This window comes from Aeromonas popoffii, assembly GCF_037818705.1.
In the GTDB taxonomy this organism is placed as follows: Bacteria; Pseudomonadota; Gammaproteobacteria; order Enterobacterales; family Aeromonadaceae; genus Aeromonas; species Aeromonas popoffii.
Window position 1 is genome coordinate 3,513,890 of record NZ_CP149129.1, and the last position, 114,711, is coordinate 3,628,600.

The window sequence follows — 114,711 nt, forward strand, 5'->3', positions numbered from 1 at the left end:
TGTCATGCCGGTACGGAGCAATTTGTCCTTGCCCTGGATCTCATCAATCTTGAAAACAGCGCGGGAACGCAGCCCCAACTTCTGGGCTTTTTTGACGTATTGATCGTCGAAATGTTCTTTTAACCAGCGGGTTGAGCTGGGGGAACGTTTTTTCTGGGTCATGATTGTCGACTTTAAAAAACCACAAGGGTTATTAGTATTAAGGGCTAAGTGGGGGTAGAATACGCCCCTTTCAACCCTGACTTATGAAGAAATTGCCATGATTCTCAACAATAAACAGAAACAGTACCTCAAGGGCCTTGCCCACAGTCTGAAGCCCGTGGTCCTGCTGGGTCAACATGGTCTGACCGAAGGCGTACTGGCCGAGATCGATCTGGCCCTGAACTACCACGAGCTGATCAAGGTTAAGGTTGCGTCTGAAGATCGTGAGATGAAACAACTGGTTATGGATGCAATCGTCCGTGAAACCGGCGCGGTCAAGGTACAGAGTATCGGCCACGTGCTGACCATCTACCGTCAGGCCAACGAGCCGAAAATCCAACTGCCCCGCAAGTAACAGGAAAGAGCCTCGCTCTTTCCTTCATTTCTCTTCTTCCCAAGTCGCTTGCCAAAGTACTATCCAGGCCCTTAACCTGCGATGAATACTCGTGGACACTCCACTATGGATCACCATCCGATTCTCACCGAAGATGAACTGGCCATGTTACGGGACTTGGGGAGCAGTCAGGAGACGGCCGCCGGGCAATCCCTGAGCGGTTATCTCGCCACCCCCTTGCTCGAACTGCTGCAACGTGCCGATCAACTGGTGCTCGAAGCCCGTTTCGCCGGGCATCAACTCCGCTTTCCGCTGCGCTTCACCGAGGGAGACGATGGCTTTGTCGAACCGCGCATCGCTGCCCCCATCATCACGGAGCTGGGTTATCCCCATTTGCGCGCCTGGCGCCTCGACCAGGAGGCGCGCCTGAAGGTGGCCGATACCGAGTGTCTGGTGCACAGCTTGTCGCTGGACGGATTAGTGGTGGAGGGCTTGCCCACCGACCTGACGATCGGCGCCACCCTCAGTGGCACCCTGCTCATTAATGAACTGGCCCCGCTCCCCCTCTGCGCTGAGCTGGTCAGGCACATGCATCTACGCAATGGTGTACAAGGCTGGGCACTGCACTTCCAGATGGCCAAGCCGGATCTTGAGCAACTGAGCAGCTGGATGTTCCAGCGCCATCAGGATGCCTTCACCCAAGCCTACCAACCCCGCTAAATAGCAACAGGGGAGCCGGGCTCCCCTGTTTCAGACATCACCTCATATCAGAGGTAAGCGACGGCCAGAACCTCGTATTCCACGTCGCCGGCCGGCGTCTTGACGATGGCAACATCATCCACTTCCTTGCCGATCAGGGCACGGGCGATGGGCGAGTTCACCGAAATCATGTTCTGTTTGATGTCAGATTCGTCGTCACCCACGATACGGTAGACAACTTCCTCTTCCGTCTCGCTTTTCAGCAGGGTAACGGTCGCCCCGAAGATAATGCGACCATTGTTGGTAATCTTGGTGACATCGATTACCTGGGCATTGGAGAGCTTGCTCTCAATCTCCTGAATGCGGCCTTCACAGAAGCCTTGCTGCTCACGGGCGGCATGGTACTCGGCGTTTTCTTTCAGATCACCATGTTCACGGGCATCTGCAATCGCTTCGATAATCTGCGGACGAAGCTCGCTCTTCAGATAGTCGAGCTCTTGACGCAGCTTTTCAGCGCCGCGAACAGTCATCGGAGTATGATTCATAGTCGAAACCTGGGTTGCTTGAAAAGAGAAGCTGCGGCTATCAAAAAGAGCCGCAGCTATCGGTTCGGATGAGCCATCTTAATATGAAGCCAGCACAAAATCCATGTCAGTCCCTGCGAGCAGGATCGCGCTTTGCCATCGACACTACTTCTGCTCAGAGACCCCAATCGGGGCTGATACTGTCGGCTTGCCCTGCATGATGGCGATCTCCACGCGCCGGTTCATGCGCCGGTTTTCCGGGGTGGTGTTCAGTGCCAGTGGCTGGGAATCGGCCATGCCCTGCACCACCAGTCGCCCGCCATCGAAGCCGGGCACCTTGATCATCTGATGGGCAACCGCCACCGCACGCTGGGATGAGAGATCCCAATTCGATCGAAACAGCTCATTTTCGGTCGCTATGTTGTCGGTATGGCCCGACACGGTTATCTCACCTGGCACATCTTTCAACAAGCTGGCGACTTTGCGAATAACCGGCCAGAACTGGGGCTGCAGGAAGGCTGAACCGGCCGGGAAAGCCGCCCTTTCGCGGATCCGTATGATAATCTGCTGACCCAGCGCCTCCACCTCGATAGCGCCATCCTGGATCTGGGCCTTCATCTGCTCCGCCAACTCCTTGGCCAGGGCATTGGACTGCTCCTGCTGTTTCTGCGCCTCCTGTTGGGTGTCGCCCCCCACCAGTTTTTCTTCGCTCTTGTCATGACCTCCGGCCTGATCGGCGTCACCGGGCTGAAAGTCCAGCTCAGTCTGGGTCATGTCTATAGTCTGCTGCATGATGGTATCGATGGGGGTCGGTTCGGGGCGACCCGGCCTGAACTCGAGGGCGATGACAGAAGTTCCCTTGGGAATGTCTTTGACCTCCAGAATGTTCTGCACGCCGAACGCCTTCTCCATGGAACCGGCGATCTGCTTGAACTTCTGCACATCCATCTCGGCAAAGGAGAGCAGCAGCACGAAGAAGCACATCAACAGCGACATCAGATCGGCGAAGGTCCCCATGTAACCGGGTAGACCAGGTGGCGGACACTTGCACTTAGCCATGGGGATTACTCGCTGCCATTGTTGCGTTTGGACTGGTTCAGGTAATTTTGCAGCATGGACTGGATCACCCGCGGGTTCTGACCATCCTGAATGCCCATGATGGCGTCCAGCACCAGGCAGCGGCTCAACTGCTCTTCACCGCTGCGCAGCTCCAGCTTGTCGGCGATGGGGATAGCAATCATGTTGGCCTGAATGGCGCCATACAATGTGGTGAGCAAGGCCACGGCCATGGCTGGGCCTATGGATTTGGGATCGCTCATGTTGGCCAACATCGCCACCAGTCCCACCAGCGTGCCTATCATCCCCATGGCGGGCCCCAGATCACCTAGCGCACGAAAGACCTTGATGGCCAGGATGTGCCGATCAGCGGTGAGCTCGATGTCCTTTTCCATCACACCACGGATAACATCGGCGTCGTGCCCGTCCACCAGCATGTCGATACCTTTTTTCATGAAATCGTTTGGCACTTCGGCGGCTTCCAGCGCCAAGAACCCCCCTTTACGGGCCGAATCTGCCAGTTCAACCGCCTTGATGATGAGGTCGTCGAGCTTGTCACCCTTGTAGATGAACGCCTTGCCGGCCACCTTGAACGCCATCAGGAACTGACCGATGTTGAACTTCATCATACAGATGAAGAGGGAGCCCAGAATGGTGATGCAGACAGAAGGGATATCGATGTACATGCTCATGGGCCCCCCCAGTAGCATGCCGTACACCACGACCCCAAATCCCAGTACTATGCCAATCAGACTACCTAGATCCACATCCCTACTCCTGTCAGCTGAAATTTTTTTATCTGTAGTTTTTTGAATTTTCTGCTATTGGCTCATCAGCGGCAAGGGCCACCACGTTTTTCCTTGTTCACGAGATGGTTTATTATCGGCCACTTTTCCGAGAGTTTAAGCCGACCGCACTTTTCAGCCTCCCCCCTGCCCGTCGTCGATGTTAAGATAAGCCGTTTTTTTCAATCCCCGAGGATGAACATGGCCAGTAAAAAAATCGACCGCCTGAGTTTTGATGCCACTCTGGAAGAGCTGGAAACCATAGTTCATCAACTGGAACAAGGTTCCTTACCACTGGAAGAGGCGCTCAAACAGTTCGAACAGGGCGTTCATCTGGTGCGGGCTTGCCAGCAGAAGCTGGAACAGGCCGAACAGAAGATCCAGATCCTGCTGACTCAGGCCGATGGCACAGAGCAAGCAGTCCCCTTCCAGCCAGAGCAAGGAGAGGAATGAGTGACGCTGGACGATTTTTCCCGTCTGCATCGTCAACGTATTGACGACTGCCTGTCTGCACAACTTGAATCTTTGCCCGCCATGGCCCCGCGTTTGCGCGATGCCATGCACTACGGCCTGCTGCTGGGCGGAAAGCGAGTACGGCCCTTCCTGGTCTATGCCGTGGGCGAGATGCTGGGTGTCAAGAGCGAGCTGCTGGATGGCCCAGCCGCCGCAGTGGAGTGCATCCACGCCTACTCCCTGCTGCACGACGACCTGCCCGCCATGGACAACGACGACTTGCGCCGTGGCCAGCCGACCGTGCACAAGGCATTTGACGAAGGCACAGCCATCCTGGCCGGCGATGCCCTGCAGACCCTGGCCTTCGCCATTCTGGCCGACCATCCCCTGCCCGACCGGCTTCTGGCCAACCGGGTGCGGATGCTGAGTCGCCTCGCCCGCGCCTCCGGCTACCTCGGCATGTGTGGTGGTCAAGCACTGGATTTGCAGGCCGAAGGCCGCCAGATCAGCCTGTCCGAGCTGGAGCAGGTGCATCGCCACAAGACGGGCGCCCTGATCGAGTGCGCCGTGGCACTGGGAGCCCTGTGCAAGCCCGACGTGGACGACGCCACTCTGGCCGCGCTGCAAACGTACGCAGCCGCCATCGGACTGGCCTTCCAGGTGCAGGACGACATCCTCGACATCACGGGCGATACCGCCACCCTGGGCAAGCCGCAAGGCTCGGATCTGGCGCAGGAAAAGAGTACCTATCCGGCCCTGCTCGGACTCGACAATGCCCGTGAGCTGGCTCGCGAACTGCACGGTAAAGCCTTAACAGCCTTGCAATCTTTGCCCTACAATACCGACATTCTGGAAGCGTTTGCCGATTACATCATCGAGCGAACCCACTAAACGCTGGATAACAGTAACAATATGAGCGTTGATATAAGCAATTTCCCCAACCTGGCCCTCGCGGATACGCCGGTCGAGTTGCGATCCCTGCCGTTCGATCGGCTGCCCGTGCTGTGCAACGAACTGCGTGAATATCTGCTGCGTTCGGTGAGCCGCTCCAGTGGTCATCTCGCCTCCGGGCTCGGCACAGTCGAACTGACGGTAGCGCTGCACTACGTCTACAACACACCGTTCGATCGACTGGTGTGGGATGTGGGTCATCAAGCCTATCCCCACAAAATCCTGACCGGTCGTCGGGACCGGATGCAGAGCATCCGTCAGAAAGACGGCCTGCATCCCTTCCCCTGGCGCGGCGAAAGCGAGTATGACGTGCTCTCGGTCGGTCACTCCAGCACCTCCATAGGTGCGGCGCTCGGCATGGCCGTCGCTGCCGAGAGCGAGGGCCTGGGTCGCAAGGTAGTGGCCGTGATAGGTGATGGTGCCATCACAGCCGGGATGGCATTCGAGGCCCTCAATCACGCCGGCGATGTCCACAAGGACATGCTGGTGGTGCTCAACGATAACGAGATGTCCATTTCCGAGAATGTCGGGGCGCTGAACAACCACCTGGCCCGCATCATGTCAGGCAAGCTCTACACCAACATACGCGAGGGTGGCAAGAAGGTGCTGGCGGGCCTGCCTCCGGTCAAGGAGCTCGCCAAGCGGGCCGAGGAGCATCTCAAGGGCATGGTGGTGCCTGGCACCCTGTTCGAAGAGTTTGGCTTCAACTACATAGGCCCCATCGACGGCCATGACATCAATGCCCTGGTCGAGACCCTGCGCAACATGCGCAACCTCAAGGGACCACAGCTGCTGCACGTCAAGACCAAGAAGGGCAAGGGTTACGAGCCCGCCGAGAAAGATCCCATCGGTTATCACGGCGTGCCCAAGTTCAATCCGGACGAGTGCACCCTGCCCAAGGCGAGCGGCGGCAAGCCGAGCTTCTCCGCCATCTTCGGCCAGTGGCTGTGCGACATGGCAGCAAAAGACGAGAAGCTGGTCGGCATCACCCCCGCCATGCGCGAGGGCTCGGGGCTGGTCAAGTTCAGCCAGCAGTATCCGGATCGCTACTTCGACGTCGCCATCGCCGAGCAGCATGCGGTCACCTTCGCCGCTGGCCTCGCCATCGCCGACAAGAAGCCGGTGGTCGCCATCTATTCGAGCTTCCTGCAGCGCGCCTATGACCAGCTGATCCACGACGTGGCGCTGCAAGAGCTGCCGGTACTGTTTGCCATCGACCGGGCCGGTCTGGTGGGCGCCGATGGCCCAACCCATCAGGGGGCGTTCGACATCAGCTTCCTGCGCACCGTGCCCAACATGGTGGTGATGACGCCGTCCGACGAGAACGAGTGTCGCCAGATGCTCTACACCGGCTATCAGTGCAACCAGCCCGCGGCGGTGCGTTACCCCCGTGGCAGCGGCACAGGTATCGAGGTGCAGACCGAGATGCAGGCGCTGGTGCTCGGCAAGGGCCGTGTCATTCGCGAGGGCAAGGGCACCGCCATACTGGCGTTCGGCACCCTGCTGCAGCAGGCCAGGGCCGCCGCCGAGACGCTCGATGCCACCCTGGTGGACATGCGCTTCGTCAAGCCGATGGATGAGGCGCTGGTACTGTCGCTTGCCACCAGCCATGACCAGTTCGTGACCATAGAGGACAACGCCATCATGGGCGGTGCCGGCTCTGCGGTGAACGAGCTGCTGATGCGCAATAAGCAATGCAAACCGGTGCTCAATCTGGGCCTGCCGGATCGCTTTGTGGAACAGGGCACCCAGCAGGAGATCTATGCCCTGCTCGGTCTGGACGAGACAGGCATCCAGCGCAGCATCGAAACCTGGCTGCAAGCCTGACCTGCTGCGAGTTAAAGAGAAAACAAGAGAAGGGCGCCTGATGGCGCCCTTCTTGTATCTTCACTTCTGACCCGAGTTAACCCTTGTAAATCTTCGGGTTGAACACATCCCTTAGCCAGTCACCCAACAGGTTGATGACCAGTACCAGCACCACCAGACAGATGCCCGGGAAGGCGGTGATCCACCAGGAGCCTGAGAAGATGTAGTTGAAGCCGACACTGATAAGCGAACCGAGCGACGGCTGATCCACCGGCATCCCCAGGCCGAGGAAGGAGAGTGCCGCCTCGCTCATGATGGCGTTGGCCACCTGCACGGTGGAGATCACCAGAATGGGCGACAGGCAGTTGGGCAGAATGTGGCGAAACATGATGCGCGGGGCGCGGAACCCCATCACCTTGGCAGCTTCCACATACTCCTTTTTCTTTTCGGCAAGCACAGAGGCACGTACCGTCCTGGCGTACTGCGGCCACTCGGCGATACCGATGATCACCACCAGCATCATGATGGCGAATTTCGAGTAGAACTCGGAGCCAAAGGTTGCCTGAAAGATAGCGGAGATGATGATAGCCACCATCATGGTGGAGAACGACAGCTGCACGTCGGCAAAGCGCATCAGCAGGCTGTCGATACGGCCACCGAAGTAACCGGCGATCAAACCGACAACGATGCCGAGCACCAGTTGCAGCCCCACAGCAAACAACCCTATGGTCAGCGAGATGCGGGCACCATAGAGGATGGTGCTCCAGATATCGCGGCCCTGGTTGTCGGTGCCGAGCCAGAAGCGCTCCTCACCCCCTTCCAGCCAGGAGGGCGGCAGTTCGGCATCCATCAGATCGAAACTGGTCTGGTCATAGACGTTGTGCGGCGCCAGCCAGGGCGCCAGCAGCGCCGCCAGTACGAACACCACAAACACGGCGAAGCTGAACATGGCTACCTTGTCCCGCAGGAAGTAGTAGACGATGTCAGCGTTCTTGAATCGAGTCCAACGGCTTGGGCTCGCAGTCACAGTGTTAGACATGTATCACCCCTTGGCGGTCAGGTTGACGGTCGGGTTGATAAACCCGTAGAGCAGGTCGACCAGGGTATTGGTCACCACGAAGATCAGTCCCACGAAGATAACGTAGGCGGTGATCAACGGGGTATCGACCCGGTGGATCGCCTCGAGGAACAGGAAACCGGTACCCGGCCACTGAAACACGCTCTCGGTCAGGATGGTGTAAGCCACCATGGTACCGATCTGCACACCACCGACGGTAATGACCGGCAGCATGGTGTTCTTCAGGGCATGCTGGTAGTAGACCTTGTTGTTATCCAGCCCCTTGGCGCGGGCGAACTTGACGTACTCGGAAGATAGCTGCTCCAGCATCTCGGAGCGCACCAGCCGGATAAACAGCGGCAGCATGATGGAGGAGAGCGACACCGCTGGCAGGATAAGGTGCTTGATACCATCCCAAGTGAAGAAGCCCGACTCCCAGCCCAGCAGGTTGTAGGTTTCGCCACGGCCGTAAGCCGGCAGCCAGCCCAGCTGAATAGAGAAGAGATACATCAGCATGATGGCGGTCAGAAAGACCGGGATCGAGATGCCGATACTGCTTCCCGCCATGATGAGCTTGGTGGGGATGCTGCGCGGGCGGATCGCCGAATAAACACCGAGTGGAATGGATACCACCACAATGATCAGCGCAGCGGCAAACACCAGCTCAAGGGTAGCCACCAGCTTGTCGAGTATCACCTCAAGAGCCGGTCGCTTGAAGAAATAGGAAGTGCCCAAATCCCCATGCACCGCATTTTTCAAAAAGCGGCTGTATTTGATGAGGAAGGGATCATTGAGGCCCATCTTCTCACGCAACTCGTGACGCTGGGCTTCGGAGACCGATTGTCCCACCATCTCGCGCAACGGGTCACCCAGGTTGTCCTGGATGGAGAAGGCGACCAGGCTGATGACGAACATCACTATCACCGCCTGATAGAACCGTTTCAGCAGGAATGTAAACATGCTTGTCCTTCTACGTGGCCTGTGTCGTGGCACAGGCTTCTGTTAGTGGGCGGAGTGGCCAGCTGGCCCCCCCGCCCCGTCCTTCCTTGCAACGTTCTCTTACTTGCCGACCACCAGGTCGCCCAAGTAGGGGAATACCATGACGTTGGCTACCGGTGCGATATCCACATTCTTCTTGGCGCCATAAGCTACGTTTTCCCAGTGAAGCGGCACATAAGTGGCATCTTCAACCAGCAATGCTTCAGCCTTTTTCAGCATCTCGGCACGCTTGGCCGGATCGGTCTCGGTGTTGGCATCCATCACCAGTTTGTCAACATCGGTGTTCGCGTTGCCTGCGCAGTTGTACTGGCCCATACCGGTCTTGGCATCTTTGGTAAAGGTCAGGAACTCAAACAGGTTGGCGCTATCTTCGGTATCCGAATGCCAGCCGATCAGCTGCATGTCAGCGGCGCACTTGTCAAACTCGGGCCAGTACTGAGCCACCGGCATGGTCTTCAGATCCACCTTGATGTTGATCTTGGCCAGCATGGCAGAGACCGCCTGGGCAATCTTGACGTCGTTGACGTAGCGAGCAGCCGGGGAGATAAAGCTCACCTTGAAGCCATTCTCGTAACCGGCTTCCTTCATCAGTGCTTTCGCTTTAGCCAAGTCATATTGAGGGGTCAGGGCTTCATTGTGACCAACATAGCCTTTCGGGCTCAGTTGACCAGCAGCTGTACCAAAACCCTTGTTGATCTTCTCAACGATACCTTCCTGGTTGATGGCGTAGTTGATTGCCTGACGCACACGCTTGTCTTTCAGGGCCGGGTTGGTGTTCTGGTTGAGCTCGATGATGATGATGCGGGTACCTGGCAGGCTTACCAGCTGGGTATCCTTACCATTTTTGACTCGCTCCAGATCGTTGGGGGCAACCGGATAGATAATATCCACATCGCCGCCCAGCAGGGCTGCAACACGGGTTGCATCTTCCTTGATCGGCACAACGGTCAGATTTTGGACGTTACCTTTGGAACTCTTGTCCCAGTAGTTAGCATTACGGACGTAATCAAGTTTCACACCTTGCTCGCGAAACTTGACGGCAAAGGGACCGGTGCCAGACACATTGGTCGAGGCGAAGGAACTGCCGTTTTTGACAATCTCAGCCTTGTCCTTACCATCGTTGGTTTTCCCGGTGTAGAACTTGGCGTCCATCGGGAAAAAATAGGTTGCTGTCTGTAGCACCAGTGGGAATGGCTTGGCAGTAATGAAGTCAACGGTGTGATCATCGATCTTCTTCACCTCAGTAATGGGCTCAAAGATCGCTTTGTAGTCGACAGAAGACTTCAAGCGGTCCATGGTCCACACCACATCATCGGCGGTGAACTCATTACCGGAGTGGAACTTGACCCCTTTACGCAAAAAGAAACGTATCGTCTTGTCATCGATGCGCTCATATTTCTCGGCAAGACGCGGCTCGAACTGCATGTCCTGGGTGTAACGCACCAAGGGATCAAACACCAGATGCGACATCTCCAGGGTCTGACCGGAGAGCTGCTCCTGCGGATCCATGGACGTTGCATCTGACGCTACACCGACTTTGATATCAGCAGCTGAGACACCGAAGGCGAAACCGGCGGCAACCAGCGCCAGGGCAATTTTGGACAATCCTTTATTCATCTTGTTCTCCATGCTTTTGGCTTTTTTATTGACAGACAAACCGGCGAGCTGGTGATTTCCTAGCTTGCGATTTCCAGCCCCTCGCGGGACATTCCCTTGAACTCCGGCATGAGGGAGATCAGCTTGCGGCTGTACTCATGCTCGGCATTGGTAAACAGTTTTTCGGTCTCGGCCACTTCCACCAGATGGCCATGCTGCATCACGCCGATGCGATCGCACATCTGGCGGATCACCGGCAGATCGTGGCTGATGAACAGCATGGTGAGCCCAAGCTCCTGCTGCAGATCCTTGAGCAGGTTAAGGATCTGTGCCTGTACCGACACATCCAGCGCCGAGGTCGGCTCGTCGCAGATGAGGAAGCGAGGCCGGGTCGCCAGGGCACGGGCGATGGAGATGCGCTGACGCTGACCACCGGAGAACTCGTGGGGATATTTGACCCCGGCACCACGACCGAGCCCCACATGATCGAGCAGGTCGTTGACTATGCCCTCGATCTGGCTCTCACTGCCCGCCAGCTTATGGAAGCGGATGGGCTCGGCGATGATGTCACGCACCTTCATGCGCGGATTCATCGAGGAGTAAGGGTTCTGGAATACCATCTGCATCTGGCGACGCAGGGGGCGGCGCTCACGCTCACTCTTGAGAGCGGTGAGATCGATCCCCTCGAAGAAAATCTTGCCGGTATCGGGCGGATAGAGGCCTGTAATGGCGCGGGCTATGGTGGATTTGCCGGAGCCCGACTCCCCAACCAGGCCGAAGGTCTCCCCTTCGAAGATCTCGAAACTGATGTTGTTGCAGGCACGCACGTACTGGCGACGACTCGGGAAGATGGAGTCCTTGGTGACGAACTTCAGATCCACGTTCTCCACCCGCAGCAGAGCCCCCTCATAGGTGCGCTCGTCCTGACTCTGGCCAAGCCAGTGGGTCTTGAGATCGATATTGGTATCCGGCGCACTGGCATCCTCGATATAGGAGACCAGCGGGAAACGTACCAGCTTGACGTCGGAGCGGGGCACTGCCGAGATGAGGCTGCGGGTATAAGGGTGATTGGGGTGACCCAGCACCTGTTCGGTGGTACCGAACTCCACCAGATCGCCACGGTACATCACAGCCACCTTGTCAGTGACGTTGGAAACCACCCCCATGTCGTGGGTCACCAGCATGCAGCCCACCTGACGCTCTTTGCAGAGGTTGCGGATGAGCTGGAGGATCTGATCCTGAATGGAGACGTCGAGGGCCGTGGTCGGTTCGTCGGCGATGATAAGCTCCGGATCGCACGACAGCGCAATGGCAATGACCACCCGCTGACGCATGCCGCCGGAGAACTGGTGTGGATACTGCTTGATTCGCAGCTCGGGCTGCGGGATCCCGACCGCCCCCATCAGCTCGAGCGCCTTGGCAAAGGCCGCGTCGCGAGAGAGCTCGGTATTGGCAAGAATGGTCTCCACCAGCTGCTGTTCAACCGTGAACAGCGGATTGAGGGAGGTCATGGGATCCTGGAAGATGAAGCCGATACGGGAACCACGGATGGCCCGCATCTCGTTCTGGCTCTTGCCAGAGATGAGTTCGCCGTTGAGATAGATGTCACCACGGGCGATACGCCCCGGCGGGCTCAGCAGATCGATGACGGCATTGCCTATGGTGGATTTACCGGCGCCAGATTCGCCCACCACGCCGACGATCTCCCCTTTTTCGACACACAAGGAGAGATCTTTGACTGCGGCCAGCACTCCATAGCGGGAGGGGTACTCGATCCGCAAGTTTTTCACTTCGAGCAAGGACATGTTTACCTCTGCGGGGGACATCCGTCCCAAAGAATTCGTCCGTAAATCGGCCGCAGATGCTGGCTGTGCCTGGAGTACTGATATTGAGTGCTTTTATGAGTAATAAACGCTCAATCCATGAGGCAGCGAAACCAGCGATCCGGGCGGGTTTTTTGCATTTTTTTGGAATAACCCGCGAGTAAGTTAGACGGTTTGACCGCGACTGTAAATGATCGGTTTATACAATTTCGCAATACGTTGCTCAGCCAACGGCCATCATAGCAGTCAAAAATAACGATTTTAGTCTCATAACAAGACTATGTGACTATTATCAGTACTTTTTACTGCTTTTAATTTCAACAAAGACGCAACAGACGGAAATAATCACTATTAGAACAATAGCATTAAGCTTCGAATGAGTAGTGAATATTTATGTGAAATGATTTTTTAACGGCAGCATATGCCGATGAATGAAAAATAAACAGAGCTATATAGGGGGAATGCCAGACTGGCGATCCCCCTTACGAGGAGAGTTACCCCAGCCAGTATGCCAGTAATTGCATACAAAACAGGGCGAACAAACCGGCGATGAGATCGTCCAGCATGATGCCGAGTCCACCGTGAATGCGCCGATCAAACCAGGAGATGGGCCAGGGTTTGCACACATCGAACAGGCGGAACAGCACGAAGCCGGCCAACACCCACTCCCAGCCAGCCGGAGCGGCAATCATGGTGACGCCAAAACCTATCACCTCGTCCCAGACGATGGCACCGTGATCCGGCATGCCGATGGCATCGGTAGCGCTCTGGCAGATGCGAATGCCCACCACGAATCCCACTGCCAGCAGGGCGATGAACCAGGGCGTTGCCAGACCACTCACCAGCAGATAGAGCGGGATAGCCGCCAGCGTCCCCATGGTGCCCGGCGCCTTGGGAGAGAGGCCCGAGCCAAACCCCACCGCCAGCAAGTGCAGCGGATTCTTCAGGTTCAGCCTTTTCAGCTCGGGTCTTATCATAAAAAAGGTCATGCGAAGTGATCCCACCCTTTCAGTTGCAGTTCGAGCCCTTGCTCGCCTCTCAGGTAGTCGATACCCGGCTCGCCTGCCACGATGCGACCGATGCGGGTGAACTTGACGCCACAGTTGGCCAGCGCCGTATCCAGCGCCCCACGATACTCCTGCGGCACGGTAAAGCAGAGCTCGTAGTCATCGCCACCGGCCAGCGCCAGTTGCCAGGCATCCTGCTCGGGCACCGCATCCTGCAGCACGGGCGACAGGGGCAGCAGATCGAGATCGATCTGGGCCCGCACGCCGGATGCCTTGAGGATATGGCCGAGATCCGAGGAAAGTCCATCTGAAAGATCCAGCGCACTGCTCGCCAGCCCGCGCAGGGCTTGCCCTGCCAGAATGCGGGGATGGGGGTGGTCAAGCCGTGGCAGCACGGCAGCCAGCTGGTTCTCGTTGAGACTGCGCTTACCCAGCAGATGGGAAAGCGCCAGGGCGGCATCTCCCAGGGTGCCGGTGACATAGATGCCGTCACCGACCTTGGCACCGCGGCGCATCAGGGCGCGACCGGCGGGGACGGATCCCTTCACCGAGACGGTGATGGAGAGCGGGCCACGGGTCATGTCCCCGCCCACCAGCGCCACGTTGTAGTATTCGGCCAGCTCGAGAAAACCCTCGGCAAACCCGGCGACCCAGGGTTCGTTGATGGCGGGCAGCGTCAGTGCCAGCGACACCCAGCGCGGCTCGGCGCCCATGGCGGCGAGGTCGGACAAATTGACCGCCAACGCCTTGTAGCCAAGATCCACCGGATCCATGTCGGGGAAGAAGTGAACGCCGCTCACTAGCGTATCCGTGCTCACCGCCAGCTGAGTATCGGCCGGCAGGGTCAGCAGGGCGCAGTCATCTCCGGGGCCCATCACCACGTCCTTGCGGGCGTGGGGGACCTTGAAGTACTTATCAATCAGCTCAAATTCACCCATACAGTAAAAAGCCAGCGGTTAGGCTGGCTCCTCTCTTAATGCTGACGGACAGCAGGATCAACGCTTGGCCAGCGTCTTGATCACCTTGTCCAGTACACCGTTGACAAACTTGTGGCTGTCATCGGCAGCAAAGGCCTTGGCCAACTCGATCGCTTCGTTGATCACCACGCGCGGCGGCACATCATCACGACGGGTCAGCTCATAGGTCGCCAGACGCAGGATCGCCTTGTCCACCATGTCCACTTCTTCCAGCGGACGAGAGAGGAAAGGAGAAAACACCTTGTCCAGCTCGTTGCAGTGGAGGGCTACCCCGAACAGCAGATCGCGAAAATAGTTCAGGTCCACACCCTTGGTGTCCTGATCTATCTTGAACTGCTCTTCGATGTCGCCCACGTTGGCCCTGGTCATCTGCCACTGGTAGATGGCCTGGGTGGCGCAATGGCGGGCTTTACGGCGCTCGGACGGTTTCAATGTACTTCTCCTCGTTACACGTCCAACTGTTTCAGGACGTTGATCATTTCGAGCGCGCTCAGTGCAGCCTCTGCACCCTTGTTACCCGCCTTGGTACCGGCGCGCTCGATGGCTTGTTCAATGTTTTCTGTGGTCAACACGCCGAAGGCAACCGGAATTTCATATTCCATCATTACCTGGGCCATGCCCTTGCTGCTCTCGCTTGCCACCAGCTCGAAGTGATAGGTGCCGCCACGGATGACAGTGCCCAGCGCGACTATGGCGTCGTATTGACCACTCTTGGCCAGCTTCTTGATAGCCAAGGGAATTTCGACGGCGCCCGGCACTCGTACCAGGGTAAGATTGCTGTCCTGGACTTGACCTTGACGCTTCAGTACGTCCACAGCACCGTCCACCAAGCTTTCGTTGATGAAGCTGTTGAAACGGGCAACGACAATAGCAACGCGCGCCTCAGGAGCGGCGATATTTCCTTCGATAACCTTCATTGGAAATCCTGTATCTGTGCAATCAAAAGGGGCCGGAGTCAAAAGTGCGCACATTCTAGCACAACAGACCCACGACAAAAACCACAGCCGCGATGGGCGGCCATGATCGCAATCTCATTCGGACGACGCGCTTATTCAGCGACGCATTCAACGACCTCCAGGCGGAAACCGCCTGAAGAGACGAGGGTATTTCTTGGACAAGTTCAGCCGCAGGCGCTGAGCCAGCTACCGAACCCGCTTATTCCCCGACATACTCCACCACTTCCAGGCCGAAACCGCCGAGGGCATGGTATTTCTTCGGCGAGCTCAACAGCCGCATCTTGCCAACCCCCAGCGTCTTGAGGATCTGGGAACCCACGCCGACCCGACGCGATGTGCCTTGCCACTTGGCCCCTTCCGGTGCCAGCCCCTTGTCAGCGGCTTCAAAGCCCTTGACCCGGGCCAGCAGCTCCTCGCCATGGGATTCCGCCCCCAGAATCACCAGCACCCCGCCCTCACTGGCGATGCGGGCCATGGATTTGGGCAGCGGCCAGCTACGGGCTGCGTGACGGTCGGTCAGCAGCAGATCGCTCAGCACATCGTGCAGATGCACCCGCACCAGCGTCGGCTGGTCGGCCTGAATCTCACCCTTTTTCAGGGCAAAGTGCACCTGATTGTCGATAGTATCGCGGAAGGTGATGAGATCGAACTCGCCGTATTCGGTAGGCAGCTTGCACTCGGCCACTTTCTCGACCGTGGTCTCGTGCTGGTTGCGGTATTCGATAAGGTCGGCAATGGTGCCAAGCTTGATGCCGTGCTGCTCGGCGAAGATCTCCAAGTCAGGACGGCGCGCCATGGAGCCATCCTCGTTGAGGATCTCGACGATGACGGAAGCCGCCTCGTAACCGGCCAGCCGGGCCAGATCGCAGCCCGCCTCGGTGTGACCGGCACGGGTCAGCACACCGCCATCCTGCGCCATCAGCGGGAAGATGTGGCCCGGCTGCACCAGATCGGCTGCCTTGGCATTGGGGGCAACCGCTGCCTGTACTGTGACGGCGCGATCAGCGGCGGAGATGCCGGTAGTCACCCCTTCGGCCGCTTCTATAGTGACGGTGAAGGCGGTGGAGAACTGGGCATTGTTGCGATCTACCATCAGCGGCAGCGCCAACTGCTTGCAGCGATCCCGGGTCAGGGTCAGGCAAATGAGACCACGGCCGTAACGGGCCATGAAGTTGATATCCTCCGGGCGGACACAGGAGGCGGCCATGATGAGGTCCCCTTCGTTCTCCCTGTCTTCGTCATCCATCAGGATCACCATCTTGCCAGCCTTGATATCGGCAATGATTTCCTGGGTTGTGCTCAGCGCCATAGGCTACTCCATCAACATGCTTCTGGGATTGAGCCTGCCGGCTCGGCTTGATACGGGATTATGTTGCTCTAGATGGGGGCACAAGGCCCCATTTCAATCGGAGCGGGATCACAGAAAGCGGTTTTCCCGCGGCATAGGCCGTTACAGGAAGCCGGACTGGGCCAGCTTTTCCAACGTCAGGGACGATGATGCACTGTCATGGGCCTTGCCTTGCATCAGGCGCTCCAGATAGCGAGCTATCTGATCCACCTCGAGATTCACGCGATGACCCGGTTTCCAGCGGGCGATGGTGGTCTCTTGCGCCGTGTGGGGCACTATCGTCAGGCGGAACACGTCCCCCTGCACGGCATTGACCGTCAGGCTGATGCCATCCACCGCAATCGAGCCTTTCTCGGCGATGTAGCGGGAGAGCTCGCCCGGCGCCTTGATCCAGTATTCGATGGCGCGGCCACTGCTGGACTTGCTCTTCACCTCCCCCACCCCGTCCACATGACCGGAGACCAGATGACCGCCCAAGCGGGAGGTCGGCATCAGCGCCTTCTCCAGATTGACGGGATCGCCCACCTTGGCCTTGGCAAAGCCGGTGCGCGACAGGGTCTCCAGCGACACGTCGGCGGTATAGCGCTGGTCACCCAGCGCAACCACGGTGAGGCAGACGCCGTTGGTGGCGATGGAGTCACCCAGTTTGACATCGCTGAAATCGAGGCTAGGTGCGTGCACAGTGAGGGCCATATCCTCGCCTTGGCGACGCAGCTCGGTCAGGGTGCCCACCGCTTCGATAATTCCGGTAAACATGCAGATCACCTTGCTGATGACGGGGCCACACTGGCCCCCGATAAACATTGAGAAATCAGGCTATTTTCGCCGTGATGCGAATGTCCTGCCCCACCAGCCGCACATCCTTGATGTTGAGCTTGGGCGCCTGGAACAGCCGGGTGAGTTCGGGCAGATGGAACAGGCCACGCCCTTCATCCCCCATCAGTCTTGGCGCCTGGTAGAGCACCAGCTCATCCACCAGCCCCTTGTTCAGCAGGGCGCCACACAGCCGCGGCCCTGCCTCCACCAGCACGGAGTTGATGTGCTGCTTGGCCAGCAGCATAAAGAGGCTGACCAGATCCAACTTGCCGTCCAGCAGCGGCAGCTCCAGTTGCTGCACCCAGGCCGGCCAGTCGCCGGTAGCCTTGTGGCGGGCCAGCAAGACCGGGCCTGTGCTCTGGAACAGGGGCAAGTCCGGGGTGAGCCGGTTTTGCGAGTCGACGATGACGCGCAGCGGCTGGCGCAGGGTCTCTTTGGGATAGCTGGCCTTGACCGAGGGGGGCAGCTCGTCCCAACGCACGGTCAGCGAGGCGCCATCGGCCAGCACCGTCTCGGCGCTGGAGAGCACCGCATCGTGACGGGCCCGCAGCCGCTGTACATCGGCACGGGCCAGGGGACCCGTTATCCACTGACTCTCGCCGCTTGCCATGGCGGTGCGACCATCCAGGCTGGCGCCGAGCTTGACCGTCACCTGTGGGAAGGCGGTGCGCATCCGTTTGAAAAAGCCCGGATTGAGTGCCTCGGCCTCGGCACTGAGCAGGCCGAAGTCGGTCTTGATACCGGCCTCAGACAACATGCGCAGCCCGCGTCCGCCCACCTCGGGATTGGGATCGACCATGGCGGCAACCACCCGGGTCACCCCGGCCTTGATCAGCGCCTCAGCGCAGGGCGGGGTACGGCCATGGTGGGAACAAGGCTCCAGGGTCACATAGGCGGTGGCGCCACGGGCCTGTTCACCGGCGGCATGCAGGGCATAGACCTCGGCATGGGGCTCGCCGGCACGCTTGTGCCACCCCTCACCGACCACCACGCCAGCTTTCACCAACACGGCACCGACACAAGGGTTGGGCGCCGTGGTATAGCGGCCACGGCGGGCCAGTTCGAGGGCCCGACTCATCCATTGGTAATCATCTTGACTAAACATCTGGGCTCCCGTTCAAAGCGATAAAATGGGCGTTGCAGGTTCGATTAGCGCATCGTAATCGGACGTTGGGGAAGCTTGTTTCTCCAACTTGGCGAGCTGTTCTACTTCTCCAGCTTGGCGATCTCTTCACCAAATTCACGAATGTCTTCGAAGCTGCGATAGACGGAAGCGAAGCGGATGTAGGCAACCTTGTCCAGACTCTTGAGCTCGTCCATCACCAGATTACCCACCAGCTGGGAGGCGACTTCGCGCTCACCGGTGGCCCGCAGGCAGGACTTGATGTGATTGACCCCCTTCTCGATGGCCTCCATGCTCACCGGCCGCTTCTCCAGTGCACGCAGTATACCGGCACGCAGCTTGTCTTCATTGAAGGGTTCACGGGAGCCGTTGGACTTGATGACACGGGGCATCACCAGCTCGGCCATCTCGAAGGTGGTGAAACGCTCGTGGCAGAGCAGACACTCACGACGGCGGCGCACCTGATGGCCTTCTGCCACCAGACGGGAATCGATCACCTTGGTATCAACGGCACTACAGAAAGGGCAATGCATCTGACCTCCGGCGTTAACTGAAAAGGCACCTGCCCCGCAGGGTCAGGATCTTGGTCGGCCAGTGTAGCACGGCCATTGAAAGCCGGTAAAAGCCCAGAAAAACAATATGTCACCGCAGATGCACTTTAACCGTATCAGCACGTGCGCAGCGCTTCTATGGCCGCCACTGGCAACCAGAGCACTGTATTTGCATCACCCTCGATCAGCGCAACAATGGCCTCTCTCGGGCCTGCTTGCCATGCCTCAGTCCCATAGAATGCCGCCTGAGAGCGGTTCAGATGCTCAAGGTCATCGTAGGCACGCATCAGAAAATAGGCGTCCGGATCATGCAAGGAGGGGCCATGGCTCACCACATCCATCCCCCAGGCAAGGTGCAAGGGCTGACTCTGCTCGGTGACCAGCCGATGAAAAGCCGCACGGCTCCCGGCCTTGAGCCGATAGCTCCGGATCTCCAGCACTCGCTTCATCACGCTTTCTCCTGCTAAAAATGGTGTAAAAAGGCCCATACAGCACCATTCGATCGGCCAGAGGCTCAATCGTCATAAGGCAAGGTGTCGGGATCACACCCAGTGTGATCGGGCGCCGGATCCTGCACAAACTGCACGGCATCGATATGGGTGTGGCCCTGCATCAAGGCCTTGCTCACCCTGTGCATGCCATCCATGACCCGTCCCGCACTGTCCAGAATGATGGGATAGGCGAGATCGGCGGCCAGCATCAGCTGACAGTGCTCTATGATGCTGCGCACCGTGGGTCTGGCCTCGCCGTATCCATACCAGTGCTCAAAATCCAGTTCGGCAATCTGTGCCAGCGGCACAGCTTGCACCGGCAGCCCGCGGCTCCGCCGTACCAGACGGCGCACATCCCATGCCAGTAACCCCTCGGGACTATCGCGAAAATGGTACTGGGCACGGATGGACAAGATCAGATCCTCATCTGTACTCGCGCGCTCGCCTGACATGCTGCCTCCTCTGTCTGCTGAACGAACTCGGCGCCCGTAGCGGGGCCGAAACAGAAAAAACAATGCCACCCGAAGGTGGCATTGGCCTCAAACCGGATTAACGCCGTTATCAGGCATAAACCGGGAAACGACGGCAGATGTCCAGCACCTGCTCACGTACGGTGGCCAGCACGGCATCGTTGTCGTGGTTGTCCAGCACGTCGCAGATCCAGTTGGTCAGCTGGATGGACTCGGCTTCCTTGAAACCACGGCGGGTGATGGCCGGAGTACCGATACGCACACCCGAGGTGACGAACGGGGAGCGCGGGTCGTTAGGAACGGAGTTCTTGTTGACCGTGATGTTGGCCTTACCAAGGGCGGCATCGGCCTCTTTACCGGTCAGCTCGCGACCAATCAAGTCCACCAGCATCAGGTGGTTGTCGGTACCGCCGGAGACAATCTTGTAACCACGCTCGATAAAGGTCGCGGCCATGGCCTTGGCGTTTTTGACCACCTGAGCCTGATAGGTCTTGAACTCGGGCTCCAGCGCCTCTTTGAAGGCCACGGCTTTACCGGCGATGACGTGCATCAGCGGGCCACCCTGGCCGCCCGGGAAGACAGCGGAGTTCAGCTTCTTGTAGAGATCTTCATCGTCAGCGGCGGAGAGGATCAGACCACCACGGGGACCGGCCAGGGTCTTGTGGGTGGTGGAGGTGACCACGTGAGCGTGGGGCACCGGGTTCGGGTAGACGCCAGCGGCAATCAGACCGGCCACGTGCGCCATGTCGACGAACAGCCAAGCACCGATTTTGTCAGCGATTTCACGCATGCGGGCCCAGTCAACGATACCGGAGTAGGCGGAGAAGCCACCGATCATCATCTTCGGCTTGTGCTCAACGGCCAGACGTTCCATTTCGTCATAGTCAATCTTGCCGGACTCATCGATACCGTAAGGGATGATGTTGTACAGCTTGCCGGAGAAGTTCACCGGGGAGCCGTGGGTCAGGTGACCACCGTGGGCCAGGTTCATGCCCAGCACGGTATCGCCCGGCTGCAGCAGCGCCATATAGACGGCGCTGTTGGCCTGGGAGCCGGAGTGCGGCTGCACGTTGGCGTAAGTGGCACCAAACAGTTCCTTGGCGCGCTCGATGGCCAGGGTTTCGACCACATCGACATACTCGCAACCACCGTAGTAGCGCTTGGCCGGATAGCCTTCGGCATACTTGTTGGTCAGCTGGGAGCCCTGGGCTTCCATGACGCGGGGGCTGGTGTAGTTCTCAGACGCGATCAGCTCGATATGCTCTTCCTGACGACGGGTCTCGTCTGTGATGGCCTGCCACAGCTGGGGATCATAGCCTGCGATGGTCATGTCACGTTTCAACATCCGTTTATCTCCTGAAAATCGTTTGCGCGTTAGGTGAAGTGGGCAGCGGCATTGTAACGTGAGCGAGATCAAAGAGACAGTCCAACCACCCAAAAATTTGTTTAAACAATGTAAAATGTGTCGCAAATATCGAGGCCCGCGTCGCCCCCCAATCCTCCGCCAGCGTGCCTGCCAAGGCGCTCGTTCCCATGCCTTCTTCCTTGCTGTTCACTACCCCACACCCCAGACAACAGCCACAAACGCAGACAAAAAATAGAAAAAACCAGAACCGGATCATAGATATAGCGATTATTAATAGATAACATCTTTGCGTGACGCAGTGGTTGCCCAGCCAAGATGGAGGCAAAAAATGCCGCGCAAGGCGTTCACCCTTCGCCAGCACACCTGCCGACCAAGGGTGGGTAGGGACGACCGTTTGGCTGAACCGCCCAGCCATCGCTGGCCACCCCATTGCAACACCATGTTCCCGACCCGCTTCCGCCTCGCTCTTTCTTCTCTGCACCGGCTCAACACGGGAGTACGCCATGATGGATAACCTGATGCTTTTTCTGATCATATCGGTATTCGCTGTTTTCTATTGGGTCTACTATACCGGCAGTCGCAAGAGCCCCTTTACCTATCAGTGGGAGGCCTTGCCCACCTGGGAGCAGTATCTGGCCGCCCATCCGGAGGCCGTCGATGGCGATATCATCTTCTGCATTCATTGCGGCCATCATGAACAACTGGACGTCGGCCTGCTGCATCAGACCGATTTTCGGCGCCAGCATATCTGCGTCCGTTGCAAGCAGGCGCTCTACCGCGAAGAGCGCTGATCCATCAATCAAGGAACCGCAAGATGACACTATTGACCGCCAGCTGCCTGTGTGGCGCCGTGGCCCTGAGCCTGCCCGACCAGTTCGACTACCTGGGCAACTGCCACTGCTCCGAGTGCCGCAAGTTCTCCGGTGCCGATTACGCCCCGGTCGGCGGGCTGGACGGTGACAAGGTCACGGTCACCCGTGGCGAAGAGGCCATCAGCCGCTTTCAGAAATCCCCCGAGACCACCCTCGCTTTCTGCCGCCACTGCGGCTCCAGTCTGTTCAGCCAGAAGCAAAGCAGCGGCAAGCTGAACCTGCGCCTCGGCATTCTCAACGAGGCGCCGACCCAACGACCCGGTTTCCACATCTTCGTCGGATCCAGGGCGCCCTGGCACGAGATCTGTGATGCGCTGCCGCAGTTCGAGGCCCGCCCCACCGTCTGACGTCGTTACCAACATGCCCTGAAAACGTCGCCTCCGGCGGCGTTTTTGCTGGCCTGTTCGGCGAATTGTCACCTATGGGTTAACTTTTCTGCCAAAGCCGTTAGAATCGGTTTCACTCTGTTTCCCGCTTGCCATCCACGGAGGAAAAATGCAGGAATTTCTGGCCACTAGCGAACGTCGGGCCGAACTGTACTGGTGGTTTGCCACCCTGTTTAGCGCCGAGCTCAGTGATGAACAGATCGCCGAATACGACAGCTACGATGTGCGAAGCTTCCTGAAGAGCCTCTCCACGCTGGATCCCATGCGCCCGGCCGTCACCGAACTCAACGAGGCCATCGCCCGCCTGCTGGTGCGCCCGGATCGGGCCCGAGCCCTGACCGCCGATTTCAAGGCGCTGTTTCTGGCCGACCCGGCCGTTCAGCCTTATGAATCCGCCCATCTGACGGTGGCATCCCTGGTGCGCATGCAAGAACGACTGGCACGGCTCGCCATCGACGTCGGTGCCAAGTACCCGCAGCCGGTCGATCATCTGGGCGTCGAACTTGATCTGATGGGCAATCTCATCATACGCGCCGCCGAAGCCGCCAGTGCCGATCAGCGTGAACGGTGGCTCGGCGAGCAAGAAGCGTTGTTGCACACTCATCTGCTGGCCTGGTTCCCCCTTTTTGAGGCCACCTGCCGCGCCGCCGATCCATTCGGCTTCTATGGCGCCAGCGCCCGCCTGCTGGGGGTATTCCTCACCATGGATGCCAACTACCTCAGCCTGGTCAAACCGGCCCGTTCCGCCGACTGAGCCGATGAAAACAGCCCTGTTACTGATCGCCTGCTGGCTGCTGGCCCTGATCCCGCAGGAGCAGGGTCTGACCCCCTTGATCAGCCTGCTGTTCAATCCGGATAGAGAGATCTACGGCACGGCACAGCTCACCGGCTTTGGCGGCATACTGCTGACCCTCTATCTCGCCAATCTGGGGGTGGAAGTGGTGCTGCGCCGTCGTTTTCAGATAGCGGGCATGCTCACCCTGCTGGTCGCCTGGATAGACTTCATCAACGCCAGCGGCAGCGAGGCCCACTGGCTGCTGTTACTCGCCCTCTCCCTGCCCTTCCAAGTGCTAGGCCTGCTGGTGCTGGTGCGCGGCATTCAGGCATTCGGCCGCCAGAAGGGCTGAAGAACCGCCAAAAGTATTACAAATCATGACAGCCGGATCCGAAGATCCCCCGCTATCGCAAGGCGGGTGTGACGAACGACGGTAACATCCGCTTACATTCAGCTCCCATTCAGTTTTGTTGCAACCGTTATAGTGCCGCTCCTTTTCCACCGATACAGGAGCAACCCCATGCCTCCACAGGACTCACGCATCACGGGTCTCGACCTGTTGCGAGGGCTCGTCATCTTCATGGCCGTCTTCGAACACTACACCGGCTACCTCAACTACTGGTATATCGACTTCTTCAACCGGGAACAGGCCCTGTGGGACAGCTTCTATCTGTCGCACAAGGCCATGGCTGGCCATCTGCTGCCCATGGATCACACCACGGCACAGGTCTCGGCCTGGCTCATTCCCTGGGTGAGCCAGATCTATCTGGCCCTGGCGGCCTTCAACCTGAGCCGTCGCGATCAAGCCAGCTTCAAACCGCAGCTGGCCGGCAAGCTGGTGCTGTTTGCCAGCATCATTCTGGTGCTCTATGTCGAGGGACTGGTCATAGCCCCCAACTTCGGCGAGGCCATCTCTTTCTATCCGGTCATGCTGTGGATGTGCCTGCTGGCGCTCTTCTCGCTGGTCTACGCCTGGTTCGGTATGCGCGGCATGCTGCTGCTGACCCTGCTCAGCCTGCTGCTGGATCAACTCGGCGTGCAGACCCTGCTCGGCCACATCGACAGCTGGATGAAGCTGCATGTGCACCCTGACTATGAGCTCGATGCCCGCCTCGATCTCTTCATGGCCAGCGGTTGCTTCGGCTTCCTGTATGGCTGGTGCTGGCATCAGCGTCCCCAGTGGCGGGATCGCCTCAACGGCCTGGTGCTCACCCTCTCTCTCATCGCCCTCGCTGTTTACCTTGTGTTTGGCGAACGCAGCTCCGTCGAACTCAACGACATCTATGCCAACGAGCATGAGCTGGCGATGGACATGACCGGCCGCGCCGGGATCTGGGGTATGGAGTTTCTGGTGATCGGTGTCGTGCTCTGGTTGCATCAGCGCAACATCCGCCTGTGCTGGCGCCCGCTCAACTGGATAGGCATGTATTCGCTGACCGTTTTCATCTTCCACAAGAGCATCTTCGTGCACCTGTGGGGCCCCTTGCTGCTGTGGTGGACCGCTCGCCAGGGCACCATATTGCCCAACAGCTTCGGCCTCATCATGGCACTCAGTGCCACCAGCGTGTTTCTTATCTACGCCTTCCAGCGCTCCGGTATCATCTGCCACCTGATGGGCATGCATCAAGACAGAGACTGGCTGCGGCTCTATGGCAAGTAGCCGTCGCTGGCTACTACTGGCCCCGGCCCTCGCATTGCCCCTGTCAGCCAAGGAGCCGGACAACCTGTGGCAAGTGGGCAGCCAGTGGCAGCTCGGCAGCAATCAGGCCGGGGGCAGTGCCGACGCCAGCATGCAGCTCTGGCTCACCCATGAACGGGAGACCCTGGTTGGCCTGATCTTTGCCGATGGACAGAGTGCGGGACTGGCCTTGCCGCTCTACCAAAAGAGCTTCCTCGCCGTGGGGGTCAGCACCATGCAGGTGGTCGATCGCACTCGTTTCAGCGCGCTCTGGCGCCTCGGCTGGCAGTTGGATGAGGATCATCAGCTGACCCTGGGCCAGCTCTACGATGTCACCGGTCGCTATGGCCAGATCTGGTATATGGAGCACAGCCTGCCGCTGCCGGCCGCCCTCTCCCTCAACCTCTGGCTAACGCGGGGCAGTCAGGCTCACATGGCAGCTTATGATGCCAACTCGGGTTGGCGGGACTGGGGGCTCACGCTCGAGCGCAGCTGGGCCTGGCAGCAGTGGCGACTGGGCACTGAGCTAGGGGCCAAGCAGTGGCTGATCAAGGAGCATGACTGGCAGCCGGTGGTGAGCCTGACCCTGAGCTATCGCTTCCACTGGTAGCGCCCCCACCACTCCACCTTTGATAAACCAACCCCTGAACACGTCAGGCACCAGAGAGGGGGCAAATACAGCCCCTCTCTCTTCCCTCCAAAGCGCTTCATGCCATACTGATAACACCTTAAATGACAATAAAGTCAATTCAGGAACCATCATGTGCGAAGAGACATCCGAATTCATGCCTGCCTCACCAAAAACAGGTCATATGAATCCAAATGAACTGCAGCAACTGTTCGAGCTGGCACCGTTTGGCATAGGTGTGTTCGACCGCCATTTTCGCTGCCGCAGCGTCAATCAGACACTCGCCGATATCAACGGCCTCTCCCGTGAGGATCACTACGGCAAATACTTGCGTGAGATATTGCCGACTCTGGCGCCAGTACTGGAACCCCTGTTCCAGCAGATCATCAGCAGCAGCGTCCCCCAGGTGACGCTGAGCCTGAGTGGTCAGACAAAGGCGCATCAGGGCCAGCAACGGCACTGGCAGGCCATTTACAGCCCCATGCGGGATGAGCAGGGCACACCTGACGGCATCCTGACCATAGTGCGGGATGTGACCGAGCTGGTCGAGGCGCAGCAACGGCTGCAACTGGCCATGAGCGCCGGCCAAGTCGGGGTCTGGGAGTGGTATGTGGCAGAGGATCGGCTGCAATTTGATGGCCAGGTTGAACGTCTGCTCGGGACGCAGGCCCATCAGTTTGAAGGGGGAATGGATCAGTTCATCAAGCGCTTCGACCCGGTCTCGGGGGAGCAACTCAGATCGGCGCTCAAAGGCACGGCCCCCCTTCATCTGACCTTGAGCTATCTGGGGCCCGATCAGGTGCGGGGCTGGATCGATCTTCACACCCTTCACGTGGCGACCCCCGACAGTTTGGGGCACCGCATCATGGGGGTGATCCACAACGCGACCGATCGTTGCATTCAGGAAGACCAGCTGCGCCAGGCCAATGTGGTATTCGAAACCACGGCCGAGGGCATCATCATCATGGATGGCCAGCGCCAGATCATCTCGGTCAACCCGGCCTTCTGCAACATGACCCAATATGAAGCGAACGAGGTCGTGGGCAAGTCGCCGGAATCCATCATGCATCCGCGCAGCCATACCGGTATCGACTACCCCTGGCATACCCTGCAGCCCGGCAGCCATGCCTGGCACGGGGAGATGATATGCCTGCGCAAGGATGGCGGCTACTTCACCTCCTGGCAGCACGTCAGCGCGCTCTACGACAATCGCCACAACATCACCCACTACGTGATCGCCTTCTCCGACATCAGCGCCATCCGCAAGGCCGAGGCACAGCTCAATCACCTCGCCTATCACGATCCCCTGACCGAGCTCGGCAACCGCAACCTGTTGCAGGAGCGGCTCGAACTGGAGATCAAGACAGCCCAGCTCAACCGGCAGCGACTCGCCCTGCTGTTCATCGACCTGGACGGCTTTAAGCTAATCAATGACAACCTGGGCCACAGGGCGGGGGATCAGCTGCTCAAGCTGCTGGCCGAACGCATCCGCCTCTGCCTGCACCACAACGACGTTGCCACCCGGCTCGGTGGAGATGAATTCCTGGTGCTGATCCCCTATTTCGAGCAGCAGGAAGAGCTGGAACGGCTTGCCGATCAGCTGCTGGCCCGCCTGCGCGAGCCGGTCGAGCTGGCACACGAGCAGGTCGCCGTCTCCGCCAGCATCGGCATAGCCCTCTACCCTGAACACGCCCAGAACCCGGATGCCCTGGTCAGCGCCGCCGACAACGCCATGTATGAGGCCAAGAGCCGGGGCCGCAACGGCTATCTGTTCTACACCCCCGACATGGCCGAGCAGCTCCGTGAGCGAATGAGCATGGAGCAGGGACTGATCAAGGCCATAGAACAGCATCAGCTCTGCATCATGTACCAGCCACTGACGGACCTGAACAGCAACCGCCTGAGCGGGCTGGAGGCTCTACTGCGCTGGCAACATCCCAACGAGGGCATGATAGCCCCCGCTCGCTTCATCCCGGTGGCCGAGGAGTGCGGTCTGATAGAGCAGATTGGGGAGTGGGTGATGCGCACCGCCTGTCAGCAGGGGCAGACGTGGCTGGCGGCTGGCCTGGCGGTACCACGGCTCTCGGTCAATGTCTCGGTGCGGGAGATGCGTACTCCTGGCTATGTGGAACGGGTCGCCGCCATTCTGGCGGAAACAGGTTTCCCGCCGGATCGGCTGGAGATAGAGGTCACAGAGAGCATCATACAGCGGGTTGATCAGAGCATGCAGCTGTTCACCCGCCTGAAGGCGCTGGGGGGTGCAGATCGCCATCGACGACTTCGGGACCGGCTTCTCATCCCTGAGCCTGCTGAAAAGCCTGCCCATCGATCGCATCAAGATAGACCGCACCTTCGTGCAGGCCCTACCGGATGACAAACACAGCCGGGAGTTGTGCCGTACCATCATCAACCTGGCAGACAGCCTGAACATGGCGGTCACCGCCGAGGGGATCGAAACCCAGGCTCAGCGCCAGTTTCTGCAATCCCTGCACTGCCAGGAGGGACAGGGCTATCTGTTCAGCCATCCCTTGACCGAGCCCCATCTGGCCGCTCAACTGGCCCCCAGCAAGGGGGTTTGGTGTTGACCTGGGATAGAACCGGGCACATCACTTATTCGTTGAACGTCAACCCTAACTCTGTATCCCAAACCTCACTACGAGCCTGATGCGAATCAGCCAGCAAGGCATCCTGAGGGTAACGTAAGTCGGGCTGTCGAAGCGTCACTGTCACCGGGGGCTTGCGCGCCAGAAATGCATTGCCCATCTGATCGGCAATACGCTCCCGCACTGCTGGCGAGCCGCCCTGCTCGCGAGTCACGGGGAACTCTTTGGGCTGGGGAGCAGCAAGCGCGGTTTCATCAACCAGCGTAGAGGCATCGGACTGCCAGAGGGCGGTGCAAAGGAGCAGGGACAACATAGCTATCTCCATCGATAAAACCGATGTTTTTACGCTATCACCGATGAGTTGTCACGAATGGCACTGTAAGTAACTGTTTCCATCTATCCAAAAGTCTAATTGCCCTCCCTCGCCAAAGGTATAAGTTGTTACTTAATCATTACAAGAATGTATTAAAAGGAGTGACACATGAGCGAGAGCAAGGTCTACCCGATCAAGGCCCACATCAGCAAGGACGCCCTGTTGGACAAGGCAGGCTACGAGGCCATGTACCAGGCCTCGGTGCAGGATCCGGATGCCTTCTGGGGTGAGCAGGGAAAGATCCTCGACTGGATCAAGCCCTATACCAAGGTCAAGAACACCTCCTACGACCCGGGCCACGTCTCCATCAAGTGGTATGAAGATGGCCTGCTCAACGTCTCGGCCAACTGCCTGGATCGCCATTTGGCACAGCGCGGTGACAAGGTCGCCATCATCTGGGAAGGGGACAACCCCGCCGAAGATCGCAAGCTGACCTACCGCGAACTGCACAGCGAAGTGTGCAAGTTTGCCAACGTCTTGAAAGCACAGGGTGTACATCGTGGTGACGTGGTCTGCCTCTATATGCCCATGGTGCCGGAAGCCGCCATCGCCATGCTGGCCTGTACCCGTATCGGCGCCGTGCACAGCATCGTCTTCGGCGGCTTCTCGCCGGAGGCCCTGGCCGGTCGCATCATCGACTCCGGCTCCTCCATCGTCATCACGGCCGACGAGGGGCTGCGCGGCGGCCGCCCGGTCCCGCTCAAGAAGAATGTGGATGAAGCGCTCACCAACCCGGATACCCAGGTCAGCAAGGTGATAGTGCTCAAGCGCACCGGCGGCAAGGTCGCCTGGCATGGCCACAGGGACATCTGGTGGCACGAAGCCATCGCGACCGTCAGCGCCGACTGCCCGCCCGAAGCCATGGGTGCCGAAGATCCCCTGTTCGTCCTCTACACTTCAGGCTCGACCGGCAAGCCCAAGGGCGTGTTGCACACCACAGGCGGCTATCTGGTCTATGCCACCCTCACCTTCAAGTACATCTTTGACTACCACGAGGAGGACATCTACTGGTGTACCGCCGACGTGGGCTGGGTCACGGGCCACTCCTATCTGGTCTACGGGCCGCTCGCCAACGGCGCCACCACCATCATGTTCGAAGGGGTGCCCAACTACCCGGCCACCAACCGTATGAGCCAGGTGGTGGACAAGCACCAGGTCTCCATCCTCTACACGGCACCGACGGCGATCCGCGCGCTCATGGCCAAGGGCCGGGATGCGGTCGAGGGCACCTCTCGCCAGAGCCTGCGCATCATGGGCTCCGTGGGTGAACCCATTAACCCGGAAGCCTGGGAGTGGTACTACCGCACCATAGGCGAGGAGCGCTGCCCCATCGTCGATACCTGGTGGCAGACCGAAACCGGTGGCATCCTCATCAGCCCGCTGCCCGGCGTCACCGATCTCAAGCCAGGCTCAGCCACTCGTCCCTTCTTCGGTGTGCAGCCAGCGCTGGTAGACAACATGGGCGAGCCGCTGGAGGGGGCCACCGAGGGCAATCTGGTGATCTCCGACTCCTGGCCGGGTCAGATGCGCACCGTGTTCGGCGATCACGAGCGCTTCGAGCAGACCTACTTCTCGACCTTCCCAGGTCGTTACTTTACCGGCGACGGCGCCCGTCGCGATGAGGATGGTTACTACTGGATCACGGGGCGAGTGGATGATGTACTGAACGTCTCGGGACACCGCATGGGCACAGCCGAAATTGAATCGGCGCTGGTCTCCCATCCCAAAATTGCCGAAGCGGCTGTGGTGGGGGTGCCTCACGAGATCAAGGGTCAGGGCATCTACGCCTATGTCACCCTGATCGCCGGGGAAGAGCCGAGCCGCGAGCTGCACAAAGAGGTGAAGGAGTGGGTCCGCAAGGAGATTGGCGCCATCGCCACCCCGGATGTGATCCACTGGGCCGAGGGACTGCCCAAGACCCGTTCCGGCAAGATCATGCGCCGAATTCTGCGCAAGATTGCCACCGGCGAAACCGATAGCCTGGGGGATATCTCCACCCTGGCGGATCCGGGTGTAGTGGACAAGCTCATTCGCGAGAAGTCGGAAGCCGCATGATCATGCGCACCATAATGCAGCGCAAGATTGCCGCCGGCGAAACCGATAGCCTGGGGGATATCTCCACCCTGGCGGTTTCTGATGTGGCGGACAAACTCATCCGCGAGCAATCCTAAGCGGCCTGATCCCGCCCCTTCTCAGCCCCCAAAGCCGGCCCAGTGCCGGCTTTGTCGTCTCTGCTACCGAGCCATTGAATAGCGAGCTGAATAGTTCAAAAAACAGACAGATGTAGAGATTAGACCAGTAAAATGCTGCTAATTTTCACGAAATCAATATAATTGCGAAATCTGTGTACCAGTGCACACCGAATTGCGCAGAAAATGGCTAGATTTCTGGTAGTCCACAAGATAGCGGATAGATAGCAGCATTATCATCGAGGATGTACTCAATATGTCGCAAAATCACCGTATTCTCCTGCTCAACGGGCCGAACCTGAACCTGCTGGGCAAACGGGAACCGGGCATCTACGGCAGCAAGACGCTCGACGAGATCGTTGCCGATCTGACGCACAACGCCAGCGAACTCGGGGTCACACTGGAACACCTGCAATCCAACGCCGAACATGAGTTGGTCAGCCGCATTCACCAGGCCATGGGCCAGGTGGATTTTATCATCATCAATCCGGCAGCCTTCACCCATACCAGTGTCGCCATCCGCGATGCACTGCTGGGTGTGGCCATCCCCTTTATCGAGGTTCACCTGTCAAACGTCCATGCCAGGGAGCCCTTCCGTCATCACTCCTATCTGTCTGATGTCGCCAGGGGGGTGATCTGCGGGCTGGGTGCCGATGGCTACCAATTCGCTTTAACCGCGGCCGTGCATCAGTTGCGCGCGGCTTGATAATCACTGATCAGATAAAGAAGAAAGAGAATGCTAATGGATATCCGCAAAATCAAGAAGCTGATTGAACTGGTTGAAGAGTCCGGCATCGCCGAACTGGAGATCTCCGAGGGTGAAGAGTCCGTTCGCATCAGCCGCAACTTCTCCGGTCAGGTGACCACCGCCATGCCGCAGATGATGATGCAGCCAGCCATGGCCCCTGCCGCCGCACCGGCCGCAGCCGCCACAGCACCGACCGCCGATGCGGCCGCGCCGAGCGGCCATCTGATGCGCTCCCCCATGGTGGGCTCCTTCTATCGCTCCTCCAGCCCGGAAGCCAAACCGTTCGCGGAAGTGGGTCAGCACGTCAATGTTGGCGATACCCTGTGCATCGTCGAAGCCATGAAAATGATGAACCAAATCGAGTCTGACAAGGCCGGCGTGATCAAAGCGATCCTGGTTGAAAATGGTCAGGCCGTCGAATTTGACGAGCCGCTGTTCATCATCGAATAAGGGAAATTGCCACCCATGTTGGACAAAGTAGTCATCGCCAACCGCGGTGAAATTGCCCTGCGGATCCTGCGCGCTTGCAAAGAGCTCGGGATCAAGACAGTGGCCGTTCACTCCACCGCCGATCGGGAGCTCAAGCATGTGCTCCTCGCCGACGAAACCATCTGCATCGGCAAGCCTGCCAGCGGTGAATCCTACCTCAATGTGCCGGCGATCATCGCCGCCGCCGAGGTCACGGGAGCCGTTGCCATCCACCCGGGTTATGGCTTCCTCTCCGAGAACGCCGATTTCGCCGAAGTGGTCGAAAAATCCGGCTTCATCTTCATCGGCCCTAGGCCTGAGACCATTCGCCTGATGGGTGACAAGGTCTCCGCCATCGAGGCGATGAAGAAGGCTGGCGTTCCTTGCGTACCAGGCTCCGACGGCCCCGTCGACAGCGATGCCAAGCACAACGCCGCCATTGCCAAGCGCATCGGTTATCCGGTGATCATCAAGGCCGCCGGTGGCGGTGGTGGTCGCGGCATGCGCGTGGTACGCAGTGAAGCCGAGCTGGCTGCCGCCATCGCCCTGACCAAATCCGAAGCAGGCCAGTTCTTCAAGAACGACATGGTCTACATGGAGAAGTACCTGGAAAACCCGCGCCATATCGAAATTCAGATATTGGCAGACGGCCAGGGCAACGCCCTCTATCTGGGCGAGCGTGACTGCTCCATGCAGCGTCGCCACCAGAAAGTGGTCGAAGAGGCACCGGCACCCGGCATCACCGAAGAGATGCGCAAGTTCATCGGCGAGCGCTGCGTGCGCGCCTGTATCGAGATCGGCTACCGCGGTGCGGGGACCTTCGAGTTCCTGTACGAAAACGGCGAGTTCTATTTCATCGAAATGAACACCCGTATCCAGGTTGAGCATCCGGTCACCGAGATGGTCACCAGCGTGGATCTGATCAAGGAGCAACTGCGCATCGCCGCCGGTCAGCCCCTGTCGATCACCCAGCAGGACATCCGCATCCGTGGCCATGCCATCGAATGCCGGATCAACGCCGAAGACCCGGCTACTTTCATGCCGTCTCCGGGCCTGATCCAGCGCTTCCATGCGCCGGGTGGTCTGGGCGTACGTTGGGATTCCCACATCTACGCCGGTTACAAGGTTCCGCCTTACTACGACTCCATGATCGGCAAGCTGATCTGTTACGGCGAGAACCGTGACGTCGCCATCGCCCGCATGCGCCAGGCGCTGGACGAACTGGTGGTGGAAGGGATCAAGACCAACGTCTCCCTGCAAAAAGAGATCATGAAAGACGAAAACTTCCAGCACGGTGGCACCAATATCCACTACCTGCACAAGAAGTTGGGTCTGTAAGGATCTAAGGCAGAACAATGACTTCCGATAGAAGTCAGCTCCGTAAGGAGCCTGTGTTGAAAAAGGGCCATGGCGACATGGCCCTTTTTTGTTATCCTTGCGCCCCTCAAAATTGTCGGAGGCCAAGGTGAATCGTTTCGCGCTCGCTCGCCGGGAAGCAGCCCTCTGCCTGCTGCTGACCCTGCTCTACTTCCTTGCCTGGTATGGCACTGCGTACTTCATCCCCGAAGAGATCGAATACTGGGACATGCCGCTCTGGTTCCTGCTCAGCTGCATGGTAATGCCACTGTTGTTCATCGTGCTGTGCGGCCTGATGGTGGATCGCCTGTTTGTGGATATTCCCCTCGATACGCCCCCCCCCCATGCCAAGGAGCCCCCCCATGAATCTTGAGCTGATGCTGCCGCTCATCCTCTATCTGGTGCTGGTGCTCGGGATCGGCTTCTGGGCCAGCCGCCACCGCGCCGGCGGCGACTTTGTGCAGGAGTACTTCATCGGCAACCGCAGCATGGGCGGCCTGGTACTGGCCATGACGCTGGTAGCCACCTATACCTCGGCGTCCTCTTTCATCGGCGGCCCGGGGGCGGCCTACAAAATAGGCCTTGGCTGGGTGTTGCTGGCGATGATCCAGCTGCCCACCGTCTGGCTCACGCTGGGGGTGCTCGGCAAGAAGTTCGCTATCATAGCCCGCCGGGTCAATGCGGTGACCATCAACGACATGCTGTGGGCCCGCTATCAGAGCAAGGCCGTCGTCGTGCTGGGCTCGGTCACCATCATCCTCGCCTTTATCGCGACCATGGTGGTGCAGTTTATCGGCGGCGCTCGCCTGCTGGAGACGGCGACCGGCCTGAGCTATCAGCAGGGGCTCTTCCTGTTTGCCAGCTGCGTGCTGCTCTACACGGTGATCGGCGGCTTTCGCGCCGTGGTGATGACCGATGCCCTGCAGGGGATCATCATGCTGATCGGCACCGGCGCCTTGCTGGCGGGGATTTTGATTGCCGGTGACGGCCTGCCCAATCTCATCCACCAGCTCAGGGAGATCGATCCCAAGCTGGTGAGCCCGCAGGGGGCCGGCGACATGCTGACCCAGCCCTTCATGCTGAGCTTCTGGATCCTGGTCTGTGTCGGGGTAGTGGGGCTGCCACACTCGGCCCTGCGCTGCTTTGGCTACCGCGACAGCAAGGCGCTGCACAGAGGCATTCTCATCGGCACCGTGGTCAGCGCCCTGCTGATGTTCGGCATGCACCTGGCCGGGGCGCTCGGTCGCGCCATCCTGCCCGGCATGGACAGCCCGGACAAGATCATGCCCTCGCTGATGATGGAGGTGCTGCCCCCCTGGCTGGCCGGGGTCTTCCTGGCGGCGCCCATGGCAGCCATCATGTCCACCATCGACTCCCAGCTGATCCAGTCCTCTGCGACCCTGGTGAAGGATCTCTACCTCAACTACCTCAATCCGAAGCAGGAGAAGCTGGAGGTGCGCATTCCCCGCCTCTCCCTGCTCTGCACCCTGATCCTGGGCACTTTGGTGCTGCTCGCGGCGCTACAACCCCCCGAGATGATCATCTGGCTCAACCTGCTCGCCTTTGGCGGCTTGCAGGCGGTATTCCTCTGGCCGCTGGTGCTCGGCCTCTACTGGTCACGGGCCAACGGCCCGGGCGCGCTGGCCAGCATGGTGTCCGGCATCGTCTGCTATGGCGTGTTGAGTCAGTGGGGGATCAAGCTGGCCGGACTGCACGCCATAGTGCCGAGCCTGGGGCTGGGACTGGCTGCCTTCGTGGTGGTCAGCCTGCTGACACCACCACCCGATCAGGGCGTGCGGCGATTGTTTGAGCAGCAGTAACAAATAGATTAATGAAGGGCTCCAAAACCATCCTCAAATGGGTGTTTTGCAGGTAAAATGTGCGCCAAGTCACAAAACCACGTTCCCTTATGCCAATACAGAACGCCAGACAGATCCTGACTCATGCCCTGCAACGACTCGGTTATGCCCTGCTGTTGCCGGTCTCCATAATGCCGCTGGCGGCCATGTTCTATCGGCTCGGTCAACCGGATGTGCTGGATCTGGCGGTGCTCTCCCTCACGGGACGTGCCCTGTTCAGCCAGATGCCGCTCATCTACGCGGTGGCCATCGCCTTCGGCCTGAGCCGGCAGGGAGAGGGTACCCAGGCGCTGGCCGGGGCCGTCAACTTTCTGTTGCTGAGTTCGGCACTGGGCACCCTGTCCCCCGGCCTGCATGCGGACATGATCTGCGGCCTGCTGGCGGGCATGACCACGGCCATCGTCTACCCCTGGGTGAAGCGGCATACACTGTCGGGCTGGTTGCATAGAGTGAATCGGGACTTTCTCTGCCTGTTCGCCTCGGCGCTCAGCTGCCTGTTGCTGGCGTTCCCTCTCTCCCTGTTCTGGCCCCTGCTGGAGCAGGGCATCACGCTGCTGGCCTCAGAGCTGCTCACCACCCCGCTGGGGGCTTTCTGCTATGGCGTGCTGAACCGCTTGCTGATCCCCCTTGGCCTGCATCAGGTATTGGGCAGCCTCATGGGGCTGGGCGAGAGCAACCTGCAGGCGCTGGCCGCCGCCCAGCCGCTGCACGAAGGGTATGTGGCCGGGCTCTACCCCATCATCATGTTCGGCCTGCCGGGTGCCTGTTTTGCCATCTGGCTGCACCGCCAGCGCATGCAGCGACTGCCGCAAGGGGGCCTGCTGCTCACCCTGGCGCTCACCTCGGCACTGGTCGGGATCACGGAGCCCATCGAGTTTCTGTTCGCCTTCACCGCCCCCTGGTTGTTTCTGGCCCATGCCCTGCTGACCGGGCTGTCGCTCGCCATCTGCAATGCTCTGGGCATCCAGGTGGGCAGTTACTTCTCCGCCGGCCTGCTGGATCTGATGCTGAGCTATCAGTCCGGCGTGCACAGCTTCTGGCTCATTCCGGTCGGTATCCTGTTCTTCGTCGCCTATACCCTGCTGTTCTATCAGCTGCTGGAGCGCGCCCCCCTCAGACTGCCGAGCAAGCCCATCGCCAACGAGTATCCACGGCTGGCGAGCGTCGCCCCCTCCGACCCCCAGATGCTGGCGATCCAGTACCTCAAGGTGCTGGGCGGGATGGACAACCTGCAGGCCATGAGCGTCTGCCTGACCCGCCTCAGCCTGCGGGTCCGCGACATAGCGCGGGTGGATCAGTCTCGTCTGCTGGGGCTGGGTTGCCTCTCCTGGATCCAGCTCAACGATCACCAGCTGGTACTGGTGCTGGGCCCCAATGCCAGCCTGATCGAAGGGCAGATCCGCATGCTGGCGGAACGCCAGTCGGTACCGCTCGGCCTCAAGCCCAACCAGGAGTCCGCCAACCAGAGCAACTGGTAACCTCAGGCAAACGGCAGCCGCTCGGCGACGACCTCCATCAGCGAGCGCATTCGGGGAGATGAGGTAGAAGGGATTGGGCGGTATGGGGTGATCCGGCAGCACCTTGTGCAACCGCCCCGTCGCCAGATCCTGCTGGCAAACGTGGTGTGGCAACAGGGCAATCCCCCTTCGTGCAACGCCATTGCTGTACCAACGCCACTGCCGAGCACTGGGCCACTATGGCGGGGCTAATCCGACTGTTTGGCCATATCTGTACCATCGCCGAATCGAGCGAGCCCAGGGATCTCTCCCTGCTCAAGAGCAAGAGCGTCACCTTCAGCCAGGAGTTTATGTTCACCCGCGCCCTGTTCCAGACCCCTGACATGATCGAGCAGCACAGGTCGCTTCCCGTCACCCAATGAGAAAGACATTCACCGAGCCGACTCGGCGGCGTTCTCTTCCTGCGTCATGCCGACATGGGCAAACCACGACAGCACAGGCCCATGATGATAGAATCTCGCGGTTTCACATTTATGAAGAGTCGACGCCATGCCCTGGATACAAATTCGAATCAACGCCACTGCCAAGACAGCAGACAAGGTGAGCAACATGCTGCTGGGGCGTGGAGCCCAGGCCGTGACCTTTATGGATGCCCAGGATGTGCCCGTGTACGAGCCGCTGCCGGGTGAAACCCCGCTCTGGGGCGAGACCGAAGTGATGGGCCTGTTCGATGCCGAAACCGATCCGGCCCCCACCATCGCCTTCTTCCAGCAGATCTTCGGCGAAGACATGGGCTACAAAGTCGAGCAACTGGAAGACAAGGACTGGGTACGCGAGTGGATGGATCACTTCCACCCCATGCAGTTTGGCGAGCGACTCTGGATCTGCCCGAGCTGGCGCGATGTGCCGAACCCCGATGCGGTCAACGTCATGCTGGATCCTGGGCTGGCCTTCGGTACCGGTACCCACCCCACCACAGCGCTCTGCCTGCAGTGGCTGGACGGGCTGGATCTGACCGGTAAAACCGTGGTCGACTTTGGTTGTGGCTCCGGCATTCTCGGCATCGCCGCCCTGAAACTGGGTGCCGCCCGCGTCATCGGCATCGACATAGACCCGCAGGCCATCCAGGCCAGCCACGACAACGCCGAGCGTAACGGCGTGGCGGGCCAGATTGAACTCTACCTGCCTGCGGACCAGCCGCAAGACGTCGAAGCGGATGTCGTCGTAGCCAACATCCTGGCCGGCCCGCTGCGCGAACTGGCACCGCTTATCGCCGGCCACGGCAAGGCGGGCAGCCTGATGGCCCTCTCCGGCGTGCTGGAAAGCCAGGCCCCGGAGCTGGAAACCATCTACGGCCAGTGGTTCGACATGGACCCGACCGCAGTGAAAGAGGAGTGGTGCCGCCTCTCCGGCCGCAAGCACGGCTGATAAAATCCGCCACTTCCTATACAAGCAGGGCTCCCGTACGGGGGCCCTGCTCGTTTCAGTCCCCATGAAACCTGACCAGCCAATACGAGGCTCGTTGGCTTGCCCATAGTGCTAACCCGCCGTGAAAAATATCCACTCGAGAACAAATTCCGATTCGATTCCGGTAGGATGACCATCAAACGAGGAATGATGGGAACGGAGACTCTTTATGCGCATTGCCATTCTGGATGATTATCAGGATCAGGTTCGTCATCTACCCTGCTTTGCCATGCTGGCGGGGCATGATGTCATGGTACTCAACCAGAGTGAGCCAGATGCAGCACGTCTTGCCGCCATGCTGGAAGGCATTGAGGCTCTGGTACTGATCCGCGAGCGTACTCGCATCGACGAACACCTGCTGATGGGGCTTCCCTCACTCAAGCTCATCAGCCAGACCGGCAAGATCAGCCAGCATATAGACCCGGTACAGTGCCAACAATACGGTGTTGCCATCGCTGAAGGGGTCGGCAGCCCCATTGCGCCTGCCGAGCTCTGCTGGGCACTCATCATGGCGGCCTCGCGCCATATTCCCGCTTACAGCAAAGCGTTGGGCCAAGGCCAATGGCAGCAATCCGGCAGTCTCGGTCTGGGTCGAACCCTGCACGGTCTGACACTCGGCATCTGGGGCTATGGCAAGATAGGCCAGCACATAGCCCGCTATGGCAAAGCATTTGGCATGTCGGTACTGATATGGGGCAGTGACTCATCCCGTCAGCGGGCAGAGCAGGATGGGCTGGAAGCCGCTGCCGGCAAGGACGCATTTTTCCGGCGGGCCGATGTCTTGTCCCTCCATCTGCGGCTCAACGAGATCACTCGAGCCTGCGTTACCCGTGCCGATCTGGCTCGCATGAAAGCAGACTCTTTGCTGGTCAATACCAGCCGGGCCGAGCTCATCGAGCCGGGAGCCCTTTATGCCGAGCTCACCGCCAATCCGCTCAAGCAAGCTGCGCTGGATGTGTTCGATCTCGAACCAGCCACACTCGACAGCGAGCCCCTGCTGCGTCTGCCCAACGTGCTGGCCACACCGCATCTGGGTTATGTGGAGCAAAACAGCTATGAGCTCTACTTTCGCAAGGCATTTGAAAATGTGCTGGCCTTTGCCGATGGCAGGCCACAAAACCTGGTGATACCGGCGCAGGGCTGAAGCTCACGCTTATTCTGCTGACAAGGCAGTCATATATGCCTCTGTCCGTACGCGTGTGCGGCAGCCAGCAGCCCCACTCACCTCATGCCAATCAGAGAGCAGAATGCCCCATGACCGAATATCAAAAGATGATCAGTAGCCAAGTCTATAACTGCATGGCGCCGGAGCTGGATGTCCTGCGCCGCGAGACGGCGCGCCGCTATCGCCGTTTCAATCGCAGCGAGGAGGAGGAGGAACTGCTGACGCTGCTGCAGGAGATAGTCGGCGAGCTGGCACAGGGGGCCTTTATTTGTCCGCCCCTCTACTGTACCTATGGCCGCCATATCAGCCTGGGAAAAAATTCCTATATCAACATGGGGGCCACTCTGCTGGACAACGCACCGATCCGCATCGGCGCCAACGTCATGATAGGACCGAACGTGCAGATCTACACCGCCGCCCACGCGCTGGCAGCCGATGAGCGCATTCAGGGGATGGAGACGGCATTGCCGGTGACCATAGAAGACAGGGTCTGGATAGGCGGCGGCGCCATCCTGCTGCCCGGCGTCACCATAGGGCGGGAGGCCATCGTCGGCGCGGGCGCTGTGGTGACCAAAGACGTGCCAGCCGGTGCGCGGGTGGTGGGCAACCCGGCCCGGATCCTGCCTGCCAACACGGGGCGCTGATCCTTTCCCGTTGCCAGGCGGTCGCAGCAACCTACGAGCGGGCCGCGCAGTGAAGTACGGGCAGGCATGCGGCAGTTAACAGGAGTCCATAAAAATGAAGCCCAATGTCACGAAGACGTTGGGCTGTAAAAAGGTGCTACGGAATTGCGACTCTCATCGCAGAAAATCAGAAGGGGTCACCTTCTAAACTGGCATAGAGATATTAATAAGGCGCAAACGTTTTACATAGCGTAATCAACCAAGATTGAGAACAGCCTCTCACTATTTAAAAAATTCCCTGCCAAGCCCCATCCCCCTCTTGGCAAGTATTTATTTATCAGTACAGCCTCAGGAACATAATCGGGCAGGCTCAAAAAAGCCCTGACAAGTCAGGGCTTTGGCTAAAAGATGCCGATTAGAAACGACGGACAAACTCATCTGGCGGCAGTTCGCGCAACTTGCGCGCCTCCAGCATGGGGGTACCGAGGTAGAGGAAACCCACCAGTTGATCCTCCGGTGCCAACCCCAACCCCTCGTTGACCCGCTCATCGAAGATGAACCAGCCGGAGCGCCAGATACCGTTGAAGCCCTGCGCCTGCGCTGCCATCTGCATCGCCATCAGGGCGCAACCGGCAGAGAGCTCCTGCTCCAGTTTCGGCACCTTGGGGTGGGCCTGATAGCGGGTGGCGACGGCCACCAGCAAGGGCGCGCGCAGCGGCGCTTCGCTGCACTTCTTGACGCTATCGTCATCCTCGCCACGGGCGCGGGCGGCCTCGGCCAGCAGGTTACCCAACCGCTCACGACCCTCCCCTTCAAACAGAATGAACTGCCAGGGAGTCAGGGTGCCGTGATCCGGCGCGCGCAGGCCCGCCTTGAGGATATTGTCGAGCACCTCACCGCTCGGGGCGGGATCGGCGAGACGGCCACAGGAGTGGCGGTTGAGCAACAGGGTGAGGGCATCCATGGGCAATTCCTTCTCTGGGGCAATGATGGCGCTACCTTAGCACAGCACCGAATGAAGAAAACCCCTGAGGCTCAGGGGTTTATCGCACTATACGAGGGCAAGAGGGGCGAGGACAAGAGAGCACAGCTGGCTAGATAACGGCAGCCAGCTCGGCCCCTTGCCGGATGGCGCGCTTGGCATCCAGCTCGGCCGCCACGTCGGCACCACCTATGATATGCACCGGCTTGCCTGCCGCCTGCAACCCGGCCTGCAGCTCTTTGAGGGGCTCTTGCCCGGCACAGATGATCACCTGATCCACCGGCAGACACTGTTTGGTCTCGCCCACCTGAATGTGCAAGCCCTCGTCATCGATCCCCAGATATTGCACCCCGGAGAGCATCTGCACCTTGCGGTTCTTGAGCACGGTTCTGTGGATCCAACCGGTGGTCTTGCCAAGACCGTCACCCACCTTGCTCTCCTTGCGCTGAAGCAGCCAGACTTGGCGCTCGGGGGCGTCGATCTCGGGGGCGATCAAGCCGCCACGCTGGTCGAGTTGCTTGTCGATGCCCCACTCCTTGAGCCAGTGATCACGATGGCCGTCGGCATCCATCTCCACCTTTTTCTCAACTAGGTATTCAGCCACATCGAAGCCGATGCCGCCTGCGCCGATCACCGCCACCTTCTGGCCGACCGGCTTGTGATCCCGCAATACATCGAGGTAGTTCATCACCTTGGGATGCTCAATACCCGGAATATTTGGTGAGCGCGGACGGATGCCGGTGGCGAGGATCACCTCGTCAAAACCGCCGCCGAGCAGGCTCTCGGCACTCTGGCGCTGGCCGAGGTAAAGCTCGACGCCACACTTCTCCAGTCGCTTGGCGAAATAGCGCAGGGTCTCGTGAAACTCCTCTTTACCGGGGATCTGCTTGGCAAAGTTGAACTGACCGCCAATCTCGCTCGCCTGATCGAACAGGCTCACCTGATGGCCGCGCTCGGCAGCGTAGCAGGCAAACGCCAGCCCGGCCGGGCCCGCCCCCACCACCGCCAGTTTCTTGGGCTGGGGCACGCGGCCAAACATCAGCTCGGTCTCGAAACAGGCGCGGGGATTGACCAGGCAGGAGGCCCGCTGCTGCTTGAACACATGGTCAAGGCAAGCCTGATTGCAGGCGATGCAGGTGTTGATCTCGTCCGCCCGGTTTTCGGCCGCCTTGATGACAAATTCAGGATCAGCCAGGAAGGGGCGCGCCATGGAGACCATATCTGCCTCACTACCCGCCAGAATGCGCTCGGCCACCTCGGGGGTGTTGATCCGGTTGGTGGTGATAAGTGGCACTGTGAGGTGCTTTTTCAGCTCGGCAGTGACCCAGCTGAAGGCGCCGCGCGGCACGCTGGTGGCGATGGTGGGAATACGCGCCTCATGCCAGCCGATGCCGGTGTTGATGAGGGTTACGCCGACCTGCTCCAGCGCCTTGCCAAGGGCGATCACCTCTTCCAGGGTCGAGCCCTGCTCCACCAGATCCAGCATGGAGAGGCGGAAGATAATGATGAAGTCGGTGCCGACCCGCTCGCGGATGGCGCGGACAATCTCCACCGGGAAGCGCATCCGGTTCTCATTGCTGCCACCCCAGCCATCGGTGCGCTTGTTGGTGCGCTCGCAGATGAACTGGTTGATGAGATAACCTTCCGAGCCCATCACCTCGACCCCGTCGTAACCGGCCGCCTTGGCCAGCGCAGCGGTTGAAGCAAAGTCGCGAATGGTGCCACGGATCTGCCGCTCACTCATGGCGCGCGGCTTGAACGGGGAGATCGGAGCCTTGAGGGCGCTCGGCGCCAGACTGAACGGATGGTAGGCATAACGACCGGCATGGAGGATCTGCAGCGCTATCTTGCCCCCCTCCTGATGCACGGCCTGGGTCACCTTCTTGTGCTTGGCGACCTGCCAGGGGAAGCTCAGTTGCGAACCGTGGGGCACCAGCCGCCCACGCAGGTTGGGGGCGATACCGCCGGTGACGATGAGACCGACGCCGCCGCGGGCGCGCTCGGCATAGAAGGCGGCCAGCTTGTCAAAGCCGCCCTTCTCCTCTTCGAGGCCGGTGTGCATGGAGCCCATCAATACCCGGTTGCGCAACTGGGTAAAACCGAGATCGAGGGGGGTCAGCAAAGTCGGATAACGGCTCATCATGAACTCCTTTTCGAGGCCGGTGCGCAGGAATCCATACGCAATACCCGGTTCTTGAGCTGGGTGAAGCCAAGGTCGAGAGGAGTCAGAAGCGTAGGGTAGCGGCTCACAAGGCCTCCGGTTAACTTTTTGTTATCAAATTGAAGCTAGAGTAAAGAATCGAAAATGCTTTTTCAAACAAATGTTTGGACATTTTTTCGGCGAACAGACGTGTTCCGAAGCAAGAAAGGACGATGACGCTGTCGATCGCCCCAAGCGGAAATGGCAATTGGTGGGCCAACTGGTTAATAATGATCCTTCTCTACCCATTAACAGGGCGATAACGCGACTATGTCTATTTTCAAAGGTCTGGGTTGGTTGTTCCGCAGCCTGTGGCGCCTGCTCAATTTCACTCGGCTGATGCTGGTCAATCTGCTGTTTCTCATCGTAGTGCTGGTCATCGTCTACAGCGTGGGCCAGAAAAAAGCCCCTCAGGCTCCCATCGAAGGGGCGCTGACCCTCAATCTCAATGGGATACTGGTGGAGCAACGCTCGCAGACTGATCCCACAATGCAGTTGCTGCGCCAGCTGAACAGCAGCGAAGAGCAGCCGGGCGAAATCGTCCTCTCCGATCTGCTGTGGGCCATCAAAAGTGCCAAGGATGACGATCGCATCAAGGCGCTGGTGATCAAACCGCAAGGGCTACAGGGTGCCAGCATCTCCAAACTGCAGGAGGTGACGAGTGCCATCGATGAGTTCAAGGAGAGCGGCAAGCCGGTCATCGCCATGGCCGACTACTACAACCAGGGCCAGTACCTGCTGGCCGCCTACGCCGATCACGTGCTGCTCAACCAGAGCGGCGCCGTAGTGATCGAGGGGCTCGGCGTCCACCAGACCTACTTCAAGTCGGCGCTGGAAAAGTTCAACATCACGCCGCATGTGTTCAAGGTCGGTACCTACAAATCCTTCGTTGAACCCTATATCCGCGACGACATGTCCCCCGAGAGCAAGGAGGCCAACCAGCGCTGGCTGGATCAGCTGTGGCAATCCTATGTGACGGACGTAGCCGGGCAGCGGGAGATAGAACCCGAGGCAGTCGCGCCGGCCAAGGATCGCTTCCTCGAGCTACTGCGCAAGGCTGGTGGCAATGCTGCCAACTATGCCCTCGACAACGGGCTGGTGGATCAGCTGGCAACCCGCGACGAGATGACCCAGGCGGTCATTAAAGAAGTCGGGGAAACCGACGATCACGGTTGGAAAGGGGTCGGCCTGAAAGAGTACCTGGCCGCTGCGCCCGAGCAGTATCCACAAAGCGGCAAGGATGAGGTGGGTCTGGTGGTCGCCAGCGGTGCCATCATGGATGGCGTGCAGCCTGCCGGTACCATCGGCGGCGACACCCTCTCCGAACTGCTGGCTGATGCCCGTCGCGACGACAAGATCAAAGCTGTGGTGCTGCGGGTAGACAGCCCGGGCGGTAGCGCCTTTGCCGCCGAGCAGATCCGTGCCGAACTGCTGGCCCTGAAACAAGCTGGCAAACCGGTGGTGGTCTCCATGGGCAGCTATGCGGCTTCCGGTGGCTACTGGATCTCTGCCGATGCAGACAAGATTTTCGCCTCCCCCACCACCCTCACCGGCTCCATCGGGGTGTTCGGCATGTTCGCCACCTTCGACAAGGCGCTGGCTCATTTCGGTGTGCATACCGACGGCGTCGGTACCACCGATTTCGTCGGGGTCGGCCCGACCCGCGCCCTGCCGGATCACGTGGGTCAGGCAATCCAGCTGAGCGTGGAGGATACTTACCAGCGTTTCGTCGGTCTGGTGAGCAAGGGCCGCGGCCTGAGCCAGCAAGACGCAGAGAAAGCGGCCGAAGGTCGGGTCTGGACTGGCGAAGATGCCAAGGCCCTTGGTCTGGTGGACGAGTTCGGTAATCTGGATGACGCCATCAAGGCAGCGGCCGAACTGGCCAACCTCAAGGAGTGGCAGGTCACCCCCATCGAGCAGGAAGAGTCAGCCAAAGACAAGTTCCTGCGCCAGCTGTTCGACAGCAGCGCCCAGGCGCTGGCCCCACACCTGCAAAACTGGTTGCCCGCAGGCGTTGGCAAGACACTGCTGGAGGTGAACCGCAGCCTGGATCCGCTGACCCGCTTCAACGACCCGCAGGGCACCTACGCCTTCTGCCCGGTCTGCGTGCAGTAATCGTCGACTCGCAAAAAAACCGCCCCTGGGCGGTAAGAATGTGAGTCTCAGCCCCCGAGGTATAAGGGCCAAAGAGTGAGGGAGGCATCATGCCTCCCTCTTTTTATTGGATGCCAGTCAGGGCAAAGGGGTCAGCCACATTGATGCTTTGACCATGGCACCGTTCCTGCCATTCAAACTTTCGAATATTCAGTCACAAAAAATACTTAACTGACTGGCATGACCCTGGGCGGTTTTTATATCTGCCTCAAGGGGCCTGAGTCATGCCAGCAGGCCGGATTCGTGCCAGTGGTGCAACTCGGCCAGCACCCGGGTCTCCCGCGCCGTCCACTGGGGGCAAGGGCCCGCCAGCTGGGTCTTGTTGGTCTGCAGGGCATCGTCCAGCTCGAACCAGCCGGGAGTGAAGCCGAGCCGCACCTCGTAGGGCTGTGGCTGGGGCTCGTTCCAGTCCTCCCCCACTTGACAGAGGTAGTAAAAGGAGCGGATGCAGTAGGCATCATAGTCGGCCTCGCGGGCGGCGCGATACTCCCGCGTCTGCCCGAGCAGGGCACCGATCGCCACCAGCTCGGCGCCACACTCCTCCCGCAGCTCGCGTGCCAGGGCGGCACTGTGGCACTCCCCCTGCTCGATGCCGCCACCGGGAAACATGAGATCGCCGTTGACCCGGGAGTGAACCAGCAGCAGCCGGTCACCGCGCAGGACGATGGCCCTGACGGTGACGCGCTCCAGCTGGCGACCACCGGTGGTCACCTGGCCGTGCAGGAACTGGATGTCGAAGGGGTGAGGCCAGTCACTGGCCAGTTGTTCAATGTGATTCATCAGGATTCAAGGACGGTAAGTCCCGCTTTTTAGCTGCTCGACTATGGTGGCGGCCTGGCTGTCCCAGGCCTCCTGATCGGCTTTGCTCAGGGAGTGATAGAGGCCGAAGCGCTTGGCCGAGACCTCGGGCGTATTCTGGAACGACTCGCTCACCTTGCCCCACAGATAGGCCAGGCCGTACTCCTTCTGGCCCATATAGAGGGTGCTGAGAGAGGTGAGGATCCTACCGTTGACCGCATCCCCTTCCCGATAGAGGGAGAGTGCATGATGCATGAACGCGATGGCCTTCTGCGGCTCGCTCTTGGCATGGATACCTCCCAGCGCCAGCTGCAACTCGGGCTCTTCCAGCACGGGCTGCCCCTCCAGCGCCAAGAAGTGCTGGCGTGCCAGCTCGTTGGTGTTGTTGGTCCAGTGCCAAAGCAACAGGTAGGGATCCTGCGAATTGCGGGTAGCGGCATCGAGCTGGGCAAGCTGCTCGCCCGCCGCCAGCATTCCCTCCACCCGAGGACTCTTCTGCTCCCGGGCTGTCTTGTATTCGATATTGGTAGAGCGCTCGGCGCACTTGAGGTAACGCTCCAAGCTGCGCATCAAATCATATTTGCGCCTGTCCGTCCCCTCTTCCTGCAGATGGTAGCGAGCCCGAATGATGTCGGTCCGCTCATAGCGACACCAACCGTCGTCCACCAAGTCCTGACAAAGAGTCGGATGATTGGCACAGATGTTGTGGATCCTGTCGTCGTTGCAGGCGGTGAGGGTCAGACCGCAACTGAGGCCGAAGAGCAGGGAACGCGCTGAAAAATGGGTCATGGCTCACATCTTGTTGGTAACAATTGCAGCCTGTCACGGCCACCCTTGGCTAGCAAACAGATTACATATCCATTACAATGTGCGCGCCGTATAAGGCCGCGACTGCAGAATAATATAACGAAATCTACATCCCTACACTGATCTGCATTCGACGAATTTCTATTTGCCCCAACAACGTGAAATAAAGGATCTGGTTAATGACCCACGAGCACTACTTGCAAGCGTGGCAGGAGAGCCAGGAGCTCGCCGAAGCCATGCAACCCTTGATAGGTCGCCTCTACCGACAGCAAGGGATCGAGATCACCGTCTACGGACGTCCCCTGCAAAATGCCTCCACTATCGACATTCTCAAAGCCCACAGAGTCGTTCGCCGTCATCAGGGCGCCCCGCTACCGATCCAACAGAGCTTCCCCCTGCTGCAGGCCATCCTGGCCCTGAACCCGACCGCTGCCGAGATCGATCTGGGCAAGCTGGCGGTCGACTACTGGCAGGATCACCAGGACGAGGCAGGCATAGACGACTACCTGCGCGCCAAGCTGGCACCGGCCCTGGGGCGCGACGTGCCACCGGCCACCGACGTAGTACTGTACGGCTTTGGCCGCATCGGCCGCCTGCTGGCCCGACTGCTGATCGAGCGCACCGGCGCCGCCAACTCGTTGCGTCTGCGGGCCATAGTGGTGCGCGGTGGTCTCGAGGGGGATCTGGAGAAACGCGCCAGCCTGCTGCGCCGCGACTCGGTACACGGCCCCTTCAACGGCTCCATCGAGGTGGATGTGGAGCGCAGCGCCATCATCGCCAACGGCACCTTCATCCAGGTGATCTATGCAAACAGCCCGGCCGACATCGACTACACAGCTTACGGCATTCACGATGCGCTGATCGTCGACAACACCGGCGTCTGGCGTGACGAAGCGGGTCTTTCCGAGCATCTCAAGTCACGCGGTGCCGCCCGTGTGCTGCTGACCGCACCCGGCAAGGGCGAGATGAAGAACGTGGTGTTCGGGGTTAATCACGAGGTGATCGGACCGGATGACAAGATCATCTCGGCCGCTTCCTGCACCACCAATGCCATCACCCCTGTGCTCAAGGTGATGCAGGACAAATATGGTATCCGCCACGGCCACGTGGAGACGGTGCACTCCTACACCAACGATCAGAACCTGATCGACAACTATCACAAGGGGGAACGACGCGGTCGCAGCGCCGCCCTCAATATGGTGATGACCAGCACGGGCGCGGCCAAGGCGGTGGCCAAGGCACTGCCTGAGCTCAAGGGCAAGCTGACCGGTAATGCCATCCGGGTACCGACTCCCAACGTGTCGCTGGCCATCATCAATCTGTCGCTGGAGCAGGCCACAGATCGGGAAAGCCTCAACGCCTATCTGCAGCAGATGGCGCAAAGCTCCGCCCTGCATCGCCAGATCGACTTCAGCGCCAGCACAGAGCTGGTCTCCTCCGACATGGTGGGATCGCGCTTCGCAGGCATCGTCGACTCCCAGGCGACCATAGCCGAAGGGGATCACTGCGTGCTCTACGTATGGTATGACAACGAGTTCGGTTACAGTTGTCAGGTAGTGCGGGTGATGGAGCAGATGGCTGGCGCGGTTCGCCAGGATCTGCCCGTCTGATCCCGCGGTTCATGGCGCAATAGTTCAAGGAGAGGCCGGATGTCGTTTCAACTGGGTGAGTTTCAACAGGCCATCAGACAGATGCCCAAAGAAGTGTATGAGCGGCTCAAGACCGCGGTTGAGCTGGGCAAATGGCCCGATGGCAAGCCCCTCACCGACGACCAGAAGGCCACCTCGCTGCAGGCGGTGATGGCCTGGCAGGCGATGCACATCGACAATCCCGAGCACATGAACATAGGTCGTGACGGCGAGATAGTGATGAAGAGCAAGAGCGAGCTCAAGCGTCAGTATCGGGACGAGGAAGAGATAGTCAGGATCGACCTCAACCACTGAGCCTGACCCGGCAGGCCGCTCGCGGCGGCCACAACAGAGAGGGGAGCCACTATGGCTCCCCTCTCTTTTTCCTCTCTCTGCAGGGTGCGGATACCCCCTCATCCCCAACCTTTCTCCCACCAGAGGAGAAGAGGACGGATCGGCAGTCTGCGGATCGTTCGTGGATCACCTGTCGATGCTCCCCATGGCGAACCTCCAACAGCACCTCGATCTATCCCCTCTCCCTCCGAGCTAGGGCCCAACACTCAGGGCGTCAGCTCGCCGCGCAGGGATTGCTGCATCAGCTCGCGGATTCGCGGCGCTGGCAAGCCCTGGCTCAACAGGAAGTGCAGCTTGGTCAGCGCCGCCTCGGCTGTCATGTCAAAGCCCGAGATGACCCCGGCGCGGGACAGGGCATTGCCGGTAGCATACCCCCCCATATTGACCTTGCCGTGCAGGCACTGGCTCAGGTTGACTATGATGACGCCGCGGGCCGAGGCCTCGGAGAGCAGCGCCAGCATGGCCGGGTTCTGCGGCGCATTGCCCACCCCGAACGACAGCAGGATCAGCGCCTTCACCGGTTGCTGCAAGATGTTGGCGATCACCTCGCTGGAGATGCCCGGATAGAGGGTCACCACGCCGATAGGCTGGGGGGTGATGTCATGCAGCACCAGCGGCCGCTCGGACGGGGCACCCAGCTCGCCCGCTTCCAGCGAGATGGCGATGCCGGCGTTGAGCAGCGGCGGGTAGTTGGGCGAGTCGAAGGCGTGGAAGCCGTCGGCGTGCACCTTCTTGCTGCGGTTGCCACGATAGAGCTGGTTGTTGAAGAACAGCGTCACCTCGTGGATCGGGTAGTTGGCCGCGATGTAGAGGGCATTGAGCAGGTTCTGCTGACCATCGGAGCGCAGCTCGGCAAGCGGGATCTGGGAGCCAGTGATGATCACCGGCTTGTGCAGATCTTCGAGCATGAAGGAGAGTGCCGAGGCGGTGAACGACATGGTGTCGGTGCCGTGCAGGATCACGAAGCCATCGTATTTCTCGTAGTTGTCTCGAATGTCCTCGGCGATACGCTGCCAGTCCGCCGGGGTCATGTCGGAGGAATCGATGAGGGGATCGTATTCGTGAATATGGTAATCCGGCATCTCGGGGCGATGAAACTCGGGCATCCGCGCCAGACAGTCTTCCATAAAGCCCGCCATCGGCACATAGCCGTGGTCGGAGCGCTGCATCCCTATGGTGCCGCCTGTATAGGCAATGTAGATAGACTTCTTCACACCCTCTCCTCTTTGATGGGCACAACACCCGCGTTAATGGGCTCAATACCCGCAAACCATGAATCCCCATGGGAAACGAACCTGGGTCTTCACATCCCGTCCGTTGCCGCCTGATGGGCTGAAAACTGGCGAATTATAGAGACTGGCGCCCCAAATGACAGCCGTTGAATCGCAGTTACCAGGCATAAACAGACAACCAACCCAATAGTGTTAAATATCATAACAAAGTACAAAACAGACCATTAAACTAACAAATATGGATGTATTTGGTGTTTTTTGCTACTATCTGCCAGATTTTTCATAAATCTCATCTGGATGCCTGATTCATTCAGGCCCACATAGATCCCATTTTTGCGTGGGACGGGGGGAATATCACCCCTTCTTTGTTGGCACATGAGCCACACTGTTTTTATCCCGGCTGAATCTGTGAGTCTTCATCAACGAAAGACACAGCCAATCAACATGGGAGTACTGAATGCTACAACTTGATTCCTACGCCACCCTGGTCGCAGCCACCCTGGTGTTGCTGCTCGGTCGTTTGCTGGTGACCCGAGTCGGGCTACTGCGAACCTTCAACATCCCCAAACCGGTTGCCGGCGGCTTGGTGGTCGCCCTGGTGCTGCTGCTGCTGCGCTCGACCCTGCAGCTGGAGTTGCAATTTGACACCAGTTTGCAGACCCCGCTGATGCTGGCCTTTTTCGCCTCTATCGGCCTCTCCGCCGATCTCGCCAACCTCAAACGCGGCGGCAAGGCGGTGATCACCTTCCTGATGGCGGTGACCGGCCTGCTGCTGATGCAAAACAGCCTGGGGGTGGGTCTGGCGACCCTGCTCGGTCTGGATCCCCATATGGGGCTGCTGGCCGGCTCCATCACCCTCTCCGGCGGCCACGGCACAGGTGCGGCCTGGAGCGCCACCTTCGCCGAGAAGTACGGGGTGCAATCCGCCGCCGAACTTGCCATCGCCTGTGCGACCTTCGGCCTGGTGTTGGGCGGCCTGATCGGGGGCCCGGTTGCCCGCTATCTGGTCAAGAAGGTGCAGGTGCCCGGTGCAGAACACAACAGAGATGAGGCGCCCAAGGGCTTCGAAATGCCCGACATGGAGCGCCCGCTCACCACATTCAGCCTGATCGAGACGCTGGCGCTGATCGCCATCAGCCTGAAAGGGGGCGAGCTGTTATCCGCCGCCCTCAAGGGCGGCGCCCTCGAGCTGCCGAGCTTTGTCTGCGTGCTGTTTGTCGGTGTGCTGCTACGCAACCTGTTGACCCTGCTCAACTGGCATGAGGTGAGTGATCGCGAGGTTTCCCTGCTCGGCAACGTCAGCCTGTCGCTGTTCCTGGCCATGGCGCTGATGAGCCTGAAGTTGTGGGAGCTCTCCAGCCTGGCCCTGCCCATCTTCATCCTGCTGGCCACCCAGACGGTAGCGATGGCGCTCTACGCCATCTTCGTCACCTTCCGGGTCATGGGCAGCAACTATGACGCGGCCGTGCTGGCGGCGGGCCATTGCGGCTTCGGCCTGGGGGCCACCCCGACGGCCATTGCCAACATGCAGGCCGTCACCCAGCGCTTCGGCCCGTCCCATCTGGCGTTCCTGGTGGTGCCCATGGTGGGGGCCTTCTTCATCGACATCATCAACGCCATGGTGATCAAGCTGTTTATGGCGCTCCCCTTCCTGTAAACCGCTCACCCAGACATGATATGAACAAGAGCCCACCTCATGGTGGGCTCTTTGCTAACGGCCATCCTGGCGGTTCCGCGCCATCGTCCAATGGCAACCCCCCGGTGACAACGGCAATCATGGGCACCAGCTAGCGTCCCCTGTCATGAAGCAGCCAGACCGCAGATAACAAAAAGCCCCGCACCAAGGTGCGGGGCTTTGTTCAGGATGGGACGCAGGCGTCCCGTCGCATCATCCCTTACAGGATAAAGGTCGAGACCTGCTGGTTCAGATCGGTGGCGCGACCCTTGAGGCTATGGGCCTGATCCAGATCGCGCATGGCAGCGGCGGTGATCTCGTCACTCACATCCTTGATGGCGGTGGTGTTCTGAGTGATCTCGCCAGTCACCTGGGTCTGCTCCTCCGCGGCGGTGGCAATCTGACCCGCCATGTCGGAGATGAGCGACACGGCATGGGTGATCTCTTCCAGCGCGGCGGCGGCGGCATCGGCGTCTTTCACGCTGTTGTCGGCCAACCCCTGGCTGGTCTGCATCAGGCTCACCGCGCGTGCCGTGGTCTGCTGCAGCGTCTCTATGGTGGACTGGATCTCCTGAGTGGAGTCCTGGGTACGACGAGACAGCACCCGCACCTCGTCCGCTACCACAGCGAAACCACGACCCTGTTCACCGGCACGCGCCGCTTCGATGGCCGCGTTCAGTGCCAGCAGGTTGGTCTGCTCGGCGATGCCCTGGATGGTGGAGAGGATGCCGGAGATGGCTTGGGCGTGACGGCTCAGCTCGCCGATCACCTCGGTCGCCTGCCCCACCTCTTCGGCCAGGCCGTTGATGGACTGGCGAGTCTGGTTCACCAGCAGCTTGCCCTGCTCACTGCTCTGGGCGGATTGCTGGGCGGCAGCAGCCGTGTTTTCGGCGTTGCCGGCAATCTCCATGGTGGCGCTCGCCATCTCGGTGACAGCGGTGGCAACCATGGTCACTTCCTGCTGCTGACGCTGCAACTCGTCCACGGAGACCTGGTTGGTCACCAGACTGCGCTCGGCATCGGCATTCAGCTCGTTGGCCAGCTTGCGGATGTTGCCGATCAGCTGGTGCTGGCTGCCGACGAAACGGTTGAAGCTGTTGGCCAGCTGGCCCACTTCGTCGTTGGCGTCGATCTTGATGCGCTGGGTCAAATCGCCGTTACCGTCGGCGATGCGGGCCAGAGCCTGGGAGACCTTGCTGAGCGGGCCGAGCAGCAGGCTGACCAGCCAGGAGATGGCAATGATGCTGCCCACCAGCACCAGCAGGGCCAGGCCAAGCTGGGTCATCAGCAGGGAGGATAGCGGGGCTTCCAGCGTTTCCTTGTCCAGTACCAGAACCAGCGCCCAGTCGGTATCCGGGATATCCACGGACCACAACAGCTTGTCGCGGCCTTCGTTGTCGAAGTAGGCCGGGAGCAGGCTGTTGCTGGCCTTGCTCTGCTCGATCAGGGCGTTGGTCAGATCGTTGTCGATCTCGGTGGCCGGCTTCATCGCCTTGGCCGCGTCCTTGTAGGCGATGACGGTGCCGTCCTTGTGCATCATAATGGCGATGCCGTCGGCGGGCAGCTTCATCTTGGTGATGTCTTCCACCAGGGAAGCGATGGAGAGATCACCACCGACCACGCCGCCTTGCGCCGGCTGGGCCAATGTTACCACCATGATGTTGTAGGCCACATCCAGATAAGGTTTGGTCACGATAAGACCCCCCTTGCTCATGGCTTCCTGATACCAGCCACGAGAGCGCGGGTCATAGCCGTCACGATTAATGGAAGGGTCTGAGTCATGCATCTTGCCGTTGCTCTCACCAAAATAGGTGAGCTGAAAGCGACCCGAGACTTGCGCCTGTTGCAGGGCATTGAGGGGCTCGGCACCGGCCTTGTTGCCAAGCGCCTGGATCACGTCGCGACGTGCAGAGAGCCAATCACTGACGCTGGCGGCCTGCTGGCGGCCCAGTCGTTGTACCTGTTCCTGACTGCCTTGCAGCAACAGGGACTTCTGGCTGGTATAGCTCTGCCAGGAGAGCAGCAGGATCACCAATGACAGGGCGATCACCACTGACAACAGTATCTTCTGCTTGAGTGATAGGTTTTTCATCATGATTTCTTCTTATGAGGTCAGGAACCGGATTTCCCAAAAGTGCACAGCACAGCACTGCGTCGTTATTAGCGACCCGTCAGGCCGAAACTGAACCTGAAAATGAGTCTGCGGGCGATATTTTCCACCGAGTTAGGGAAAACTGCACCAGAAATTGACTACAGGACGCCCACAAGGACAGGCGACCCTGTTTATTCCTTCCACAATTGGCTAGAATATCCCGTTTTTAAATCACATCGACCCCGAGAGTTTTCACGATGTTTGAAGTCAATCCTGTATTAAACAAGCTTAAGGAGCTGTCTGAGAGGACCGAGCTTCTTAGGGGGTACCTTTGACTATGACGCGAAGAAAGAGCGTCTAGAAGAGGTCAACGCCGAGCTGGAACAGCCGGACGTATGGAATGAGCCGGAGCGCGCACAGGCGCTGGGCAAGGAGCGCGTCACGCTGGAAAACGTGGTGGGCACCATCGATGCCCTGACCCAGGGCGCCGAAGACGTCGAGATGTTGGTGAGCCTGGCGGTGGAAGGGGAAGACGAAGAGACCTTCAACGAAGCCGTGGCCGAAGCCGATGTGCTGGAAAGCAAGCTGGTGGATCTGGAATTCCGCCGCATGTTCTCCGGTCAGCACGACGCCTCCGACTGCTACATCGACATCCAGTCCGGCTCCGGTGGTACCGAAGCTCAGGATTGGGCCAACATGGTGCTGCGCATGTACCTGCGCTGGGGCGATGCCCACGGTTACAAGCCGGAGCTGATCGAGCTCTCTGACGGCGACGTGGCCGGCATCAAGTCCGCGACCATCAAGTTCACCGGCGAATACGCCTTCGGCTGGCTGCGCACCGAGACCGGCGTCCACCGTCTGGTTCGCAAATCCCCGTTCGATTCCGGTGGCCGCCGCCACACCTCGTTCTGCTCCATTTTCGTCTATCCCGAGATCGATGACGACATCGACATCGAGATCAACCCGGCAGACCTGCGTATCGACGTCTACCGTGCCTCCGGCGCCGGTGGTCAGCACGTCAACCGGACCGAATCCGCGGTGCGTATTACCCACGTTCCGACCGGCGTCGTGGTACAGTGCCAAAATGATCGTTCCCAGCACAAAAACAAAGATCAATGTATGAAGCAGCTGAAAGCCAAGCTCTACGAGCTGGAAATTCAGAAGCAAAACGCTGAAAAACAAGCCCTCGAAGAGACCAAGTCCGATATCGGCTGGGGCAGCCAGATCCGTTCCTATGTACTGGATGATGCACGCATCAAGGATCTACGTACCGGCGTCGAAACCCGCAATACCCAAGCGGTCCTCGACGGCGACCTGGACAAGTTTATCGAAGCCAGCCTGAAGTCAGGCCTGTAAAAACAGAGCAGCAGGAATCACCATGTCTGAACAAACTACAACTCCGGAAGTAGACCACTCTCTCGAACTGAACAACGAGATGACGGAGCGTCGTTCCAAGCTGGCCGCCTTGCGCGCCCAGGGCAACCCCTTCCCCAACGACTTCCGTCGTGACAGCCTCTCCGGCGATCTGCACGCCGAGTTTGGCGACAAGAGCGCCGAAGAGCTGGTGGCCTTGGGTAAACAGGTGAAGATTGCCGGTCGCATCATGACCCGCCGGATCATGGGCAAGGCGTCCTTCGCTACCCTGCTGGACATGGCCGGCAAAATCCAGGTCTACGTCACCCGTGACGACCTGCCGGAAGGTTTCTACAACGAGCAGTTCAAGAAGTGGGATCTGGGTGACATCGTCGGTGTCGAAGGCACCCTGTTCAAGACCCAGACCGGTGAGCTCTCGGTACACGTCTCCACCATACGTCTGCTGACCAAGGCACTGCGTCCGTTGCCCGAGAAGCACAAGGGCCTGACCGACCAGGAAGCGCGCTGCCGCCAGCGTTACCTGGATCTGATCGCCAATGAAGAGTCCCGCAAGACCTTCATGATCCGCACCAAGGTGGTTGCCGGCATCCGCAAGTTCTTCAACGACAAGCAGTTCATGGAAGTGGAAACCCCCATGATGCAGGTCATCCCGGGTGGCGCCTCCGCGCGTCCGTTCGTCACTCACCACAATGCGCTGAACATCGACATGTACCTGCGTATTGCACCCGAGCTCTACCTGAAGCGTCTGGTGGTCGGTGGCTTCGAGCGTGTTTACGAGATCAACCGCAACTTCCGTAACGAAGGTATCTCGGTGCGTCACAACCCCGAGTTCACCATGATCGAGTTCTACATGGCCTATGCCGACTACATCGATCTGATGGACCTGACCGAAGAGTTGCTGCGCACCCTGGCGCAGGACATTCTGGGCGACACCCAGATCCGTTACGCCAAAGAGGGCGAAGAGGGTCTGACCATCGATTTCGGTCAGCCGTTCCAGCGCCTCACCATGGTGGACTCCATCCTGAAGTACGCCGAGGGCGTGACTCGGGAAGACCTCACTACCCTGGAGAGCGCCAAGGCCGTTGCCAAGCGTCTGCACATCGAGCTGATGAAAGGTTGGGAGCTGGGTCACGTGATCACCGCGATCTTCGAAGAGACAGTGGAGCACATGCTGCTGCAGCCGACCTTCATCACCGAGTACCCGGCAGCTGTCTCTCCGCTGGCCCGCCGCAACGACGTGAACCCGGACGTCACCGACCGCTTCGAGTTCTTCATCGGTGGCCGCGAGCTGGCCAACGGCTTCTCCGAGCTGAACGATGCGGAAGACCAAGCCAAACGCTTCCAGGATCAGGTTGATCAGAAAGAAGCGGGCGACGACGAAGCCATGTTCTATGACGCCGACTTCGTGACTGCACTGGAACACGGCCTGCCGCCGACTGCCGGTCAGGGTATCGGTATCGACCGTCTGGTCATGCTGTTCACCAACAGCCACACCATTCGCGACGTCATCCTGTTCCCGGCCTTGCGCCCGCAGCAAAAATAAGCCCGGTACGCAGGCATGACCTGCGCCTCGATGGCAATGAAACGCCCCGCAACTGCGGGGCGTTTTTTATGGCGAAGGTAGCGAGCCCACGAGAGTGGCACACGCTGGCACCTCATGGAGTAGGTGGCAGCAACCACTCCCCCTGCCACAGGGTCAACCCCTGACCCGCCATCAATACCCGCTCGCCCCGGAGCTCCAGCCTGAGATCACCGCCTCTGGACGAGACCTGACGGGCCCGCAACTGCTGCCTGCCGAGCCGTTCAGCCCAGAAGGGCATGAGAGCGCAGTGGTTGGAACCAGTAACCGGATCCTCATCGACGCCCACCCAAGGGGCAAAATAGCGGGAGACAAAATCATCATCCGCCCGGCTCGACGGGGCGGTGACGATCAGCCCCCGTCCCGGCAGGGCACGCAGGGCATGGAAATCAGGCGAAAGAGTGCGGATCTCCTCTTCACTTGCCAGCTCTAGCAAGAACTTGGCCCCGGCCGCCAGGGTCTGTCGTGGTTGGCAACCGATCGCGGCAGCATAGGCGGGATCCAGCGTCAGTGGCGTCAACGCGATACGCGGAAAATCGAGCCAAATCCACTCCCCTTCGCGCCGGGCCAGCAGCTCACCACTGCGGGTCTCGAAGCGGATCGTCTCGTGTGCGGCTACTGCCCCTGTCTGCCACAACACATGGGCAGCTGCCAAGGTGCCATGACCGCAGAGATCAACCTCGACTGTCGGCGTGAACCAGCGCAACTGGTAATGGGCCCGGCCAAGTTGCACCAGAAAGGCAGTCTCGGAGAGGTTGAACTCGGCCGCCATCGCCAGCTGGCTGGCATCCGGCAGGGCGGGTCCCAGTACGACCACCGCAGGATTGCCACCAAAGGGCTGCTGGCTGAAGGCATTGACATGAAACAATCTAATATTCGACATTGCACTTCCTGTGTTATCAAGTAGCACTCATTTAACGCCCTTTATACCACGATCCTCTTTTGCTGCGGGCGCAAGCGTGCCCCAACCCCTTTTAATGCATTAATAGAATAAAGAAGACATTTTTATTCTTTGTTGTTATTGAACACGCCCTTTAATCTGACCAAAAATCAGACCATGGAAGACGTGTGTGATGCAATTGAAGGATTCTCTGACCAACCTAGCCCCCCTCTCTGATGAACAACAACGTCAGTTGAACCAGGCGCTCTCGACCCTCAATACCCAGCAACTGGTCTGGGTGAGCGGCTATCTCTACGGTCTCTCCCAATCCGGCAGCCAGCCTGTGGCGGCCAGCGGTACGCTGGCGGCGCCCGGCGGCAGTCTGACCATTCTCTATGGATCCCAGACAGGCAACGCCAAGGGTGTCGCCACTGCCATCAAGGCGCAGGCCGAAGCCCGTGGCCTACCCGTCACCCTCGCGTCGATGGCCGACTACAAACCCAAGCAGCTCAAGAAAGAGAGCCACCTGCTGGTAGTAGTGAGCACTTACGGGGAGGGTGAACCGCCGGAGAGCGCCGTCGATCTGTTCGAGCAGCTTAAAAAAGGCAAGATTGGCAAACTGGACGGGCTCAAGTTCGCCGTGCTGGGGCTGGGTGACAGCTCCTACGAATTTTTCTGCCAGACCGGCAACGATTTCGACAACTTCCTCGCCACCGCTGGGGCCGAGCGGATTCATGAGCTCGCGAGCCTCGATGTGGATTATCAGGATGCGGCCAAGAGTTGGGGCGAGCAGGCACTCAACGCCATTGCCGCGACGCTCACCACCGGCGCAGCCAGCAGCAAGGTGGCAAGCGCGGTGCAGCAGGCGGTAGGCCTGAGCCAGCACAGCAAGGAGAACCCCTTCCCTGCCCGCCTGTCGGTCAATCAGAAGATCACAGGCCGGGATTCCACCAAGGATATCCGCCATATCGAGATCAGCCTCGAGTCCTCCGGACTCGTCTATCAGCCGGGGGATGCCCTCGGCATCTGGTTCGACAACGACGCCGATCTGGTGGGCGAAGTGCTGGCCCTGGCTGGCCTTTCTGGCGATGAAGACACTGCCCATGGCACCTTGCGCGCCGCACTGTTAGGTCACTTCGAACTAACCCGGCTGCACGGCGGCTTTATCACAGGGCTCGCTGACATATCGGACAACGCGGCGCTGAAAGATCTGGCGGGCGACAAGGCCCAGGTCAATGCACTGGTTGCCTCTGCCCAAGTGGTGGATGTGCTGAAACGCTTCCCGACCGCCCTCACTGCCGAGCAGCTGGTTGGCCTGCTGCGCCCCCTCACCCCGCGCCTCTACTCCATCGCCTCCGCCCAGAGCGAGGTGGAAGAGGAGGTGCACCTGACCGTCGGGGTGGTGCGTTACCCGCAAGAAGATGGCACCGTGCGCTCTGGCGCCGCTTCTTCCTATCTGGCGGATCGGCTGATTGAGGATGGCGAGGTGCGGGTGTTTGTGGAGCACAACGACAACTTCCGCCTGCCCGCCAATCCCGACACCCCTGTCATCATGGTGGGCCCGGGCACCGGAATAGCCCCGTTCCGCGCCTTTATGCAGGAGCGGGAAGCCCAGGGAGCGGAAGGCAAGAACTGGCTCTTCTTCGGCAACCCCCACTTTACCCAGGATTTCCTCTATCAGGTGGAGTGGCAGCGTTATGTGAAATCGGGCCTGCTGTCGAAGATCTCGCTGGCCTTCAGCCGGGATCAGGCCAACAAAATTTATGTGCAGGACCGCCTGCGCGAAGCGGGCCAGGAGCTCTATCAGTGGCTGGAAGCAGGCGCTCACTTCTATGTGTGTGGTGACGCCAACAAGATGGCCAAGGATGTGCAGGAGGCCCTGCTGGATGTGATTGCCGAACACGGTCACAAGAGCCGTGAGGAAGCAGAAGAGTATTTGAGCGAATTGCGTCGTGCCAAACGTTATCAAAGGGATGTCTATTGATGAGCAAGCAAACAATCTCGGAACAGAAAGCGGGGCCAGTGGAGGGACCGCTGGCTGACAACGAACGTCTCAAGCGCGAGAGCAACTTTCTGCGCGGTACCATAGAGCAGGATCTGCAAGACCCGCTCACCGGTGGCTTCAACGGCGACAACTTCCAGCTGATCCGCTTCCACGGCATGTACCAGCAAGATGACAGAGACATTCGCCCCGAGCGTGCCGCCCAGAAGCTGGAGCCGCTGCACAACGTCATGCTGCGTGCCCGCCTGCCGGGGGGGATCATCACCCCGGCCCAGTGGCAGATCATCGACAAGTTCGCCGAAGAGCACAGCCTGTACGGCAGCATTCGCCTGACCACCCGTCAGACCTTCCAGTTTCACGGGGTGCTCAAGCGCGACATCAAGCTGATGCACCAGACCCTCAACAGCACCGGCATCGACAGCATAGCCACAGCCGGCGACGTGAACCGCAACGTACTCTGCACCAGCAATCCGGTGGAGTCCGAGCTGCATCAGGAGGCCTACGAGTGGGCCAAGAAGATCTCCGAGCACCTGCTGCCCAAGACCCGCGCCTACGTGGAGATCTGGCTGGACGGTGAAAAACTGGGGCAGGACGAGGAGCCTATCCTGGGCTCCAACTACCTGCCGCGCAAATTCAAGACCACAGTGGTGATCCCGCCTCACAACGACGTGGATATCCACGCCAACGATCTTAACTTCGTGGCGATTGCCGAAGGTGGCAAGCTGGTGGGCTTTAACGTGCTGGTGGGAGGTGGGCTGGCCATGACCCACGGCGACACCAGCACCTACCCGCGCAAGGCGAGTGACTTTGGCTTTATTCCCCTCTCCCACGTATTGGAGGTAGCGGCCGCCGTGGTCAGCACCCAGCGCGACTGGGGTAACCGGGTCAACCGCAAGAACGCCAAAACCAAGTACACCCTCGAGCGCGTCGGCGTCGAAGCCTTCAAGGCCGAGGTGGAGAGCCGCGCAGGTATCCCCTTCGCCGAGAGTCGCCCCTATGAGTTCACCAGCCGTGGCGATCGCTTCGGCTGGGTTGAAGGGATAGATGGCAAGCACCACCTGACCCTGTTTATCGAGAATGGACGCCTGCTGGACTTCCCCGGCAAGCCGCTCAAGACCGGCATGCTGGAAATCGCCAAAGTGCATCAGGGCGATTTTCGCCTGACCGCCAACCAGAACCTGATCATTGCCGGGGTGCCCGCCAGCGAGAAGGCCCGCATCGAAGGGCTGGCGCGCCAGTATGGCCTGCTGGATGACGGCGTCAGCGAGCAGCGCAAGCAGTCCATGGCCTGTGTGGCCCTGCCCACCTGCCCGCTGGCGATGGCAGAAGCGGAGCGCATGCTGCCCGCCTTTGTCACCGACATCGAAGGGCTGCTGGCCAAGCACGAACTGTCGAATGACGCCATCATCTTCCGTGTCACTGGCTGCCCCAACGGCTGCGGCCGCGCCATGCTGGCGGAAGTGGGTCTGGTGGGCAAGGCGCCCGGCCGCTACAACCTCCATCTGGGCGGCAACCTGGAGGGCACCCGCATTCCGCGCCTCTATCAGGAGAACATCACAGAGCCGCAGATCCTGGCCGAGCTCGACGTGCTGATCGGCCGCTGGGCCAACGAGCGCAATCAGGGCGAGTGCTTCGGCGACTTCGTGATCCGGGTCGGGGTGGTGGCGCCCGTTATCGATTCCGCGAGGGACTTCTATGCAGCCTGAACTGACTGATGGCGGGCGGCTGACACTGACCGCTGATGGCAGGCTCGACCTCTCCGCCCTGCTCACCCTGAACCGGGACGAGCAGACCGAGGCGCTGGCGCCCCTCAACCGGGCGCTGGATGCCATGAGTGCCCCCGAGCGGGTGCGCTGGGCACTGGCCAATCTGCCGGGTGAGCATCTGCTCTCTTCCAGTTTCGGCATTCAGGCAGCGCTCATGCTGCATCTGGTGAGCCGCGAGCGGGCCGACGTGCCGGTGGTGCTGACCGATACCGGTTATCTCTTCCCGGAGACCTACCGCTTTATCGATGAGCTGACCGAGCGCCTCGCGCTCAACCTGAAGATATACAAGGCCGCGTTGTCACCGGCCTGGCAGGAGGCGCGATTTGGTCTCTTGTGGGAGCAGGGCGTGGAGGGGATCACCCGCTACAACCAGCTCAACAAGGTGGAGCCGATGGACCGCGCCCTGAACGAGCTGGGGGCCCAGACCTGGTTCTCCGGCTTGCGCCGGGAGCAGTCCGGCAGCCGGGGCACGTTGCCAGTGCTGGCCATCCAGCGTGGCCGCTTCAAGTTCCTGCCGGTGATCGACTGGAGCAACAAGGATGTCTTCTACTACTTCAAGGAGTTCGACCTCCCCTATCACCCGCTGTGGGAGCAGGGTTATCTGTCGGTCGGCGATGTCCACACCACCACCAAGTGGGAGCCCGGCATGAGCGAGGAGCAGACCCGCTTCTTCGGCCTCAAGCGCGAGTGCGGCCTGCACGAGGAGGGTGGCAAAGAGCATGGCGAGCAGGGTGGCTCCGGCATCTGAGCCCGCTGGCAAGGCCAGATCCTGACAATAAAAAAACGCCCGGCAAGTTCTGGGCGTTTTTATTGCTGAGGTGCAGCGGCTAACGTGCGCAGGGCATAGCGCCCTGCGTGCAGCCACGCCATCCGCTTATTGCACGGCGGCGCGCGCCTGGGTCAACCAGTCGTTGACCAGCGCCTCATGCCCCTTGAGCCAGGCCTCGGCGTGACGCTCTACATCCGCCGGTTTGTTCTGACCTTTGTTCATCAGCCCGTTCTGGATGTTGATGTCGTTCAGCGGCAGCTTGATGATACTGAACAACTTGGCCGCCGCCGGGTTGGCCTCGGTGAACGCCTTGTTGGCCACTATGTGCATGGAATTCACGGTAAAGCCGTAGTTTTTGCCGTTGGGCAGGCGAGTCTGCGCTGCATCCTTGGCATCGGCAGGCACTTCCAGCCACACCACGTCCCGCCCCGGCACCAGCTCACTGCTCAGCCAGTAGGGGATCCAGGTGTAGTAGAGCACCGGCTTGCCACTCTGGTAACGGGCCCGTGTATCGGCGATCAGGGCCGCGTAGTTGCCCTGCTTGTGGGTGACGGTCGGCGTCAGGCCGAACTCGTCCAGATGATGGTTGATGGCCTCTTCACAGCCCCAGCCCGGGTTGCAGCCCACCAGATCAGCCTTGCCGTCACCATCGCCGTCAAACAGCGCCGCCAGCTTGGGCTCCTTGAGCTGACCCAGGTTGGTGATGCCATGCCGGGTGGCCGTCTGCTTGTCGATGAGATAGCCCTGAGCGGCGCCCGATGCATAGGTCCCCTGGCGGAAGAACACCTTGTCGCCGCCAGCCTGTTCGTACTTGTGGTTGTGCAACGGGATCCAGTTAAAGGCCAGGAAGGTACCATCGCCCTGTGCCACCGAGGCGTAGGCCACGTTGTAATCTACCTCCTGCACCGTCTGTACGTCATAGCCGAGGCGACCCATCAGCTTGCTGACCAGCAGGGTCTGAAAAGTCTCTTCCGGCAGGGAGCTCTGCAAGGGTTGAACGCGGATCCCCTCCCCCGGCAGTTCGGTGCTGGCCATGGCGACAGAACTCAGCAACAGGGCGTTCAGCACCAGAGTGCTCAGGGTTTTCGTGATGAACCTCATGCATTTACTCCTTTGTAATCAATTGCTTTACTGCTGCCACGCAGGCGCATCAGCAGGGCCACGGGGCCATGTTGATACCAGCGGCCTGTGTGGCTGCGATCCCGCTGTCCCATTGCCTGGGTCAGACGGTCGAGCACGATGGCCAGCAGCACTATGCCGAGGCCACCGATGGAAGCGAGCCCCATGTCGAGTCGGCCTATGCCGCGCAGTACCATCTGGCCCAGACCACCGACCGCGATCATGGAGGCGATCACCACCATGGAGAGCGCCAGCATCAGGGTCTGGTTGACCCCGGCCATGATGGTGGGCATGGCAAGCGGCAACTGCACCTTGAACAACAGCTGGGAGGGGCTGGCGCCAAAGGAGTGGGCCGCCTCTACCAGATCTGCCGGCACCTGTCGGATCCCCAGCATGGTCAGCCGGATCATCGGCGGCAGGGCGAAGATGACGGTCACCACGACGCCGGGTACGTTGCCGATGCCGAACAGCATGACGATGGGGATGAGATAGACGAAGGCCGGGGTTGTCTGCATGGCATCCAGCAGCGGCCGGGTCCAGGCAGACAAGCGCTCGCTACGGGCCAGCAAAATGCCGACCGGCAAGCCAATCAGGATGCAGAAGAAGAGCGAGGTCAACACCAGCGACAGGGTCACCATGGCATCGGACCAGGCACCGATGAGGCCTATCCCGACGAGAGAAAGCAGGGTACCCAGCGCCATGCGACCATTAACCAGCTGCCAGGCGATCAGGGTCAGCATCCCTATCATCAGGGTGGATGGCACCGTCTGCAGCAGATGGGTCATGGCGTTGAGGGTGACCTCTACCGGTGCCCGGATCAGCTGGAACAGGGGGCGCAAGTTATGGACCAGCCAACCAATGCCGCTCTCCACCCAAATATCCAGCGGTACCAGCGCCTGCTGGAAGGGATCAAGCCAGTCGACAGCCGTGGCTGTATCCGCCGCTTCAATCTGGCTCTGCCAGTCGGCGGCCTGGGTTTCGGTATTGCCCCAGGGATCGGCCTGCGCCTCATTGGCCCGGATGGGGGCACTCGCCAAGAACAACAGCGCCAGCAAGCCGGTCAGCAGATGATGAAAGGGTTTGATATTCATACCGGGGTACTCCTGTCCAGGGTGTTCAGCAAGTTGGCCTTGGAGATGAGCCCCAGATAGGTGCCATCTTCCTCAACCACAGGCACCTGACAGGGCGCTGAGGCCACCTGACTGATGAGTTCATTGAGAGAGGTATCGGCCTGGATGGGCTGAATATCGGCCAGCAAGGCTTGCTCCAGGCTTCCTTTGTTTTTCACCGCCTGACCGAGCGACTCGACCGAGACGACCCCGAGGAAGCGGCGGCTGCGATCCACCACATAACCGAACTCCCGCTCCTGATCCTTAAGTTGACGCAGGGCATTGCCCGGCCCGTCCGTGGTGTGCTTCTTGATAAGCGGCATCTGCTTGCGACTGACGATATCGCGGGCACTGAACACATTGGCCAGATCCACACCGCGAAAGAAGGCGCGAACATAGTCGTTGGCGGGCTGACTCAGGATCTCGTCGGGGGTGCCGACCTGGATCACCTGACCATCCTGCATGATGGCGATGCGATCGCCGATACGCATCGCCTCGTCCAGATCGTGCGAGATGAAGACGATGGTGCGTTGATGGCTGGCCTGCAGCTTGAGCAGCTCATCCTGCATCTCGGTGCGGATCAGCGGATCCAGCGCAGAGAAGGCCTCATCCATCAGCAGGATATCGGGGTTATTGGCCAGCGCACGGGCCAGACCGACCCTTTGCTTCATGCCACCTGAGAGGGCATCGGGAAAGGCGTCCACCCACTGACCCAGACCCACCTGATTGAGTGCCTGGCGGGCACTTTCCTGGCGTTCGAGAAGCGGCACGCCAGCAAGCTCCAAACCGAAGGCGGCATTTTCCAGCACGGTCAGATGGGGCATGAGGGCGAAGGATTGGAACACCATGCTGATCTTCTTGCGCCGCACCTGGCGCAGCTCACTATCTGAAATGGCGGCGATGTCCTCACCGTCGATCAGCACCTGACCACGGGTCGGTTCAATCAACCGGTTGAAGAGGCGTACCAGGGTGGATTTTCCCGAACCGGACAAGCCCATCACCACGAAGATCTCCCCCTCGTGGATGGCCAGATCGACCCCATGCACACCCAGTGTCTGCCCGGTCTTCTGCAGAATGCTGGCGCGGTCGTGCCCTTTCGCCAGCAATTTGAACGCCTTTTCCGGCTGTTCTCCGAAGATTTTATAGAGTGATTTCACTTCGAGTTTGACTGTCATACTGTCCTTTTTTCATGGTCGACATCTTGGTAATTAACCTGCCGAACGCGAACCAATTACTTTCTACACTAAGCAATTTACATGAAAAACAAAAGAACCATAGGAGTCCACACAAAACAATGAAAACATAAACAATTGATTTTAATGATTTATTTTTGACAATAAAAAGCCATAAATCGACAAGCATGGGCCATACCAGCATGGTTAATTTGATTAGATAACTAATTATTGTGGTGTTTTGACAGGCTAATAGGAGGAGGAAACCAGGCAGATCAGGGGGATGCCGCCAGGCAGGATCCTGAACAGGCAGCAGGGCTGGAAAAAATCATTACAACCCTAATGATATGCAGGCGAAAAACGAGGGGATACAGGGGAGCGGTTGAGCGCAGCCATGGCGAAGGCCTTGCCTGCCGGACCCGCCCTTTGTGGCAAGAAAAAAGCCCCCAGTGCAGCACAAGGGGCTTTTCGGCTTCAACAGTTATTCAATACGGTTCAGCGCCGTTGCCAGGTTTCGAAACTGTAGTGATGGGGGTTCTTCTCGTCGGGCTCATGGGGTTCTCGCTCAACGCAATGCCACTCGTCCTCCTCGAAGGCGGGGAAACGGGTATCCCCTGTCACCGCCAGATCGATGCGGGTCAGATAGAGGCTGTCGGCCCGTGGCAGCAGCTGACCATAGAGATGACCGCCACCTATCACCATCAGCTCGTCTACCGTCTGACCATCGGCCAGCAGCGCCAGCGCGGCCTCCACCGAATCGACCACTTCGACCCCGTCGGCCTGGTAATCGGGGTTGTGGCTGATCACCAGATTGCGCCGTCCGGGCAGCGGCCGACCTATGGATTCGAAGGTCTTGCGCCCCATCAACACCGGTTTGCCCAGAGTCACCCGCTTGAAGTGGGCCAGATCTGCCGGCAGGTGCCAGGGCATCTGGTTATCCAGGCCAATCACCCTGTCGTGGGCCATGGCGGCAATCATGGAAATCTTCATGGGGTCAGCCTCTCACACCGTCTGTCAAATAATGGGCCGGTTACGGTACACGACCAGGGAGGGGATCGCCAAACCGAAACTGAGGGCACCCACGATAAACAACGCCTTGAGGCCGTTCTCCACCGCGCTCTGGATAAGGTCCATGGTCACCCCGGAGATGTTGAGCTCGACCACGGCGATCATCGCCTTGAACGCATAGCTGCCCGGGATCATTGGGATGATGGAGGCAACGCTAAACACGGGGCGCGGCGCCAGCAGCCGACGGGACCAATAGACACAGACAAAACCGACCGTGGTCGCCGCCGTCAGTGTCGCCCACTCGATGGGCATACCGTAATGAATGAGCAGGGTCCGCAGGCTGTGGGCCAGGGCACCGCCCATGGCGCAGTACTTCAACATGCGTGGCGGCACGTTGAACAGCATGGCAAACCCTACCGCCGGAATGGAGGACCAGAAGGCATCCTTGGCCAGCAACCAGACAAGATCCATCATACCTTCCACCCCCAGATCCCGGTGACCGACATAGCCAGGATGATACCAATGGCGGCGCTGATGGTGAGCAGGGTCGCCGTGCCCCAGCGTGCCAGCCCCATGTTGAAGTAACCCTTCACCATGTCGGAAACCGCATTGATGAGCGGGAAGCCCGGCACCAGCAAGAGCACGCTGGCGGCCATGGCGAGATAGGGCTGGGCCCCCCAGTTGAAGAAGTTGGCACTGGAGGAGAGCAGGGTGGCGATGAAGCCGGTCGCGGCAAAGTTGATAAGCGGGCTGTGGTGATGACGGGCGATCAGCTGGCGCACTCGCATCGCCACGGCGGAGGAGAGGCAGGTCACCAGGAAGATGGGCCAGTCGCCGCCAAACAGCAGGCTGAAGGCGCCGCAGGAGAGCCCCACCATGGGCACCACCAGCCAGGGGTGGTAATGAAACGGCACTATGCCGTCGAGCCGCTGACGCACCTCGCGCGCACCGATCAGCTCCTTCTCCGCCATGATGCAGATGCGCTGGATCTCGCACACCACCTGCATGTTGATGCCGTGCTCCCGTACCCGGCGGGTGGTGGTGACGCAACTGCCCTGATAGAGGCTGGTGAGCACGATGGCACTGGAGGAGATAGCCATCTCGACGCTCTCCAGCCCCAGCGCCATGCCAAGCCGGACCGTGGTCTGCTCTATGATGCGACTCTCGGCCCCGAACTGGGCCAGCATCTGGCCCACCTTGACGATGATACGGGTGATCTCTGTCTGCTGCTCCTGCGACAGCACCCGTCTTGGAGTGATACTGCTCATAATCCCTGCGAGTCGTGGCAAAATTAAAAGATCGCCATATTAGCCTAACTGTCGGCGCCATACATCCACACCGATCACGGCAATAATCAATTTTTAATAAAACAGCGAATGCCACGAAAACACATCAAATAGATTACAAATCACCTCAGATAAATTAACGTCAGTAAACTAACCTCACCCGATGACAGATATATAACGCAGAATAATAATAAGAATGCTATCAAGGGGATGTTTATTTCTTCTTGCGATAATAATCGAAGAAAGAAACCACATTATTTTCTCTGTAGACGGGGGGCTGGTCAGCATAGAGATTGGCATTGAGCTGGATCATCTGACTGCGCATGGAATAAAAGGAGGAGTGCATCATGCTCGCAATACGAATGCAGCTATCCAGATTGTTCTTGGCCAATTGACGCTGACAGTCGATACGAAACTGCAGGCCGCGCAATCGCTGCTGCTGCTCCGGACTGACCCGGTCGATCAACCCCTCTATTTGCTGGTGCAGCAACTCATCGAGTCGTTCCGGCTCCGTCACAGCCAGTCTCCTCAAGGTATCAAAATCAGGCAATTCCATATGCCCTCCTGCGGTCAGCCGCTGTATGGTGATACTCAAACAACAACGATCAGTACAATATTCAACCAACCGTATAATGAGTTATATAAGACGATTGCCCTCCTGGTTCAATCCATACCACAACCTTTCGAGGCTGACTGCGCCAAAGCAGGATCAACAATCGGGGAGTTATTTTCTTATTCGTTATGGATCAACCAATTATTCATCAATACGGCTATTTTTTTCGTTTATACATTTTAGGCTGGCGATACCCAAGTCTTATGTCTTATTGAAAGGGCATCGGCAAGAAAGCTTTTCATTCGGCACTCGATGCTATGCCCCACCCTCGCCAACACCTGACCTCGTTTAACATATCTCACTGATTATGTTATTTTATTTGCTACTTATTCTAGGTAACCAAGGGCAGACCATGAGCAAGGCAAGAATCGGCATCGTCACCGTCAGCGATCGCGCCAGTGCAGGCATCTACGAAGACCTCTCCGGCAAGGCCATCATAGACACGCTGAACGCATATTTGACCTCGGCGTGGGAACCCCTCTATCAGGTGATCCCGGATGAACAGGATCAGATCGAAACGACCCTGATCCGGCTGGCAGACCAGGAACAGTGCTGCCTCATCGTCACCACGGGCGGCACAGGTCCGGCCAAACGGGATGTAACCCCTGAGGCCACAGAAGCGGTGTGCGATCGCATGATGCCAGGCTTTGGCGAGCTGATGCGGGCCGAATCCCTCAAGTTCGTGCCGACTGCCATTTTGTCGCGCCAGACTGCAGGCCTGCGCGGCGGCTCCCTCATCGTCAACCTGCCGGGCAAGCCCAAATCCATCCGCGAGTGCCTGGATGCGGTCTTCCCCGCCATCCCCTACTGTATCGATCTGATGGAGGGGCCCTATCTCGAATGCGATGAAGCCGTCATCAAGCCGTTTAGACCCAAGAAATAAGCCCTGAGTGGGCGGGGGATGTGAACCCCCGTCCATATTTACTTGCGACCATATACCTTGACCCCGGCCTTACTCCCCTCCGAATTGCCATAGACCTCGATCCGCTTGATGCAGAGCCGGCTACCGAGAGATTTCCACCCCGATTCCTGATCCTCTTTCAGATCCTTGTCGAAATTAAGAGTCTTGCTGCGATCATTGCCGTAAAACACCTTGACCCTGTCCAGGGTCAATTCCCGTCCTGCCTTGACCATGATGGACTTGGCCGGTCGGCAAACGATGATGGGAATAATGGCCGGGTGGTCACCGACACCGAGCAGCATGGTGTTGCCCAGCCGAAATTCATCATCGGCCATGGCCGGTGCAGGCAGCGCCAATAAAAGGGTGGACAGCAAGAGCGCATTGAAACCTGGGCGCAGGCGGAGTTGAGCAGAGAAAACAGCAGATGGAACAGACATTATGCCTCCCGAAAAATGGGAGGCATATTAATTCATCAAGGCTAAACCCAGGCTGTACCGGCGCCCTGCCAGCAGGCAAGGTGCGCGGCTTCAGGACCAGCGCTTGAAGATGAGGGAGGTGTTGATGCCGCCAAAGGCGAAGTTGTTGGACATCAGATAGTCCACCACCAGCGCGGTCATGCCGGTTACTCTTACCGCTTCATACCATACCGCCATTCCTTGTTGGGCTGCATTAGCCACCGCATCTGGATCCGACCACATCAGCGTCATGCCATGCCCCTGTTGATGGAGATGACCTGGCACGTGACATAGCCGGCGATGTCCGTCATCAAAGACGCGGGCAAAACCGTAGGGGATATCACCCGCAACGTGACCCGCGAAATCGGTCACGGTACCCGGGATACCGTCAAGAAAATCGGTGACGATCTGAACGACTGACAGCAGGGGTCCAGGCCCCTGTTGTCATAGGGGTGGATCAATTGCTCCACATGGCCATCAGCCGGGATTCCATGGCCTCTTCCTGCTCATCCGGCAGCTCGGCGAAGAAATCGAGCCCTGTCAGCTCCTCTACCGCATCCACAGTCACTATGTAATCCGCAAGCCGGCTGGCCGACACGTTCTGCTGCGGCAGGACAAAGGCGATCGCCTTCTGGTTGGCCACGTCCATCACCACCCGATAGTAGGCGTGGGGCACAGTCACACCGTTGCCGATAGCGCCATCGGAGTTGGTGAAGATGGGGCCTGTGATCACCTGAACATCCTGATAGGCAATGGCCCACTGGCGGGTCTTCTCCTCCAGAATGCGCCAGGCCCCCTGATTGAGCGCCGGCAACTGCGGAGTCATGTTGGTCAGCAGGAAGCTCTGCTTCATGGTGGTGGCGGTGGAGCGCATGTCCGCCGCGGGGGCCTGATGGCCGCGGTCATAACCCGAGCCCTTGTAGTCCGCCAGGGTGGCGCGGTACTGCACCGGCACCTCCCTGTCTTCGGCGAAGGCGTCCTTGCGCGGTACCGGCCCCTGGGCGCTGGTCGCCGTCATCCGATAGGAGACCCAGTCAGAGACCTTGGTGTCATAGTTGTAACCTGCGGCGTAACCGTCCCGACACAACAGCTGACTGGATTGGCTGGGGACCCCGAGCTTGACGTGGTCCTTGCACTGGAAGCCCGCCGCCAGGGTCGGGAAGGTGGTGAGAGTGAATCCGATAGCCAGAACTAATTTATTGATATTATTCATTATTATGCCACTCCTTGTATTAGGCGGAGTGATTTGACACCAGGTCGGATGAGTTAGGCAATCGAACAGATTATGAGCGTGTTGAAATTGTGAAGAGGGCTGCAAATCGGTGAAATCCCCGTCGCCAGCTGGGGGATTGTCATCCCCTTGCCATTATGCTGATTACCACACTTTGGCTTTGTTATCAGATAGATAGAGCCATGAAAAAGCGGGACCTCAGCCCCGCTTGAATTCAGACCCACGACCCGTTCAGCTCTTGACCTGAGGCCTGGGAGTATCAGGTTGAGAGGGCGGCAGGAGCGGCAGCACTATCTGCGGCTGCTCACCGGTCAGGCTCTTGAGGTAGGCTGTCATGTCGTCGGCCTCCTGCTCGCTCAGCGCCTGGCCCAGCTGGATATCGGCCATTATCCGCACCGCCTCCTTCAAATCCCACACAGACCCGTCGTGGAAGTAAGGGTAGGTCAGCTCTATGTTGCGCAGGGTCGGCACCTTGAACCAGCCGATGAACTGCTTCTCGCCCGTCACGCCACCGCGCCCCTGGGCCGGATTGTCGGTCTTGAACGGCTTGACCAGCCCCATCTTCTGATAGGAGTTGCCACCGATGGCCACGCCGTTGTGGCAGGCGGTACAGCCCTTCTCCTTGAACAGCTGATAGCCCTTCAACTGCTGTGCCGTCAGCGCCTTGCCGTCTCCCTTCAACCAGCGATCGAACGGCGCGTTGGGGGTAACCAGGGTCTCTTCGAAGGCGGCGATGGCGTCTGTGACCTCATCAATGCCGAAGTCCGCCTTGCCGTAAACGGCGCCGAAACGGGTGCGATATTCGGGCAGGGTGTGCAATGTCTCGACCGCCAGCTTGTGGCTGAAGGCCATCTCCAGCGGATTCTCGATGGGGCCCGCCGCCTGCGTCTGCAGATCCTTGGCGCGACCGTCCCAAAACTGCACGAAGTTGAGGCTGGCGTTGAGCACGGTGGGCGAGTTGATCGGCCCCTCCTTCCACTTGTGGCCAAGGGAGCTGACCTGGTTGTCCACCCCGCCGGTCGCCAGGTTATGGCAGGAGTTGCAGGAGATGGCATTGGATTTGGAGAGCCGCGGCTCGAAGAACAGCATCTTGCCCAGCTCGACTTTTTCCGGCGATGCCACCTTGGGTACCTCTACCGGTTGTACCGGTTCGGTCGCCCACCCCATCCCGGGCAGACCCAGCGCCAGCAAAAGACAATATTTATTCATTTTCTCTCTCCCTTGTGACTGTGCATAACTGCAGCATCAGCCTGACCGGGAAAGCCTGATTATTATTTGTTCAAGATCAAATGAGACCCAAAAAACCACATTAAAAACAATCGATTAATATATTTTAGGCGAACCAGTAACGGGGACTTGCGAGGCAAAAAAGAGCTGATTTTTGATGAGTAAATTATGAGCTAATTCATCTGCGATGACAGCCAATTAATTAGATTGCTGTTATTGAATAAAGCGATTGTTCAATATGCAGGCGTGGCTGACTGCTGAATAGATTCATATTAAATACATCATAAATATGATCAGAAATACGGCTGTTAATAACAAACAATCTGGTCTGACACTCCGTCTCTCGCATTTCAGATAATGCCATCTGTTGTTTCTTCACTTACCAAAGAAACGGATGGCTGTGCTTTTCAAGCAAAATAAGGATGTATGATGAGAAAGTCCCTATTGGCCGGTGCCCTGTTGCTGTGTCCCACCGCCTTTGCCGCCACCGTGCACTGGGAATACAGTGGCGAGGCCGGCCCGGCACAATGGGCCAAGCTGACTCCCGAATTTGGCCAGTGTGCGGGCAGCAACCAGTCGCCAATCAACCTCGATGATCTGGTAGAGGCCAAGCTGGCCCCGCTGCAGTTTCACTACCGGGCGGGCGGCCAGAGCGTCACCAACACCGGCCACACAATACAGGTCAGCTATGCCCCGGGCAGCACACTGCAGCTCGACGGCATGGCCTTCGAGCTCAAGCAGTTCCACTTCCACGCCCCCAGTGAAAACCTCATCAAAGGCAAATCCTACCCGCTGGAGGGGCACCTGGTGCACGCCAATGCCAAGGGGGAGCTGGCGGTGGTGGCCGTGATGTTCGTGCCGGGCCACGCCAACCCGGCGCTGAACCAGGCCTGGCAGCCGTTGCCGGCGAAGGCGGGCGACAGCCGATCGCTGGCAACGCCGCTATCGGCGGATCAGCTGCTGCCCACCAAGCGTGATTACTACCGCTTCAGCGGTTCGCTGACCACCCCGCCCTGCTCGGAAGGGGTGCGCTGGCTGGTGATGAAGCAACCGGTGCAGGTGAGCCAGGCCCAGATCGATGCCTTCAAGGCGGTGATGCACCACCCCAACAACAGACCCGTACAGCCGCTGCATGGTCGGCTGGTGTTGCAGTGATCGGCGGATGCCATGGCTGAGTTGCAACGAAAAGAGGGTCGATTGAACCCATTTTCGTTCATGGACTTTATTTACAGACTGGCGGCGATGCGCGCCCCCAGCGCGGCGTTGTTCAGCACCAGCTGGATGTTGGCTGCCAGCGAATTACCGCCGGTCAGCTCGCACACCCGGGCCAGCAGGAAGGGGGTGGACGCCTTGCCCTTGACCCCCTGCTCGTCCGCTTCGCGCAGCGCCTGTTTGATCGCGGCGTCTATGTCGGCCTTGGGCATGGCAAACTGGGTCGGGATCGGGTTGGTGACCACGGCGCCACCGGCCAGTCCCAGCTCCCACTTGAGGCGCAGCGCCTCGGCGATCGCTGCCGGACTCTCCAACCGGTAATCCACCTTGAAGCCGCTCTCGCGGGTGTAGAAGGCGGGCAGCTCATCAGTCTGATAGCCGATAACGGGCACACCCTGGGTCTCCAGATACTCCAGCGTCAGACCGATGTCGAGGATCGACTTGGCGCCGGCGCAGACCACGGCCACCGGCGTCTGGGCAAACTCCTGCAGATCAGCCGAGATGTCGAAGGTCTCCTGGGCACCGCGATGCACGCCGCCGATGCCGCCGGTGGCAAACACCCGAATGCCGGCCATGGCGGCGATGATCATGGTGGAAGCGACCGTGGTCGCGCCCAGCCCCTTGTTCGCCAGCACGAAGGGGATGTCACGACGGCTGCACTTGGTGGCGGCATGACCGGCCCGACCCAGCGCCTCCAGCGCCCCCGCATCCAGCCCCACTTTGAGGCGGCCATCCAGGATGGCAATGGTGGCCGGCACGGCGCCGTTGTCGCGCACCACCTGCTCTACCTGGCGCGCCGTCTCCATGTTCTGGGGATAAGGCATGCCGTGGGAGATGATGGTGGACTCTAGGGCAACGACAGGTTTGCCGGCGGCCAGGGCCGCAGCGACGTCAGGTTGGATATCGAGGTAAGCGTTCAACATGGGTACTCCTCCAGCATGCGTTCAACAGCGGCCTTGGAGAGGCCGGAAAAGACGGTATCGGAACAATTGACGGTGAGGGCGGCGCAACCGAGGGCGAAACGGGTGGTATCGGTCATGTCGCTCTCCTGTAACCAGGCATAGGCCAGCCCCGCCATAAAGGCATCGCCACCGCCGGTCACGTTGACGACCGGGCTGCCGAGCACAGGTAGATGGCCCTGGCACTCCCCGTCGCTATAGAAAATCCCCTGATCGCCGAGGCTCAGGAATAACCTCTGCACCCCGGCGCGGTGGAACCAGGCCGCTGCCATGGGCCAGGTATCTGGCCCGGCGATGGTGAAACCGCACAGCTGCTCGGCCTCGCTGCGGTTGGGTTTGAGGGTGTGGATCCGGTGCAGCCAGGGGCGGATCTTCTCCACCTTGGCCACCGAGACGGTGTCGACGAAGATGATGTGCTCCCCCTGACGCTCGAACAGCCAATCGAGGGTATGGGTGGCGAGATTGGTGTCGAGCACCCATAGCCGGGCCGCCCCGAGGAAACCGGTGAGCGGGGTGAGCCGGGCTGGTGTCAGTTGATCGATGATCGCCATGTCGTTGACGGCGCAGCTCATCTCGCCGCTGCCATCGTGCAGGCTGAGGTAACAGGACGTTGCCTGCCCCTCCAGCACCAGCACCTGACGCACGTCGACGCCGGCACGCTGGCTCACCTCCAGCAGGTGATGACCATACTGATCGTTGCCCACTGCGCTCAGCAGCCGGGTGTCGGTACCAAGCCGCGCCAGGTTCTCGGCGATGTTGCGCCCCACCCCGCCGGCGGAGGTACGCACCTTGCCGGGGTTAGAGTCGCCGATACGCAAGTTGTCATGACTACAGCCGCAGATATCCATGTTGACGCCGCCGATCACCACGGCGTAGGGGCCTTCCCGCAGCACATAGCCACGCCCCTGCACATAGCCCTGGCGCATCAGGCTGGAGATGTGACTCGCCAGCGCCGAGCGGCTGATGCCGAGGCGATCCGCCAGCTCCTGCTGGGCAATCATGGGATCCTGGCGCAGCAGGGCGAGGATCTCTTGTTCACGCTCAGTCATAGACAAACATCCAGTTGCAAACGTTTGTTCATTATTTATGAAAAACGTTTTCCCACCATCACTGCGTGCAAAAACTGTCGGTTTGCGCACAAAAAATCAGCAGCAGGCTGCAACGGATTTCTCATATCTGCACGCCACTTTTCATGTGCGGGCGGGCGACTGCCGCTTATAATGCGGCCGCCACAGAGGAGAACAAGATGAAAGAGTCAGGTTATAGCTGCGCAGAGCAGGCCGATACACGGTCACCAACGCAGGAGGCACCGGGCTATTGCTGCATCGGACTGGTCAATCCCAAGTCACCGGAAAACGTGGGGGCTGTGATGCGCGCAGCCGGTTGCTATGGGGCTGACGAGGTCTACTACACGGGCAATCGCTTCGAGCTGGCGCGCCGTTTTGCCACGGATACCAAGCAGATGGTGGACAAGATACCCCTGCTCGGGGTCGATGATCTCATGGAGATAGTCCCGGCCGGGTGCGTCCCCGTGGTGGTGGATCTGATCGAGGGGGCCACACCGCTGCCGGATTATGTGCACCCCGAGCAGGCCTTCTATATCTTCGGCCCCGAGGATGGCACCCTGGATCCGGCCCGATATGGCTCGGTGAAGGACGTGGTCTATGTGCCGACGCAAGGCTGCATGAACCTGGCAGCTTCGGTCAACGTGATCCTGTATGACCGCTTGGCCAAACGCATGCGGGCCGGGGCCGGGCGAGCAGAGTAAACTGGTGGTCTATGTGGCCACACAGCAAGGCAGCATCAACCTGGCCGCTTCGGTCAACGTGATCCTGTATGACCGCTTGGCCAAACGCATGCGGACCGGGCGAGCAGAGTAAACGTGTTTATATGTTCCCTCATTTTTGCCGATTTTGCTGTGGGGGTCACCAGATGTACTACTGCCAGTAGAAGCTATATCGCTGCGGCCGTTAGCGGCTGATGGTAGGGGCACTTGCATCTTATCTCTCTGGGTGTTCGATGGTTCTATCTTTCAATCGACCAAAGAACGCGTTGCTTCTCTTCCTTCTACAGAGCATCAGTTATCGTCTGGCTCAACCCTTTGTTCCAGCTCCTTGATAAAACCTCGATAGTAATCATGGAGCTGGTAACGGCGGTATATCTCGGCCAGGGTACCATTCCGGATCAGCCGCACCATGCCATGATCCCAGACCTGTTGCAGGTGCCCCCCCCGTTCGGTATCAGCAAAGATGGGGTAGGTCGGGATCCAGCGCAGGAAGGTACGATGCATGTTGGCAGGGATGGCGTCGGCCGAGTAGAGCACACCGGCGGTCAGGTAGTAGCGGTAGCGCTCCTTGGCCAGCAGTTGCAGCGCCATGTCGTGGCTGTCGATCTCGTGCCAGCGCATGTTGACCGGGATGTACTTGTCAAAGGCCCAGCCTCGCAGCCACAGCACCCCCTCACCTTCCAGACTGGTCTCGCCGAGCCATTGGGGCTGCCACTTCTTGAGCATCAGCACGGTCAGATCGTCAGCCGAGGCGGGATAATCCGGCTGGCGTACGCCGCTGACTTCATCCCGATAAACCCCCATCGCCATATCCCCCCCCTTCTGCGCTACCACCGCCAGCGCCCGTTTGTAGGGCACTATGTGCGGGATCACCTCATAGCCATGGGGCTGATAGATAGCCCTGACGATATCCAGATAGACGCCCCGTCCATCCGGTAGGCAGAAACCGGGCCAGTCATCGCAATAGACATGCAGGGGATCGGCCCGACCGGGCAGGGAAAACAGAAGAAACAGCAATGCAAACAGCAGACGAACCATGTTTAACCATTTCCTCGGTGCCGATGTTTTCATCCAACGGATCAACCCGCGCGATGAATGTACCCAAGCCATACCACATCATAAGAAGATCTGGCGCTGAATCACCTCTTTTTCCCAGTTTTGAGAGCCAGTCGAGGGTTATAACCCTCTTAATGGGTATCATTGAAAATAAGATTCATTAGTAACCCAACCATAGGGGAGTCTTCATATGTCATCCATCAAAACCCTGCTCTGCCCCGTCGATTTTTCCCAGATGTCGCAGTCAGTGCTCGACTATGCGGTGTTCATGGCCCAAAGCCATCAAGCCGAACTCAAGTTGGTCCATGTGGTGGATCAACTGCATGGTTTCGACAGCTACAAGATCCTGCACATGACCGCCATCGAGATCACCCACGAGATGGAACGCCAGGCCAAGACCCAGCTGAAAGAGCTGGTCGCCAGCCTGCCCATTCCCGCCACCTTCGAAGTGCGCTTCGGCCGCGCCGCAGACGAGATCGTCATTCAGGCGAAAGAGGAAAAGGTCGATCTTGTGGTCATGGGCAGCCACGGCCGTTCGGGCCTCAGCCACCTGCTGGTGGGCAGCGTCGCCGAGTCCGTGGTGCGTCACGCCCCCTGCCCCGTGCTGGTCGTGCGTTAACGCTCGGCCCGTCACCGCGCAACAAATCACAGTAAGGCCAGCACTCGTGCTGGCCTTACTCATGTGGGAGGCGCACCTCAGCCGTGGGCATAGATGACGCTTCCCCCCTTAATGATGTCTATGATGGCCCTGGACAGCTCCTTGGGCAGCGCGGGACAACCCCAGCTGCGACCCAGCTTGTCATATTTGCGCAGATGCCGCGGACTGGCATAGTCGGCTCCGTGCACCACGATGGCACGTTTGCGGGCATTGCTGTTCTTGCCCGGGCTCAAGCCATCGAGGCGCAGCGAATAGCCATGCTTGCCCTGATAGGTCTCGGCGGTACGATAGACGCCGAGGGAACTCTGCATGGAATTGAGCTGGTTGGAAAACTGGCGGGCCGCCAGCTCGCCCGAGTTGCGACCGTGGCTGACCCAGGTGTGGTAGAGCAGTTTGTGACGCTTCAGGTCGATCACGAACAGCCGACGCTGGGTCGAGGGTTTGCTGTAGTCGATGATGGTGAGTATGGGTTTGCGCTTGTGGCGCACGCTCTGATAACTGTTGATGGCCTTGCGAAACACCTGATGGTCGAGCTTGCCTGCCAACCCCAGCTGGCGATAGAGATCCTGATCCCAGCTGGCGTGGCTGCTGGTGCTGAAACAGAGCGTCCCCAGCAGCAGCGGCAAGCTCAACCAGAGCCATCCTAGCCGCACAATTCTATCTGTTTGCTTCATCCTTGAATCTGCTCCCGTTTTTGTTGGTAGTGCAGCGTGTAACGTATCGCCACACCCTGCTGGATAGTTATATGCAAGCCTCTGATGAGTCGCAAGAAAAGAGCATAAAAATGCCGACCTGAGTCGGCATGATTCCAGCGGGTGTTGGCAACGTACTCAGGCACGGATCAGATAGTCAGCCAATCCCACCCACTTGTAGCTGGTCAGTTCGGTCAACCCCATGGGGCCACGGGCGTGCAACATCTGGGTCGAGACCGCCACCTCGGCACCCAGGCCGAACTGGCCACCATCGGTGAAGCGGGTGGAGGCATTGACGTAAACAGCGGCCGAACCGGCGCCATTGACGAACCGCTCGGCATTGCTCAGGTCGTTAGTGAGGATGGCATCCGAGTGACCGGCGTTATGCTCGCGCATGTGGGCCAGCGCCTCGTTCACGTCCGCCACCAGCCGGATCCCCAGGGTCAGCCCCAGCCATTCGGTGTCAAAATCGTCCAGACCTGCCTCGCGCAGGTTGTCGGCGCCAGCCACCAGTGCCATAGCGTTGGGGGCGGCTACCAGGGCCACCTTGCGCTCGTTCATCAGGCTGACCAGCTGCGGCAGCAAGGCTGCGGCCACGTTTTCATGTACCAACAGGGTATCGAGCGCATTGCAGGCGGAGGGGCGCTGCACCTTGGCATTGTCGATGACCGCCAGAGATCGCACCAGATCGGCGCTCTCGTCCACGAAGACATGGCTGATGCCAAAGCCGCCAATGATGACGGGAATGGAGCTGTTCTCCTTGCACATCTTGTGCAGCCCGGCACCGCCGCGGGGGATGATCATGTCCACGTAGCGATCGAGACGCAGCAACTCGCCAACCAGTGCCCGATCCGGGTTGTCGATGTACTGTACCGCCTCGGCAGGCAGGCCGGAGGCGGCTAGCGCACGCTGGATCACCCGCACCAGCTCCAGATTGGAGTGGAAGGTCTCGCGCCCGCCGCGCAGTATGCTGGCGTTGCCTGTCTTGAGGCAGAGGCTGGCGATGTCGATGGTGACGTTGGGGCGGGCCTCGTAGATGACGCCAATGACACCAATCGGCACCCGACGACGCGAGAGGCGCAGGCCGTTCTCCAGCACCCGGCTGTCGATGTCGGCACCGACCGGATCATCCAGGGTGATCACCTTGCGCACATCCGCCACTATCCCCGCCAGCCGGTCCGGGTTGAGCAGCAAACGATCCAGCATGGCATCCGACAATCCGGCCTCTCGGCCGGCCGCTATGTCCTTGTCGTTGGCAGCCAGGATCTGGCGACTTCGCCCCTCCAGCTCGTCGGCAATGGCGGCCAGCGCCCGGTTTTTCTGCGCCGTGCTGATGGTCGCCAGCTGATAGGCGGCTTCGCGGGCCGCCTGCCCCATTTTCTCCAGACTCATCTCAGTTCCCTTTTATTCATGCCGATGCCGCCCAATCAGAGCAACACCATGTCATCCCGGTGAATGGCCACGGCACCATAGCCGTAGCCCAATATCTGTTCTATCTGATCCGAGTGAACACCCCGCAGCTTCTCCAGCTCCAGATGGTCGTACCGGCAGATGCCACGGGCCAGCTCGACGCCCTTGGGATCGAGAATACGCACCACGTCGCCGCGCACGAAATCTCCCTTCACTGAGACTATGCCCTTGGGCAGCAGGCTGGAGCCCTTCTCCTGCATGGCAGCCACGGCGCCCTGATCCACCCGAACCTCACCATGGGGGGGCGGGCCGGCCAAAATCCAGCTCTTGCGCCCTTCCAGCGGTGAGGCCAGCGCCGGGAACAAGGTGCCAATACGCTCACCCCTGGCGAGACGACCTATCACCTCCGGCATCTGGCCGGTGGCGATCACCACCTTGACCCCGGCCCGGCGCGCCACGTCGGCCGCCTGCAGCTTGGTCGCCATGCCACCCGTGCCAAGACCACCGACACTACCCCCCGCCAACTTGCGCAGGGTGTCATCTATGGTCTGCACCTCCTCGATCAGCTGGGCATCCGGGTTGCTGCGCGGATCAGCGGTGAACAAGCCGGTTTGATCGGTCAGCAGGATCAAGAGATCGGCATCGGCCAGAATGGCGGCGCGGGCGGAGAGGTTGTCGTTGTCACCCACCTTGATCTCGGCCGTCGCCACGGCATCGTTCTCGTTGATGACGGGAATGATGCGGTGATCGAGCAGGGTGCGCAGGGTATCCCGGGCATTGAGGTAACGCTCGCGGTCTTCCAGATCGGCGCGGGTCAGCAACATCTGACCAATATGCAGCCCATAGAGGTTGAACAGATCCTGCCACACCCGAATGAGCTGGGTCTGGCCAACCGCCGCCAGCATCTGCTTGTTGGGCAGGGTCGGCGCCAGCGGAGGGTGGCCCAGATGTTCACGCCCGGCGGCGATGGCACCCGAGGTGACCACCACGACTCTGTGGCCGTGACGGTGCAGGGCCGCACACTGCCTGACCAGCTCCACCATGTGGGCACGGTTAAGCTGGGAAGATCCCCCGGTGAGCACGCTGGTGCCCAGTTTGACGACTATGGTTCTGTTTTCCATGGGAGCAAGAAGGCTGAAAAGTAAGGAATCCCTTTATACCCACGGCCCTGTTGCCCTGCAAGGCAATTAAGCCCGCAAGCACTGCGTGGACGAAGGAAGCTTGCCCTGTGGCGAGAAGCGGCAGGCTTGAAGAGATAAATGGGTAACCGCGGACGGTGGGACCAGATGACCCTGCGAGTGAATACAACCCTCGCAGGGCATCAGCACATCAGGCGGCGGTGACAGCCAGCTCATTGGTCACCTGCTCGGCAGGGACCAGCCGACACTCCAGCAAGGTGAGCTTGTCACTGATGAGCTTGTAGAAGCGGTTGAGGGTGCGCTCGACCTCAACCTGATGCTTCTTCGGGATTGGCTTGTTGATCCAGGCCCCTTCCGCATTGTAGAAACCGACCTGATAGTGATAACTGAAGCTGTGATCCTGCTGCTCCAGCACCAACCACCACCCCCAGAACTCCCGCTTGTCCGGCGCCGGTTTGGCGCTGACGCAGACGGAGAGACAGTCGAAACGGTAGCGCCCCTCTTCACACAGATCTTCACGTAAATAGGGGCCAATCGCAGCAAACTGCCTCAGCAATCGCTTGTAAGTCACTTTTTCTGACATGTTAACCTCCCTGTGAACAAGCCATATCATCCTGGGATGACGTTATTTTTAACGCTACATCATGTACATAGATATTTTTTAAGCCACTTGGCCATCTCTTTCAACGCCTCGTCGTATACCTCCTGCAAAGGTTGCTTATCAAACACCACCGCCTTGCCATTGCGGCTAGCGGACGCCAATGCCCGTACATCCTGCTCGGGACAAATGAAATCTTTCTTGTGTCCGATGCTTAATATCGGCACGGAAGTGTGAGTCCCCAACAATCCTTGCGTCTTGAGGGAAAAGACCTGGCACTTGGTACGCAACGACTCCCACTGGGCCGCGTCGGCCCCAAGGCGATTCGCCAGCTCGTCGCGCATCATGCGTGGGCAGCGGGCGAACATCTCCTCATTGGTGAACACCTGATTGACACCCGCCCCTATGCAGACCACTGTCCTGAGCTTGAACGGCTCGATGAAGGCCAGCCGCGCCGCCACATTGCCTGCCAGACGAAAGCCCACCATGGCGATACGCTCATGATCGACCCAGGCCACCTCTGACAAGTGATTCAATACAGCCTGATGCAGCCGACTGGTGTCTTGCACTAGCGGCCAGTGCTCGGCATAGCCGATGCCCGGCATATCCAGCGATAGCATGCCGATGCCGTTGGGCTCCAGGCATTTGAGATAGAGGTTGAGGAAATCGACCTGCAGCGAGTCGATGCCGCCGCTGACGATGACCAGGGGTACGGGTTTGTCCGTGGTCGGCAGATGAAGGTAGCCTTGAATGCTCTTGCCGCGAAATGGCACCTGTATCTCTTTGAGGGGTACCTTGAACAGGCGGCCCGCCTCGCGGTAGGCCATGTTGCCGAGCAGCTGGGCCTGATCCGCCAGCTCGTCATTCTTCAGATGGGGATAACTGGCGATGGAGTAGTAACGCACTGCCCTGAGCAGATCTTTCAGGGCGGCCGCCGAGTCACCCTGCTCCACCAGCGCACGGCCCTGTTTGAAGTAACGACCGGCCAGCTGGCTCCACTCATAGACCCAGTTACCGGACACATAACCCTTGATGGTATCCAGGTAACGTTCGTGGGTGCGTTCCCCTTTTCCCATGGCGATGCAAGCCAGCGTCTGTTCCATCTCGACCGGATCCGCCCCCTGCCAGACCCAGGTTGGCCGGCGCAGCAGACGATACCAGCGCGATGACATAGCGCCATCGATAAAGGTCTCGTCCAGATTGGCATCTTGCTCTTCCACCGGGCTGCTGTTGGAGATCTCGGAGGTCTCCAGCACCTTCTTGACCCGGGTAAAAAGCTTCTCGGTCAGGTTAAGGTCGTCGTTCAAGTCCAAGGTGATTACTCATACTGTCATGCAATGGCTCCATCTTAACCACGTTTCCCCTCTGGCAGCCAGTTGCAGCGCAAAAAAACAGGGCTCCAAATAGGAGCCCTGTGAAGCTGTTATTCTTCGTCGCAGATCGGCTGGGCAAATTCCAGCGCCATGTCCCATGGCTGCTCAATCCAGGTATCTTGCGGAATGGCGACCTCGAAGTCATCCACCAGCGGCTCGCCCATGGGCTTGGCGAAGATGGTGATGAACTTGGCCTTGGGATAGAGTTCGCGGATCGCCTTGGCGGTGCCACCAGTGTCCACCAGATCGTCCACCACCAACCAGCCTTCACCATCACCCGCCGTGGTGGCAGCCTTGACCACCATCAGATCACGCTGGTTGTTGTGGTCGTAGCTGGAGATACACAGGGTTTCGACATTACGGATGCCAAGTTCGCGAGCCATCAGCGCGGCCGGGACCAGACCACCACGGCTGACAGCTATGATCCCTTTCCACTGGCTGACAGGCAGTTGACGACGGGCCAGACGGCGCGCTTCACGTTGCAGGTTATCCCACGACACATAAAACTTTTTTGGCATACTATCGATCTCAACGAGTTATAAAAACAATCACTTAAGACATAAAATCCGTGCTGACACACGCGATTCGGTCAATTCCGGCGCCCCTGCTTCCCGAATTCGGCTTGCACTTTGGCTGCCTCAGGGCTGGTACCTCGGCAGCAAAAACAGATTCTATGAAAGCAGGATGGGCATAGCTGGCGGCCATGTCGTTTGGAGCAAAGACCGCGGACAGGCTGTTGGGCCGGCATGATAGCATCGTTTACAGATAAATTGACTGGCAAACGTATGCGAAATGCAGGAAAAAACGGAGCAGCCCCCCTGCAATCCAGCCCGGCGCCAGGCATACGTACGCCTTTCACTGCATCCGTTTTCGCAGGTTGCAGATAAAAAAATAGCAGGGGGAGGATGTCATCCTCACTCACCTGCTGCTGCATCTTGCTGCTTGCCCCCCGGCGGGGCGCCCCTGGCTTAACGGTAAGCGAAGGGATTCGGGTAGCTATAACCCTGGGTGTAGAGCGATTGGGCAAACCAATAGGTTGAATTGCTGCCTGACATAGTAAAACTCCTGATTGCTTAACAAGTTACGTACCTTTATGCGGGCTCAGATCCTTGAACAGACACTCGGTTCCATGGAGGCGCACTTGCTTTGCTTCGGTTCCCTAGAGGCATACATCGTCATCCTGACGGGTGGCGAACCACGGCCACCAATTTACCAGCCGGCGCCATAAATACAATATTTTTGTGACGTGAGTCACATATTTTATTGTGTGCCAGGCTTGGTCACCTCAACCTCGGCTGTACCCTGTGAACACACCGATGACCAGCACAAGCCGCACGCAATTTGCGCAGATCGATCACATTTTTGTGTGATTGACTGTATTATCGTTATCCTCTTCCTCGGCCCTCTGGGCCCGGTCATTTTCCGTGCTGGTAAGGAGTTCCGACGTGGCACAGCTTAGTTCTCTCTCTCCCAAACTGATTTGGCATTTCTTCGAACAGATCTGCTCCATTCCCCACCCTTCCAAGCACGAAGCCCGCTTAAGCGCCTGGATAGTCGAGTGGGCCCAGGGGGAAGGCCTGGCCGTCAAGCAAGACACAGTAGGCAACATCATCATCAAGAAACCGGCCACCCCCGGGATGGAAAACCGCAAGGGTGTGGTGCTGCAGGCCCATATCGATATGGTGCCCCAGGCCAATGCCGATACCCGCCACGACTTCACCAAAGATCCTATCGATGCCTATATAGACGGTGACTGGGTGACGGCCCGCGGTACCACCCTCGGTGCCGACAACGGCATGGGCATGGCCGGTTGCCTGGCCGTGCTGGCAGACAAGCACCTCAAGCATGGCCCGCTGGAAGTGCTGCTGACCACGGACGAAGAGACCGGTATGACGGGCGCGTTCGGGCTGGAAGCGGGCTGGCTGGAAGGCGAGATCCTGCTCAACACCGACTCGGAAGAGGATGGTGAGGTCTACATGGGTTGCGCCGGTGGCGTGGATGCCAATATTCGCTTCCCGCTGGAGCTGGTAGCCCCTACCGAAGGTGAAGGGTTTGAACTGCAGGTGAAGGGGCTGCGTGGCGGTCACTCCGGCGTCGACATCCATCGCGGTCGTGGCAACGCCAACAAGCTGCTGGTGCGTCTGCTCAAGGCGGCCGAACCGCTGGGCCTGCGTCTGGCCGAGATCCACGGTGGCACCCTGCGCAACGCCATCCCGCGCGAAGCCCGTGCCAAGCTGCTGGTGCCCGCCGCCCACGTCAATGAATTCAAGGCCCTGGTCGACCGCTATGCCGGCATCTACCAGAGCGAGCTGGCGGCCACCGAAGCCAACCTGACCGTGCTGCTCACCGCTCATGAGAAACCGACCAAGCTGATGAGCGACAACCTGCAGGCACGCCTGCTGGACGCCCTCATGGCCTGCCCGAACGGTGTCATTCGCATGAGCGATGCCATCCCGGGCGTCACCGAGACCTCCACCAACCTCGGCGTCATCAAGACGCTCGATGGCGAGGTGTATGTACAGTGCCTGATCCGCTCCCTCATCGACTCCGGTCGCGAGAGCATCGAGCAGATGACCCGCTCCCTGTTCAATCTGGCCGGTGCCAGCTGCGAATTTACCGGTGCTTATCCTGGCTGGGCGCCGGACGTGGACTCCCCGGTGATGGCATTGGTGCGCAACAGCTACCAGACCCTGTTCGGCGAGATGCCCAACGTCATGGTGATCCATGCAGGCCTCGAGTGCGGCCTGTTCAAGAGCGCCTATCCGGACTGGGACATGGTCTCCTTCGGCCCGACCATACGCGGTGCACACTCGCCGGATGAGAAGGTGCACATCCCGGCCGTCGAGCGCTTCTGGCAGTTGCTGGTCCATGTACTGGAACAGATCCCGGCCAAGTAAGCCTGCCGGCTCATCAGCAGGAGCCGACCTCTGACCTTCAGCGAAAGAGGCTAAGCCCGCTGCCGACATGATTCATACCCCGCCCGGTGCGGGGTATTTTTTTGCACACTGGTGTCCGCCATCGCCAGGATCCATGCACACCAGTGCCCCTGCCGGCCGCCTTCCTTTGTAATGCCCAGCCCCTTCACTTGCCCAGCAGGGGCTCACTTTCGGCCCGCCATGTTGCCCAGAATGACTCTGAAACCGTCTCCATGAACAAAACTGGGTTTGAAAACCCTTTCCATGATTTATGTAAATTTACCACACAAAAAGTTGATCCAGCTCACATAAGGCCATAGGATCAAATTGTGACTCAAGTCACACACTACAACTAGATAACAGAGCGATGAGGTGAAGATATGTTTGAGAACCTGGCAGTACTGTTCCACCTTAAGGGTGCAACCAGCAAGAAAGGCGCCGTAGAGAAAGACGCCTACGCCCCGTCAACCCGTGAGTATTACTTCCGTTACGGTGCCTGATACATCGGGAAAAACAGATATTAAGTAGTAAAATTACACACATCATAATGATTGCCACAGCCATCCCCTCTCGGGGCCGCTGTCCTGCCCTGGCCAGACTTTCCACGGCCAAACCTGAACTCCAATCATGAAGATGGGGCCCACAGGCCCCATTTTTTATTGCTTGTCTCCTGTGCCACTCTGTTGCGATGCGGGCACCGGCATCATATCGCCTTTCCCAGGGGCACAACCTCCGCTGCAACCAAGGGGAAGTGGCAGGCTACCTGATGAGCAGTCCCGTCACAGATCTGCAGACTTGGCGCCGTATGACAGCACAGCTCGGTGGCATAGGGGCAACGCTGGTGAAAATGGCAGCCGCTCGGCGGCGAGATAGGGGACGGCACATCGCCGGTCAGCAGGATGCGCTGGCTGCGCCGCCGTGGATCCGGCACCGGAATGGCCGAAATCAGCGCCTGGGTGTAGGGGTGACATGGTGCCAGATAGAGCGCTTGAGCCTCCGCCAGTTCGACGATCCTTCCTAAATACATCACCGCAATCCGATCCGAGATGTGTTTGACCACCGACAGATCGTGAGCGATGAAGATGATGGAGAGGTTCATCTCCCGCTGCAGGCTGAGCAGCAGGTTGACGATCTGGGACTGCACCGAGACATCGAGCGCCGACACCGCCTCGTCGCACACCAGCAGCTTGGGCTTGAGGGCGATGGCACGGGCGATGCCGATGCGCTGGCGCTGACCACCGGAAAACTCGTGAGGATAGCGATCCACCGCGCTGCCTGGCAGGCCCACTTTTTCCAGCAACTCCTGCACCCAGACGCGGCGCTGCTCACCATTGCCCTTGCCGTGGATGATAAAGGGCTCCTCCAAAATCTGGCCCACGGTGTGGCGGCTGTTGAGGGATTCTGCAGGATCCTGAAACACCATCTGCATCTCCTGACGCAGGGAGCGCATCTCCTTCGGGCTGAGCGCTGTGATATCACGCCCCTCGAAGGTGATGGTGCCCGCGGTCGGCTCGAACAGCTTGAGCAGGCTGCGCCCGAGGGTGGATTTGCCGCAACCCGATTCGCCCACCAGCCCCAGCGTCTCCCCCTGTTTCAGGTCGAAGCTGACGCCATCCACTGCGTGAACCGTATATTTCTTGCGCAGAAACCCGCCGCCCAGCCGGAAGTGCTGTTTCAGGTCCCTGACCGATAACAGGGTACTCATACGGTCAACTCCTTCCAGTAGTGACAGGCGACATGGTGACGCGAGTTTAGTTGTTCCACTGCCGGAATGGCACTGACACAGAGGTCGGTTGCGTGAGGGCAACGGTTGGAGAAACGGCAGCCAGCGGGCATTTCGTGCAGGGCCGGTACCTGTCCCTTGATGGTCTTGAGCAGGCTCTTGGGCTCATCCTCCAGGCGCGGGATCGAGCTCATCAAACCGTGGGTATAGGGATGACGGGGATGGTCAAACAGTTCAAACACATCGGCCTGCTCCACCGCGCGGCCGGCGTACATCACCACCACTTCGTCGCACAGCTCCGCCACCACCCCCAGATCGTGGGTGATAAAGATGATGGCCATCCCGGTCTGGGCTTGCAGCTCTTTCATCAATTCGAGGATCTGGGCCTGAATGGTGACATCCAGCGCCGTGGTCGGTTCGTCGCAGATAAGCAGGTCCGGCTCGCAGGAGAGCGCCATGGCGATCATCACCCGCTGGCGCATGCCGCCGGAGAGGTTGTGAGGGTAAACGGCAAAGCGCTGGGCAGGCTCAGGGATCCCCACCTTCTGCAGCATGGCGATGGCCGCGGCTTTGCGCTGGGCCTTGTCATACTCGGGGCGATGGAGGCGAAATACCTCCATCAGTTGCTCACCGACCGTCTGCACCGGGTTGAGGGCCGTCATCGGCTCCTGAAAGATCATCGAGATGCGGTTGCCGCGCACCTTGTACATCTGATCCGGCGCCAGCGTGAGCAGATCCTCCCCCTGAAAGCGGATAGAACCGGCCACCACCTGACCGTGGGGTTTGGGCAAGAGCCCCATGATGGCCAGTGAGGTGACGCTCTTGCCACAGCCGGACTCGCCGACGATCCCCAGCGTCTGGCCCGGTGCCACCTTGAAGCTGACCCCGTCGAGCACCTTGATCTTGCCGTCATCGACGGCAAACTCCACCTCGAGATCGCTTACCTCAAGAATCGAGGCCTGGTTCTGGCCGTGATCAACGGCAAACTCCCCCCCGTTATCCGGTACCTCAAGAATGGGGGCCTGGGTGTTGGGCATAACGGCTGCTCCCTTCTCAATGGCATCAATGACGTGCATGGGTCTGGTCGAGCAGGTTGATAGGCGCCAGCGCCTCCCCTGCCTCCTTGGCTTTCAAGGTCTCTTCCTTCACCTTGGGATCCAGCCAGAGCAGGCCACCACTGCTGTGGGGATAGCCATCCATGGGCCAGTAGAGCAGATCCGGCGTGTTCTGGGTGGCGGGCACCTCGGGCAGCATCACATGACGCCAGCTGCTGGCCCGCACATAGTTGAGCTGCACCCCAGGGACGAAGATGGCGAGGTCATAGATACGCTGCTGGATCCGTTGTGAGAGCTTGGCCCGTTTGGCCATGTCGAATTCGACGTTGTAGACATCGATCAGCCCATCGAGCTCTTTGTCAGCCACGTTGAACAGGTTGTTGGTCTGCGGCTTGTTGGCGTTGTCCGAGTGGAAAAACTCCCAATATTGCGGATAGAGACCGCCGCCGCCCCAACCAAGCCAGGCCGCCTCGTGTTTCTTCTCCAGCATCACTTTGAAGCCGGTGGCACCATCCACTAGGTTAAGCTCCAGATCCAGACCCGCCTTCTTGGCCTCTTCCCTGAGCACGGTCAGTCGCTTGGAGTGCTCCTGACTGGTGTAGGTGAGCGCCAGCGTCAACCGCTCGCCCTTGTCATTTTGCAGGATGCCATCCGGCCCCGGCTTGTTGTAGCCGCCCTTGGCAAAGTATTCACGCGCCTTGCCGATGTCGTAAGCCCGCTCCGGCAGTGTGATGTCGGTGAACTCGCCAAAGCCCGAGTCAAAGGTGGTGGCTCTGTCGTAGTCGCCACGCAGCACGGTTTCGATCATCTTGTCGATGTTGAAGGCGTGTTGGATGCCGAGGCGCACATTCACGTCCGCCAGCTTGGGGTTAGCCACATTGAGATGAACCCCCTGACCGCCCTGTTTGGTGTCGGTCATGGCCATCACCTTCTGCACGTACCCCTTCTTGTATTCCGGGGTCACGGCTTTTTCATGCCACCAGTTGGGCAGGATCATCTCGAAGGTATCGAGTTCTCCTTTGAGGAAGTGACGAAATGCGATGTTGTGGTCCCGGATCACCTGCACCTTGATGGCGTCGATATTGAATCTGTGCTGGTTGTAGCGATCGTCTTTGGCCCACCAGTCCTGCTGCTTGCCGAAGGTGACAGACTTGCCCTTCTTCACGTCAGTCATCACATAGGGACCTGTCGTAGGTACCACGGCCCAGTTGTACTGCTTCACCCAGTTGGGGGTCAGCTTGTAGTAATGCTTGGGCTGGGGCCACAGCTCAGTGGTGTTGAGCAGGTCCAGCTTGGCTTTGCGGCTGCCCGCCTTGACCAGAATGGTATGGTCATCAATCTTCTCTACCGCCACCACTTCGGTGGTGTAGTAGTTGTTGAACCAGGGCCCCTTGATGTCCTTGGATCGCATCATCTCGTAGCCGAAGGTGTAGTCGTCGGCGGTGACCGGCTTGCCGTCGGACCATTTGGCCCGCGGATCCAGCTTGAAGTAGACGGTCTGGCTGTCTGGCGCGATGGCCCAGTGGGTCGCCAGCGATGGGATGGGGTTGCCGGTGTTGGGGTGAAAGCTGATCAGCCGCAGCTGGTTATCCTGGATGAAGGAGCGGAACGAACCGTTGGAATCCGGCCCTACAGTGCGAAACGTCAGCGGAAAGCTGTCGATGAAGAGGTTGAGGCTGCCGCCCGGCAGCGCCTTGGAAGAGGCGAACACGGGGTCCGTGTCGTTGGTCTCCCACTTGAGATCAGCAGGCAGGCTGGCGGCCAATACCCATGATCCGTTCACCAGCAGAAAAAGTGCACCTATCCATTTGATTTTATTATTCATGTTTGACTTCCTGGTCTAGCCCCTGCACTGGGGTCTTGTCGATTTAAGGGTGAGTCACCCGGGGCCATGAGGGCGCCGTGGGTCACTGATAACGGGTAAATTTACGCGGGTCGAACGCCTCGCGGATCGCCTCGCCGATAAAGGAGACCATGATCAGCACCAGACTCACCGCCGCCACCACCGAACTGACGATCCAGATGGCATCCAGATTGTTGATCCCCTGCGAGAGCAGCTCGCCCCAGCTCGGGGTCGGTGGTGCCAACCCGAAGCCCAGATAGTCCAGCGCCGTCAGGATGGATATGTTGCCCACCACGGCGAACGGCGCCAGGGTAACGATCATCATCAGGGTATTGGGCAGAATGTGGTTGAAGATGATCCGCCCGGTGGTGGCCCCTTGCGCCCGCGCCGCCATCACATAGTCCCGTGCCCGCTCCTTGTAGGTGAGGGTGCGCATATACCAGGTGATCCCCATCCAGCCGAACAGCACGTTGATGCCGACAAACAGACCGAAGTTGGGCTTGGCCAGCGACACCAGGATCATGATGACGTAGAGAAACGGCACCTGGGACCAGATCTCGATGAAGCGTTGCAAGATGAGGTCAAAGCGGCCGCCGAGAAAGCCCATCAGACAGCCGATGGTGACCCCGATGGCGTAACTTGCCGCTAGCGCGATAAAGGCAAAGCCGATGGCGATGCGAAAGCCATAGACCAGCCGCGCCAGCACATCGCGGCCGCTGGTGTCGGTGCCGAGGAAGTGGCGTTCAGCCAGGCTGGGGGCGAAGGGCGGATAGGTATCTTGCTTGAAATCCTGCTCATAAGGGTTCCAGGGTACAGGCGGCAGCAGCACCCAGTTGCCCTTGCCCTCCTCTGCAAATTTGGTCTTGAGCTGGCGATAGTTGGTCTCGTACTCGTAATCGAGTCCGAAGTGAGTACCGGGGATTACGTCACCATAAGTGGGGAAGTGGAGCTGACCCTGATAGCTCACAATCAGTGCCCGGCTGTTGACCAGCAGCTCCGCCAGCAGGGAGAGCACCACCAGGGTGGTAAAGATGACAAACGAGTAATAACCACGCTTTATCGACTTGAAACGCTTGAGTTTTTTTAAGGTAACCGGGTTGAGCTTCATGGTTATTCTCCAAACCGCACGCGGGGGTCAACAAAGGCAACACAGATATCGGAGACAATATGGCGTGATATCAGCATCGACATGACAAGAAGGAGCAGGTTCATGTTCACTCTCCAAACCGCACGCGGGGGTCAACAAAGGCGACACAGATATCGGAGACGATATTGCCAACCAGCATCAACATGGAGGTGATGGCCAAAATGCCCATGACGGTGGGGTAATCCCGCTCGACGATCGCCTCATAACCGAGCAGCCCTATGCCGTCGATGTTGAAAATGGTCTCGATGAGAAAGGAGCCACCGAAGAAGACGGTGAGCACAGACCCTAAGTGACTGGCAATGGGGATCAGGCTGTTGCGCATGGCGTGGTCGGTGACCGCCTTGCGAAACGGTAGCCCCTTGGCCACGGCGGTACGCACGTAATCCGCCGACAGGTTCTCCATCAGGCTGTTCTTCATGGTCATGGTGAGGATGGCAAAATCCCCGATGGCGTAGGCGATGAGCGGCAACAGGGCGTGGGCAAAGACGGTACGGATCTGGGCCCAGCGGCTCTCCATGGCGTCGAAATCGTCCCCCGGAAAACCGCCCATGGGCAGCCATTCCAGATGGAAGGCGAAGACGGTGATGAGAAAGATACCCACCACGTAGGCGGGCAGGGCATAGGCCATGTAGATGAACATGGAGCTGAGCGAATCGAAGCGACTATTATGCCTGAGGGCCTTGGCCACTCCGAGAGGTATGGATACCGCGTAGCTCAGCAGAAAGGTGGCCAACCCGAAGAAGGCGGTGACCGGTAGCCTGTCTTTGATGAGGCCCCACACCGGCTCGTAATAGCGGGTCGACTCCCCGAGATCCAGTACGGCCAGCTTCTGCAGCCACTCCCAATAGGCGATCAGCATCGGCTTGTCGAGGCCATAGAAGGCCTTGAGCTCCTCGATCTGTTCATCGGAGAGGGCCTGCGCACCCTTGCTGCCGCTGGATCGGCCAGATTCGTTCTGGGACACCTGCGCCTGCAACAACATGCGTTCAACCGGGCCGCCGGGCACAAAACGGGTGATGGTGAAGACGAGCAGGGTGATACCGAGAAACGTCGGGATGATCAAAAGCATCCGACGTAAGAAATACGACAGCATGGTGAAACCTCGTCCTTGTTGTTCTTGTATGGCTAGTCAATTCCGATGACCGGCCTGTCCTTCCTGGCATTACTCACTGGATAGGCTGTTATTAACAGACAATCCGCTGGGTCACTGTAAAAGCTCTGCAACAAAAATCAAGTAGAACGAAGGGGGTGACATCTGCTTTTGGCATATAGCAGAATTTATTGTGAATTTTTTATGAAAAACTCAACTTCAAGATAAAACACTACTCACCGCACAACTAAACCATCGTTTAAATTTTAAATTAAAATAATAAAAAAAGAGAGCTAAAAACAAAAACCGATATAAAACATGCCATTAACAAAAAATCCGCTCATTTACTCTCTCTATAGACAAACGCTTGAACTCCGCCAAACACCCGGCCTGAACAGAAACACAACACACCATAAAAACAGCTAAAAATGCTATTTAAGTTGCTTTTTACAAGACAAACATCAAGGAAGAAGATCACTTATCGATAAGTTTAAATTTAATCAATAAAATGGAAACACTTCGATTTAACACCGATTTCACATCGCAAGTGGATGCCAAGTCAGAATAAAAACTGGTAATAGCGAACTAATAAAACATAGTCATCTTATTCCCCGCCCCCACCCCATCCGCACCACCTCAATTGACGTCCACATCGAAAGCTTGATAAGCCTTACGCATCGCTCCAACGAGGGCGGTATGGAAGCAAACAAAAAAACAACCAGGAAGGATATAAGCGATGCTTAGGAAAAGCAGACTCTCTGCTGCCGTTGCGTTTGCCTTGGCGAGCGCGGCAGTGGTAGCCCCCCCCGCTATGGCCGAAGAAGGCCAAAACGTTGAAAAACTGCAGAAAATCAAGGTGACCGGCTCCCGCATCTCCCGTGTCGATGTGGAAGGCGCCACCCCGGTTATCGCCATCAGCAGAGCCAGGATCGAGCAATCCGGTCAGCAGACAGTGGCTGACTACCTGAAACAAGCCTCCTTCAACTCCTTTGGTGGTTTATCCCCCGCATCTGGTAACTCCGCTCAATCCCAGTCGACCGTTGGTCTGCGTGGTCTGGGCTCAGAGCGCACTCTGGTGCTGCTCAATGGCAAGCGGGTCGCGGGCTCCCCTTCCATAGGTGGCAGCGCCATCAACCTGAACACCATTCCCATGGCGGCCGTTGAACGGGTGGAAGTGAACCTGGATGGCGGTTCAGCACTGTATGGCTCTGATGCCATCGGCGGTGTCATCAACGTCATCTTGAAGCAAGACTACGAAGGGCTGGCCTTCCAGGGGCGTATTGGCTCGCCCACCAAAGAGGGTGGCGACGAGAAGAATGGCTCTATTGTCAGCGGTATCACAGGGGAGAAGGGCGCCCTGATGATGGTCTATGAACACGATGTCAAAGACGAGATCTACTACAAGGATCGCGATTATCTGGCATTACAGGGCGCCTCCGCTCCCAGCCTGTATGGCCGCAACATCAAGGGGGTCGATGCCGCCACCGGCAAGACAGTCACCCGCACACTGAAAGGCGTCGACTGTGCCAATACTGGCACCGGGTTCGTGCCTGTCGGCTCGACTTGCCGCTTCGACTTCGCCCAGGTTGCCGCCAAGACAGCCTCTCGCAACCGCGACACCGTCTACGTCAACGGGCGCTATCACATCAATGACAGCGTCGACTTCGTGCCCCAGCTGATCGGCTCGCGTATCACCAGCTTTGGCCGCTCCGCCCCGGCTCCTGGCCCCTTCAGCATCGACGGCACCACCTCGGGCGGTGCCCAGCTGTTGGCCGACAACGGCTTCATCGGCGAGAAGGCCACCGTCTACTACCGCTTCAACAACGTCGGCCCCCGTGACAACGACGTCACCGACATGACCGGCAGCATCAACCTGGGCTTTGAAGGCGCGCTGCCGACCGAAGCGGTGGGCGATGTGGAGTGGAGTGCAGGCTACATGTATTCCAAGACTGACAACAAGAACCGTGGAACAGGTTATGTGCTGAACCCGGCGGTCCAGCAACAGGTCGATGCGGGCAACTTCAAGAACGGCGAGTTCTCCAACGCGGCGACCAACAGCCTCTCCTACGACATCAGCCGTACTTCCAAGATGGATTTCTTCCAGTGGTACGGCGGCCTGGGCTGGAGCATGGGCGAGCTGCCGGCCGGCCCCATCGGCTGGTTTCTGGGCGCAGAATACAACGATTGGACCTACTCTGACACCTACGACAGCCAGTCCGAAGCTGGCAACGTCATCGGCTCTGCCGGCAACTCGGGTGGCGGTGTACGCGACGTCTTCGCCACCTACATCGAGAGCTTGATCCCCATCACCGAGCAGATCGAGTTGAACCTGGCCGGTCGTTACGACAAGTACAGCGACTTTGGCAGCGCCTTCTCGCCCAAGGCGAGCCTGCGTTATCAGCCGCTGGACAATCTGTTGTTCCGTACCTCCTGGTCACAATCCTTCCGTGCTCCGGGTCTGGATGATCTCTATGCCGCCGATGCCGACTCCGCCGACTTTGCCAAGGACTATGTCTCCTGCCGGGCAAACGGGGTGGCCAACTGCCCGGAAGAGCAGTTCACCACGGTTCGCCAATCCAACAAGAAGCTGAAGGAAGAGACGGCTGACACCTTCGGCATAGGCACTGCGTATAGCCCGATCGACGATCTCAACCTCTCGCTGGATTACTACTACATCAAGATAGATGACGTGATCCAGCTGGCGACCACCCAGACCCAGTTCTACCAGGAGCTGAATACCGGCAGCAACCCGAACGTCATCCGCGATGCCAATGGCGATGTGCAGCAGGTCTATGCTGGCATGGTCAACCTGGGTCAGCTCAAGACCAGCGGTCTGGATTTCAAGGCGGATTACAAGTACGACTTCGACGTCGTGACAGTACGCTACGACTTCGGCAGCACCTACATTCTGAAATACGAAGAGGGTCTGTTCGCCGGTGGTCCCATGGTCGACAAGAAGGGCTGGAACGCCAAGCCGGAACTGCGCTTCAACTCCGGCGTCGGGGTCAATGTGCCGCAGTGGTGGAACATGGATACCTACCTGAGTGCCAACTACATCGACTCCCAGAGCCAGGATTACGTAGATGGTCAGAAAGAGGGGCATATCGCGTCCCAGACCACCTGGAACCTGAACGTCGCGGTTGACACCCCCTGGAATGGCAAGCTGCAAGCCGGTGTGAGGAACATGTTCAACGTAGACCCCTCGCTCTCCAGCGACGGCTTCACCTATGACGAAGACCTCTACAGCATCGACGGGCGCGTCGTCTACCTCGACTACACCCAGAAGTTCTAATCAACCTCGTTGATATACAACCCAAGCCGGCCCGGTCGGGCCGGCTTTGCCCAACGTCCAAGGAAGTTACGGAGATAGGGTAAACCTATGAAGACAAGGACAATTACAATGAAGAAAGCGCTCCTCGGCAGCCTGGTTTCTGCTGCCTTGCTGACCAGCTTCACTCTGAGTGCCGCCTCTGCCGGTCAGGCAGTGGACGCTCAAGCCGCCACCAACAATGCATCCAAAGTGTCCCAGCAGAAGATCGACAACTACGCCGAGTCTGCCGAGTCTGCCCTGGCGCAGTACAAGGCCGCCCTGCGCCAGGTCGACAGTCTGCGCACCTACAACGAGCAGGTGGGCAAGATGGTCGACTCCCAGACCACAGAGCTGGCCTCGATGCAGCGCCAGATCGCCCAGATCGATCAGACCAGCACCGAAGTCGTCCCCCTGATGCTCAAGATGATCGACTCCCTCGAGCAGTTCGTCTCTCTGGATCTGCCGTTCCAGAAAGTCGAGCGGGAGGACCGCGTGGCGGCCCTGACGGACCTGATGAACCGGGCCGATGTCACCATCTCCGAGAAGTACCGCAAGATCCTGGAAGCCTACCAGATCGAGGAGGGCTTCAGCCGCACCATCGAGTCCTACAAGGCCAGTCTGGACAAGGCTGGCACCGAGAAGACCTACGAGTTCCTGCGCGTCGGCCGCATCGCCCTGCTCTACCAATCCCCGGATGGCAATGAGACCGGCATGTGGAACAAGAAGACCCGTCAATGGGAAGAGCTGCCCCAGGAGTATCGCAGTGCAGTCGAACAGGGCTTGCGTATCGCCAAGAAGCAGGCGCCCCCCGCGCTCATCAAGCTGCCGGTTCAAACTGCGGAGAAAGCATCATGAAAGGAATCAAACTTGCTATTGCCTCCCTGATGGCGGGAGCCACCCTGATCATCCTGCCGGTGACCGCCGCCGAGAAACCGGTAGATCTGAACGCGCTGCTCAATCAGGTCAAGGCCTCCAGCCTGAGCGAATCCCAGCTCAACAAGGAGCGGGAAGCCCGTTTCCTGGCTGACAAAAACGAGCAAGGGGCATTGCTGGCCAAGGCCAAGGCCGAGCTGGCTGCCGAAACCGCCAAGGGCGAACAGCTCAAGGTGACCTTCGATGCCAACGACAAGCAGCTGACCGAGCTGACTGACACCCTGCGCCAGCGTTCCGGCAACATGGGCGAGATGTTCGGGGTGCTGCGTCAGTTTGCCGGTGAGTTCAAGGGGATCTTCAATGCCTCCGCCCGCCGGGTCGAGCACCCTGAGCAGGCGGCGCTGCTGACCCGTCTGGCAGAGAGCAAGGAGCTCCCCTCCAGCGATGATCTGACTGCCTTCTGGACCACCACCCTCAGCCGCATGGTTGACGGTGGCAAGGTGAGTCAGATGCCGGCGACCGTGGTGTACGGCGAGGGCAACCAGGCCGAGAAGACAGTGACCCAGATCGGTGAATTCAACACCGTCTCCGAGGGCAAGTACCTCACCTTCGTGCCGGAGACCGGCAAGTTCGAACAACTCTCCCGTCAGCCGGAGAAGAGCGTACTGGCACCTATCGCCGAGTTTGAACAGGGTGGTGGTGGCGTCAAGCCCATCTTCGTCGACCCGTCCCGCGGCGTGATCCTCTCCCTGCTGGTGCAGTCACCGACCCTCAAGGAGCGTATCGATCAGGGTGGTTCCGTGGGTTATGTGATCCTGGCATTGGGGGTCATCGGCACCCTGCTGGCCCTGTTCTGCGGCGCCCGCCTCTCCCTCATCGGCGGCGCCATGCGCAAGCAGCTGAAATCCGATCAGATCATCAAGGGCAACCCCATCGGCGAGATGTTGGGGGCTTACCAGAGCCATAGCGGTGACAACATAGAGGATCTGGAATCCAAACTGGACGAGATCATTCTGCGCAATGTGCCCAAATTCGAGAAGGGCATCAGCATCATCAAGCTGATCGCCTCAGTCGCACCGCTGCTGGGTCTGCTCGGTACCGTGGTGGGGATGATCGCCACCTTCCAGGCCATTACCCTGTTCGGTACCGGTGATCCCAAGCTGATGGCGGGCGGTATCTCGGAGGCCCTGGTCACCACCATGCAGGGTCTGGTCGTGGCCGTGCCCATGCTGTTCCTCTACACCATAGTGCAGACCCAAAGCCGTCGTCTCATCCAGGTGCTGGAAGAGCAGAGCGCCGGTTTCGTCGCCCGTTATCAGGAACGTCTGCACGCCTCCAAAGCCGCAGCGTAAGGAGTCACCCATGTGGTTCTGGTTGATTGAAGAAGTCGAGTCGGTCCGCCGGTTTCTGGGATTGGGGGGCGACGTACTGGTCGCCCTGTTCTTCCTGACCCTGATGATGTGGGCCCTGCTACTGGAGCGCTGGTTCTACTTCATAGCGGTCTACCCCAAGCAGGTGAAACAGACCAAGGCAACCTGGCAGGCCCGCAGTGACCATCTTTCGTGGTCTGCCAAGCAGATCCGGCGCGAGCTGGTCTCTCGGGTTGCCATGGCGGTAGACAAGGGAATGCCGGTCATCAAGGTGCTGATCGCCCTCTGTCCACTGATGGGGCTGCTGGGAACCGTGGTGGGTATGGTGCAGGTGTTTGACACCCTGGCCATCACCGGCACCGGCTCCCCCAGGGCGATGGCCTCGGGCATTTCCAAGGCGACGGTACCGACCATGGCGGGCATGATTGCCGCCCTTTCCGGCCTGTTTTTTGTCAACCAGCTCGATCACAAGGCCAAGCTGGCGGTCGAGAAGCTGGAAGACAACCTGAAACACGGTTGATGCAGGATGCACTCCCCCGCCGGACGCGAGCCTGGCGGGGGCACAGAACAAGCAAGGAGTTTTTGCCATGAGAAAACGTCACAGCGACAGCAGTGCTGATGAGGCGGCCATCGATTTGACCCCCATGCTGGACATAGTGTTCATCATGCTGATCTTCTTCATCGTCACCACTTCGTTCGTCAAGGAGTCCGGCGTGGAGATCAACCGCCCGAGCGCCAGCACGGCCGAGACAGTGAAGAAGGGGAACATCATGGTCGCGGTGCGCGAGAACGGTCAGGTTTGGGTCGACAAGCGTATCGTCGAAGTGGGGGCCGTACGGGCCAACATAGAGCGGCTGCGGGCCGAGAATCCGGAGAGCGCCGTGGTGATCCAGGCCGATAACGAATCCCGTTCAGGTCTGGTGGTCCAGGTCATGGATCAGATCCGCATGGCCGGTGTCCAGAACATCTCCATCGCGGCAGACAAGAGCAGCTGATGCCGGAGATAGACCTATGAGATACCTGATATCGTTGGCTGTCTCCTGTGTGGTGGTGTTCTTCCTGTTTCTGGGAATGAACAAGCTCATCACACCGGATCACCGGGAGTTGGTGGAATCCGAAGACGTCAGCATGACCGACTTCATTCGGGTTCGCCCTCAGGAAACCCTGCAAGAGAGACAACGCGAGCTGCCCAAACCGCCGCCGCCGAACCGGCCACCTCCCCCTCCCGAGATGGAAGTGGCCAGCACGGATCGGCCGCAGATGGAAAGCTCGCCGATGGACATGCCCAAGCTCGACCTCCCGGTCAACATAGGTGGTGGCAACGCCCTCGGCGCCTACAGCACAGGCGGGGGGGGTGGCGGCATGGGTGGCAACAACGGCGCCATTCCGATGGCGACCTTCGAACCCATGATGCCCCGCAAGGCGGCGCTGGCGGGACTCGCCTCCGGCAAGGTGCTGGTAGAGTTCACCGTGACCGAACGTGGCACCGTCAGCAACGTGCGGATCGTGAAAGAAGAGCCCCGCAGCTATGACCTCGGCAAGGAGGCGCGCAAAACCATCGCCAAATGGACGTTTAAACCGGCCATGGTCGATGGCAAGGCGCAGGCCACCCGCATGCAGCAAGAAATCGAGTTTGCGGTCAACTAAGGAAGGTGGCGATGAAAAAGTTACACACCCTGATCCTCGCCCCGGTTGCCATGGCGGTGCTACTCAGCACAGCCAGCTGGGCCGCCGAGCAGCCTGCCCTCTCTGACCGCGCCTATCGCGCGGTCAACAAGGCACAGGCGTTGATCACCGAGAAGAAATACGGCGAGGCCAATGCCAAGCTGCAGGAGGCGCTGTCCGGCGCCGGTGAGCGGGTCTACGACAAAGGGGTGATACTGCAGACCCTCGGCTTCGTGGCAGCGCAGCAGGAGAAGTACGGTCAGGCGACCAAATACTTTGCCGATGCCATCGCCACTGGCGGCCTGCCGCAACCCGTGGCCCAGCAGGTGCGCTACAACCTGGCCCAGCTCTACATGGCGGAGGGCAACTTCAAGGCCTCCATCAGTACCATGAACCAGTGGTTTGCGAGTCTCGGCAAGGATGAGAAACCGACCCCGCACGCCTACATCACGCTGGCCAACGCCCACGTACAGCTCAAGCAGTACCGGGAAGCTATCCCTGCGGTGGATCAGGCGATCAAGCTCTCGGCAGGTAAAGCGCCGGAGTCCTGGTATCTGCTGAAGATGGGGGCGCATTACGAGCTGAAACAGTACAAACCGGCCACCGAAGTGCTGACGACCCTGGTCGGCATGTACCCGGCCAAGAAAAAATACTGGACCCAGCTCTCGGCCATGCACATGCAGGCGGGCAACGATGGCAAGGCGCTGGCGGCGCTCGAATCGGCCTACCACCTCGGCATGCTGACCGAGCCGGCCGAATTGCAGCGGCTGGCCAACTACCTGGCCTTCGCCGGTATTCCTCACCGGGCGGCACGCGTGATGGAGAAGGCGATGAAGGAGGGGACCATAGAGAGCAGCGCAACCAACTTCAAGGCACTGGCCAACTACTGGCATCAGGCCAAGGAGCTGGATCCCGCCATCGATACCCTGGCGAGATCCTACAAGCTGGCTCCGGATGCCGAACTGCAATTGAAGATGGCGCGCATGATGATCCAGAGCAAACGCTATCAGGATCTGGTGGCCCTGGCCGCCAAGCCTGCGGCCAATGCCAATGGTGAACAACGCGCCGATCTGAAATTCCTGACCGGGGTCGCCTATTTTGAGCAGCAAAAACCGAAGGAGGCCCTCTCCGCCTTCACCCAGGCAGCCCAGAATGGCAACGTCAGTGGCCGTGCCTCTCCCTGGATAAACTTCCTCAAGGAGCAACAGGGCGGCGCCGTCACCCAATAAACAAGGTCACGGTTTGGCCCCGCCCGCGGCACATAACAAGGGACCGCCCCGCAGGTTGCCTTGGTGGCAATTGGCCGCTCTTCGGAGCGGTCTTTTTTATCCCCCTCTTTTTATATATTCCGCCATAAAAAATCCGGAGCCTGGGCTCCGGATTGATCCTGCTGGTACTGCCTTGCCACGCATGGCGTCAACACAGGAGTTATCAGATCAGTAACTACATACCAGCTTCCAGCTGCCATCGGTGGCCTTGGGTTCGCTGCTGGTCCACCAGTTCGCCTGCCACACCACCTTGTTGTGGGTCATGCGATCGCCGCCATTGGCGTGATCCCCCTGCGGCCAGCTCGGATAGGCCTTGTAGGCCGCCGGATTGACGTTCTGGCTGCTGCAGCTGGTGCCCGGATTCTCGCCGCCACCCGAGCCCAGCACGGCCTCCGGCAGGGTCGGGAACTCGGCCTTGAGCCCTATGGTCTGGCTGCCGCTGATGATACGCATGCCGCTCGGCACGCCGGCTGCGGGCAGGTAGTAGGTCATGGCGACTTCAACTTCAGCGCCCGGCGCCAGGGTCTGCCAGCTCGGCAGGTTCATGGCGACCTTGTGGAAGTCCTTCTCGTTGGCAATGCCCTCCGAGTTGTCGTTGCCACCGCTCTCCGCCACTTTCAGCCCCATGCCACTCTGATCCGTGATGGTGTCAGAGGTGGACGTCGGCATCAGAAACTCGATGCGAGCGCCGCCCGGAATGGTCTGGGTCGACTTGTTGACCAGCTTGAGTTTCGGGTTGATCGGGTAGTTGGAGTCCCCTTCCTTGAAGCCGGAGAGGCTGACCTGGATGTCGAGCTGGGCACTCGGCGCGGCCAGATCATTCTGCTTGTTGTTGTACGGAGTTGCCTTGGCAAACTTCTCGTAGGCAAGCGTAGTCAGAGTGCTGCCCATGCCGTACTCGTTCTTGGCCGGATCGAAGGCGTAGTCGCCCGCCATCTCCCAGAACATGACGCCACCCAACCCGCGCTTGATGATGTAGTCCAGCTTGTGACCCATGGACTCTTCATCTTCAGTGGAGAGGAACACCTTCTTCTCATCGTTCCAGAGCCAGGGCGCCTGCGCCTTGTCATCGTAGTAACGGACGTACTTGCCCTGCATCACGTGGGCCGGGTTGTTGGGATCCAGACCCCAGGCAGTGCCGTAACTTGGCAACGTTGTGATGCCCAGGCTGGCCGCGTGCTCCAGGTTCTTGGCATGCCACATGGGCACGGCGCCACCGCCGATCTCCTTGCCGTTCTTGTCCAGATCATGCCAGATATTGTCAATGCCGACCGCACCATTGCCGCACGGAATCGTACTGCCACCCGTGCCCGGCTGGCACTCGTTCTGGCTCGGCAGGGCCGCCTTGCCACCCAGACCGTGAGTGCCACCGCTCACCCCCTGCCAGCCGCGGGTGTAATAGGGCACACCCACGTTGATCTTGCCGGCCGCCAGCGCACCGCGGAAGTAGTGGGCAGACCAGGCGGCGTTGAGGTAACCGATACCGCCAAACTGGGCCTGATTGTATACGCCCCAGTGGGAGAGCTCGGGGTCGGCATTGTTGTCGAACAGCGCCGCATTGTGACCGACAAAATGGTTCCAGGCACCGTGGAAGTCATAGGTCATCAGGTTGACGTAATCCAGATACTGGGTGACCTGGAAGTTCTCCATGCCGCGCAGCAGGTAGGCTGACGCCGGTGAAGCTATGGTCAGCATGTACTTGCGACCATCCTCGATACCGGCATTGTCGAGCCGCGCCCGCAGTGTCTTCATCAGCACCTCGTAGTTGGCAAACAGCTTGGCACGGCACTGGTTGGAGAGCGGGAAGTCGTTGGGGTTGCCTGCATCCTTCATGGAGGTGGGGTACTCGTAGTCCACATCCACCCCATCGAAACCGTACTGGCGGATGAAACTCACCGCCGAATCGGCAAAGGCGTTGATGCCGGCTGTATTGACCGAGCAGTCGCCCTTGGTGGTGGCGGTGTAGAAGCCGCGGGTATCGGCCCAGCCCCCTACCGAGATAAGGGTCTTCACGTCCGGATACTGCTTCTTGTACTTGGAGATCAGGTTGAAGTGGCCCTGATAGGCGAATTCGGGATCCATCTCGGCGCCCGGCACACCATCCCAAGTCAGCTTGGTGGCTGCATCATCCACCTTGATCTGGTGACTCTGCTCGTCCACCGCCGCGAAGGCGTAGTTGATGTGGGTGAGCTTGTCCCAGGGGATGTCGTTCACCAGGTAGGCGGGCAGGCCATTCTTGCCAGTGCGCCAAGAGGTGAAGTAACCGATCACCCGGCGGGCGTGGTCATCCCCCATGCACTCGTAACCGTCCGGGCGATAGATCTGGCGAATGTCACAAGAGAGGTTGCCACCGGTGGGCGGCAGCGCCGCCTCTTCCACCTGCACATCGACCTGGGCAGACTCGCCCACCAGATTTTCCTTGTCGGTCGCCACCAGCTTGAGGGCGGCAGCCCCCTTGCTCTGGGGCGTCCAGCTCACCTGCCAGGGGGCGCTGACGTCTTCACCGACTTTCTTGCCATCCACGTAGAGCTCGACCCTGGCCACGTCATTGTTGGCATCGGTGACATTGCCACTGACCGCCACGCTGCGCCCCAGGGTCACCTTGGCACCGCTGGCCGGGCTGCTGATACTCACCCCGGGCGCCTCTGGCGCGACCACGGCATTGACGCTGAAGCTGGCATCCGCCTCGCTCAGCACGGCGCCATCCTTGTCCAGCCCACGAGATTTGAGTTGATGGGGGCCGACACCGGTAGCGACCCAGCTGGCCGACCAGGGGGCCCCGCTGCTGACCGCCACCTGCTGACCATCGATCAGATACTCGACCTTGACCAGGGCGCTGCTGTTGCCGCTCAGGGTGACCGCAAGGGCCACGGGTACACCTTCGTTGAAAACGCTACCAAGGGCGGGCGAACTGATTGCCAGCCCAAGGCCCGGATTCGTGCCGCCGTCGTTGAACAGCTTCCAGGCATCGGCCCAGACTGCACCCACACCGGGGGCATAGTGATAGGGGGATGCCCCGCACCAGCCGGAATAGGGAAATTCTTTGCATTCGTAGAGAGCGCCTGCGTTGCTGACCACATCGCCAGCCTTGTAAGCGGTGCCGGCCTGATAGGCGGGATAAGCGGCTTGTGCCCAAGCGGGCATGGCAGCCAGGGCCACCAGCATGGCAAGCCTGCTGGGCCTTAAGGTCTGTTGCATATTGTTATCTTCCTTGTTTTGTCTTGGCATTGGTCACCAGGGCAAAGAACAAGCGCAACCGGCGTGATGGGAGCAGACAACTGGCAATGGACGTGCCACAAACACCACCTTCACCCTGGGAAGCCCCGCTATCTGGATCGACTGATCTGGAGACCGGAGGCATTGCGTCCCGGCATTTCGACCGGTTTGCCCTTTACCTGGGTTCCGTGAGGAACAAGCCGAGTATAGGAATCAACCAGCAGAGTCTCAATCTTCATTCTCGAAGAAAAATATGTGGATGCAAGCCAGATCACACTTTCCCGAGAACAGTGAATTAATGATTTTGTCATTAATTTCATAACGTTAGTCAGGTCAAAAAAACCAGCACTGCCCTCATTTGCATCCCGGTAATGTGCGTTGGCTCACTGGTATGACGTGCCAGAAATGTGACAATGCGCGCCCTTGGTCAAGGTGCCAAGGCTATGGAAACACTGGCAAAAAATAAAAAAGGAACCGTTATGAAAGGAACACGTACCCTGCTGTCGCTGGCCGTGGGGCTTGCGATCGCCTCCCCATCCCTCCATGCCGCCAGCTTCAGCTGCCCGGCTGACAGTGCCCTCACTCCCATCCCCGTCATCCAGGGCATTGGTGGCAAGAGTCCCCTTATCCCCGATGGCAAGTTCGAAAGCGCCCAGAGCGTCACGGTCAAGGCGGTGGTCACGGCACTTGGTGAGAGTATCAACAAGGGTTTCTACCTGCAGGATCTGCAAGGGGATGACAACCCCCAGACGTCGGATGGCATCTTCGTCTACCTCAACGACAAAAACTTCGCCAGCAAGTACCCGGACATCAAGCCGGGTGCCGAAGTCTGTCTGGAGGCCAAGGTCGAGGAGTACTACAACCACACCCAGCTCAAGCCGGTCGTTGACAGCGGCGCCCCGCGTCTGCAGGTTCTCGCTCAGGGCTCTGTGCCTGCCGCCGCGCCGCTGCGGGTACTGGAAAACGAGACCCTGGCCCGGGCGCTGGAGCGTCACGAAGGGATGCGGGTACGCCTTGATGCTGACAGCGCGCTCAAGGTAAGCCGCAACTTCAGCTATGACTACGCCGCCAAACGCAACAATCTGGTGCTGTCACACCAGGCACCGCTGATGAAGCCGACCCAGCTGCATGCCGCCGACAGCAAGGAAGCCAAGGCGCTGGCCAGGGCCAATGCCCGCAACCGGGTATTCCTCGAGTCTGACTTCAAGGCCGCCGATGGCAAACTGCCCTGGCTGCCGGGCTGGGATCCGGAGCAGGGTTATCTGCGCATCGGCGATGCCCCGGTCAATCTGGATGCGCTGGTGGGCTACAGCTACAACGAATACCGGTTGATAGTGCCGCAGGATCAGGTGATCACCGCCGGCGATCTGCTGCGCACCAGCGATAACGATCGCCAGAGCGCACCGGCCCGTGCCGATGGCACCGACTTGCGTATCGGCAGCTTCAACGTGCTCAACTACTTTACCAGCCACTCCAGCGTGGGGGGAGCCCTCAATGTGCTGTGCAAGGATCAGGCGGATGCGGACAGCGCCAAGGGCTGCAACCGCGGCGCCAAAAACCTGGAGGACTTCCAGAAACAGCGTGCCAAGATAGTCAACGCCATCACGGAGATGGATGCCGATCTGCTCGGCCTGATGGAGATGGAGAACAACGGCTTTGACAGTCACTCCGCCATCAGTGATCTGGTGCAAAGCCTCAACGCCCAACAGAAGGAAGCTGACAAACAGTACGCCTTCGTGGCCCTGCCCAAGGCGCTGCTTGGCGACGAGCGCTTCTTCGGCGGCGACGCCATCATGGTGGCCATGATCTACCGGCCCGCCAAGCTGACGCCGCAGGGGGGTGCCAGCGTCATCACGCTGCCGGTACAGAAATACCAGGACGCGAAAGGAGTCGAGAAACAGGCCTCCCAGCGTGACTCCCTGGTGCAGAGCTTCACCGTCGAGGGCAGCAAGGAGCCGCTGACCCTGGTGGTCAACCACCTCAAATCCAAGGGATCCGGCTGCCTGGAGAACCTGGATGGCAAGGAGCCGGCCGATCTGCAGGGCAAGTGTACCGAGTTCCGGGTCAGTGCCGCCAAGGTGCTGGGCGACGCGGTGAACACGCTGCCGGGCATGGTCATGTTGGTGGGTGACCTCAACTCCTACGCCAGGGAAGATGCGATCCGGGTGCTGACCGACTATGTTCCGACCGAAGGTCAGCGCAAGATAGTCTCGGCCTCCCGGACCTTCCTCGGCGAGCAAGTCTATGAGCAGACCGGCAGCGAAGTGAGCAAGAGCTATGGCCTGATCGACATGAATGTCAGGTTCAACAAGGAGAAGGCTATCTCCTACAGCTACGAGGCCGAACTCGGCACCCTGGACTATGCCCTCGCCAACCCGGCACTGGCCAGCAAGGTAGTCGCGGTTGCCGACTGGCACATCAACTCGTTCGAAAGCAACCTGTTCGAGTACGGCCGTGATTTCAGCGGCGACATGATCAAGTCCGGCAACCCGTTCAGCGCCTCCGACCATGATCCCATCATCGTCGATCTCAAGCTGAAAGAAGAGAGCAATGGCGGCGGCGGTGCCATGGGCGCCCTGCTGCTGGCCCTGCTGCCGCTGGCCTGGCGTCGTCGCCGCGGCTGATGCGGCATTGCCATCACGCCAAAAGCCCGCTGCGATGCGGGCTTTTTTACGGGCAAGAGACGGGCTGGACGAAAAATGAGCCAAAACAAAAAGGCCACCGCGATAACGGTGGCCTTTTGGCTTCTTGTTACAAGAAATTGGTGGAGCTACGCGGGATCGAACCGCGGACCTCTTGCATGCCATGCAAGCGCTCTCCCAGCTGAGCTATAACCCCAAATTTCGTACTCAACAAATGGTTCTGGCGGCCATTTACCGTAAATAGTGGTGGAGCTACGCGGGATCGAACCGCGGACCTCTTGCATGCCATGCAAGCGCTCTCCCAGCTGAGCTATAACCCCACAAAGGTCGGCCTGGGTGATACACACCGCACTGCCCTGGGTACTGCAATTGCCAATTTGGAATCTGGTGGAGCTACGCGGGATCGAACCGCGGACCTCTTGCATGCCATGCAAGCGCTCTCCCAGCTGAGCTATAACCCCACAAAGGTCGGCCTGGGTGATACACACCGCACTGCCCTGGGTACTGCAATTGCCAATTTGGAATCTGGTGGAGCTACGCGGGATCGAACCGCGGACCTCTTGCATGCCATGCAAGCGCTCTCCCAGCTGAGCTATAACCCCTTTGATTCCAGATTGTTCGAGGAGAATTTGGTGGAGCTACGCGGGATCGAACCGCGGACCTCTTGCATGCCATGCAAGCGCTCTCCCAGCTGAGCTATAACCCCAACTCACCTCGGCGCTGACGAAGTTATCTCCGGCAACGGAGGCGCATGATAGGCATCACCCGCTTTGCTGTCAACCCAAAAATAACGCCGACTGGCGCGTTTAGTCAAAATTCAATCAGTTAGCTGTTTTTACCGACAGCACTGCCGCTATCTCGCTGTTTTATGTCACAAATCTGGTTAGCTGACAAAAACAAAGGGCTCCTCGCGGGAGCCCTTTCGCATGCCATCACAGGCACTTATTCCGCGGCCATGCGCGCTTCTATATAGGCCAAAGCGCGGTCGATGCGGGCCAGCACCCGCTCCTTGCCCACCAGTGCCATCACGGCGTCGATACCCGGGGACTGACCCAGACCGGTGACGGCAACACGCAGCGGCATACCAACCTTGCCCATGCCCTGACCCAGCTCGGCGGCAGTGGCTTCAATCAGCTCGTGCAGCGCTTCGGTGGTCCAGCTATCCAGTGCGGCCAGCTTGGCCTTGGCCAGGGTCAACGGCTCGGCAGCCACACCGCGCAGGTGCTTCTTGGCGGCCGCTTCGTCGATGGCTTCGTACTCTTCGAACAGATAGCGGCTCTGGGCGGCCATCTCCACCAGGGTGTTGCAGCGCTCGGCCAGCAGGGTGACCACCGCAGGCAACGCCGGGCCCTTGCTGGTGTCGATCTGCTGGTTTGCCATGTGCCAGGCCAGATGCTTGGCAACATAAGCCGGATCCAGGCTGCGCATGTAGTGGTTGTTCAGCCACAAGAGCTTGTCGGTGTTGAAGGCGGAGGCGGACTTGGAGATGGCATCCAGGCTGAACAGCTTGATCATCTCGTCAAGGGTGAAGATCTCCTGATCGCCGTGGGACCAACCCAGACGCACCAGGTAGTTCAGCAGCGCTTCCGGCAGGTAGCCGTCATCGCGGTACTGCATCACAGAGACAGCACCGTGACGCTTGGAGAGCTTGGCGCCGTCGTCACCCAGGATCATGGAGACGTGAGCAAACTCCGGCACTGGGGCGTTCAGCGCCTTGTAGATGTTGATCTGGCGCGGGGTATTGTTGATGTGGTCTTCACCACGCACCACATGGGTGATCTCCATATCCCAGTCATCGACCACGACGCAGAAGTTGTAGGTCGGCGCGCCATCGGTACGGCGGATGATGAGATCGTCAAGCTCGGTGTTGGCGAACTCGATGCGGCCACGCACGTGGTCGTCGAACACCACAGAGCCTTCGGTCGGGTTGCGGAAGCGAATAACGTGCGGCGCATCGGCCGGGTGATCGTGGGCGCCATCCCGGCACGTGCCGTCATAACGGGGCTTCTCGCCGCTGGCCATCTGGCCTTCGCGCAGCGCATCCAGCCGCTCACGGGAGCAATAGCACTTGTAGGCGCGACCATCGGCCAGCATCTCGTCGATGATGCCGTTGTAGCGATCGAAACGCTTGGTCTGGTAGTAGGGACCCTCATCCCAGTTCAGCTCCAGCCATTCCATGCCCTCAATGATGGCGTCGATCGCCTCCTGAGTGGAACGTTCCAGGTCGGTATCCTCAATACGCAGCACGAACTCACCGCCCTGGCTCTTTGCAAACAACCAGGAATAGAGTGCGGTACGGGCACCGCCGACATGCAAAAAGCCGGTCGGGCTGGGAGCAAAACGGGTTTTGACTTTCATCTTTAAGCCTTGTGTAGAGGGCCTTGGGCCAATTCGTTAGAAAAAACCGTCGCATTTTAGCACTCAGAATCCCGGATGGGAAAACCATGAGGTTGTGGCACGCCAAAGTAGGGGGTTAAATGTGTCTGGTGACCGCTTAGCACCTGATATTTGAGGGGGATCGCAAAACAGAAGCGGCATTTCCGATTTGCTATGGGGCATGTTGGAGAGCAGCCTCCTCCGGCCGACAGTCAAATAACTCTCACACTACTTCTCACGACACAAGGAAGAGACGATGCAGTTCCGTTCTATCCAGAATCGCATTCTGGTGATGACCGGGATCGCCATGACCACAGCCCTGGTCATATTGATCCTGCTCAACCAGTATTCCGGTCAACAGACCCAGCAACTGACCATCAGTTCCAGCCGCGCCGCCCTGCAGCAGGAGGCCTGGCAGAAGGTCAGTGCCAACGCCCGCGCCGAGGCCGCCACCATCAACCAGTTGCTGCAAAAGGGGCTCTCCTATACCCAGCAGATGGCCAGTGCCCTCGCCCTGCAGCAGCAGGGCAAGCTGCCACTGGATCGCCAGCAGGCGACCGACCTGCTCAAGGCACAGCTCAACCTGGAACCACAACTGTATGGCGCCTTCGCCGGCTTCGAGCCCAACGGCTTCGACGACCAGGACGCCGCCTTCGCCGGTCAAACGGCACTGGGCAGTGACAGCCAGGGCCGTTTCGTCCCCTACTTCTACCGTGACAAGGAGCAGATAGGCACAGACCTGCTGCTCTCCATCGAGAAGAGCGATGCCGACGAGTTTGGCAATCCGGCCAACGACTACTACGCCTGCCCGAAACGGGAGGGCCGCTCCTGCCTCATCGATCCCTTCAAGGTGGACATCAACGGCCAGCAGGTGCTGGTCAGCACCATCACCACCCCCATCATGGTGGCGGGTCAATTCAAGGGCGTCGTCGCACTGGATCTGGCGGTGGACTCCATCAGCCGTCAGGCCCAGTCCCTCAACAGCAACATCTATGACGGCCAGGGCGAGACCCTGATCGTCAGCGCCGCTGGCGTCATCACGGGCACCAGCGGCGACACCAGCCTGCTGGGCAGCCGGGCCGACAAGCTGCTCGGCAACCAGTGGCAGCAATACCTGAAACCGGAAGTGCAGCGCCAGGAGCTGGATGAATCATTCCGAATCTCTGTGCCTATCATGGTACCGGGGATGAGCCGCAACTGGGCCATCATCGTCACCCTGCCCTACAAGGTGGTACTGGCGGAAGCCGACCAGCTGGAGAGCCAGCTGGGCGACATGAACCGGGCCGCCATGACCCAACAACTGGTGGGTGCACTCATAGTGCTGGTGCTGGCGCTGGCCACCATGCTGGTGATAGCCCGCAGCATCACGGGGCCCATCCGTCAGATGGTCAGCCTGGTGAATGACATCGCCGATGGCGAGGGGGATCTCACCAAACGCCTCGCGACCCGCTCGGTGGACGAGCTGGGGGATCTGGCCAAAGGCATCAACCGCTTTATCGACAAGCTGCAAGGGCTGCTGGGGGATGTGCTCAAGACCGCCAGCGAGGTGAACCGCCATGCCGGCGATACCGACCGTATCGCCCGTCAGACCGACACCAACCTGCAGCATCACCAGGCGGAGATGGAGCAGATGCTGACCGCGGTGCAAGAGATGTCCTATGTCAGCCAGGAAGTGGCCACCCACGCCAACAACACCGCTGACTCCGCCAAGCAGGCGCAAAGCGCGGCGGATCAGGGCAAGGAGCGCTTCCAGCAGGTGATCCAGTCGATGCACAAGGTCGCGGCAGAGGCCGGTAAAGGGGCTGACGTGGTCGAAGGGCTGGCCAACGACAGCGCCCAGATCACCAGCATCCTCACCGTGATTCAGGGGATTGCCGATCAGACCAACCTGCTCGCCCTCAACGCCGCCATCGAGGCAGCCCGGGCAGGCGAACAGGGGCGCGGCTTTGCGGTGGTGGCCGATGAGGTACGCAAACTGGCGGGCAACACCCAGCAAGCGGTACAGAACACCCAGGAGCTGATCGAGAAGATCCGCCAGAGCTCCACCAATGCGGTCAACGCCATCACCCAGAGCCAGCAGCTGACCCATCAGGCGGTGAGCGAAGCGGATCTGGCAGAAGAGGCGCTCGGCAGCATCTACAAGGCGATCTCCACCATCAACGACATGACCTACCAGATAGCCTCCGCCGCCGAAGAGCAGAGCTCAGTCTCCGAAACCGTCTCCGGCAACCTGTCAAAAACCAACGCACTGGCCAACGACATTGCTCAGGATGCGACCGAAACGGCCAAAGCCAGTCAGGCATTGCGTCAGGCGGCCGACAAATTGCAGCAATTATTGGGTCAATTTCGTCTCAGCTGATAATTTTCCGCATCAGGACTCTCCCCCTCGGGGGCGAGTCCGTTTACCATAGGCGACGAATTTGCCTGATGGCAGGCAATGTAGTGAGAGGTAAATGCCGTGCCCACCCCGGACCGTCGCCCACGAGGCCATAACAGACGAGCCCAGCAGCGTCGCCAAGACGAATCACAAGGATCCCTGCTTCATCGCATCAATGCCGCGACCCTGTCCCTGCGCCAACGATTTGGCCAAGGGATGAGCAACCTCGGCCAACGCCGCCAGGATGCCAAAGCAGGCAAATTCAAGCTGACCAGCCCGCTGCCCCGCAAACACACCATTGGCCTGCTGGTACTGGTGCCCATCTGGCTGCTGTTGCTGGCCTGGGAACCTGCGCCTGCCGCCCCGAAAGCGGCCCCGTCCGGTTCGCTGGAAGTGCCGCTGGCCGTGCCTGCTCAGGCTCTTACCGTCGGCAATGGCGTGGCTGGCAGTGCACCCGCTGCAGCCAAACCGGTCGAAGAGAAGGTCAACGGCACCTGGCTGCAACACGAGGTGCAAGCCGGCGAGACCCTCTACTCCATCTGGCGCAAGTTCGAGCTGCCGGGGGCCGAGCTCAGTCGCCTGATCGCCATCGAAGGACAGGACCGCCCGCTGACCCGCCTGCAATCGGGCCGCGCCATCTTCATCCTGGTGGACGACACCCGTCGCATCCAGCGAGTGGAGATCCGCTCCTACGGTCAGGCGGTCTACCGTTATGACCGGCAGGGCGAAGGGTTCGCCCTCAAGGAATAACAAAACGGGAGGCGCTGGCCTCCCGTTTTTTTTGACCTGACGCCATGAAATAAGCCGCTGACGTCACAATATGTTTAGCTTGCTCAAAAAATGAAAAGTGCCAAATTGACAAGGGATCGCGCTCACGTACAATCGTTTGTGCTTTAGACAGGGATTGTTCTACATGCTACTGGGACAAATTGACGTGGTCAGTGATGTTTCAACCCCTGATTTCTAGGCAAATGCTGCCCAACAAGGCTTAGTTTCATTTTGTTATAGATAGGACTTAACACATGTCTGACATTCGCACCGGCCAAGTAAAATGGTTCAATGAGACCAAGGGTTTTGGCTTTATCGAGCAATCCCAGGGACCGGACGTTTTCGTTCACTTCTCCTCCATCCAGAGCACAGGTTTCAAAACCTTGGCTGAAGGTCAAAAAGTCCAGTTCACTGTGACCCAGGGCAACAAAGGCCCTCAGGCTGAGAACGTCACTCTGCTCTAAGCCACGCCAGTGAGCCTGTAGGAGGAGACTTGCTCCTCCTTTTTTTTTGCCCGCCATTTGCCATCTCTTGTCACAACCGCTTTCCCTATTTCACTCGCCGTGTGAGCCAGCACTCCGTTCCTGCTTGCAGGAGGAGGGGGAGAAGCGCTGAATAAACGCCATATACGACAACGCATCGCAGCGCGATGTAATGAGCAATTAAACGTTCAACAGCTGAGTGTCTAGAAAAACCGGGGTGATTCAGTTGAAATATTGGATTGGTGTACTTCAAGGAGAGAAATTGGAGCGGGAAACGAGACTCGAACTCGCGACCCCGACCTTGGCAAGCGCGGATCACGCTCTACCAACTGGATGTGGCAATGGATGTGTTGAAATATTGGATTGGTGTACTTCAAGGAGAGAAATTGGAGCGGGAAACGAGACTCGAACTCGCGACCCCGACCTTGGCAAGGTCGTGCTCTACCAACTGAGCTATTCCCGCAACAGAATGTCACTTGCAAATGTGTTGGAGCGGGAAACGAGACTCGAACTCGCGACCCCGACCTTGGCAAGGTCGTGCTCTACCAACTGAGCTATTCCCGCAACAGGATGTCACATTGCAAATATTTGGAGCGGGAAACGAGACTCGAACTCGCGACCCCGACCTTGGCAAGGTCGTGCTCTACCAACTGAGCTATTCCCGCAACATAAATGGTCGTTTTACGCTGGTGAAGATGATTGGAGCGGGAAACGAGACTCGAACTCGCGACCCCGACCTTGGCAAGGTCGTGCTCTACCAACTGAGCTATTCCCGCATCGGGCTGGATTGAACCAGTTTCATCATCACACTTTGGAGCGGGAAACGAGACTCGAACTCGCGACCCCGACCTTGGCAAGGTCGTGCTCTACCAACTGAGCTATTCCCGCAACAGCGTTGTCATTTTGTGGTCAGTGAGGATGATTGGAGCGGGAAACGAGACTCGAACTCGCGACCCCGACCTTGGCAAGGTCGTGCTCTACCAACTGAGCTATTCCCGCATCGGGCTGGATTGAACCAGTTTCATCATCACAATTTGGAGCGGGAAACGAGACTCGAACTCGCGACCCCGACCTTGGCAAGGTCGTGCTCTACCAACTGAGCTATTCCCGCACACACCATAAAATGGCATCAAAACAAATCGTGCAGCATTTGGTTGCTTGCGCTACTGCACGGGAGCCGAATTATAAGAGCACTCTTTCCAATTGCAAGGGCTTTTTCGTCTGGTTGCGCGCGTTCGCTCAAAAGCTGGCCGAACTGT

101 protein-coding genes, 12 tRNA genes, 3 pseudogenes and 1 riboswitch (1 of these 117 running past the window's edge) are annotated in these 114,711 nt (G+C 59.2%); of the genes and pseudogenes, 48 read left to right on the forward strand and 68 right to left on the reverse strand.

Annotation, left to right across the window (positions count from 1 at the left end):
- On the reverse strand, positions 1–162 hold the start of the coding sequence (rlmE, locus tag WJM78_RS16010; protein WP_108536871.1) for a 23S rRNA (uridine(2552)-2'-O)-methyltransferase RlmE. Its footprint begins 468 nt before the window's first position; the window shows 162 of its 630 coding nt (coding positions 1–162); the start codon lies at positions 160–162; its stop codon lies off the left edge, out of view.
- Between the two features lie 97 nt (positions 163–259).
- Here rlmE and yhbY point away from each other — a divergent pair, with 97 nt between their 5' ends.
- On the forward strand, positions 260–556 hold the full coding sequence (gene yhbY, locus WJM78_RS16015) for a ribosome assembly RNA-binding protein YhbY (protein ID WP_042035811.1): 297 nt from the start codon (positions 260–262) through the stop codon (positions 554–556).
- A gap of 105 nt (positions 557–661) precedes the next feature.
- On the forward strand, positions 662–1,255 hold the full coding sequence (locus WJM78_RS16020) for a PilZ domain-containing protein (RefSeq protein WP_212513033.1): 594 nt from the start codon (positions 662–664) through the stop codon (positions 1,253–1,255).
- A 47-nt stretch (positions 1,256–1,302) separates the two neighbouring features.
- Here WJM78_RS16020 and greA read toward each other — a convergent pair whose 3' ends face one another.
- The 3 genes from greA to pomA form a co-directional block, all read right to left on the reverse strand.
- On the reverse strand, positions 1,303–1,779 hold the full coding sequence (greA, locus tag WJM78_RS16025) for a transcription elongation factor GreA (protein WP_042035813.1): 477 nt from the start codon (positions 1,777–1,779) through the stop codon (positions 1,303–1,305).
- Between the two features lie 144 nt (positions 1,780–1,923).
- On the reverse strand, positions 1,924–2,817 hold the full coding sequence (locus WJM78_RS16030) for a flagellar motor protein MotB (protein ID WP_042035814.1): 894 nt from the start codon (positions 2,815–2,817) through the stop codon (positions 1,924–1,926).
- Between the two features lie 5 nt (positions 2,818–2,822).
- Positions 2,823–3,581, reverse strand: a complete 759-nt coding sequence (gene pomA, locus WJM78_RS16035) for a flagellar motor protein PomA (RefSeq protein ID WP_275929561.1) — start codon at positions 3,579–3,581, stop codon at positions 2,823–2,825.
- A 219-nt stretch (positions 3,582–3,800) separates the two neighbouring features.
- On the opposite strand from pomA, the gene xseB reads away from it, so the two are divergent.
- The 3 genes from xseB to dxs are packed head-to-tail and all read left to right on the forward strand — an operon-like array spanning position 3,801 to position 6,830.
- Complete coding sequence (gene xseB, locus WJM78_RS16040; protein ID WP_339010476.1) at positions 3,801–4,052, forward strand: exodeoxyribonuclease VII small subunit; 252 nt, start codon at positions 3,801–3,803, stop codon at positions 4,050–4,052.
- On the forward strand, positions 4,053–4,943 hold the full coding sequence (gene ispA, locus WJM78_RS16045) for a (2E,6E)-farnesyl diphosphate synthase (protein ID WP_042035816.1): 891 nt from the start codon (positions 4,053–4,055) through the stop codon (positions 4,941–4,943).
- A gap of 21 nt (positions 4,944–4,964) precedes the next feature.
- On the forward strand, positions 4,965–6,830 hold the full coding sequence (gene dxs / locus WJM78_RS16050) for a 1-deoxy-D-xylulose-5-phosphate synthase (RefSeq protein WP_339010493.1): 1,866 nt from the start codon (positions 4,965–4,967) through the stop codon (positions 6,828–6,830).
- A gap of 76 nt (positions 6,831–6,906) precedes the next feature.
- On the opposite strand, the gene WJM78_RS16055 is transcribed toward dxs, so the two are convergent.
- The 16 genes from WJM78_RS16055 to WJM78_RS16130 all read right to left on the reverse strand — a co-directional run bounded on the left by WJM78_RS16055 (position 6,907) and on the right by WJM78_RS16130 (position 21,894).
- Positions 6,907–7,848: an ABC transporter permease gene (locus WJM78_RS16055; RefSeq protein WP_339010496.1), complete on the reverse strand. Its 942-nt coding sequence runs from the start codon at positions 7,846–7,848 to the stop codon at positions 6,907–6,909.
- Positions 7,849–7,851: 3 nt separating this feature from the next.
- The gene (locus WJM78_RS16060; protein ID WP_042035819.1) at positions 7,852–8,826 is read right to left on the reverse strand and encodes an ABC transporter permease; all 975 of its coding nucleotides are present in this window, start codon (positions 8,824–8,826) and stop codon (positions 7,852–7,854) included.
- 99 nt (positions 8,827–8,925) lie between these two features.
- Positions 8,926–10,482, reverse strand: coding sequence for an ABC transporter substrate-binding protein (locus tag WJM78_RS16065; protein WP_339010503.1), 1,557 nt, complete (start codon positions 10,480–10,482; stop codon positions 8,926–8,928).
- Positions 10,483–10,541: 59 nt separating this feature from the next.
- Entirely contained in the window at positions 10,542–12,266 is a 1,725-nt protein-coding gene (locus WJM78_RS16070) for an ABC transporter ATP-binding protein (protein ID WP_339010506.1), read from the reverse strand.
- Between the two features lie 512 nt (positions 12,267–12,778).
- Positions 12,779–13,273 carry a phosphatidylglycerophosphatase A family protein gene (locus WJM78_RS16075; protein ID WP_108536876.1) on the reverse strand — a complete coding sequence of 165 codons (495 nt, stop codon included), beginning with the start codon at positions 13,271–13,273 and terminating at the stop codon, positions 12,779–12,781.
- Positions 13,270–14,229 carry a thiamine-phosphate kinase gene (thiL, locus tag WJM78_RS16080; protein ID WP_108536877.1) on the reverse strand — a complete coding sequence of 320 codons (960 nt, stop codon included), beginning with the start codon at positions 14,227–14,229 and terminating at the stop codon, positions 13,270–13,272. Before thiL ends, WJM78_RS16075 begins: the two co-directional genes overlap by 4 nt.
- A gap of 57 nt (positions 14,230–14,286) precedes the next feature.
- Positions 14,287–14,700 carry a transcription antitermination factor NusB gene (gene nusB / locus WJM78_RS16085; RefSeq protein ID WP_042035824.1) on the reverse strand — a complete coding sequence of 138 codons (414 nt, stop codon included), beginning with the start codon at positions 14,698–14,700 and terminating at the stop codon, positions 14,287–14,289.
- Between the two features lie 14 nt (positions 14,701–14,714).
- A complete protein-coding gene (gene ribE / locus WJM78_RS16090) occupies positions 14,715–15,185 on the reverse strand; it encodes a 6,7-dimethyl-8-ribityllumazine synthase (protein ID WP_005317595.1) in 471 nt (156 codons plus the stop codon).
- A 238-nt stretch (positions 15,186–15,423) separates the two neighbouring features.
- The gene (gene ribBA / locus WJM78_RS16095; protein ID WP_287146089.1) at positions 15,424–16,533 is read right to left on the reverse strand and encodes a bifunctional 3,4-dihydroxy-2-butanone-4-phosphate synthase/GTP cyclohydrolase II; all 1,110 of its coding nucleotides are present in this window, start codon (positions 16,531–16,533) and stop codon (positions 15,424–15,426) included.
- A gap of 141 nt (positions 16,534–16,674) precedes the next feature.
- Positions 16,675–17,328, reverse strand: a complete 654-nt coding sequence (locus WJM78_RS16100; RefSeq protein WP_339010518.1) for a riboflavin synthase — start codon at positions 17,326–17,328, stop codon at positions 16,675–16,677.
- Positions 17,329–17,383: 55 nt separating this feature from the next.
- Positions 17,384–18,493, reverse strand: a complete 1,110-nt coding sequence (ribD, locus tag WJM78_RS16105; protein WP_042035826.1) for a bifunctional diaminohydroxyphosphoribosylaminopyrimidine deaminase/5-amino-6-(5-phosphoribosylamino)uracil reductase RibD — start codon at positions 18,491–18,493, stop codon at positions 17,384–17,386.
- Positions 18,494–18,594: 101 nt separating this feature from the next.
- A complete protein-coding gene (gene nrdR / locus WJM78_RS16110) occupies positions 18,595–19,044 on the reverse strand; it encodes a transcriptional regulator NrdR (protein WP_275929568.1) in 450 nt (149 codons plus the stop codon).
- 134 nt (positions 19,045–19,178) lie between these two features.
- Positions 19,179–19,511 carry an NIPSNAP family protein gene (locus WJM78_RS16115; protein ID WP_339010526.1) on the reverse strand — a complete coding sequence of 111 codons (333 nt, stop codon included), beginning with the start codon at positions 19,509–19,511 and terminating at the stop codon, positions 19,179–19,181.
- Positions 19,512–19,576: 65 nt separating this feature from the next.
- Positions 19,577–20,005 carry a hypothetical protein gene (locus tag WJM78_RS16120; protein WP_339010529.1) on the reverse strand — a complete coding sequence of 143 codons (429 nt, stop codon included), beginning with the start codon at positions 20,003–20,005 and terminating at the stop codon, positions 19,577–19,579.
- Between the two features lie 109 nt (positions 20,006–20,114).
- Positions 20,115–21,368, reverse strand: coding sequence for a serine hydroxymethyltransferase (gene glyA, locus WJM78_RS16125; RefSeq protein ID WP_042035830.1), 1,254 nt, complete (start codon positions 21,366–21,368; stop codon positions 20,115–20,117).
- A 4-nt stretch (positions 21,369–21,372) separates the two neighbouring features.
- The gene (locus WJM78_RS16130) at positions 21,373–21,894 is read right to left on the reverse strand and encodes a hypothetical protein (protein WP_275929569.1); all 522 of its coding nucleotides are present in this window, start codon (positions 21,892–21,894) and stop codon (positions 21,373–21,375) included.
- Between WJM78_RS16130 and WJM78_RS16135 the strand changes: the two genes are divergently transcribed.
- The 7 genes and pseudogenes from WJM78_RS16135 (at position 21,893) to WJM78_RS16165 (ending at position 28,313) form a co-directional block, all read left to right on the forward strand.
- Complete coding sequence (locus WJM78_RS16135; RefSeq protein ID WP_042035832.1) at positions 21,893–22,180, forward strand: hypothetical protein; 288 nt, start codon at positions 21,893–21,895, stop codon at positions 22,178–22,180. The genes WJM78_RS16130 and WJM78_RS16135 overlap by 2 nt on opposite strands.
- A 23-nt stretch (positions 22,181–22,203) precedes the next feature.
- Positions 22,204–22,608, forward strand: coding sequence for a GFA family protein (locus WJM78_RS16140; protein WP_042035833.1), 405 nt, complete (start codon positions 22,204–22,206; stop codon positions 22,606–22,608).
- Between the two features lie 148 nt (positions 22,609–22,756).
- Positions 22,757–23,401, forward strand: coding sequence for a molecular chaperone TorD (gene torD / locus WJM78_RS16145; protein WP_339010536.1), 645 nt, complete (start codon positions 22,757–22,759; stop codon positions 23,399–23,401).
- Positions 23,402–23,405: 4 nt separating this feature from the next.
- Complete coding sequence (locus tag WJM78_RS16150) at positions 23,406–23,774, forward strand: hypothetical protein (RefSeq protein WP_275929572.1); 369 nt, start codon at positions 23,406–23,408, stop codon at positions 23,772–23,774.
- Positions 23,775–23,942: 168 nt separating this feature from the next.
- Positions 23,943–25,082 (forward strand): hypothetical protein, encoded by a 1,140-nt coding sequence (locus tag WJM78_RS16155; protein WP_287146086.1) that lies wholly within the window; start codon positions 23,943–23,945, stop codon positions 25,080–25,082.
- Entirely contained in the window at positions 25,072–25,710 is a 639-nt protein-coding gene (locus WJM78_RS16160; RefSeq protein ID WP_339010539.1) for a hypothetical protein, read from the forward strand. The genes WJM78_RS16155 and WJM78_RS16160 overlap by 11 nt, the downstream gene beginning before the upstream one ends.
- Positions 25,711–25,861: 151 nt before the next feature.
- Positions 25,862–28,313, forward strand: a pseudogene (locus WJM78_RS16165) (sensor domain-containing protein).
- A gap of 25 nt (positions 28,314–28,338) precedes the next feature.
- Here the strand turns inward: WJM78_RS16165 and WJM78_RS16170 are convergent.
- The gene (locus tag WJM78_RS16170) at positions 28,339–28,644 is read right to left on the reverse strand and encodes a hypothetical protein (protein ID WP_339010541.1); all 306 of its coding nucleotides are present in this window, start codon (positions 28,642–28,644) and stop codon (positions 28,339–28,341) included.
- Positions 28,645–28,812: 168 nt separating this feature from the next.
- Between WJM78_RS16170 and acs the strand changes: the two genes are divergently transcribed.
- From acs to WJM78_RS16205, 7 genes are all read left to right on the forward strand, one after another.
- Entirely contained in the window at positions 28,813–30,759 is a 1,947-nt protein-coding gene (acs, locus tag WJM78_RS16175) for an acetate--CoA ligase (RefSeq protein ID WP_042035840.1), read from the forward strand.
- A gap of 390 nt (positions 30,760–31,149) precedes the next feature.
- Positions 31,150–31,599, forward strand: a complete 450-nt coding sequence (gene aroQ, locus WJM78_RS16180; protein WP_065402637.1) for a type II 3-dehydroquinate dehydratase — start codon at positions 31,150–31,152, stop codon at positions 31,597–31,599.
- A 36-nt stretch (positions 31,600–31,635) separates the two neighbouring features.
- Complete coding sequence (gene accB, locus WJM78_RS16185) at positions 31,636–32,091, forward strand: acetyl-CoA carboxylase biotin carboxyl carrier protein (protein ID WP_042035842.1); 456 nt, start codon at positions 31,636–31,638, stop codon at positions 32,089–32,091.
- Positions 32,092–32,106: 15 nt separating this feature from the next.
- On the forward strand, positions 32,107–33,447 hold the full coding sequence (gene accC / locus WJM78_RS16190) for an acetyl-CoA carboxylase biotin carboxylase subunit (protein WP_212513047.1): 1,341 nt from the start codon (positions 32,107–32,109) through the stop codon (positions 33,445–33,447).
- A gap of 112 nt (positions 33,448–33,559) precedes the next feature.
- On the forward strand, positions 33,560–33,838 hold the full coding sequence (locus WJM78_RS16195) for a YhdT family protein (RefSeq protein ID WP_275929603.1): 279 nt from the start codon (positions 33,560–33,562) through the stop codon (positions 33,836–33,838).
- Complete coding sequence (gene panF, locus WJM78_RS16200) at positions 33,828–35,285, forward strand: sodium/pantothenate symporter (protein ID WP_339010545.1); 1,458 nt, start codon at positions 33,828–33,830, stop codon at positions 35,283–35,285. The genes WJM78_RS16195 and panF overlap by 11 nt, the downstream gene beginning before the upstream one ends.
- An 89-nt stretch (positions 35,286–35,374) precedes the next feature.
- A complete protein-coding gene (locus WJM78_RS16205) occupies positions 35,375–36,802 on the forward strand; it encodes a PTS transporter subunit EIIC (protein WP_339010547.1) in 1,428 nt (475 codons plus the stop codon).
- Between the two features lie 2 nt (positions 36,803–36,804).
- On the opposite strand, the pseudogene WJM78_RS16210 reads toward WJM78_RS16205, so the two are convergent.
- Positions 36,805–36,967, reverse strand: a pseudogene (locus WJM78_RS16210) (LysR substrate-binding domain-containing protein); the annotation flags it as partial.
- Positions 36,968–36,987: 20 nt separating this feature from the next.
- On the opposite strand from WJM78_RS16210, the pseudogene WJM78_RS16215 reads away from it, so the two are divergent.
- The 4 genes and pseudogenes from WJM78_RS16215 to WJM78_RS16230 form a co-directional block, all read left to right on the forward strand.
- A pseudogene (locus WJM78_RS16215) lies at positions 36,988–37,188 on the forward strand (zinc-binding alcohol dehydrogenase family protein); the annotation flags it as partial.
- Positions 37,189–37,330: 142 nt separating this feature from the next.
- A complete protein-coding gene (gene prmA, locus WJM78_RS16220; protein WP_212513051.1) occupies positions 37,331–38,209 on the forward strand; it encodes a 50S ribosomal protein L11 methyltransferase in 879 nt (292 codons plus the stop codon).
- Between the two features lie 208 nt (positions 38,210–38,417).
- Positions 38,418–39,392 carry a D-2-hydroxyacid dehydrogenase family protein gene (locus WJM78_RS16225; RefSeq protein ID WP_212513052.1) on the forward strand — a complete coding sequence of 325 codons (975 nt, stop codon included), beginning with the start codon at positions 38,418–38,420 and terminating at the stop codon, positions 39,390–39,392.
- 110 nt (positions 39,393–39,502) lie between these two features.
- Positions 39,503–40,057, forward strand: coding sequence for a sugar O-acetyltransferase (locus WJM78_RS16230; protein ID WP_339010551.1), 555 nt, complete (start codon positions 39,503–39,505; stop codon positions 40,055–40,057).
- Between the two features lie 394 nt (positions 40,058–40,451).
- On the opposite strand, the gene WJM78_RS16235 is transcribed toward WJM78_RS16230, so the two are convergent.
- Positions 40,452–41,000 (reverse strand): NAD(P)H nitroreductase, encoded by a 549-nt coding sequence (locus WJM78_RS16235; RefSeq protein ID WP_339010552.1) that lies wholly within the window; start codon positions 40,998–41,000, stop codon positions 40,452–40,454.
- Positions 41,001–41,130: 130 nt separating this feature from the next.
- Positions 41,131–43,158, reverse strand: a complete 2,028-nt coding sequence (locus WJM78_RS16240) for an NADPH-dependent 2,4-dienoyl-CoA reductase (protein ID WP_339015892.1) — start codon at positions 43,156–43,158, stop codon at positions 41,131–41,133.
- Between the two features lie 330 nt (positions 43,159–43,488).
- On the opposite strand from WJM78_RS16240, the gene sppA reads away from it, so the two are divergent.
- Positions 43,489–45,333, forward strand: a complete 1,845-nt coding sequence (gene sppA, locus WJM78_RS16245; RefSeq protein ID WP_339010554.1) for a signal peptide peptidase SppA — start codon at positions 43,489–43,491, stop codon at positions 45,331–45,333.
- 261 nt (positions 45,334–45,594) lie between these two features.
- Here sppA and WJM78_RS16250 read toward each other — a convergent pair whose 3' ends face one another.
- Together WJM78_RS16250 and WJM78_RS16255 are read right to left on the reverse strand one after the other, a co-directional pair.
- On the reverse strand, positions 45,595–46,152 hold the full coding sequence (locus tag WJM78_RS16250) for an NUDIX domain-containing protein (protein ID WP_042035698.1): 558 nt from the start codon (positions 46,150–46,152) through the stop codon (positions 45,595–45,597).
- 6 nt (positions 46,153–46,158) lie between these two features.
- Positions 46,159–46,959 carry a DUF2989 domain-containing protein gene (locus tag WJM78_RS16255; RefSeq protein WP_339010556.1) on the reverse strand — a complete coding sequence of 267 codons (801 nt, stop codon included), beginning with the start codon at positions 46,957–46,959 and terminating at the stop codon, positions 46,159–46,161.
- 197 nt (positions 46,960–47,156) lie between these two features.
- Between WJM78_RS16255 and WJM78_RS16260 the strand changes: the two genes are divergently transcribed.
- Together WJM78_RS16260 and WJM78_RS16265 are read left to right on the forward strand one after the other, a co-directional pair.
- Positions 47,157–48,587 (forward strand): glyceraldehyde-3-phosphate dehydrogenase, encoded by a 1,431-nt coding sequence (locus tag WJM78_RS16260; protein WP_339010557.1) that lies wholly within the window; start codon positions 47,157–47,159, stop codon positions 48,585–48,587.
- 39 nt (positions 48,588–48,626) lie between these two features.
- Positions 48,627–48,920 (forward strand): YeaC family protein, encoded by a 294-nt coding sequence (locus tag WJM78_RS16265; RefSeq protein WP_042035703.1) that lies wholly within the window; start codon positions 48,627–48,629, stop codon positions 48,918–48,920.
- Positions 48,921–49,165: 245 nt separating this feature from the next.
- Here WJM78_RS16265 and ansA read toward each other — a convergent pair whose 3' ends face one another.
- Complete coding sequence (gene ansA, locus WJM78_RS16270; protein ID WP_042035704.1) at positions 49,166–50,173, reverse strand: asparaginase; 1,008 nt, start codon at positions 50,171–50,173, stop codon at positions 49,166–49,168.
- A gap of 475 nt (positions 50,174–50,648) precedes the next feature.
- On the opposite strand from ansA, the gene gltS reads away from it, so the two are divergent.
- On the forward strand, positions 50,649–51,848 hold the full coding sequence (gene gltS / locus WJM78_RS16275; protein ID WP_042035705.1) for a sodium/glutamate symporter: 1,200 nt from the start codon (positions 50,649–50,651) through the stop codon (positions 51,846–51,848).
- Between the two features lie 238 nt (positions 51,849–52,086).
- On the opposite strand, the gene WJM78_RS16280 is transcribed toward gltS, so the two are convergent.
- Positions 52,087–53,958, reverse strand: a complete 1,872-nt coding sequence (locus tag WJM78_RS16280) for a methyl-accepting chemotaxis protein (protein WP_339015894.1) — start codon at positions 53,956–53,958, stop codon at positions 52,087–52,089.
- 257 nt (positions 53,959–54,215) lie between these two features.
- Between WJM78_RS16280 and prfB the strand changes: the two genes are divergently transcribed.
- A protein-coding gene (gene prfB, locus WJM78_RS16285) for a peptide chain release factor 2 (protein ID WP_108536280.1) occupies positions 54,216–55,314 on the forward strand; the annotation gives its coding sequence in 2 pieces (ribosomal slippage) (positions 54,216–54,290 and positions 54,292–55,314; 1,098 coding nt in all).
- A gap of 22 nt (positions 55,315–55,336) precedes the next feature.
- Complete coding sequence (gene lysS, locus WJM78_RS16290; protein ID WP_339010559.1) at positions 55,337–56,875, forward strand: lysine--tRNA ligase; 1,539 nt, start codon at positions 55,337–55,339, stop codon at positions 56,873–56,875.
- Positions 56,876–56,987: 112 nt separating this feature from the next.
- On the opposite strand, the gene WJM78_RS16295 is transcribed toward lysS, so the two are convergent.
- On the reverse strand, positions 56,988–57,794 hold the full coding sequence (locus WJM78_RS16295; RefSeq protein ID WP_212513058.1) for a PhzF family phenazine biosynthesis protein: 807 nt from the start codon (positions 57,792–57,794) through the stop codon (positions 56,988–56,990).
- Between the two features lie 190 nt (positions 57,795–57,984).
- On the opposite strand from WJM78_RS16295, the gene WJM78_RS16300 reads away from it, so the two are divergent.
- Genes WJM78_RS16300 through WJM78_RS16310 form a run of 3 tightly spaced genes read left to right on the forward strand, consistent with a single transcriptional unit; the run spans position 57,985 to position 62,307 of the window.
- Positions 57,985–59,775 carry an assimilatory sulfite reductase (NADPH) flavoprotein subunit gene (locus WJM78_RS16300; protein WP_339015896.1) on the forward strand — a complete coding sequence of 597 codons (1,791 nt, stop codon included), beginning with the start codon at positions 57,985–57,987 and terminating at the stop codon, positions 59,773–59,775.
- Complete coding sequence (cysI, locus tag WJM78_RS16305) at positions 59,775–61,499, forward strand: assimilatory sulfite reductase (NADPH) hemoprotein subunit (RefSeq protein ID WP_339010561.1); 1,725 nt, start codon at positions 59,775–59,777, stop codon at positions 61,497–61,499. The genes WJM78_RS16300 and cysI overlap by 1 nt, the downstream gene beginning before the upstream one ends.
- The gene (locus WJM78_RS16310) at positions 61,489–62,307 is read left to right on the forward strand and encodes a phosphoadenylyl-sulfate reductase (protein ID WP_339010562.1); all 819 of its coding nucleotides are present in this window, start codon (positions 61,489–61,491) and stop codon (positions 62,305–62,307) included. Before cysI ends, WJM78_RS16310 begins: the two co-directional genes overlap by 11 nt.
- A gap of 126 nt (positions 62,308–62,433) precedes the next feature.
- Here the strand turns inward: WJM78_RS16310 and proX are convergent, their stop codons facing one another.
- The 7 genes from proX to WJM78_RS16345 form a co-directional block, all read right to left on the reverse strand.
- Positions 62,434–63,429 carry a glycine betaine/L-proline ABC transporter substrate-binding protein ProX gene (gene proX, locus WJM78_RS16315; protein WP_339010563.1) on the reverse strand — a complete coding sequence of 332 codons (996 nt, stop codon included), beginning with the start codon at positions 63,427–63,429 and terminating at the stop codon, positions 62,434–62,436.
- Complete coding sequence (gene proW, locus WJM78_RS16320; RefSeq protein WP_287146862.1) at positions 63,426–64,538, reverse strand: glycine betaine/L-proline ABC transporter permease ProW; 1,113 nt, start codon at positions 64,536–64,538, stop codon at positions 63,426–63,428. Before proW ends, proX begins: the two co-directional genes overlap by 4 nt.
- Positions 64,535–65,731, reverse strand: a complete 1,197-nt coding sequence (gene proV, locus WJM78_RS16325) for a glycine betaine/L-proline ABC transporter ATP-binding protein ProV (RefSeq protein ID WP_339010567.1) — start codon at positions 65,729–65,731, stop codon at positions 64,535–64,537. The genes proW and proV overlap by 4 nt, the downstream gene beginning before the upstream one ends.
- Positions 65,732–66,223: 492 nt before the next feature.
- The gene (folA, locus tag WJM78_RS16330) at positions 66,224–66,718 is read right to left on the reverse strand and encodes a type 3 dihydrofolate reductase (RefSeq protein WP_339010570.1); all 495 of its coding nucleotides are present in this window, start codon (positions 66,716–66,718) and stop codon (positions 66,224–66,226) included.
- Positions 66,719–66,742: 24 nt separating this feature from the next.
- A complete protein-coding gene (locus WJM78_RS16335) occupies positions 66,743–67,210 on the reverse strand; it encodes a threonine/serine exporter family protein (RefSeq protein WP_042035715.1) in 468 nt (155 codons plus the stop codon).
- Positions 67,207–68,004 (reverse strand): threonine/serine exporter family protein, encoded by a 798-nt coding sequence (locus WJM78_RS16340; RefSeq protein ID WP_108536287.1) that lies wholly within the window; start codon positions 68,002–68,004, stop codon positions 67,207–67,209. Before WJM78_RS16340 ends, WJM78_RS16335 begins: the two co-directional genes overlap by 4 nt.
- Positions 68,005–68,236: 232 nt before the next feature.
- Entirely contained in the window at positions 68,237–68,578 is a 342-nt protein-coding gene (locus WJM78_RS16345) for a DUF3135 domain-containing protein (protein WP_108536288.1), read from the reverse strand.
- 409 nt (positions 68,579–68,987) lie between these two features.
- On the opposite strand from WJM78_RS16345, the gene mog reads away from it, so the two are divergent.
- The gene (mog, locus tag WJM78_RS16350; protein WP_108536289.1) at positions 68,988–69,518 is read left to right on the forward strand and encodes a molybdopterin adenylyltransferase; all 531 of its coding nucleotides are present in this window, start codon (positions 68,988–68,990) and stop codon (positions 69,516–69,518) included.
- Between the two features lie 38 nt (positions 69,519–69,556).
- On the opposite strand, the gene WJM78_RS16355 is transcribed toward mog, so the two are convergent.
- The 4 genes from WJM78_RS16355 to WJM78_RS16370 form a co-directional block, all read right to left on the reverse strand.
- Positions 69,557–69,973, reverse strand: coding sequence for a DUF2541 family protein (locus WJM78_RS16355; protein WP_042035719.1), 417 nt, complete (start codon positions 69,971–69,973; stop codon positions 69,557–69,559).
- 90 nt (positions 69,974–70,063) lie between these two features.
- Positions 70,064–70,243: a hypothetical protein gene (locus WJM78_RS16360; protein WP_339015997.1), complete on the reverse strand. Its 180-nt coding sequence runs from the start codon at positions 70,241–70,243 to the stop codon at positions 70,064–70,066.
- A 205-nt stretch (positions 70,244–70,448) separates the two neighbouring features.
- Positions 70,449–71,204, reverse strand: a complete 756-nt coding sequence (locus WJM78_RS16365; protein ID WP_042035741.1) for a DNA/RNA non-specific endonuclease — start codon at positions 71,202–71,204, stop codon at positions 70,449–70,451.
- A gap of 249 nt (positions 71,205–71,453) precedes the next feature.
- A complete protein-coding gene (locus tag WJM78_RS16370; protein WP_339010576.1) occupies positions 71,454–72,431 on the reverse strand; it encodes a cytochrome-c peroxidase in 978 nt (325 codons plus the stop codon).
- A gap of 447 nt (positions 72,432–72,878) precedes the next feature.
- Here WJM78_RS16370 and WJM78_RS16375 point away from each other — a divergent pair, with 447 nt between their 5' ends.
- Positions 72,879–73,604, forward strand: a complete 726-nt coding sequence (locus WJM78_RS16375; RefSeq protein WP_042035744.1) for a carbonic anhydrase — start codon at positions 72,879–72,881, stop codon at positions 73,602–73,604.
- 71 nt (positions 73,605–73,675) lie between these two features.
- Here the strand turns inward: WJM78_RS16375 and WJM78_RS16380 are convergent, their stop codons facing one another.
- Together WJM78_RS16380 and WJM78_RS16385 are read right to left on the reverse strand one after the other, a co-directional pair.
- Positions 73,676–74,584 (reverse strand): pseudouridine-5'-phosphate glycosidase, encoded by a 909-nt coding sequence (locus tag WJM78_RS16380; protein ID WP_339010579.1) that lies wholly within the window; start codon positions 74,582–74,584, stop codon positions 73,676–73,678.
- On the reverse strand, positions 74,578–75,669 hold the full coding sequence (locus WJM78_RS16385) for a PfkB family carbohydrate kinase (RefSeq protein ID WP_339010581.1): 1,092 nt from the start codon (positions 75,667–75,669) through the stop codon (positions 74,578–74,580). Before WJM78_RS16385 ends, WJM78_RS16380 begins: the two co-directional genes overlap by 7 nt.
- 197 nt (positions 75,670–75,866) lie before the next feature.
- Here WJM78_RS16385 and WJM78_RS16390 point away from each other — a divergent pair, with 197 nt between their 5' ends.
- Positions 75,867–76,388 carry an RNA methyltransferase gene (locus WJM78_RS16390; protein WP_339010583.1) on the forward strand — a complete coding sequence of 174 codons (522 nt, stop codon included), beginning with the start codon at positions 75,867–75,869 and terminating at the stop codon, positions 76,386–76,388.
- 309 nt (positions 76,389–76,697) lie between these two features.
- Here WJM78_RS16390 and WJM78_RS16395 read toward each other — a convergent pair whose 3' ends face one another.
- Entirely contained in the window at positions 76,698–77,444 is a 747-nt protein-coding gene (locus WJM78_RS16395; RefSeq protein ID WP_339010585.1) for a hypothetical protein, read from the reverse strand.
- Between the two features lie 208 nt (positions 77,445–77,652).
- On the opposite strand from WJM78_RS16395, the gene WJM78_RS16400 reads away from it, so the two are divergent.
- Positions 77,653–78,081 carry a universal stress protein gene (locus WJM78_RS16400; RefSeq protein WP_042035749.1) on the forward strand — a complete coding sequence of 143 codons (429 nt, stop codon included), beginning with the start codon at positions 77,653–77,655 and terminating at the stop codon, positions 78,079–78,081.
- 77 nt (positions 78,082–78,158) lie between these two features.
- On the opposite strand, the gene WJM78_RS16405 is transcribed toward WJM78_RS16400, so the two are convergent.
- From WJM78_RS16405 to gpt, 6 genes are all read right to left on the reverse strand, one after another.
- Positions 78,159–78,794, reverse strand: coding sequence for a murein L,D-transpeptidase catalytic domain family protein (locus tag WJM78_RS16405; RefSeq protein WP_339010587.1), 636 nt, complete (start codon positions 78,792–78,794; stop codon positions 78,159–78,161).
- 156 nt (positions 78,795–78,950) lie between these two features.
- Positions 78,951–80,204: a glutamate-5-semialdehyde dehydrogenase gene (locus tag WJM78_RS16410; RefSeq protein WP_339010590.1), complete on the reverse strand. Its 1,254-nt coding sequence runs from the start codon at positions 80,202–80,204 to the stop codon at positions 78,951–78,953.
- Between the two features lie 35 nt (positions 80,205–80,239).
- On the reverse strand, positions 80,240–81,343 hold the full coding sequence (gene proB / locus WJM78_RS16415) for a glutamate 5-kinase (RefSeq protein WP_212513080.1): 1,104 nt from the start codon (positions 81,341–81,343) through the stop codon (positions 80,240–80,242).
- Positions 81,344–81,551: 208 nt separating this feature from the next.
- Positions 81,552–81,944 (reverse strand): sigma factor-binding protein Crl, encoded by a 393-nt coding sequence (gene crl, locus WJM78_RS16420; RefSeq protein WP_212513081.1) that lies wholly within the window; start codon positions 81,942–81,944, stop codon positions 81,552–81,554.
- A gap of 59 nt (positions 81,945–82,003) precedes the next feature.
- Complete coding sequence (gene frsA / locus WJM78_RS16425; RefSeq protein WP_287146227.1) at positions 82,004–83,272, reverse strand: esterase FrsA; 1,269 nt, start codon at positions 83,270–83,272, stop codon at positions 82,004–82,006.
- A gap of 110 nt (positions 83,273–83,382) precedes the next feature.
- Positions 83,383–83,850: a xanthine phosphoribosyltransferase gene (gpt, locus tag WJM78_RS16430; protein WP_042035757.1), complete on the reverse strand. Its 468-nt coding sequence runs from the start codon at positions 83,848–83,850 to the stop codon at positions 83,383–83,385.
- 927 nt (positions 83,851–84,777) lie between these two features.
- Between gpt and WJM78_RS16435 the strand changes: the two genes are divergently transcribed.
- Complete coding sequence (locus WJM78_RS16435; RefSeq protein ID WP_339010597.1) at positions 84,778–86,229, forward strand: aminoacyl-histidine dipeptidase; 1,452 nt, start codon at positions 84,778–84,780, stop codon at positions 86,227–86,229.
- Between the two features lie 721 nt (positions 86,230–86,950).
- Here WJM78_RS16435 and WJM78_RS16440 read toward each other — a convergent pair.
- The 5 genes from WJM78_RS16440 to WJM78_RS16460 form a co-directional block, all read right to left on the reverse strand.
- Positions 86,951–87,952, reverse strand: coding sequence for a dipeptide ABC transporter ATP-binding protein (locus WJM78_RS16440; RefSeq protein ID WP_339010599.1), 1,002 nt, complete (start codon positions 87,950–87,952; stop codon positions 86,951–86,953).
- Positions 87,949–89,007: an ABC transporter ATP-binding protein gene (locus WJM78_RS16445; protein ID WP_339010601.1), complete on the reverse strand. Its 1,059-nt coding sequence runs from the start codon at positions 89,005–89,007 to the stop codon at positions 87,949–87,951. Before WJM78_RS16445 ends, WJM78_RS16440 begins: the two co-directional genes overlap by 4 nt.
- Positions 89,008–89,032: 25 nt before the next feature.
- On the reverse strand, positions 89,033–90,850 hold the full coding sequence (locus WJM78_RS16450; protein ID WP_339010603.1) for an extracellular solute-binding protein: 1,818 nt from the start codon (positions 90,848–90,850) through the stop codon (positions 89,033–89,035).
- 82 nt (positions 90,851–90,932) lie between these two features.
- Positions 90,933–91,976 carry an ABC transporter permease gene (locus WJM78_RS16455; RefSeq protein WP_339010606.1) on the reverse strand — a complete coding sequence of 348 codons (1,044 nt, stop codon included), beginning with the start codon at positions 91,974–91,976 and terminating at the stop codon, positions 90,933–90,935.
- 106 nt (positions 91,977–92,082) lie between these two features.
- The gene (locus WJM78_RS16460) at positions 92,083–93,108 is read right to left on the reverse strand and encodes an ABC transporter permease subunit (RefSeq protein ID WP_042035765.1); all 1,026 of its coding nucleotides are present in this window, start codon (positions 93,106–93,108) and stop codon (positions 92,083–92,085) included.
- Positions 93,109–93,841: 733 nt separating this feature from the next.
- Between WJM78_RS16460 and WJM78_RS16465 the strand changes: the two genes are divergently transcribed.
- The 7 genes from WJM78_RS16465 to WJM78_RS16495 all read left to right on the forward strand — a co-directional run bounded on the left by WJM78_RS16465 (position 93,842) and on the right by WJM78_RS16495 (position 101,552).
- A complete protein-coding gene (locus WJM78_RS16465) occupies positions 93,842–96,397 on the forward strand; it encodes a TonB-dependent receptor (protein ID WP_339010609.1) in 2,556 nt (851 codons plus the stop codon).
- Between the two features lie 108 nt (positions 96,398–96,505).
- Positions 96,506–97,270, forward strand: a complete 765-nt coding sequence (locus tag WJM78_RS16470) for a DUF3450 domain-containing protein (protein WP_108537263.1) — start codon at positions 96,506–96,508, stop codon at positions 97,268–97,270.
- Positions 97,267–98,640, forward strand: a complete 1,374-nt coding sequence (locus WJM78_RS16475) for a MotA/TolQ/ExbB proton channel family protein (RefSeq protein WP_339010612.1) — start codon at positions 97,267–97,269, stop codon at positions 98,638–98,640. Before WJM78_RS16470 ends, WJM78_RS16475 begins: the two co-directional genes overlap by 4 nt.
- Positions 98,641–98,650: 10 nt before the next feature.
- On the forward strand, positions 98,651–99,178 hold the full coding sequence (locus WJM78_RS16480) for a MotA/TolQ/ExbB proton channel family protein (protein WP_042035769.1): 528 nt from the start codon (positions 98,651–98,653) through the stop codon (positions 99,176–99,178).
- A gap of 67 nt (positions 99,179–99,245) precedes the next feature.
- Positions 99,246–99,653 carry an ExbD/TolR family protein gene (locus WJM78_RS16485; RefSeq protein WP_212514744.1) on the forward strand — a complete coding sequence of 136 codons (408 nt, stop codon included), beginning with the start codon at positions 99,246–99,248 and terminating at the stop codon, positions 99,651–99,653.
- A 16-nt stretch (positions 99,654–99,669) separates the two neighbouring features.
- Positions 99,670–100,305, forward strand: coding sequence for an energy transducer TonB (locus WJM78_RS16490; protein ID WP_042035771.1), 636 nt, complete (start codon positions 99,670–99,672; stop codon positions 100,303–100,305).
- Positions 100,306–100,316: 11 nt separating this feature from the next.
- Complete coding sequence (locus WJM78_RS16495; protein WP_339010619.1) at positions 100,317–101,552, forward strand: tetratricopeptide repeat protein; 1,236 nt, start codon at positions 100,317–100,319, stop codon at positions 101,550–101,552.
- A gap of 207 nt (positions 101,553–101,759) precedes the next feature.
- On the opposite strand, the gene WJM78_RS16500 is transcribed toward WJM78_RS16495, so the two are convergent.
- A complete protein-coding gene (locus WJM78_RS16500; RefSeq protein ID WP_339015898.1) occupies positions 101,760–104,756 on the reverse strand; it encodes a glycosyl hydrolase family 18 protein in 2,997 nt (998 codons plus the stop codon).
- A gap of 148 nt (positions 104,757–104,904) precedes the next feature.
- Positions 104,905–104,990, reverse strand: a riboswitch (cyclic di-GMP riboswitch).
- Between the two features lie 296 nt (positions 104,991–105,286).
- Between WJM78_RS16500 and WJM78_RS16505 the strand changes: the two genes are divergently transcribed.
- Positions 105,287–107,431: an ExeM/NucH family extracellular endonuclease gene (locus WJM78_RS16505; protein ID WP_339010621.1), complete on the forward strand. Its 2,145-nt coding sequence runs from the start codon at positions 105,287–105,289 to the stop codon at positions 107,429–107,431.
- 138 nt (positions 107,432–107,569) lie between these two features.
- Here the strand turns inward: WJM78_RS16505 and WJM78_RS16510 are convergent.
- The 6 genes from WJM78_RS16510 to gltX all read right to left on the reverse strand — a co-directional run bounded on the left by WJM78_RS16510 (position 107,570) and on the right by gltX (position 109,807).
- Positions 107,570–107,645: transfer RNA gene (locus WJM78_RS16510), tRNA-Ala, on the reverse strand.
- Positions 107,646–107,693: 48 nt separating this feature from the next.
- A tRNA-Ala gene (locus WJM78_RS16515) sits at positions 107,694–107,769 on the reverse strand.
- 65 nt (positions 107,770–107,834) lie between these two features.
- Positions 107,835–107,910: transfer RNA gene (locus WJM78_RS16520), tRNA-Ala, on the reverse strand.
- A gap of 65 nt (positions 107,911–107,975) precedes the next feature.
- Positions 107,976–108,051 (reverse strand) — tRNA-Ala (locus WJM78_RS16525).
- A 28-nt stretch (positions 108,052–108,079) separates the two neighbouring features.
- A tRNA-Ala gene (locus WJM78_RS16530) sits at positions 108,080–108,155 on the reverse strand.
- 236 nt (positions 108,156–108,391) lie between these two features.
- Positions 108,392–109,807, reverse strand: a complete 1,416-nt coding sequence (gene gltX, locus WJM78_RS16535; protein WP_108537752.1) for a glutamate--tRNA ligase — start codon at positions 109,805–109,807, stop codon at positions 108,392–108,394.
- Between the two features lie 274 nt (positions 109,808–110,081).
- Here gltX and WJM78_RS16540 point away from each other — a divergent pair, with 274 nt between their 5' ends.
- The 3 genes from WJM78_RS16540 (at position 110,082) to WJM78_RS16550 (ending at position 113,434) form a co-directional block, all read left to right on the forward strand.
- The gene (locus WJM78_RS16540; RefSeq protein WP_339010626.1) at positions 110,082–112,184 is read left to right on the forward strand and encodes a methyl-accepting chemotaxis protein; all 2,103 of its coding nucleotides are present in this window, start codon (positions 110,082–110,084) and stop codon (positions 112,182–112,184) included.
- A 99-nt stretch (positions 112,185–112,283) separates the two neighbouring features.
- Positions 112,284–112,952 carry a LysM-like peptidoglycan-binding domain-containing protein gene (locus tag WJM78_RS16545; protein WP_339010628.1) on the forward strand — a complete coding sequence of 223 codons (669 nt, stop codon included), beginning with the start codon at positions 112,284–112,286 and terminating at the stop codon, positions 112,950–112,952.
- A gap of 272 nt (positions 112,953–113,224) precedes the next feature.
- Positions 113,225–113,434, forward strand: coding sequence for a cold-shock protein (locus tag WJM78_RS16550; RefSeq protein ID WP_042035779.1), 210 nt, complete (start codon positions 113,225–113,227; stop codon positions 113,432–113,434).
- A 405-nt stretch (positions 113,435–113,839) separates the two neighbouring features.
- Here WJM78_RS16550 and WJM78_RS16555 read toward each other — a convergent pair.
- The 7 genes from WJM78_RS16555 to WJM78_RS16585 form a co-directional block, all read right to left on the reverse strand.
- A tRNA-Gly gene (locus WJM78_RS16555) sits at positions 113,840–113,915 on the reverse strand.
- A gap of 25 nt (positions 113,916–113,940) precedes the next feature.
- A tRNA-Gly gene (locus WJM78_RS16560) sits at positions 113,941–114,016 on the reverse strand.
- A gap of 25 nt (positions 114,017–114,041) precedes the next feature.
- Positions 114,042–114,117 (reverse strand) — tRNA-Gly (locus WJM78_RS16565).
- A gap of 35 nt (positions 114,118–114,152) precedes the next feature.
- Positions 114,153–114,228: transfer RNA gene (locus WJM78_RS16570), tRNA-Gly, on the reverse strand.
- A 36-nt stretch (positions 114,229–114,264) separates the two neighbouring features.
- Positions 114,265–114,340: transfer RNA gene (locus tag WJM78_RS16575), tRNA-Gly, on the reverse strand.
- A gap of 35 nt (positions 114,341–114,375) precedes the next feature.
- Positions 114,376–114,451, reverse strand: a tRNA-Gly gene (locus WJM78_RS16580).
- Positions 114,452–114,487: 36 nt separating this feature from the next.
- Positions 114,488–114,563, reverse strand: a tRNA-Gly gene (locus WJM78_RS16585).
- Positions 114,564–114,711 lie beyond the last annotated feature (148 nt).

Bases quoted from the DNA above. Each gene is read 5' to 3' on its own strand.
- yhbY (WP_042035811.1), top strand. From the start codon at position 260: ATGATTCTCAACAATAAACAGAAACAGTACCTCAAGGGCCTTGCCCAC.
- WJM78_RS16020 (WP_212513033.1), top strand. From the start codon at position 662: ATGGATCACCATCCGATTCTCACCGAAGATGAACTGGCCATGTTACGG.
- greA (WP_042035813.1), bottom strand. From the start codon at position 1,779: ATGAATCATACTCCGATGACTGTTCGCGGCGCTGAAAAGCTGCGTCAA.
- WJM78_RS16030 (WP_042035814.1), bottom strand. From the start codon at position 2,817: ATGGCTAAGTGCAAGTGTCCGCCACCTGGTCTACCCGGTTACATGGGG.
- xseB (WP_339010476.1), top strand. From the start codon at position 3,801: ATGGCCAGTAAAAAAATCGACCGCCTGAGTTTTGATGCCACTCTGGAA.
- dxs (WP_339010493.1), top strand. From the start codon at position 4,965: ATGAGCGTTGATATAAGCAATTTCCCCAACCTGGCCCTCGCGGATACG.
- WJM78_RS16055 (WP_339010496.1), bottom strand. From the start codon at position 7,848: ATGTCTAACACTGTGACTGCGAGCCCAAGCCGTTGGACTCGATTCAAG.
- WJM78_RS16060 (WP_042035819.1), bottom strand. From the start codon at position 8,826: ATGTTTACATTCCTGCTGAAACGGTTCTATCAGGCGGTGATAGTGATG.
- WJM78_RS16065 (WP_339010503.1), bottom strand. From the start codon at position 10,482: ATGAATAAAGGATTGTCCAAAATTGCCCTGGCGCTGGTTGCCGCCGGT.
- WJM78_RS16070 (WP_339010506.1), bottom strand. From the start codon at position 12,266: ATGTCCTTGCTCGAAGTGAAAAACTTGCGGATCGAGTACCCCTCCCGC.
- WJM78_RS16075 (WP_108536876.1), bottom strand. From the start codon at position 13,273: ATGACCTTTTTTATGATAAGACCCGAGCTGAAAAGGCTGAACCTGAAG.
- thiL (WP_108536877.1), bottom strand. From the start codon at position 14,229: ATGGGTGAATTTGAGCTGATTGATAAGTACTTCAAGGTCCCCCACGCC.
- ribE (WP_005317595.1), bottom strand. From the start codon at position 15,185: ATGAAGGTTATCGAAGGAAATATCGCCGCTCCTGAGGCGCGCGTTGCT.
- ribBA (WP_287146089.1), bottom strand. From the start codon at position 16,533: ATGGCGCTGAGCACAACCCAGGAAATCATTGCCGATATCAAGGCTGGC.
- WJM78_RS16100 (WP_339010518.1), bottom strand. From the start codon at position 17,328: ATGTTTACCGGAATTATCGAAGCGGTGGGCACCCTGACCGAGCTGCGT.
- ribD (WP_042035826.1), bottom strand. From the start codon at position 18,493: ATGTTTAGTCAAGATGATTACCAATGGATGAGTCGGGCCCTCGAACTG.
- nrdR (WP_275929568.1), bottom strand. From the start codon at position 19,044: ATGCATTGCCCTTTCTGTAGTGCCGTTGATACCAAGGTGATCGATTCC.
- WJM78_RS16115 (WP_339010526.1), bottom strand. From the start codon at position 19,511: ATGAAGCGAGTGCTGGAGATCCGGAGCTATCGGCTCAAGGCCGGGAGC.
- WJM78_RS16120 (WP_339010529.1), bottom strand. From the start codon at position 20,005: ATGTCAGGCGAGCGCGCGAGTACAGATGAGGATCTGATCTTGTCCATC.
- glyA (WP_042035830.1), bottom strand. From the start codon at position 21,368: ATGTTGAAACGTGACATGACCATCGCAGGCTATGATCCCCAGCTGTGG.
- WJM78_RS16135 (WP_042035832.1), top strand. From the start codon at position 21,893: ATGATGGATAACCTGATGCTTTTTCTGATCATATCGGTATTCGCTGTT.
- WJM78_RS16130 (WP_275929569.1), bottom strand. From the start codon at position 21,894: ATGGCGTACTCCCGTGTTGAGCCGGTGCAGAGAAGAAAGAGCGAGGCG.
- WJM78_RS16140 (WP_042035833.1), top strand. From the start codon at position 22,204: ATGACACTATTGACCGCCAGCTGCCTGTGTGGCGCCGTGGCCCTGAGC.
- torD (WP_339010536.1), top strand. From the start codon at position 22,757: ATGCAGGAATTTCTGGCCACTAGCGAACGTCGGGCCGAACTGTACTGG.
- WJM78_RS16150 (WP_275929572.1), top strand. From the start codon at position 23,406: ATGAAAACAGCCCTGTTACTGATCGCCTGCTGGCTGCTGGCCCTGATC.
- WJM78_RS16155 (WP_287146086.1), top strand. From the start codon at position 23,943: ATGCCTCCACAGGACTCACGCATCACGGGTCTCGACCTGTTGCGAGGG.
- WJM78_RS16160 (WP_339010539.1), top strand. From the start codon at position 25,072: ATGGCAAGTAGCCGTCGCTGGCTACTACTGGCCCCGGCCCTCGCATTG.
- WJM78_RS16170 (WP_339010541.1), bottom strand. From the start codon at position 28,644: ATGTTGTCCCTGCTCCTTTGCACCGCCCTCTGGCAGTCCGATGCCTCT.
- acs (WP_042035840.1), top strand. From the start codon at position 28,813: ATGAGCGAGAGCAAGGTCTACCCGATCAAGGCCCACATCAGCAAGGAC.
- aroQ (WP_065402637.1), top strand. From the start codon at position 31,150: ATGTCGCAAAATCACCGTATTCTCCTGCTCAACGGGCCGAACCTGAAC.
- accB (WP_042035842.1), top strand. From the start codon at position 31,636: ATGGATATCCGCAAAATCAAGAAGCTGATTGAACTGGTTGAAGAGTCC.
- accC (WP_212513047.1), top strand. From the start codon at position 32,107: ATGTTGGACAAAGTAGTCATCGCCAACCGCGGTGAAATTGCCCTGCGG.
- panF (WP_339010545.1), top strand. From the start codon at position 33,828: ATGAATCTTGAGCTGATGCTGCCGCTCATCCTCTATCTGGTGCTGGTG.
- WJM78_RS16205 (WP_339010547.1), top strand. From the start codon at position 35,375: ATGCCAATACAGAACGCCAGACAGATCCTGACTCATGCCCTGCAACGA.
- prmA (WP_212513051.1), top strand. From the start codon at position 37,331: ATGCCCTGGATACAAATTCGAATCAACGCCACTGCCAAGACAGCAGAC.
- WJM78_RS16225 (WP_212513052.1), top strand. From the start codon at position 38,418: ATGCGCATTGCCATTCTGGATGATTATCAGGATCAGGTTCGTCATCTA.
- WJM78_RS16230 (WP_339010551.1), top strand. From the start codon at position 39,503: ATGACCGAATATCAAAAGATGATCAGTAGCCAAGTCTATAACTGCATG.
- WJM78_RS16235 (WP_339010552.1), bottom strand. From the start codon at position 41,000: ATGGATGCCCTCACCCTGTTGCTCAACCGCCACTCCTGTGGCCGTCTC.
- WJM78_RS16240 (WP_339015892.1), bottom strand. From the start codon at position 43,158: ATGAGCCGTTATCCGACTTTGCTGACCCCCCTCGATCTCGGTTTTACC.
- sppA (WP_339010554.1), top strand. From the start codon at position 43,489: ATGTCTATTTTCAAAGGTCTGGGTTGGTTGTTCCGCAGCCTGTGGCGC.
- WJM78_RS16250 (WP_042035698.1), bottom strand. From the start codon at position 46,152: ATGAATCACATTGAACAACTGGCCAGTGACTGGCCTCACCCCTTCGAC.
- WJM78_RS16255 (WP_339010556.1), bottom strand. From the start codon at position 46,959: ATGACCCATTTTTCAGCGCGTTCCCTGCTCTTCGGCCTCAGTTGCGGT.
- WJM78_RS16260 (WP_339010557.1), top strand. From the start codon at position 47,157: ATGACCCACGAGCACTACTTGCAAGCGTGGCAGGAGAGCCAGGAGCTC.
- WJM78_RS16265 (WP_042035703.1), top strand. From the start codon at position 48,627: ATGTCGTTTCAACTGGGTGAGTTTCAACAGGCCATCAGACAGATGCCC.
- gltS (WP_042035705.1), top strand. From the start codon at position 50,649: ATGCTACAACTTGATTCCTACGCCACCCTGGTCGCAGCCACCCTGGTG.
- WJM78_RS16280 (WP_339015894.1), bottom strand. From the start codon at position 53,958: ATGAAAAACCTATCACTCAAGCAGAAGATACTGTTGTCAGTGGTGATC.
- lysS (WP_339010559.1), top strand. From the start codon at position 55,337: ATGTCTGAACAAACTACAACTCCGGAAGTAGACCACTCTCTCGAACTG.
- WJM78_RS16295 (WP_212513058.1), bottom strand. From the start codon at position 57,794: ATGTCGAATATTAGATTGTTTCATGTCAATGCCTTCAGCCAGCAGCCC.
- WJM78_RS16300 (WP_339015896.1), top strand. From the start codon at position 57,985: ATGCAATTGAAGGATTCTCTGACCAACCTAGCCCCCCTCTCTGATGAA.
- cysI (WP_339010561.1), top strand. From the start codon at position 59,775: ATGAGCAAGCAAACAATCTCGGAACAGAAAGCGGGGCCAGTGGAGGGA.
- WJM78_RS16310 (WP_339010562.1), top strand. From the start codon at position 61,489: ATGCAGCCTGAACTGACTGATGGCGGGCGGCTGACACTGACCGCTGAT.
- proX (WP_339010563.1), bottom strand. From the start codon at position 63,429: ATGAGGTTCATCACGAAAACCCTGAGCACTCTGGTGCTGAACGCCCTG.
- proW (WP_287146862.1), bottom strand. From the start codon at position 64,538: ATGAATATCAAACCCTTTCATCATCTGCTGACCGGCTTGCTGGCGCTG.
- proV (WP_339010567.1), bottom strand. From the start codon at position 65,731: ATGACAGTCAAACTCGAAGTGAAATCACTCTATAAAATCTTCGGAGAA.
- folA (WP_339010570.1), bottom strand. From the start codon at position 66,718: ATGAAGATTTCCATGATTGCCGCCATGGCCCACGACAGGGTGATTGGC.
- WJM78_RS16335 (WP_042035715.1), bottom strand. From the start codon at position 67,210: ATGATGGATCTTGTCTGGTTGCTGGCCAAGGATGCCTTCTGGTCCTCC.
- WJM78_RS16340 (WP_108536287.1), bottom strand. From the start codon at position 68,004: ATGAGCAGTATCACTCCAAGACGGGTGCTGTCGCAGGAGCAGCAGACA.
- WJM78_RS16345 (WP_108536288.1), bottom strand. From the start codon at position 68,578: ATGGAATTGCCTGATTTTGATACCTTGAGGAGACTGGCTGTGACGGAG.
- mog (WP_108536289.1), top strand. From the start codon at position 68,988: ATGAGCAAGGCAAGAATCGGCATCGTCACCGTCAGCGATCGCGCCAGT.
- WJM78_RS16355 (WP_042035719.1), bottom strand. From the start codon at position 69,973: ATGTCTGTTCCATCTGCTGTTTTCTCTGCTCAACTCCGCCTGCGCCCA.
- WJM78_RS16360 (WP_339015997.1), bottom strand. From the start codon at position 70,243: ATGACGCTGATGTGGTCGGATCCAGATGCGGTGGCTAATGCAGCCCAA.
- WJM78_RS16365 (WP_042035741.1), bottom strand. From the start codon at position 71,204: ATGAATAATATCAATAAATTAGTTCTGGCTATCGGATTCACTCTCACC.
- WJM78_RS16370 (WP_339010576.1), bottom strand. From the start codon at position 72,431: ATGAATAAATATTGTCTTTTGCTGGCGCTGGGTCTGCCCGGGATGGGG.
- WJM78_RS16375 (WP_042035744.1), top strand. From the start codon at position 72,879: ATGAGAAAGTCCCTATTGGCCGGTGCCCTGTTGCTGTGTCCCACCGCC.
- WJM78_RS16380 (WP_339010579.1), bottom strand. From the start codon at position 74,584: ATGTTGAACGCTTACCTCGATATCCAACCTGACGTCGCTGCGGCCCTG.
- WJM78_RS16385 (WP_339010581.1), bottom strand. From the start codon at position 75,669: ATGACTGAGCGTGAACAAGAGATCCTCGCCCTGCTGCGCCAGGATCCC.
- WJM78_RS16390 (WP_339010583.1), top strand. From the start codon at position 75,867: ATGAAAGAGTCAGGTTATAGCTGCGCAGAGCAGGCCGATACACGGTCA.
- WJM78_RS16395 (WP_339010585.1), bottom strand. From the start codon at position 77,444: ATGGTTCGTCTGCTGTTTGCATTGCTGTTTCTTCTGTTTTCCCTGCCC.
- WJM78_RS16400 (WP_042035749.1), top strand. From the start codon at position 77,653: ATGTCATCCATCAAAACCCTGCTCTGCCCCGTCGATTTTTCCCAGATG.
- WJM78_RS16405 (WP_339010587.1), bottom strand. From the start codon at position 78,794: ATGAAGCAAACAGATAGAATTGTGCGGCTAGGATGGCTCTGGTTGAGC.
- WJM78_RS16410 (WP_339010590.1), bottom strand. From the start codon at position 80,204: ATGAGTCTGGAGAAAATGGGGCAGGCGGCCCGCGAAGCCGCCTATCAG.
- proB (WP_212513080.1), bottom strand. From the start codon at position 81,343: ATGGAAAACAGAACCATAGTCGTCAAACTGGGCACCAGCGTGCTCACC.
- crl (WP_212513081.1), bottom strand. From the start codon at position 81,944: ATGTCAGAAAAAGTGACTTACAAGCGATTGCTGAGGCAGTTTGCTGCG.
- gpt (WP_042035757.1), bottom strand. From the start codon at position 83,850: ATGCCAAAAAAGTTTTATGTGTCGTGGGATAACCTGCAACGTGAAGCG.
- WJM78_RS16440 (WP_339010599.1), bottom strand. From the start codon at position 87,952: ATGAGTACCCTGTTATCGGTCAGGGACCTGAAACAGCACTTCCGGCTG.
- WJM78_RS16445 (WP_339010601.1), bottom strand. From the start codon at position 89,007: ATGCCCAACACCCAGGCCCCCATTCTTGAGGTACCGGATAACGGGGGG.
- WJM78_RS16450 (WP_339010603.1), bottom strand. From the start codon at position 90,850: ATGAATAATAAAATCAAATGGATAGGTGCACTTTTTCTGCTGGTGAAC.
- WJM78_RS16455 (WP_339010606.1), bottom strand. From the start codon at position 91,976: ATGAAGCTCAACCCGGTTACCTTAAAAAAACTCAAGCGTTTCAAGTCG.
- WJM78_RS16460 (WP_042035765.1), bottom strand. From the start codon at position 93,108: ATGCTGTCGTATTTCTTACGTCGGATGCTTTTGATCATCCCGACGTTT.
- WJM78_RS16465 (WP_339010609.1), top strand. From the start codon at position 93,842: ATGCTTAGGAAAAGCAGACTCTCTGCTGCCGTTGCGTTTGCCTTGGCG.
- WJM78_RS16470 (WP_108537263.1), top strand. From the start codon at position 96,506: ATGAAGAAAGCGCTCCTCGGCAGCCTGGTTTCTGCTGCCTTGCTGACC.
- WJM78_RS16475 (WP_339010612.1), top strand. From the start codon at position 97,267: ATGAAAGGAATCAAACTTGCTATTGCCTCCCTGATGGCGGGAGCCACC.
- WJM78_RS16480 (WP_042035769.1), top strand. From the start codon at position 98,651: ATGTGGTTCTGGTTGATTGAAGAAGTCGAGTCGGTCCGCCGGTTTCTG.
- WJM78_RS16485 (WP_212514744.1), top strand. From the start codon at position 99,246: ATGAGAAAACGTCACAGCGACAGCAGTGCTGATGAGGCGGCCATCGAT.
- WJM78_RS16490 (WP_042035771.1), top strand. From the start codon at position 99,670: ATGAGATACCTGATATCGTTGGCTGTCTCCTGTGTGGTGGTGTTCTTC.
- WJM78_RS16495 (WP_339010619.1), top strand. From the start codon at position 100,317: ATGAAAAAGTTACACACCCTGATCCTCGCCCCGGTTGCCATGGCGGTG.
- WJM78_RS16500 (WP_339015898.1), bottom strand. From the start codon at position 104,756: ATGCTGGTGGCCCTGGCTGCCATGCCCGCTTGGGCACAAGCCGCTTAT.
- WJM78_RS16505 (WP_339010621.1), top strand. From the start codon at position 105,287: ATGAAAGGAACACGTACCCTGCTGTCGCTGGCCGTGGGGCTTGCGATC.
- gltX (WP_108537752.1), bottom strand. From the start codon at position 109,807: ATGAAAGTCAAAACCCGTTTTGCTCCCAGCCCGACCGGCTTTTTGCAT.
- WJM78_RS16540 (WP_339010626.1), top strand. From the start codon at position 110,082: ATGCAGTTCCGTTCTATCCAGAATCGCATTCTGGTGATGACCGGGATC.
- WJM78_RS16550 (WP_042035779.1), top strand. From the start codon at position 113,225: ATGTCTGACATTCGCACCGGCCAAGTAAAATGGTTCAATGAGACCAAG.